Source organism: Paenibacillus sp. WC2504, from assembly GCF_052682475.1.
Map to the genome: position 1 here is coordinate 7,505,172 of NZ_JBQZFH010000001.1, position 115,343 is coordinate 7,620,514.

Here is a 115,343-nt window from a genome sequence, read left to right on the forward strand (position 1 = left end):
GGGGTACTGCTTGGCAACGTTCTACTCTCCCAGAACCCTGCGGTTCAAGTACCATCGACGCTGGAGGGCTTAACGGTCGTGTTCGAGATGGGAACGCGTGGGTCCCCTCCGCCATCATCACCAAACAGTCAAAGCGTGTTTGCGCCTTGAAAACTAGATACGAAACTTGCGTAAAATGAAATTCTTAGGGTTTCTGGGCCCCAATCAAGTACTCGGAATTCGCTACAAAGCTTATCTTCACTTGGTTGGGATTAGGTTAAGCCCTCGACCGATTAGTATTCGTCAGCTGCATGCATTGCTGCACTTCCACCTCGAACCTATCAACCTCGTCGTCTACAAGGGGTCTTACATACTGGGAAATCTCATCTTGAGGGGGGCTTCGCGCTTAGATGCTTTCAGCGCTTATCCCCTCCGTACATAGCTACCCAGCGGTGCCTCTGGCGAGACAACTGGTACACCAGCGGTACGTCCATCCCGGTCCTCTCGTACTAAGGACAGCTCCTCTCAAATTTCCTACGCCCGCGACAGATAGGGACCGAACTGTCTCACGACGTTCTGAACCCAGCTCGCGTACCGCTTTAATGGGCGAACAGCCCAACCCTTGGGACCTACTTCAGCCCCAGGATGCGATGAGCCGACATCGAGGTGCCAAACCTCCCCGTCGATGTGGACTCTTGGGGGAGATAAGCCTGTTATCCCCAGGGTAGCTTTTATCCGTTGAGCGATGGCCCTTCCATTCGGTACCACCGGATCACTAAGTCCGACTTTCGTCCCTGCTCGACTTGTAGGTCTCGCAGTCAAGCTCCCTTATGCCTTTGCACTCTGCGAATGATTTCCAACCATTCTGAGGGAACCTTTAAACGCCTCCGTTACATTTTAGGAGGCGACCGCCCCAGTCAAACTGCCCACCTGACACTGTCCCCATACCGGATCACGGTACCAGGTTAGAACTCCGATACGATCAGGGTGGTATCCCAACGGCGCCTCCACCCAAGCTGGCGCTCAGGCTTCAAAGGCTCCCACCTATCCTGTACAGATCGTACCAAAGTCCAATATCAAGCTGCAGTAAAGCTCCATGGGGTCTTTCCGTCTTGTCGCGGGTAACCTGCATCTTCACAGGTATTAAAATTTCACCGGATCTCTCGTTGAGACAGCGCCCAAGTCGTTACGCCATTCGTGCGGGTCAGAATTTACCTGACAAGGAATTTCGCTACCTTAGGACCGTTATAGTTACGGCCGCCGTTTACTGGGGCTTCAATTCATAGCTTCGGGGTTACCCCCTAACCACTCCTCTTAACCTTCCAGCACCGGGCAGGCGTCAGCCCGTATACTTCGCCTTGCGGCTTCGCACAGACCTGTGTTTTTGCTAAACAGTCGCTTGGGCCTTTTCACTGCGGCCCCCTCGGGCTATTCACCCTACCGAGGCACCCCTTCTCCCGAAGTTACGGGGTCATTTTGCCGAGTTCCTTAACGAGAGTTCTTCCGCGCGCCTTAGAATTCTCTTCTCACCCACCTGTGTCGGTTTGCGGTACGGGCACCTTCGCCTGGCTAGAAGCTTTTCTTGGCAGTGTGAAATCATGACCTTCGGTACTTAAAATTTCCCTCCCCATCACAGCCCAGCCTTACGGTTAGCGGATTTGCCTACTAACCAGCCTCACTGCTTGGACGAGCATCCATCAGCTCGCGTCACTATCCTTCTGCGTCACTCCATCGCTCATAACGGCTACGGTGGTACAGGAATTTCCACCTGTTGTCCATCGACTACGCCTTTCGGCCTCGCCTTAGGTCCCGACTTACCCTGAGCGGACGAGCCTTCCTCAGGAACCCTTAGGTTTTCGGCGGATCAGATTCTCACTGATCTTTTCGTTACTTATACCGGCATTCTCACTTGTATGCGCTCCACCTGTCCTTACGGTCAGAATTCAACGTACATACAACGCTCCCCTACCCATGCACATACGTGCAAGCCATAGCTTCGGTGGCGTGTTTAGCCCCGTTACATTTTCGGCGCAGAGTCACTCGACCAGTGAGCTATTACGCACTCTTTCAATGGTGGCTGCTTCTAAGCCAACATCCTGGTTGTCTGTGCAACTCCACATCCTTTCCCACTTAACACACACTTGGGGACCTTAGCTGATGGTCTGGGCTGTTTCCCTTTTGACAATGGATCTTAGCACTCACTGTCTGACTCCCGGATTTAAGTTTGTGGCATTCAGAGTTTGACTGGACTTGGTAACCCTTGGCGGGCCCCGCACCCAATCAGTGCTTTACCTCCACAACTCACAACATCCGAGGCTAGCCCTAAAGCTATTTCGGGGAGAACCAGCTATCTCCGAGTTCGATTGGAATTTCTCCGCTACCCCCACCTCATCCCCGAATTTTTCAACATTCGTGGGTTCGGGCCTCCAGTGAGTGTTACCTCACCTTCACCCTGGACAGGGGTAGATCACACGGTTTCGGGTCTACGTCCACGTACTAAAGCGCCCTATTCAGACTCGCTTTCGCTGCGGCTCCGTCTTTTCGACTTAACCTCGCACGGGAACGTAACTCGCCGGTTCATTCTACAAAAGGCACGCCATCACCCATATAGAGGGCTCTGACTTTTTGTAAGCACACGGTTTCAGGTTCTTTTTCACTCCGCTTCCGCGGTGCTTTTCACCTTTCCCTCACGGTACTGCTTCACTATCGGTCACTAGGGAGTATTTAGCCTTGGCAGATGGTCCTGCCGGATTCCGACGGGGTTTCACGTGACCCGCCGTACTCAGGATACCTCTAGGAGATTCGTTCGATTTTGGCTACAGGGCTTTTACCTTCTATGCCGGACCTTTCCAGATCACTTCGCCTACCAAACTAACCCCATGATGAGGTCCTACAACCCCAAGGAGCAAGCTCCTTGGTTTGGGCTATTCCGCTTTCGCTCGCCGCTACTGACGGAATCACTTTTGTTTTCTTTTCCTCCAGGTACTTAGATGTTTCAGTTCCCTGGGTCTGCCTCCAATGTAGCTATGTATTCACTACATGGTAACTGCGCATTACCACAGCTGGGTTCCCCCATTCGGACATCCCCGGATCAAAGCCTGCTTACGGCTCCCCGAGGCATTTCGTCGTTCGCCACGTCCTTCTTCGGCTCCTAGTGCCTAGGCATCCTCCGTGTGCTCTTTCTAGCTTAACCTAGAAAAAAACATGTATAGATATTACCTAAGTTCTTACTTTACGTTTTGTTTCGTTATCTAGTTTTCAAGGAACAAGGTTGCAACCATTACATGCGCGAAGCGATGTTGGTTGTCAACTAATTTTGAAAGATTGCTCTTTCAAAACTGAACACGAGTGAGTAAACGTTGTGTGCTTGCGCACTTGACTGGGTCGTTTCAGACCCGAGTCTCCATAGAAAGGAGGTGATCCAGCCGCACCTTCCGATACGGCTACCTTGTTACGACTTCACCCCAATCATCTACCCCACCTTCGGCGGCTGGCTCCCTTGCGGGTTACCCCACCGACTTCGGGTGTTGTAAACTCTCGTGGTGTGACGGGCGGTGTGTACAAGACCCGGGAACGTATTCACCGCGGCATGCTGATCCGCGATTACTAGCAATTCCGACTTCATGCAGGCGAGTTGCAGCCTGCAATCCGAACTGAGATCGGCTTATAAGGATTGGCTCCACCTCGCGGCTTCGCTTCCCGTTGTACCGACCATTGTAGTACGTGTGTAGCCCAGGTCATAAGGGGCATGATGATTTGACGTCATCCCCACCTTCCTCCGGTTTGTCACCGGCAGTCATCTTAGAGTGCCCACCCGAAGTGCTGGCAACTAAGATCAAGGGTTGCGCTCGTTGCGGGACTTAACCCAACATCTCACGACACGAGCTGACGACAACCATGCACCACCTGTCTCCTCTGTCCCGAAGGAGGGCTCTATCTCTAGAGCTTGCAGAGGGATGTCAAGACCTGGTAAGGTTCTTCGCGTTGCTTCGAATTAAACCACATACTCCACTGCTTGTGCGGGTCCCCGTCAATTCCTTTGAGTTTCACTCTTGCGAGCGTACTCCCCAGGCGGCATACTTACTGTGTTAACTTCGGCACCGAGGAATCGAATCCCCAACACCTAGTATGCATCGTTTACGGCGTGGACTACCAGGGTATCTAATCCTGTTTGCTCCCCACGCTTTCGCGCCTCAGCGTCAGTTATAGGCCAGAAAGTCGCCTTCGCCACTGGTGTTCCTCCACATCTCTACGCATTTCACCGCTACACGTGGAATTCCACTTTCCTCTCCTACACTCAAGTCAACCAGTTTTGGATGCGAACCGGGGTTGAGCCCCGGGCTTAAACACCCAACTTAATTAACCGCCTGCGCGCGCTTTACGCCCAATAATTCCGGACAACGCTTGCCCCCTACGTATTACCGCGGCTGCTGGCACGTAGTTAGCCGGGGCTTTCTTCTCCTATACCGTCACACAAAGCGCAGTTACTCACCTTGCTGTTCGTCTAGGGCAACAGAGCTTTACGATCCGAAAACCTTCATCACTCACGCGGCGTTGCTCCGTCAGACTTGCGTCCATTGCGGAAGATTCCCTACTGCTGCCTCCCGTAGGAGTCTGGGCCGTGTCTCAGTCCCAGTGTGGCCGTTCACCCTCTCAGGTCGGCTACGCATCGTCGCCTTGGTGAGCCGTTACCTCACCAACTAGCTAATGCGCCGCAGGCCCATCTATAAGCCACAGATTGCTCCGTGTTTCATAATTCTCTCATGCGAGAAAACCAATTATCCGGTCTTAGCTATCGTTTCCGATAGTTATCCCAGTCTTATAGGCAGGTTGCCTACGTGTTACTCACCCGTCCGCCGCTAAGCACCAAAGTGCTTCGCTCGACTTGCATGTATTAGGCACGCCGCCAGCGTTCGTCCTGAGCCAGGATCAAACTCTCCATAATAGAAAAGCTGATTGTACTCATTGACTTGCTAGCGAGATTATTCATCTCATTTATAGTCGATTACTCGACTGTGCTTACTCACTCGTTGTTCAGTTTTCAAAGATCAATGTCTTTCGCTCACTGCCGTGTTACCGAAGCAGCGAAAAGTAATATACCATATCTATTTTTCAATTGCAAGCTTTATTTTTTCCATCCATTCGTGAAATTATTCAACACGTTCAGATCTTAATCTCGGCTTGCGCCTTGTTCCGTTCGGAGCAAGAATCATAATATAGCACATACAATTTTGGAAAGCAAGCCTTGTCCTTCATTTTATAAAAAGAACCTCCCAGCACCAGATTTCATCTGACAACTGGGAGGCTCCAGGGGGCTAACCTAATAGCTATTTTAACCTGATACCTTTAAGCAGTAATTCTAAGGGTTCTCTTTCTTCACTTTCACCACGATGATCATACTCTACAAGCTTATCTAATCGTGCAACTTGATGCCCATAGTCATACATAGCGGCAGCCACTACGGATAAACGCAGCAATCCCTGCGGTTGTTGGGTATAACGCTCAATGAGAACCGTCATAAAGCGATCATTCTCAGCTTCCATTTCCATGCCTTCCGTGCTGTCTTCTTTCAGTTTGTCATCGAATTTCAGCAGCACATGTTCGTGGAATTTTATTAACTTTTCCATATGTTGATCAAAATAGTCGTCAATCGCCTCAGTTCGAGCAGCCTGAAAGTAATGTTCATCTACGGCTTCAATCACTTCTAGCCCTTTATACATAGCAAGCAGCTTTTGTTTGTATACAACAAGCTCGCGTATGCGGCTGAAGCCATTCCCCTTGCCTTTGAGTTTTTTGATCTCTTCTTCCAAGAGTCTGTATTTTTCAGACAGGGATTTGAGACCGCTGCGAAGGCTTTCTTTTTCCTCCCGAAACACCGTTTCTTTCATCTCGTTGGAGATCACTGTGCGAAGAAGGAGTGACATTTTGGAGAAAATAGTTTGAATCTGTGCTGCGAATTGCTCCTTAGGCTTGGGCGGAAAGAAAAATATATTCACCACAAAGGCGCATCCAATACCAATCAAACTAAGAAGCAGCCGATTAAGCGCGAACTCCCATTCACCGGAAGCCTCCATCACCGCAACAACGGTAACCAAAGTAAGACCTATCGTTTCTTCCATACGCATTCTAAGACTGAGGATAATGACAATAATACAGACAATGCCAATTGCAATGACATTATTGGAGAAAAACATACCCGCCAGCAGGGCCAATGCCGCACCAAGAATATTCGTCTGCAGCTGCTCCAAAAAGTAGCGCCACGACCGATAAATCGAAGGCTGCATAGCAAAAATAGCAGCAACAGCGGCAATGACAGGAGGAGTAAAATTTAGCCAGGCACTTATGTATAAGGCCAAAGCAACGGCGATACCCGTTTTCCAAACACGTGCACCGAAAACCATGAAATCCCCCTCATCCAAAAATAGTAATTCCCTATTATCTTACACAGGTAATGGGTTTGATGCAAAATAAACTCTTAACTCCCTGCTTCAGTTTCTGCCGGTTTTCTTGCATGACAGACTCTTGCTGAAGCCATACTGTTAAAGTAATTTCCATTATCTCGGTTGGAGGCACCTATGATCAAACAAAAATGGCGAATTCCGCCCACACAGGGACTTGGATTCAAACTCAGCAAGGGTCAAACGGTTAGAATAACCGATGTAGAAGGTGAACAAGTCGCTGATTTTGTCGCCTATCGTGATAACGACTTTAGAGAACGGCTGGACCCGGGAGTTACGATGGATGCTCTTCATAAACTGAAAGTGAAGCCAGGAGATCTGCTCTATACTAATACATACAAGCCAATGTTAACGGTAGTAACCGATCGCGTAGGTCAACACGATTTCATTAATCCAGCTTGCCGCAGCGAAATGTACGAGGTGCTATACAATAAAAAGGATCATGCAAGCTGCTATCATAACCTGAATCAGGCTTTAGCCGAGTTTGCAATTAATGCCCCTGATCAGCATTACCCCGTTAATCTATTTATGAATACCGTCATACATCCGTCGGGGGAAATTACAGTTGAAAGTCCACTATCGAAGGCTGGCGATTATATTGAGCTCCGGGCGGAAATGGATCTAATCATAGCGGTGTCTGCTTGTCCGTGCTCCGAGAGCGCATGTAATGGGTTCAAGTGCTCACCTATTGACGTAGAAATCATGTAGGCATTCACCCAACTCTTCCACTCAGCATACTATGCTCCGAATGGAAGAAGGAGGGTTTGGTTATGGTTCATTTGAAGTCTAAAAGTTGGCTGGATCACAATGGAAAAGAGCTGCCTGACTGGCAGCAAGATGCCTTTCACAAGTTCGGGCATATGATTGCCGATGATGAACGCATGTACCCCTGCATCCCAGGGCGGCAGGGGTATCTTACCGATAGCTTGCGATTCGGCTTTGCAGCAGATCCCAGATCCGATCAAGCAATTGACGAGACTGCGCAGCTGCTGCACCAATACGGTGAATGCTCCCGTGATACCGGCCGGTACGCTTCGCTTGTTATATTTTTTGAAACACCAGAAGACATGACGGCTAATTTCACTGTAGAAGATTATGAACAGGTCTTTTGGTCCGTATTAAGCCGGGTAAGTGCCAAAGATCCAGTCCCATGGCCCGCACACATCCCTCAAGACCCCTCCCATCATGCTTGGGAGTTCTGTTATAGTGGGCATCCATACTTCGCCTTTTGCGGGACACCTGCCCATCAAGTTCGCCGAAGCCGGTGGACGCCTTATTTTCTAATCACCTTCCAGCCCCGATGGGTTTTTGAGGAAATCAATGATTCTACCGTTTTCGGACGCAATATGAAAAGCTTGATTCGTCAGAAACTGGTCGAGTACGACGGCGTTCCTGCGCATCCCTCACTCAAATGGTACGGTCAAACAGACAATCTGGAGTGGGAGCAATATTTTCTGCGTGACGATGAAAGTGTAGCTCCGAAATGCCCTTTTGCATCTATGGCCATGAAAAAGAAGTAACTAAAAAACCAGCCGAGGTCTAAGCGGACCCCAGCTGGTTCTTTATCTTTTAATGAATCGTTGCCCGATTATTTGGAGGCATTTGCGGCATGCCCTGAGCCGGGACGAAGGTATTCAGCATTTTCTGCATATCGGACGTACCAAGTTGTGGAACCTGATAATAAGCATTTCTATTTTGATACAAGAAAATTTCATAAGCCATCTCAATAAAATTCTGCACTTGGGAAGCCAGTACGCGACGCACTGTAGGGTTCGTCACCTCAACGGAGGTCATCGTTAATAGCGAGGCATGAGACTTGATAAGCCCCAGCATATGTGCGCTAATACCAGCATCCTTCACATCAGCCAGCGATTGATTCGGCTTTTTGGGCTGAGTAGGCTTGATTCCATAGATGGGCTGTGACAGGTTCCGTATCATATAGGTCTGCGTCTCATGGTTCGGCTTCTGTCCTGTAGTAAAGCACTCTGCCGTTAAATTGTAATGGTAGAGGGTGAAGCTGTACTGATGATCCAAAATGTCCAGAAGCTCGGGATCTTGGACGAACTGTCTGAAAATCATAAACTGATCAAGTACATTAATGGTACAAGCTAACACTTCATGCAAATCAAAGAGCTCGTGTCCCCCATGGTTCATATTAGGCGCCATTTGATTCATGTTGTTGTATGGTGTTTGCTGTTGCATCTCGAAGTCTCCTTTGATATGGATTGGTAACTTCGATAATATGAGTTAGATTCGTGGAAATTATACGTTTCTCTTACTTCAGCAATGAAGCCCAAGTGGTCTCCAACCATTGATCAAAGTCAGCGCCCTTGTCCCCTTCGTACGTATCGTAAACGTCTGTTCTGGTTTTTTGGAGCTTTTCTTTGAATGCTTCAAAAGTGTGACCTTCCGGCAAGCTCTTTTTAATGCGCACGAAAACCTTACCTGCTCCTTTGACCAAATCCCCTTTTTTCCGTGGCGGCAGTTGAACATCTTCACCAAAAGCTTTAAGTTTGCGGTAAGCCAGCTCTTGAATGGGATATACGGCATCACTGGTCATCATACGTGTCAAAATATTTATGCTCTGTTGATCATTCCATTGACCTAACTGTTCAACAGCCTCCTGACGTTCTCTCCAATTGGATGAACGATTCGCGGATTTTTTTAACTCTTCAAAATTGGCGGGTACTTCATTGTTTACTTCTATATTCAACTGGTTCAAGCTCCTTCGACTGCTGCAATTTGCGCATGTTTTTTTACTACAATGATGTTACACTTTTTTGGGCCGGAGCGCCAATGAAATGAATCTATGGTTGCAAACTTCGAAAAAACAGTTCAAAACTAACAGCCATTTGAGTATTAAGCCTCTCATCGCCCATCCCCATGCCCCAGGTAATTAATACACCCATATACGTTTGAATGGCTTGGTCCGCTATCATTTCTGCCGGGAAAACGGTTGAGAACTCTCCTCGTTTTTGTGCTTCTTCTATGACAGGAATGAGCACTAATTTCAGCTCTTCCAACATCTCCAGCTGATTAGACAGTGACTTCTCGTTGCTAAGATTGCTTTGAAATAATGCACGGGCAAGTTGTCGGGTATAAGGTACGAGCCTCACCAGTTCGATAAGAAACTCACGCAAATGAGGGAGAATTGGCCCAACTTTGTCCTTTAGCTTAACGAACTCCGTCGACGCCCAGAATGTCTGAATATCACAGAACACTTCTTCTTTCGTGGCAAAATAGTTAAAAAACGTTCCCTTCGCAACACCAGCACGCTCCGTGATCTGATGAACCGTTGTCGCTTCGTAACCTTGCTCCGCAAACAGTTCGAGCGCTGTGTCTATGATTTTTTTGCGCGTTGCTCGCTTTTTTTCCTCACGGTTCATTGAGTCATCTCCGTTTATCGCTAATGTTTACGCTGTATCTTCCAAGTATAGAGGAAACGACAGGTTTGTTCAATTAACAAAATGACCTTGAGTACAATAATTTTCGTGGGTGATTATAAGTATAGTATGGTTTATGTTAATTATCTGTTATTTTAATCTACAATATATAAAATTAATTATGACCAATAGTATAAATATTTTCATAACCAGCGGTCATTTATTAGGAGGATAGGCACGTGTTTCGACAGTCGCAACGCAGCATGAATGCCCAAAAAACCTGAGGCTAGTTCGCCTCAGGTTTTTGTGTTTTGCTTTATCATGTATCGAGTTAGCTTGAGCTTACCACAATCCCCCTGCAGTACTTGCAAACTGCCGCATCGATTTCGATTTCCTCATTACAGTACGAGCACTCCTTATGTGTTTTCACTGCTGTTGATTCTACCGCCGTTTTCTTCTTCCTGCTAGCCCAGATTAACAAACCGATTACAACAATGACAACGACGATTATCCAAAAAACCATACCGAAACACCTCCTAGTTGATAATCAACTTTTGATGAATCCGTATATGTATATTCGCCTATGCTTGTCTGTTTGTCTTAGTCCTTATGCTAAAATATTCACAGTTGATGCTTTGTCCATAAACCTCATCCGCATTGGGAGATTAATATGGGAACTACAGTCCCTTATTCTGCTGAAATGAGGAGGTTTAGATGACTGAGGGGAACTACAGGGTTCTATTTTGGTTAAATGGGGCAACTGGCCGACCCAAATAATGAAATAGCGTATCCATGTTCCGCTACATTCGCTCAAAGGGCTATCTATGCTAAAATAGCATCCTGGTGTTCTCTTATTTGTGCCTGCTAAAACAAAAAGACCACCCTAAGGTGATCCTTTTGTTTAAAGCGGGTGATGGGAATACTCCAAATCCTCATTTAAAAAGCTTCCTTCGGAAGCACTGGTGGTATATTTGGACGCTCGTCCTACTTTGGTTTACTCTATGATGTCTTCACGGACGGTCGAACCCTTTGTGGTCTCTCTTCCTTCCCGCCCAAAACAAAAAGACCACCCTAAGGTGATCCTTTTGTTTAAAGCGGGTGATGGGAATCGAACCCACGCTACCAGCTTGGAAGGCTGAAGTTCTACCATTGAACTACACCCGCATGATGTTAAAAGTCGGGACGACACGATTTGAACATGCGACCCCCTGCTCCCAAAGCAGGTGCTCTACCAAGCTGAGCTACGTCCCGAGAAAAATACCGGCGAGAGGACTCGAACCTCCACTCGTGAGAACTCGATTTTGAGTCGAGCGCGTCTGCCATTCCGCCACGCCGGCATATGTGGCGCGCCCTGAGAGATTCGAACTCCCGACCTTTTGATTCGTAGTCAAATACTCTATCCAGCTGAGCTAAGGGCGCGTATGAAATTGAGGTAAATAATGCCGAAGACCGGACTTGAACCGGTACGATAGTCACCTATCGCAGGATTTTAAGTCCTGTGCGTCTGCCGATTCCGCCACTCCGGCTTGCTTAAAGGCAGAAGGCGCTACCCAGATTCGAACTGGGGGTAAAGCTTTTGCAGAGCTCTGCCTTACCACTTGGCTATAGCGCCAAAAAGCGGAAGACGGGATTCGAACCCGCGACCCTCGCCTTGGCAAGGCGATGCTCTACCCCTGAGCCACTTCCGCATGATAATGGGGTTTCCTCAAGTATTTTTGAGGAATGATGCGCGTAGAGGGACTTGAACCCCCACGGTCGCCCGCTAGATCCTAAGTCTAGTGCGTCTGCCAATTCCGCCATACGCGCATGCTGTAAATAAGGCAAATGGTGAGTCATGTAGGATTCGAACCTACGACACCCTGATTAAAAGTCAGGTGCTCTACCAACTGAGCTAATGACTCATGAAAGAAACTGGGGATCAAGGATTTGAACCTTGGCATGACGGAGTCAAAGTCCGTTGCCTTACCGCTTGGCTAATCCCCAATGATAAGTAATGGGCGGACGACGGGACTTGAACCCGCGAATGCCGGATCCACAAACCGGTGCGTTAACCCCTTCGCCACGACCGCCACATTAAAAGGTAAAGAAATGGAGGCTGATGGATTCGAACCACCGAACTCGGAGAGAGCAGATTTACAGTCTGCCGTGTTTAGCCACTTCACTAAGCCTCCATAAAGCAATGGTGCCGTCGAGAGGACTTGAACCCCCAACCTACTGATTACAAGTCAGTTGCTCTACCAGTTGAGCTACAACGGCGTATTCAATTGTTATAATGGCGGAGCCGACGGGATTCGAACCCGCGGTCTCCTGCGTGACAGGCAGGCATGTTAGGCCTCTACACCACGGCTCCACATTTATAAAGTTGAACATGTATGGTGGAGGCTGACGGGATCGAACCGCCGACCCTCTGCTTGTAAGGCAGATGCTCTCCCAGCTGAGCTAAGCCTCCATGGGAATGAAATCCTAAGATAAAAATGGTGACCCGTAGGGGACTCGAACCCCTGTTACCTCCGTGAAAGGGAGGTGTCTTAACCACTTGACCAACGGGCCATGCTGAATGAAAATTTACAACGGAGAGAGAGGGATTCGAACCCTCGCACCACTTACGCAGTCTAACCCCTTAGCAGAGGGTCCCCTTATAGCCACTTGGGTATCTCTCCAATATAACGAACTACTAGCGGCAGAGGGGCTCGAACCCCCGACCTTACGGGTATGAACCGTACGCTCTAGCCAGCTGAGCTACGCCGCCATAATGTCTAATTTATAAGAAACGGAGAAGGAGGGATTCGAACCCTCGAGACGCTTGTGACGCCTACACGATTTCCAATCGTGCTCCTTCGGCCAGCTCGGACACTTCTCCTAGTATTTATGGGTTAGGACTCCCCGAACAGGACTCGAACCTGTGACAACTCGATTAACAGTCGAGTGCTCTACCAACTGAGCTATCAGGGAATATGGTGGAGCCAAGCGGGATCGAACCGCTGACCTCCTGCTTGCAAGGCAGGCGCTCTCCCAGCTGAGCTATGGCCCCTTATGACTTGTCTATAACTAAAGAATCATGGTTGGCCCTAGTGGACTCGAACCACCGACCTCACCCTTATCAGGGGTGCGCTCTAACCAGCTGAGCTAAGGGCCAAAATTGATAACTACTCCTGTGGAGTTTAAAACACCCCAAAGGGGTACTGCTTGGCAACGTTCTACTCTCCCAGAACCCTGCGGTTCAAGTACCATCGACGCTGGAGGGCTTAACGGTCGTGTTCGAGATGGGAACGCGTGGGTCCCCTCCGCCATCATCACCAAACAGTCAAAGCGTGTTTGCGCCTTGAAAACTAGATACGAAACTTGCGTAAAGGTTTGATTCTTAGGTTTATTTGGTTAAGCCCTCGACCGATTAGTATTCGTCAGCTGCATACGTTGCCGCACTTCCACCTCGAACCTATCAACCTCGTCGTCTACAAGGGGTCTTACATACTGGGAAATCTCATCTTGAGGGGGGCTTCGCGCTTAGATGCTTTCAGCGCTTATCCCCTCCGTACATAGCTACCCAGCGGTGCCTCTGGCGAGACAACTGGTACACCAGCGGTACGTCCATCCCGGTCCTCTCGTACTAAGGACAGCTCCTCTCAAATTTCCTACGCCCGCGACAGATAGGGACCGAACTGTCTCACGACGTTCTGAACCCAGCTCGCGTACCGCTTTAATGGGCGAACAGCCCAACCCTTGGGACCTACTTCAGCCCCAGGATGCGATGAGCCGACATCGAGGTGCCAAACCTCCCCGTCGATGTGGACTCTTGGGGGAGATAAGCCTGTTATCCCCAGGGTAGCTTTTATCCGTTGAGCGATGGCCCTTCCATTCGGTACCACCGGATCACTAAGTCCGACTTTCGTCCCTGCTCGACTTGTAGGTCTCGCAGTCAAGCTCCCTTATGCCTTTGCACTCTGCGAATGATTTCCAACCATTCTGAGGGAACCTTTAAACGCCTCCGTTACATTTTAGGAGGCGACCGCCCCAGTCAAACTGCCCACCTGACACTGTCCCCATACCGGATCACGGTACCAGGTTAGAACTCCGATACGATCAGGGTGGTATCCCAACGGCGCCTCCACCCAAGCTGGCGCTCAGGCTTCAAAGGCTCCCACCTATCCTGTACAGATCGTACCAAAGTCCAATATCAAGCTGCAGTAAAGCTCCATGGGGTCTTTCCGTCTTGTCGCGGGTAACCTGCATCTTCACAGGTATTAAAATTTCACCGGATCTCTCGTTGAGACAGCGCCCAAGTCGTTACGCCATTCGTGCGGGTCAGAATTTACCTGACAAGGAATTTCGCTACCTTAGGACCGTTATAGTTACGGCCGCCGTTTACTGGGGCTTCAATTCATAGCTTCGGAACCGAGGTCCCTAACCACTCCTCTTAACCTTCCAGCACCGGGCAGGCGTCAGCCCGTATACTTCGCCTTGCGGCTTCGCACAGACCTGTGTTTTTGCTAAACAGTCGCTTGGGCCTTTTCACTGCGGCCCCCTCGGGCTATTCACCCTACCGAGGCACCCCTTCTCCCGAAGTTACGGGGTCATTTTGCCGAGTTCCTTAACGAGAGTTCTTCCGCGCGCCTTAGAATTCTCTTCTCACCCACCTGTGTCGGTTTGCGGTACGGGCACCTTCGCCTGGCTAGAAGCTTTTCTTGGCAGTGTGAAATCATGACCTTCGGTACTTAAAGTTTCCCTCCCCATCACAGCCCAGCCTTACGGTTAGCGGATTTGCCTACTAACCAGCCTCACTGCTTGGACGAGCATCCATCAGCTCGCGTCACTATCCTTCTGCGTCACTCCATCGCTCATAACGGCTACGGTGGTACAGGAATTTCCACCTGTTGTCCATCGACTACGCCTTTCGGCCTCGCCTTAGGTCCCGACTTACCCTGAGCGGACGAGCCTTCCTCAGGAACCCTTAGGTTTTCGGCGGATCAGATTCTCACTGATCTTTTCGTTACTTATACCGGCATTCTCACTTGTATGCGCTCCACCTGTCCTTACGGTCAGAATTCAACGTACATACAACGCTCCCCTACCCATGCACATACGTGCAAGCCATAGCTTCGGTGGCGTGTTTAGCCCCGTTACATTTTCGGCGCAGAGTCACTCGACCAGTGAGCTATTACGCACTCTTTCAATGGTGGCTGCTTCTAAGCCAACATCCTGGTTGTCTGTGCAACTCCACATCCTTTCCCACTTAACACACACTTGGGGACCTTAGCTGATGGTCTGGGCTGTTTCCCTTTTGACAATGGATCTTAGCACTCACTGTCTGACTCCCGGATTTAAGTTTGTGGCATTCAGAGTTTGACTGGACTTGGTAACCCTTGGCGGGCCCCGCACCCAATCAGTGCTTTACCTCCACAACTCATAACATCCGAGGCTAGCCCTAAAGCTATTTCGGGGAGAACCAGCTATCTCCGAGTTCGATTGGAATTTCTCCGCTACCCCCACCTCATCCCCGAATTTTTCAACATTCGTGGGTTCGGGCCTCCAGTGAGTGTTACCTCACCTTCACCCTGGACAGGGGTAGATCACACGGTTTCGGGTCTACGTCCACGTACTAAAGCGCCCTATTCAGACTCGCTTTCGCTGCGGCTCCGTCTTTTCGACTTAACCTCGCACGGGAACGTAACTCGCCGGTTCATTCTACAAAAGGCACGCCATCACCCATATAGAGGGCTCTGACTTTTTGTAAGCACACGGTTTCAGGTTCTTTTTCACTCCGCTTCCGCGGTGCTTTTCACCTTTCCCTCACGGTACTGCTTCACTATCGGTCACTAGGGAGTATTTAGCCTTGGCAGATGGTCCTGCCGGATTCCGACGGGGTTTCACGTGACCCGCCGTACTCAGGATACCTCTAGGAGATTCGTTCGATTTTGGCTACAGGGCTTTTACCTTCTATGCCGGACCTTTCCAGATCACTTCGCCTACCAAACTAACCCCATGATGAGGTCCTACAACCCCAAGGAGCAAGCTCCTTGGTTTGGGCTATTCCGCTTTCGCTCGCCGCTACTGACGGAATCACTTTTGTTTTCTTTTCCTCCAGGTACTTAGATGTTTCAGTTCCCTGGGTCTGCCTCTACAATAGCTATGTATTCACTATTGAGTAACTGCGCATTACCACAGCTGGGTTCCCCCATTCGGACATCCCCGGATCAAAGCCTGCTTACGGCTCCCCGAGGCATTTCGTCGTTCGCCACGTCCTTCTTCGGCTCCTAGTGCCTAGGCATCCTCCGTGTGCTCTTTCTAGCTTAACCTAGAAAAAAACATTTAAAGATTGTCGTGCGACCCGTAGGTTACACTACCTAAGTTCTTACTTTACGTTTTGTTTCGTTATCTAGTTTTCAAGGAACAAGGTTGCAACCATTACATGCGCGAAGCGATGTTGGTTGTCAACTATTTTGAAAGATTGCTCTTTCAAAACTGAACACGAGTGAGTAAACGTTGTGTGCTTGCGCACTTGACTGGGTCGTTTCAGACCCGAGTCTCCATAGAAAGGAGGTGATCCAGCCGCACCTTCCGATACGGCTACCTTGTTACGACTTCACCCCAATCATCTACCCCACCTTCGGCGGCTGGCTCCCTTACGGGTTACCCCACCGACTTCGGGTGTTGTAAACTCTCGTGGTGTGACGGGCGGTGTGTACAAGACCCGGGAACGTATTCACCGCGGCATGCTGATCCGCGATTACTAGCAATTCCGACTTCATGCAGGCGAGTTGCAGCCTGCAATCCGAACTGAGATCGGCTTATAAGGATTGGCTCCACCTCGCGGCTTCGCTTCCCGTTGTACCGACCATTGTAGTACGTGTGTAGCCCAGGTCATAAGGGGCATGATGATTTGACGTCATCCCCACCTTCCTCCGGTTTGTCACCGGCAGTCATCTTAGAGTGCCCACCCGAAGTGCTGGCAACTAAGATCAAGGGTTGCGCTCGTTGCGGGACTTAACCCAACATCTCACGACACGAGCTGACGACAACCATGCACCACCTGTCTTGGGTGCTCCGAAGAGGGGCACTATCTCTAGTGCTTACACCCAGATGTCAAGACCTGGTAAGGTTCTTCGCGTTGCTTCGAATTAAACCACATACTCCACTGCTTGTGCGGGTCCCCGTCAATTCCTTTGAGTTTCACTCTTGCGAGCGTACTCCCCAGGCGGCATACTTACTGTGTTAACTTCGGCACCGAGGAATCGAATCCCCAACACCTAGTATGCATCGTTTACGGCGTGGACTACCAGGGTATCTAATCCTGTTTGCTCCCCACGCTTTCGCGCCTCAGCGTCAGTTATAGGCCAGAAAGTCGCCTTCGCCACTGGTGTTCCTCCACATCTCTACGCATTTCACCGCTACACGTGGAATTCCACTTTCCTCTCCTACACTCAAGTCAACCAGTTTTGGATGCGAACCGGGGTTGAGCCCCGGGCTTAAACACCCAACTTAATTAACCGCCTGCGCGCGCTTTACGCCCAATAATTCCGGACAACGCTTGCCCCCTACGTATTACCGCGGCTGCTGGCACGTAGTTAGCCGGGGCTTTCTTCTCCTATACCGTCACACAAAGCGCAGTTACTCGCCTTGCTGTTCGTCTAGGGCAACAGAGCTTTACGATCCGAAAACCTTCATCACTCACGCGGCGTTGCTCCGTCAGACTTGCGTCCATTGCGGAAGATTCCCTACTGCTGCCTCCCGTAGGAGTCTGGGCCGTGTCTCAGTCCCAGTGTGGCCGTTCACCCTCTCAGGTCGGCTACGCATCGTCGCCTTGGTAGGCCGTTACCCTACCAACTAGCTAATGCGCCGCAGGCCCATCTATAAGCCACAGATTGCTCCGTGTTTCATGATTCTCTCATGCGAGAAAACCAGTTATCCGGTCTTAGCTATCGTTTCCGATAGTTATCCCAGTCTTATAGGCAGGTTGCCTACGTGTTACTCACCCGTCCGCCGCTAAGCACCGAAGTGCTCCGCTCGACTTGCATGTATTAGGCACGCCGCCAGCGTTCGTCCTGAGCCAGGATCAAACTCTCCATAATAGAAAATCTGATTGTACTCATTGACTTGCTAGCGAGATTATTCATCTCATTTATAGTCGATTGCTCGACTGTGCTTACTCACTCGTTGTTCAGTTTTCAAAGATCAATGTCTTTCGCTCACTGCCGTGTTACCGAAGCAGCGAAAAGTAATATACCATACTATTTTTCATTGTGCAACTCTTTTTTTAATTCTTTTTTCGAGCTGCTTTGACACGCTTATTTCGCGGCTTTCTTGCGGCCGGAATGACAATATAACATGTCCAACAAGTGGAATGCAACTATTTTTTTCATTTTCTAAAACAAAGAAACACCTGCCCTTAAAGCAAGTGTAAGAGTCATCTTTTATCCATCATGTACGGTATAGCTATTGACGATCGCCGCGGCGAACGTTACGCGATTATTTCGAAAATAGTGGAAGAGAATACGAGCCTCCGTTGATTCTTCATCATACTTGGGAAAGTTGAAGAAATCGTCGTCTTCCCATCCCTCCCGTCGCAAGCTTTCAATCGATTCAGCAATCACACTCGGGATGACCGGTTTCATAATTGTTGACATATTCTCACTCCTTTTAATATTCCATTGTGATAATTGGTGTACCCGCAGTCAGGCGCCATTTGCCTGAAGTTGATTCCTGATGCAGAGCAAGCTGCAAATTCACTGTTTGATTTCCGCTTTGGATGGAGGTTTGAAACTCATCAGAAGCCAATGACAAGCTAATCGTCTTTGAATCGCTATAGCTCTCTACCGTTTTGCCTTTAAAAGATTGCGCTACCGCTTGAGCAAGCTCGTTGGCATTATTTTTCCCGTCTAATACCTGCTCGTTCACATAACCTTGCACCATCACATTCCATTGTCCTTGGATGCCTAGTTTCTTTAATTGATCGCCTGTTTGCTCCTGCCAATTCATAAGCTCAGATGGATCAGCTTGTTCAGAAGCATCTAGTTTCAGGACGGTGTAGCAGCCGTTTGAACCAGCTGGACTTGCAACTGTTAAAGTAACGATAGTGCCGGGAGCAATCTCCTTTTGCGCGGAGTACACAGCATGAGAGTTGGACTCGTCCAATTGTTCTTCTTGCGGAATTTCGAAGGCTTGAGAAAGTTTTTTACCGGTTTGCAGAATGTTGAGATCGCTACCAGCACATGTTCCATAATAGCCCGTATATTTAAAAGTTATATGCTGCTCATTCATCATGTACGGTTTCACAGTGTTCAAAAGGTGAAGCGCTTCTTGCCCGCTGCGAGCATCTGCATGACGAACCCAGCCAAAAATAATGCCGATAATAGAAAGTGCAATAATGGCGTTAACCCAACTTTTCTGCATATAAAAAGGCACCTCTTCACTAGAATCTTCAACTCTAGTAAAAGGATGCCCAAATCTATCAAATGCTAAACCAATAAGCGAAAGGCTATTCTAACTCTTTTTCCCGGCGCAAAATCTCCTCCATAGACTTGTTAAGCGCAGCCTGCGGGCCAGGGAAATGCTTGTTATAGTAGGACAAATCCATGATAACCAAGAGAACGAGCATGCCAGCAACGGCATAACCGGCCATTTGGTTCGGGGGAATAACCATGATGACGCAAATAAAAATAATCCAGAGCAGCGCGACAATGGAGATCACATTGCTATATTTTCCAAGATTCCAAGGCCCGAGATGCTTATCTTGAAATCTTCCTTCGGCTTTAGCCCGAAGCTTCAAGTAAATCGGTATGCCATAGGCAACATAAAGACCAACAACACTAACCGCCGTTAGGAACGCTATCGTTGTATACGTGGCATCCGGGTTCACCATTTTGATGAGATAGTCGATGAAAGCAAGCAGGAAAGAGAGGATGATGGCCAGCCAGATGGCTTTGGCCGGGGTCCGGTATTTTTTTGAAATTTGCGCCCACTGCGAGCTTAACGGCATCCCTTTATCCCTTGAAAAAGCATACATCATGCGGGAAAAAGAAGTGATGGACGCAAGTCCGCAGAACCACATCGCAGCCGTGACCAGCCACAAAATGACGGAACCGAATGTACCGCCAAGCGCTTCGCTGATCACATAGATGAACGCATTGCTGGAACCGGCAGCAGCGCTAGCATCCTTGATGGACAAGGTGACAAATGCAAGCATAATAAAACCAATGACAAATGAATAGGCGACGGATGTGAAAATACCCCAAGGCGCGCGCACACGCGGATTTATCGTTTCTTCAATGGTATGCGCCGAAGCGTCATAGCCTGTAAACGTCCACTGTGCCTGCAAAAGCCCGATCAGAAAGGCAAACATATAAGGTTTATCGGAGAAGGTTTCACCTACTTGGAACAAGTACGAGACCGGGTTTAGGCTGCCTTTGGTGAAAAAGGCCAGAGACAGGACCAGCACCGCAACGACAGCGATGTGGTACCAAGCGGAAAAGTCATTCAGCTTCGCAACGATCCGAATGCCGATGTGGTTGAGAATCCCATGCGTAAGCAAAATGACCGAGAAGCAAATCAACACAGTTGTATTGCTCGATTCATAACCGAAGACGCTCGCGATTAGAGGATCAGCAAACAGTGCGACGGAATAATCGATACCGGCGACGATGCCGATTTGGCCAATGAGGTTGATCCAGGCGGTGTACCAGCCCCAGCGTTTGTTTTTCAAGATTGCTGCCCAGTGGTATAAAGCGCCTGCCGTCGGAATGGCCGAAGCCAGTTCAGCCATAACCGCCGCAACGCACATCACAAAAAACGCGACAATCGGCCAGCCGAAGCCCATCATGCCCGATCCGCCATAGGTTAATCCGTGACCATATAAAGATACAGCACCTGTCAAAATGGAAATGATGGAGAATGAGATCGCAAAGTTGGAAAATCCGCCCATACTGCGCAGCAGCTCCTGGGCATAACCGAACTTGTTCAAATCACTTTTGTCTTTGTCCTGATGATTGGAAGATAAGCTCATCTTTACTCCTCCTCATCTATTCACAACGATTTGTGCCGCCAAGTCTCATTTCCCCAAAAAGCTTTCGTGCTTGCTTTCATCGAATTCCCGAATGCTCTTGTTCGCAACGCTAACGATCCAACCAGCAAACAAACATGTGATGACAACGATGACGATGCCAATCGCCAGTCCCATTCCGCCCCACCTCCTTCGCTGAATTCAGATTTCCAGGTTAACTCCGCTCGTCTTTTGTTCGAGCATCTTTTGTACGATGGTGCCAATATGCGCGCCGCCCTCCAGAGGGGGTGTTCCTCCGCGGTGAATATTGGATATAACCGTGCGGTCGCTTTCTACCGTGCCTTTCCGCGGTTTGTAACAGATGTAGGCACTTAATGATTTGGACGAAACCAGCCCAGGACGTTCTCCGATCAAAAGCACGAGCACATCCGGCTGCAAGATTTCCCCGATGTGATCCATCACGGCAACCCGTCCGCCTCGTACAAAAAACGGAGTACCTGTGGATAACTTATAAGCCGACAGCGAGTCAAGAAGCGAGGGATATACATCGGCCAGATTGGCATCTACCGCGTTGGCGCTAAGCCCATCCGACACAACGATCTGTACTTGTGGATGTCTGCTGCACTTTTGCTGAATAAGGGCGATTCCCTCATCGGTAACAATACGTCCCATGTCGGGGCGCTTCAGGTAGTTTTCCGTATTCTCATAACGCGTTTCCACGGTAAATAAACCGAATTGGTCCAAAAGCGTTTGACTTGCTTCGCCATAGATGGAATCGACAGCAGCCGCATGATCACGGCGGAATTTCAGCACTTCTTTGGTTAATGCCCGCGTTCCGGTCCGCCAAACGCCAATTCGTGAAGGTGTGCTGGCGAGCAATTCGTTCATCCCTTCCTCCCATCTGGGACTCGGCACATGCGACTGCGGCTCTTCCTCTGATGGCATAGAAAGATCTGGCTGATCGGCCGGCGGGGACTCCTCTCCTTTTGATACAGTAACGGACAGCTTCTTCTCCAGCTCTGCCATCACCAGATCCACTAGCGCATCGATGGGGACCCCGTTGTTCATCGCTACACCTCTTTCACATAAATAAACTCGGGTCCCCCGCAAGCGGCGTTAGCCGGCCGTTGTCCATAAGGCCCATACGAACCAACCATTGTTCAAAAGCAGGAGCCGGTCGTAGTCTCATTAATTCCCGCAAAGTGGCGATATCGTGATAGCTGGTCGACTGATAATTGAGCATGCAATCGTCCGCCATGGCTACTCCGATCAAATAGTTGACGCCTGCGGCGGAAAGCAGCACAGCCAAATTGTCCATATCATTCTGATCCGCCTTCATATGGTTGGTATAGCAAACATCCACCCCCATCGGCAGCCCCTGCAGCTTGCCCATGAAATGGTCCTCCAACCCGGCGCGAATGACCTGTTTGCTGTCATATAAATACTCGGGCCCGATGAAGCCAACCACCGTATTGACAATAAACGGCTTATACTTGCGGGCAAGCCCGTAACAGCGCGACTCCAGCGTGACCTGATCGATGCCATGATGCGCTTCTGCTGACAGCTCAGAGCCCTGCCCCGTTTCAAAATACCACAGATTCGGCCCCGTCCCTGTCCCCTCCCGCGTGATCAGTTCATCCGCTTCATCCAGCAGAGCGACATCGATGCCAAAAGCTTTATTGCCATCTTCCGTTCCTGCCAAGCTTTGGAACACCATATCCGCAGGAGCTCCTTGTCGAATAGCGCGCATCTGCGTTTTGATATGCGCCAAGACGCAGTTCTGCGTAGGGATCTGCCATTTCTCCATGACCTCCTTGGTCATCTGCAAAATGTGCTTCACGCTATCTGCGGAATCAATCACGGGGTTGATGCCGATAACCGCATCGCCGATCCCGTAGCTTAATGCTTCAAAAAGCGCTGCTTTTATGCCTTGAATATTGTCCGTCGGATGATTGGGCTGCGCCCTCCCGGCGAGCACGCCTTTTTGACCGATAGTGATGTTGCAATGGCTAGTGACCTCCATCTTGGACGCGGCCTGCACCAGATCCAGATTGGTCATCAGCTTGGCGGCGGCGGCTACCATCTCGCTCGTTAGGCCTCGGGAAAGCCGGCGAATGTCGGGATTCCCTGTCTCCTGCCGCAGCAAATACTCCCGCAGCTCAGCCACCGTCCAATTCCGCACCTCGGCATAGATCTTCTCATTCAAAGCATGCTCGATGACTCGAGAAACTTCATCGGTCTCCGGAGGCAGCAGGGGATGGTTCCGGATATCCGCCAGCGTCAAATCGGCAAGCACTTCTTTGGCGGCGATTCGTTCCTTGGCATCCTGCGCGGAAATGCCCGCGAGCTGGTCGCCTGACTTCTCCTCATTCGCTTTGGCCATCACTTCCTTCAAATCCTTGAATTGAAACGTTGTGCCGAGCAGCGTCGTTTTCAAATTCACCGGCCGCTCTCCTCCCCTCTGCCCTGGCCTTGGAAGGCCAATGTTTTGACCACTACGGGAATCATGATGCCGGAAATCGGCTCGCCTAAATCAATGTAATCCCCGTGCTCCACACGAATTTGATCGATGCAAATGACTTTCGGACGTTGCGCGCAGCGTCTCGAGAGGGATTGGCCGAGGGCCTTGGCGATGTCCGTTTCACAAATGACGACCATCGCTTCACTATGAGGAAAATGATGAATAAAGCTCAGATACAGCTTATCGGCTATGTATTGAAGGGTTGGATAAGTTAAGTGGTGCGTCCCTGACAACGCGAGTCCAAACGGAGGCGAACGATCAAGAGCGAATAAGCTTGCGCCTTCTTGCATGAGAGCGTCAAACCGGTCCGCAAGCGCACTGCCCTGGACTAGCAGCTGCGGCGACAGGTCCAGCTTGAGCACGGGCAAATTGCGGATCGGCAGCAGCGAAGCATCTAAGTGCACCGTCGCACCGCTGATCTCCGTGCTCTGCATACCAGCGCCGATGACGGTCGCTCTGACCGTCTGATCTGCTTGAATCTGGCGAGCGGGGTAACCAGCGGCCAGCTCCTTCCAGGCATGGGCAAGCAGCGGACCGATATCCTGGTGCACGGCAGCGTCCTCCAAGCTGCGGGGCGGCATTGTCTCCGCCATCAGTTGGCCTACACCGCCGGAGACCATCCATTCTTCTATAGAAGGAATGGCAGATAACGGCGTTCCGATCATTAGGGCTTCAATTGCAGCGTCTGCAACACGGACGCCGCTTAAATAGTCCATCATGCAGCGGCACATAGTCATGCAGATTTCGTTCAGCTGCAGCAGGCTTAGCCTGTCGCCCGGCTGAACGGTGTAGCCGGCCTCCTGCAGCCAAGGGCGTATCGACGGCGACACCTCAAGGATCGTGCCGGTCGAGTCGATCCGTATTAGCCTGCCGCCGACATGAAAGGCGACCGTGCGGAGCAGCTTACCTCGATGAAAAATCGCGGCATTCGCCGTACCGCCGCCGATATCGATGTTGGCGACTGCGCTTCGAAGCTGCCAGGAGCGCTGCTCCGCGCCGGCGCCTTTGCCGGCGAGCAGCCCTTCGAGATCAGCGCCGGCTGTCGCGACAACGAAATCGCCCGCTCGTTCTGCGAGCAGATGGAGGATATGCTGCGCGTTTGTTTTGTTCGCCGTCTCACCGGTAATGATGACGGCGCCGGATTTGATTGCCGCTGGCTGGATGCCGGCCTGCTCGTACTCCTGAGCCACGATGGCCCAAATGCGCTCCGCGTGGATCTCATCGCTGCTGAGGAGCGGAGTGCTATAAATCGGGCTCGCATACAGCAGCTCCCGCTCCGCAATCTGGAAGCGCGGCAGGCTGAGCACGCCGGAGGAGCGCACGATTTTCAACCGGGAAATGACCATCTTCGTTGTACTTGTTCCGATATCGAGTCCGACACTCGTGATCCATTGGTCAGTCATGTATCAGCCCACCCGCACCTGCTAAGACCTCAGCTCCATCCCGCAGAATGTCTGCCGCCAGCTTCGCAAGGGGGATGCGGGTCGCCATGCTCACTTCGCGCATTTTGGCGTAAGCCTTCTCCTCACTCAAAGCGTGCTTCTGCATGACAAGGCCTTTCGCTTTTTCGATGCTCTTGCGTTCCTCAATGGATTGCTTTAGAAGTTTGATATCCTGCTTAAGCGAGTCCATTTTCTCCTTCTGGCTCAAAGCAATCTCGACAGCCGGCAGCAAGTCTTCCTCCGACACCGGTTTGACTAGAAAAGCAGCCACCCCGGCCTCGCGCGCGTCCTTCACCAGCTCCTTCTGGCTGTAAGCAGTCAGGAGCAGCACCGATGTATCCTGCTGCAGCTTGCGGATAATATGAGACGCCTTGATGCCGTTCATGACGGGCATTTTAATATCCATAATCGCCAAATCGGGCTTCACCCGAGCTATCAGCTCTATCGCTTCCTCACCATTCTTGGCTTCGCCTGCGACGAGGTAACCGCCCTCCTCCAGCATTTCACGGATATCCATGCGGATGATGGGATCATCATCGACGACGACGATGGCATTTCTCATGGCATTTCGTCCTCCTTTGACTGCGATCTCGCTATTGGAAATGTAAGCTGCACTTCGGTTCCTCGCTCATCCGTCATGATATCCAGAACACCGCCGAGATTTTCTTCTACAAGTGTCTCCGTGATCTTCAACCCTAGATGGCCTTTCCGCTCGGAATGATTCGCCGCTTTGAACCCAATGCCGTTATCCGATACCCGAACCCGAGCGAAGTTGTCTTGATGCTGCAAAGAAACTTCAATATGTCCCGTACGCCTCTCTCCGAAAGCATGCAGCACGCAGTTCTGCACCAGTTCATTCACAACAAGCGCAAGCGTCGTAGCGGCATCGGATTGTAAAATGAGCTCATCCCCGGAAATAACCGGGACGATGGTCTGATCCGGTTTGGACGACGAGGAAATAATGTTCTTGATGATGCGGTCCACAACCTCGTTAAAATGGATCGTCTCCAGTCCTTCAAACGCAAGCATTTCATGAATGACCGCTATCGAATTAATGCGGTTGATGCTGTCGCGATACACCCTCACAACTTCTTCGTGTTTCGTTCTTCGCATCTGCAGGCGGAGCAAGCTGGAGACGGTTTGCAAATTATTTTTCACGCGATGGTGAATCTCCTTGATGACGGCGGACTTGATGACGAGCTGCTTCTCCTTCTCTTTCATATCCGAAATATCGCGCAGTAAAATAATCCCGCCTACCTCCCTCTGCTCCCGGTAAATGGACATAGCTTTGAGCTCGAAGGTCACATGCCCGATTTGCAATTCCTGCTGGATGAGGCCTGAACGGCCAAGTACCGTCAATTTCCCGTAAAATAACTGGGTGATCAGGGAGCCGTTAGCAGCCTCCGCCGTGTGACCGATTTCCTTCAGCATGTCGAGCGCACGCGGATTCGTGTAGGTGACCCGCTCCTTGTCATCAAAAACAATGACGCCTTCATGCATCAGCGACTGCATGCTGCCCTGCGACATGGCCACACTAAGCAGCGTTTCGCTCAGCTGTTCCGTTGTCTCCATCAATCGGGTCACATTCTTCTCCTGCTCAAGCTTCTCCGTGATGTCCTTCTCCATGATGAGTGCCCCGATCACCTGACCGGTTCTGGAGCGAATCGGCACGACATTTTGCTGGATGGCAATCTGCTCCTGCGAAATGCCGCGCGAGCCGATTACGGATTGGCCGGAAAGCAGGCAGAACATAACGGCGGGCTCATTTTGCACAAAAGCATACTGACCTACGACTGATGTCTTGTACAAGGAAGAGCCTTTGGAGGGACGCGCCTCCGCCACGACTAGCGCCATCCCTTTGTCAGGGAGTGGGCAGTCTATGAAGACATCGGATTCGGATACATCGGCAAATAGTTGGAGATGATCCGCCATCTCTTGGATGGTTTGGGTTTCTTCTATGCTCAAAAGCGTATACTTCCTGCACAATTCCATAATGGACGCCATGGTGCATACCTCTTCACTTTAGGATCAAGAGCGTACAATTTGCATAAGCTTATCTTTTAACTTGGCAATGCCTTCGTTTGATGCAGCGGATGTCAGAAAGATTTCACCTTCCGGCAGCGCCTGCCTCAGAAGTTCGATAGCATGATCGATATCTGCCTGGGGGTGATCGATTTTGGTCACAGCTCCTAAAGCCGGCACGGCAAAACCTTGTTCAAATCCAGGGGGAAAATAGTTCCTGTCCCGCGTAGCATCTTGAACCAGCAGAACGGCTGCGGCCTCATGCGAGGTCGCCATTAACGAGCGGTAATACAGCGGATTCTCGCTGTACTCGCCGGGAGTATCGATGACCCAGTCACGGTAGATGAGGCTTTGCGTTTTGGATGCGGGCTGGGGCTCCCCGAATAAGGCTTTGATCAGCGTTGATTTGCCTGCGCCGACGGCACCGATGATCATCACTTTTTTCATCGCGTTATGACCTCGTGATCGGTGCCGTCGAAAATTTTAACTTTTCGAGCAAAAACACATTCACAGCCGCAATCGCCATCTCCACAGCTGCGACTTCACCCGTGAGCACCAGCGAGCCAGTGAACCGGTCCAAGTAGCCGATGCCGACGTCGGCTGCTTTGGTCGCAATGTCCGCTGCGATGATGGCTGTCTCCGTTGGGGTCAGTGTAAGAATGCCAATCGCACTGCGCTCCTCGATGCCGAGTTTCGTATACAAAACTGGGTCCGGATTGGCAATGACATGAGCCAGTGTCAGCTGCTTGCCGGGAACATATTCCTGAATCACTCTCTGTTTGTGCTCTTCCATGCTTCCTCCTCGGCTTCCTTCGCGACTTCGAAGCTATCGACAATGCCGACGATCATCGCATCGATAGGCACCATTTTATCCTTGAACAAGGTTCGGGCTGGACTTCCCCTCGATACGATCACACGTTCGCCAACCCCTGCTCCGATGCGGTCTGCGGCGATAATTGGCGTACCCGCTTCGCTATCTTTGAAATCCATCGGCTGGATCACAAGCAGCTTTAAGTTGTCCATGCCTGTTTCCTTTTGCGTAGCCCATACACTGCCAATGACTTTCCCGTAAAACATAGGACCTCACCTTTCGGCCAAATATTCGATCGTGATGCCTTTATCCTTCAGCATGTCTTGCGCTAGGGCGGAAATGATTGTTTTTCTGCCAATTTGCAAGGAGCGGAACGGACGATTTCTTAGCTCTCGTGTGACCCATTCTGCGGAGACCAGCTTTCCTTCGTAGACGATGGCTGAGGATGCGGGTGTGGGTTCGGGTGGGGCAGGCAGGGCAGCCTCAGTTTTGGAGGCTTCTGGAGTTTCAGAAGTTTCAGGAGCCTCTCGAGCTTCAAGGATTACAGGGCGGATTTTGCTCACGGCTTTTTCGGCAAGCTGTTTACTGGGGGCGAACTCAACGCCGTACATTTGGAGCTCCATTTTGTAATAATCAAAAAGATTGCGATACGGGGTGGGCAGCGTCAGCGTTTGGAGCGTCCGGCGGTCCGCCTTTTTCAATCCTGAGATATCCTCACCGATGAGAACGAATTTATTTTGAACCAGCGTAGAAAAAATGATCTCCGAGACGATCGTCCCTTTCATGCCAAGGGCTGCTCTCGCTGCATTATCCAGATCAATTTCCGGAATCACGATGCCTTCATACGCAAGCGGCACCTCTATGGGAGCTGGAGCGAATTCGTCAGAGGCAATGGTTTGACCTCGCCCAGCGCATTCGATCTTATGCTTGCCGAGCCAGCAGGAGGCTTCGCCGTCCAGGAACATTAGATCATGATCAATGCCGTGAATATTTAATGCGATAAAATGATCGGTGAAAGCTTCATGCGCCGTACTGTCGTAAAACAGGTAAAGCACCTTCGGCCTTTTGGCCTGCTGGTTCAAAATCTCACGAACGATCGCTTCGACCATTTGCTTGATCTCCACCTAGCGCAGCCTCCTTTCGGCATTCTTAGGGATGATCTGGACCGTGTCCCCTGTCGTTAAATGGGCTGCATTCGCCTCATCCCGGTCGATATGGAAATCCAGCGAATACTGCGGGCTCACCCTCACGATCACATCGGCAAAAATGACGGGGCGCTCCCCCATCGCTTGCACCAGAATGCGGTCCCCGTTGTTTAGTCGCAAGATCTGGGCTTCGTCCGGGGATGCATGTACGTGATTTTTGGCGATAATCAGCCCTTCGGGTAAGGCGACACTCCCCTTTGGGCCAACTAACGTAATCCCCGGTGTGCCTGCAAGATTGCCGGATAGACGAATCGGCGGATGAACGCCGAGCTCGAATCCGTCTGTGCGCGAGATTTCCACTTGAGTCAAACCACGTGAGGGTCCCAGGATGCGGACGTTAGACAGGCTGCCGTGCGGGCCCTTGAGTGTCACTGTTTCCACGGCGGCAAATTGCCCTTTCTGGGACAGCTCGCGCAAAGGCGTCAGCTGGTAACCTTCGCCGAACAACATATCGAAATGATGAGGTGCGAGGTGCACATGCCTGTTGGAGACGCCAACAGGTAGGAGGTTCAAAGACAGGGTGCCGGATGACTGGGATGCCAGACGCTGCAAAGGAATTCCTCGCTCCTTCAGGAAATCGGCAGCTGCGGGGGTCAGCTTATCCCCCTCTGTAACTGGAAAAGGATTCGCCAAACCTTTGATCAGCTGTGTGCGCAGATACGTTTCCGTAATGAGCGCCATCTTTTACCCTTCAAGCTTAGGAAGAATGAACTCAATATCGGAGTGCGGACGGGGAATCACATGCACCGAAACCAACTCCCCTACCTTCTCCGCAGCGGCTGCGCCTGCATCCGTGGCGGCTTTGACTGCACCGACATCTCCCCTGACCATCACTGTCACTAACCCGCCGCCTACATGCACTTTCCCGACCAGCCTGACATTCGCCGCCTTCACCATCGCATCCGCCGCTTCAATTGAACCTACCAAACCTTTCGTTTCCACTAAACCTAATGCGGCCAATTCTCCTGCCATTGCTATCTCCTCCTTGGATGATTGGATTAAGACAATTGCATATCGGTAAGGACTTTTCTGATGATCTGAGCAACTTCCTCACGCGTAATGCCCAGCTGATTGGTCTTGATTAGTCCTTCCGCCACCTGGCTGGCGACTTGACTAGGATTCGTCTTTACAGACTCCTCAGGCACGGGCATCTCCTTGATGCCGAAGGCAACCCGCTTGATGTTCAGCAAATGCTGCGGCCCAATATTGTCCGTTGTAATGTTATTGCCAAACGTCCCGCAGCCCAGTGTCATGGAGGGGAAGATACCCGTCGTGGCACCAATGCCGCCGAACGTTGTTCCCGTGTTAACGACAATACGCGATGCCGGCTTTTCCAAACCGAAAGCTTCAATAACCGCTTGGTCCTCAGCGTGAATGCCGAGCGTATGGCCTAAACCACCGAGCGATAACAGCTGAATGCACCTTTGGCAGCCTTCCTGCCAATCGTTCACTGTATATAAAGCAAGCACAGGGCAAAGCTTCTCCATGGAAAAAGGGTAGTCGTGCCCAACCTCCGTCTCTTCTGCGATTAACATTTGCGCGCTATCCGGGACGTCGATGCCTGCTTTGGCCGCTATGGCCTGTGGTGATTGGCCAACAATTTGCGGATTCATCCCTTTCGTGGTCATCAGGATAGAGGCTATCTTATGCTTTTCGTGTTTATTGAGGAAATAAGCTCCACGTCGTTGTAATTCTTGGATAAAGTGCGGCTTGATGGCTTCATCCACAACAAGCGCTTGCTCTGAAGCGCAGATCGTGCCGTAGTCGAACGTTTTACTCTGCAAAATGTGGTTCACCGCGCTTGGGATGTTCGCACTCCGGTGGATGTACACCGGCACATTGCCAGGCCCGACACCGTAGGCGGGTTTGCCGGAGCTGTAAGCAGCCTTCACCATGGCGGTTCCGCCTGTGGCCAAGATGAGATCCGTCAGCTTATGCCGCATCAGCTCCCCACTCGCCTCCAAAGTAGGATGCGAGAGGCAATGAATGAGCCCCGGCGGAGCTCCCGCACGCTCTGCTGCAGCCCGCATGACGGCAGCTGACTCTTGCGAGCAGCGAAGTGCCGATGGATGCGGGGAGATGACGATCGCGTTGCGTGCTTTCAGCGCGATCAGGCATTTGAACAGCACCGTCGAAGTTGGGTTCGTTGAGGGAATGATTGCCGCGATGGTGCCGACGGGCTGGGAGATTTCCCAGACCTGCTTTGTGTTATCCTTGCGGATGATACCCACCGTTTGCATGTCCTTTATCGCTGCATAGATATCCCTCGCGACGAACAGATTCTTCGCCTTTTTATGGGCGACTTTCCCGAAGCCGGTCTCTTTGACGGCCATGGCACCAAGCCGCTCAGCCTGCTGCTCTGCCGCTTCGGCCATAGCGGATACGATCGCATCGATTTGTGGTTGCGTCATTTTTTCCAGGAGCTTCTGAGCCGCCTTCGCCTCTTGCAGGTAATTGCGAACCTCCTGAATCGCTTGCAAATCGCTGTCCAGCTTCATGTCGGCCGCTCTCCTTCTTCAGCGGACAGCTCCGAGAAAAGCCGGACTAGCTCCGCTTTGCTAACCAGCTGAATATCTCGTCCGGCCAGCGGGAACTTCGGCATGTTTTGGGCGAGCTCTCTGAGCTGGGCGACGGTCATTTTGCTCCAGTTCGGTGTAGTTGCAGGAGGCTCTTCTGGCTTGGGTGCTTCTGGTGCTTCTAATGAAGAGGCTTTGGGCTGCTCCCGCTTTTGGACACTCTGCAGCATCGTGTAAACCGAAGGATCAGGACGCGGGATCACCTGTGTGCCGAGCAGCTTGCCGACCCGCTTCGCCTCGTCTGCCCCTGCATCTACAGCCGCTTTGACCGCTGCCACATCGCCCCAGATATACACCGTTACAATGCCGGCATCCACCTTCTCATACATCGTGACCTTTACATCCGCCGTTTTTGCTGCAGCGTCGGCGGCAGCGATTAATGCGGGCAAGCCATATGTTTCGATCATGCCCAAGGCTAGCTTTTGTTCAATCATTACGGACACCTGCCTCTTACTGGCCTATTTTCTTCGGTTCTCTAGCGATGCTTCGAACAGCCTCCGCGAATGCTTCAGCCGCTGCCATACAGGCCGACTGACTGCCTGTCAGCAATCCTCCCGCAAAGTTCGTCTCTGTCGGCGGGCCGTAGAATTTGCACAGGCGCACATCGGCGGCTTTGAGTGCGGCATCCAGGGCGTAGACGGCTTCTAATGGAGGAGCAATTAAGTAAGCCAGCGGCTCGCCTTCCCGGATCTCCGCTTCTTTGGAGAGATACGAGCCTGTGCGGGAGATCACATGCGCATAGTACGCGTGGGTGGCGTCGGCATTCAGCGCGTAGAAGCAGGCGCCGCTCTCCATCACTTGGATAGCGGCATCCAGCCCGCTTCGCACTTCGTCCGGCGAGGCGCCGCCGATGATGCCGATGAATTCACCGGACAGCGGCCCCGACGCATGCCCTGATCCGGCATAGAACGAGCGGGCATACACCACTTCTACCGCTACGTTCTTCGTTGCTTCATCGATGGCGGTGAAACCTACATCGTCGATGGTTGAAGTCAGCAGGCCGAGGCTGCGGATGCCCGGCTTCAGCTCCAGCTTCTGCGCGAGCCCGGCGTCGACGTTCGGGATGATCCGGACGGCGAGCGGTATGGCGCGTATCGGTTTCTCGTTAGGGGGCACTCCCTTCACCTCTCCGCCTTAGTTGAAAGCAAAAAGGTGCCCCGGTTCGGAGAACGCTCGACGTTCTTGGACCTGAGGCACCTTTGCCTGTTTTATGCTTTTGTTAATGGATATGCGATTGGGGAATGGGATATGCTAGCATGGCCATAGAAATCACAAATAAAAACATTCACTTCTTTTTCTTGCTCTTCGCCTTCTCCAAATTCCGAGCAACCCTGTACTTCACAATCCGGCTGATCAATTCATAAGGTATCGGCTTTCCAAGTGGAAATTGCAAAGTTCCTTTGGACGAATGGTACTCGGCTACCTCATCTTGGAATTGGGTAATTCCGTCCGGTGCCGGATAAAATCCGATATGATTTTTAAAAGCTGCAAAATGCACTAAATTCCCGTGCTGCTCAAAGGTAGGCATCGCGTAACTGATTTTTTCCTTGGCATCCGGGGCGGATTCTTTAATGACTTCTCGCAGCTTTTGCAGAATCTCCTGAATCTCCGGCGAAAAAGCTGCGATGTACTCATCGATGGATGTGTACGTGATTTTTTCTTTCATAGGTTCTCCTTCAGGTCATTTGACCGTACCAATATATCTCTGCAAACTTTCTCGACGCACCCTGCAATTAGTTGTACGAATGGCGCTTGGTCACCGCTTATGCTTGCTAATTCTAAGGTCTCATAGTACTTCAAACGAGCCTCATTTGCTGCTTTGACGATAGCTGGCGGAAATCCGAATTTCATTAAAATTAAATTCATCAATAGGCTCGCCGTACGTCCATTTCCATCCGAAAAAGGGTGAATATAAACAAACCGGACTATTACCATTATATCACGGTAGGAAGAGCTTAAGACGGTGCTTGGTTGAAAATGTTCGATCGTAAAGCCTACTCCCTACAACAAAAAAAGCAACCAATCCCTAAGGATTGGCCGCTTCTCATTTCTGCTTCTCGTTACTGCTCCATCAGTTTAATTTGTGGCTCCCAGCCCAATAATCTTTTCGCCTTCGCGTTGGAAATGAGAGATGTTCTTCCCTCTAACGGGGAGCGAATTTCTTTCACGCCAGGCAAGTACTTCGCCACTAAATCCAGCGTTGGCCGATTCGATGAGCTATCATCTGCTGCAATGATAAGCGCCTCCGCGCCAAGCCCATCGACCTCAATGGCTTTGAGACAAGCAGAAGCTATGTCCCTTGCATCGATGTAAGACCACAGGATTCGCAAACGAGCGTCCGTATTATCGAAATTAGCTTTCAGCTGCTCATAACTCTCAGGCACCAGAATGTTGCCTAAGCGGAAACTGACCACCTGCATGCCGGTACGCCGGTTGAACGCCTGCGCGGTCACTTCATTCACCACTTTGGACAAGCCATAGCTGTCCTCCGGCAACTGTGGGTGATCTTCATCGATTGGTAGATACTGAGGCTCGAAAAACTCACTGGCAAAACAAATGCCATACGAAGACTCACTCGACGCAAGTACGACTTTCTTGACTCCCAAGTTGGCCGCCGCTTCCAAAATATTGTAGGTGCTCATCACATTATTACGGAAACATACCTCATTCGTATGCGTATAGGCTTGAGGGATAGCGGCAAAATGCACAATACCCTCCACCTCTTTCCGATTGCCAGTACTGAATTGCGATATCGCATTATGTACCTGACCCAAATCATTAAGATCGGTAATAATCGTCCGGCAAATCGGTTCCGCTGGAGCTTTCACATCCAAATTAATGACATCATAATTATTTTCCACAAAATGTTTTAAAATCCACTGACCCGCTTTACCGCTGCCGCCAGTTACAATGATCCTCTTTTTGTCCATGAAACCTAAATCCTCCTCGTTATGTCTAATCAACCTCTATAAAAATCCCGAATCCAGCGATGCGCCTTCAGCTTTTCCAGTTGTTCCTTGGCTAGTCCCTGTCCATCACCAACACGCATATTTGACTCCACGTTGCGCACAGAGCGCATCCCCGGAATGACTGTTGACACAGCAGGATGACTTAACACGTAACGCAGTGCGATTTCCGGCATTTGCTCGACAGAAATATCCAGATCGGCTGTGATCTTCTGAACGCGATCATATACCTGCTGCTTGCGATCACCTCGGAAATAGTTGTTGCGGAAATCGCCTTCGCTAAACGTCGTGTCAGGTGTAATACGGCCGGTTAGACCGCCTTCATCCAGCGAAACTCTGACAATGACGCCTACATTGTGTTCTGCACAGGCAGGAAGCAGTTGATCCTCAGGACTTTGATCGAAAATGTTATAAATCACCTGCACCGTATCCACGAGTCCCGTTTCAATCAGTTTGAGCGCATTGTTCGGTTGATGGTCGTTAATCGATATGCCGAAGTGTTGGATTTTGCCCTGCTCTTTCAGCTTACGGACCCCTTCCAGCCAGTCTCCTTGACCCACCCACTCGTCCGACCAGACGTGGAACTGCTGCACATCAATCGTCTCTAGACCTAGATTGCGCAGGCTTTGCTCTGTACTTGCTATGACATGCTCCGCCGTAAAAGTCTCCTCCACAGGTACGCCATCGCGTGCCGGCCATTGTCTGTTTTTCGGAGGGATCTTGGTAGCGACATAAATCGGCTTGTCATGGGCTTTCACCACTTGTCCGACAAGTCGTTCACTGTGGCCGTCGCCATAACCCAAAGCTGTATCAATAAAGTTCAACCCCAGCTCAATCGAGCGATTTAGCGCTTGAATGGATTCCTCGTCGGAAGCGCCGATCCAAGCCGTTTTACCGATTCCCCATGCGCCGTATCCGATTTCCGATATCTGCAGTCCCGTTTTTCCAAGAGTTCTAACGTTCATCTTCCGTCCTCCATCCACTGATTTACTTACACTTGCTATTATACAGGCAAAGGAAACGCTGCATAAGAACTGAAAAAGTTGTCAGTTAGTTACTTTGGCGTAAGTGGGGGGTTGAGTGAAAAATAATATTTGATAATGATAGAAAAATCTGGTATTATCACCTAGGCAAAAAATACTATATTTAGGAGATGAACAGTGGTGAAGTTTAGGCATTTGGGACTACTATTATTATCATTCATTTTAATAACGACTTTCTCACAATCCGCTTATGCACATTCAGGTAGAACGGACGCGAACGGAGGGCATAATTGTTCAGCCAGCTCCAAGGCCAAAGGATTATGTACGGGCTACCACTATCACAATGGTGGATCTTCCTCCGGTAGCAGTTCATCATCAACATCATCTGGTGGGTCAACTTCCAGTACTAAATCGGCAGCAACTCCAGTAGAAACCGTTCCAAGTGGGTATGTCAAAGTTGAAAAGCCAACATACACGATTAACGTAAATGGCACTTCAATCACCAACTCATCCCTTAAATATCCTGTCATCTCATATAAGGACATTACGTATTTTCCAATGACCTTTAAATTTACTCAAGCACTTGCACTAGAAACAGTATGGGACGCTGAAACTGGATTCGTCATTCGAAAAACTTCCAATAAGGCGGGAAAGCTTGAATTGGATTACGGAACTACAAGTTCAAACATGTATGCTAGTCAACCAGATTTTAATATCTATGTGAATGATGCTTGGATTGATAATGGTTCCGAGGAATACCCGTTATTGGTATTAAACGATGTAACCTATTTTCCAATGACATGGCATTACGCTGTTGATGAACTGGGTTTAGCTATAAAGTTTGAAAACAACACTTTTTATATTTCTAAATAAACGAAACGCCAAATAAACCCCATCCGCTAAGGATGGGGTTGTGTTTTTGCATCGCTCCACTTGCTTATTACCGCTTAGGGTTAAGACCATATTGGTTCTCATTAGGATCACTGTCTTGGCAGTAAAATACGATAAGAATAATAGCACCGATAAGTGGGATTAAACCAATCAAAATCCACCAACCACTTCTCCCGGTATCATGAAGCCTCCGGAATGCAACGGCTAAGGACGGCAATAGGACGGCTAAGGAGTAGAGGCCAGTCAATACATTTGTAATCCCCAATAAGGATTCCAATATGGCAAGGATGATGGAGATAATCAGATTAAAAAGCACAAACATCCAGTACTCCTTGCGTTGAGCCCTACCTGAGAATCCAACGTAGTTTTTCAACACTTTTGAATACCATTCCATGTATCTTCCTCCTTCATATTCACCAACTTGGATTAATAAAAAGGCTTCCCTTGTTGCAATCTCCTTCGCATTTTTATGTAATTATTTGATCTCGTAAAGACTCTGCCCCCCTTTGGAATGTTTGCATTCTCCCACTCCACCTCCCCGAACAAAGCCTAGTCATTCCAGGCTCCAAATAATGCTATGCCCTTATATGTATTTTGGTGGGGGTTGTCTTGATGATTAAAAAATGGGTATTATTGGATCAAATTATGTAAACAGCTTATTGCATGCTCTCTAGATAAATAAAAAAATCCCCACATCACAATAACGCAAGGATTTCTTTCAGCTTATGCACAACAACGATAGCTACCTTTATTGTTTTATACTTGCTTTTAACGTGATTAAAGCCCTTTATCTTTCAGAAGCTTATGAACCCGTTCTTTGACAGAGTCATCAGGTTCTATCTCCGACAAATGATTAACCGCATTAATAACCCGCTCATCCCAAGCGGTAACATGCCATCCCTCTAACGCTTTGATCGCCATGTTTCGATTTCTGGTTACAGGACTGTTCAGACCCGTCAAGATTAATTCAACACCGATCCCTTCATACTGATCCAAACTCTGCAAAATGGTATCCAAATTCCGATGTGCCACATACTCCTGGCCAAACCCCATCTCATCGCCGGGGCCGGTAGCAATGTACTGAAGAGGAAGATGTTCAGTGGCGAACTGAACCAATTGCCGGATACGGTTAGGATCACTCGATTTCATGAGCTGAAAGTAATGAAAATCCTCCAGCGGATCTGCGGCAAGCTGGCCATACAGCGTTTCCCAAATATCCACACCAAGCTTATCCGCACATGCTGTACCATAGTATCGTTCCGATGAATTACCGGCGCTAACAGCGTGCGTTATAATGCTTACCCACCTGGCATTGCTAATTATTGATTCGCATGCATTCCTAATATCAGTTCTTACCTGTTCACTCCATCCCTCCGACATCCGCCGAGACCAATTCTTTTCATCCTGAGCCAAGAAGTCGCGAATGCTCCATACGACAGACAAATGCTTAGCAGATGAGCCCATCTCCCGGGCGAGCCTCACGTAATCGGACACGACCTGCGGAGCATACTCGTAATCGTCAATATCCTCTGCAGGACCGCCGTTCAATAACGCCTCCATAATATCCGTCGCCCCATTAAACAATGCGCTATCCACCGAATTGGCTGAGAGCGCCTCCCGCAATCCGCCATTCCTCGCACAAATGCAAGCTAAATATTCATTCATAACGCTGTTTTGGCAGCCTTGGCGCAGCAGCCAGTCTTTAATCTCCTTCGTAGTCGGCTCGAGTCTTTCGACAAGATGAATTTTCCCCCACCCATGGACGTGCTTAGCTAGTTCAAATAGAACCTGGTTGCTATCCTCCATGCCATTCTGAATCGCAACCGCAGCATATAATGTAAATTCATCGTGCATCCCCAGTGTCAGCAACAGTTCCTTCACTTGCTCGTTCTGGAAAAGGCCCAGCAGCGCAATTCCGAATTTGACGACATTGCGGTGTGCCCCATTTTCGGCGAACCATTTTGCCTCTTTGAATAAGGCATCAGGCTTTATGCCCGGCTGCTTACGCAACGCTTCTAAAATGGAATCAATTTGGCTGCTAATATCCGTCTTCTCAAGCTTAGTATATAGGGCCTTTCTAATTGAATTCTTTGAATTTCTTGATTGCTTCGCCAGAAGGTGGACTAACTCGTCCGTCTCGTCCGTCATCTGACCTGGCCTCGCATGGTGCCCGAAAGCCCCATCCAGGCCGCCCGCTACCCATCTCAACTTACTTCCGGACCAAAATTCTTCGTCATCCGGCAGGGACCCTCCTACGGTTTCGCCTTGCTCCTTAATGAATGAATAAATGGAGGTTTTGCCTTCCCAGAGAGGTCGAGCGATTTTACTAAGAAATGTAACCATCGTTATCATCACCTTTTTCATATACTTCTTTCTGCTCGGACGGAACAACATCAAATCTCTGATCCTGCCCCGCCGCTTGCACTTAGCTATTACTTAGCTCCCCCAACAAGCGAATTCAGCTGTTCCAGCAGATTGTCTCTGCCAGTGAGCGAAATCGTCCCGATTTTATCACAAATTTTCTCGAGAAATTCAAGCTCCTTTAAGCGGAACAGGGTCTGATTCTCGTCCATCAACTTAGCTGTGTTAAGCAGACTACGAGTAGAAGCCGTTTCTTCACGACGTGTAATCAAGTTTGCTTGAGCTTTCTTCTCTGCTAACAGCACTGTGTTAAGTATCTCTTTGATATCCCCAGGCAGAATAATATCCTTTACACCGGCAGAAAAAAATTTGACGCCGTATTCCTCACTCTTTTCGTTCAGACGCGATAGTACGAATGCCGCTATCTCTTGCTTCATCCGCAACAGGTCGTCAAGCTTCAATGTCCCGACATATTCACGCAGAATAAGCTGCAATAGAATATAAACCTGATCTTCAAAAGCCTTGATCTCTAGTGCGCGCAGCGGATTGATAATCTTGTACTGGCAGACGAAATTTAAGCGAAGCGTTACCTTATCCTCCGTCATCATTTCCTGACCGGTCATATCCAGCTGCTGCAGCCGTAGATCCACGGTTTTTATCGATGCGATTACAGGTCCCTTCCAGAAGTAATATTTTCCTGGGGCAAGCTCCTTCTGCATGACATTGTTATAAAACAGCATCCCTATCTCGTGGCTGGCCACTTCGGAAACATAAAGATACCCTGCAACTTTCAAAAATATAGCTCTATCTATGTCTGCATCAACCTCTGGTTGGCGAATGTCGACTCGGGTAAAGTCATGCTTTTTCAACACATTCCAGAAAGCGTATTTACCTGCTGTCATAAGCGATACGAACTTTCCATCCTCGTAATGAAGCACGTACTCATGATCCTGAACATTGATAACCGTAATCTCCTCAAGCAACCGTTCATCTTGAAGAAATAAGTTCAGATCCTTTCCCTGCACGACAAATGGTTTAGTAACATTCAACAACACAATTTCATCATCTGAAAATGGAGCTAATCGATAAACACCAGGCTGCAAGTGCTTCACATAACTGCCTTTCTTAAACAATAATCCTCGTTCGTCAGCCTTAACGATCATTTTTTTAAACATATATATCTCCTCATTTCATGGGAACTTTGCGGTGTGTTGTGACCTTTTATGAGGAAATCCCCCTGAGTCGGAAGCGGAGCCAGCTTAAGGTTGGAAAATCGTTACCTGCACACGAAACTTTCTGATGGTGATGTCGGCATCCATTCCAGCCCGTGCTCACTCATCTTGCCGTTACGTGGTCTTGTACTTTTTTTCTCATCCGGTATCCACAGGCTGCAAAGCTGCTTCATCAGTGCCTACCCGAAGGAGGCTGGGGATTCCCGCTAACAGGTCTAATAGAGTTTTCATCGCTCGATGGGAAGTCGAGTATTCTACCAGAATCGCTCGTTACGCGATTGGGGAATCGAACCCCAAATAGTGGTTTCTTACCGATCCGATCGTACAGGATACCGCAGCATACGATGCACGGCACTGCGGGATATTTCGATATCCCCGCCTCGTTACGACCGTCCGAATAAGAAACAATGTAAGCCTTACAGGTTCTATCTTCGCTTATTTTTCAATTAGCGAACATGGCGAAAGTATTACGATGACGCAAAAGTTTTCCATTTTAGCCCAATAGTTCTCTTGTCGCCTGTTGCAAGTCAGGAGTTTCGGCTAATGGGAAATTGTCTACTTGAGCACCAAAGTAATTAAAAAATCCCACTGCCACTATGACAGAGGGATTTATTCTATTAAGGCTCTAACGAACCCCTAACATATCTCTGAAATTGGATACTGCATCCAACTCCTCAGCTAAAGTAATGGCCTGCTGCATATCTTCGTGCTGACTGGACCAATGCCAACTTCCGTACCTGCCAATGCTGTAAATACCATGCCGCCGCAAGTAACTTTGGATATGAGCAGTTACCTTACTATTCGGTAAACAATAATTATGCTCCAAGTAGATTGGCCTCAAGGTAATGATATCCCTCTCATCCTCAATCATACCGATATCCATAAGGTCCTTTATAACATGCGGAACCAAGTTCAGAGCCTCTTTTTGGTTCTGAAAATACAGCGGTGAACATTCCACATACATAGAACTGTAGCCTTCCGGTGCCATTTTAGACTCAACGTTACTATAGAATCCGATTCTGTAAAAACGGTACTTAAGATCAGGTATGTAAACCCAGCTTTTGTTTACATGCATCGGGTTTCTCTTAACGCCTAAGTTGAGAATGAGCCCTTTGCTCGATTGCAATTGCTGGGACAAATAGACAATGTCACGATCAACATCGGTAATCATATCGATCAATTTAGGCAGAGGCATCGTTGATACAATGGTTTTCCAAGGAGATGCCTGATTATTTATGGTGATGGTTTGTTTATGTAAATTTATCGATTGGACATGGGAATTAAAGTGGATTTGCTTATTTTGAGCCAAATGCAAAGGAATAGCTGACGCCCCTAATTCACCTCTCGGATAGTAAAAATAATGATTATACCCCTCGATGCTCTGATTCGTGCGAACATTTCTGACCTCTTCATATTGGCCGATTTGAATTTGAGATAAATTCGGTACCCCAAACATTTTCACGTTGTAATCTCTGAAGAAACACTCAAACAAAGTAGGACCATAAGAATGGAGCAGCATGTCCGAATAATTCAGATAGCCACGGCTCTTCGTTGCCGCTTCGCTGGTAATTGCAGTTAATTCATATTCAATCTGATCGACCAAACGATGATCGGGATGTGCTTTGTAACTCTGCTGAATTGGAAAATCAAACCACTTGTTATCCCAATAAACGAATGCTTGGCGTACATGTTTCTCGAGAGGAAGGTCATCCAGTAATTGCATGACTTTCGGTGCGTTCTGAAGATGGAACCAATGTCCGCCTATATCGAAGGTAAATTTGCCGACAGCTGTATGAACATGATACGAAGACGCTTTTCCCCCTAGCTCCGGAGCGCTCTCCAATACCTTTCCACGTCCCAATGCCGATGCAAAAGCTAATCCGGTCACCCCGGCTCCAATTATGTACATGGACATGTGTCCCCCCTTTTTAATCAAATCTGTATCATGTCTCTTACTTTTCCGATTACTTTATGGACATCGTACTTAGTCTCAGCCAACTCTCTGCTATTTGTCCCCATGACCTCTGCCAGTTGCGGATTCAAGATAAATCGTTCCATCGCTGCGGCAAGTGCTCCCCCATTCTTTACAGGGACTATCATTCCGTTAAATCCTTGAATGACTGTCTCACGGCAACCAGGTACGTCAGTCGTTATTATTGGCAGTCCCATTGCCATGGCTTCCAGTGTAGATTTGGGGGTGCCCTCGCGATAGGAAGGTAGGACGAAAATATTCGAATCTCTTAAGTAAGGGCGCACGTCGGCTGCCTCCCCCAGATAATTGACCACTCCCTCCTCCATCCACTTCGCAACTTGCGTCTTGCTGATCGCACTCGGATTCGAATCAAATGGTCCTAAGAGGGACAATTTTACAGCCGGATACTTAGCCTTTAAAATCCTCGCCGCCTCGATGTATTCGTAGATTCCTTTGTCCTTAATAATTCTTGCGATTAGTATAAAAGTTAATGGGACTTGGCTTATGACTGGGCGATTTCCGGTCATTGTAAATTTATCGAGATTAACGCCTGAACCATTCACGATGGTCGTATTGTTCCTCTTGATTAAACCAAGCTGTTTAAATAAACGTAAGTCATCCGGGTTCTCGAAGAAGGCCCTTTCACAATGTTGAAAAGCAAAGCGATACAAAAAGCTGACAAGAGGTAGCAGCAGCCGCTGTTTCCATGTGCGTCCTGTAAACAAATAGCCTAAGCCTGTGACCGTCACGAAGACTCTTCTACTTCTTGCCATTCGGGCAGCCAGAGCGCCATAAAGTATAGGCTTAATTGAGTAGCAGCAAAGGATCTCGGGACGCTCCTCCCGTAAAATCCGGGTCAAATAGTAAACACTTCGTATGTCGTAAAACGGATTTATGCCTGTATTTTTTATTGGAATCCGAATACATCTCACACCTATGGCAGTCAAAGCGACCTCCGCATCAGTATCTGGAGCCACTGCCGTTACACGATGCCCATCTTGCACCAACGATTCAATAAGATCCCAGTAAAAATTCAAGTAACACTTGGCATAAGGAACGATGAACAACATTTTAGCCATCTGGTCTGACTCCTCAAGTTAAGCTTTGTTTATTTTAACCTGGCTTAATCTATGTGCAGCAAAAAATACAAACGCAAGAGTGAGCGCCACAAAACCGTATGTAAAATAGTGAAAAAATAAAATCAAAAAACCTATAGCGCCAAAGGCGACAGAGCAGACGTAAGTCAGAATCACCGTACTTTTGACCGAAAATCCCATCCTAATAAGCCTTAAGGCAAAATGATCCTGACTTCCTAACAGCGGAGACTTCCCTGCTTTTATTCGAAGTATCGATACAAAGAACAATTCAAAAAGCGGTATTCCCAAAATCAACATCGGTACGATGAAATGATGATTAAGCTGTTGACCTTTGGCCCAATGAGCTACCGTACAGGCAAGCAAGAAGCCCAGCAGTAAACTTCCGGTATCACCCATGTAGATCTTGGCGGGTTTAAAATTGAAAATTAGAAATCCCAGACAAGATCCAGATACAACTATCATTAAGGTACTGTGGAATGGATCTCCCGCTAGTAGAAGTAACAGCGCAAGAAACAAGGAGCATATAGCAGCAATTCCCGCGGCGAGACCGTCCATGATATCGATTAAATTGAAAGCATTTGATAGGCCTGCAACCCAAATCAATGTAAGTGCCATATTTAAATACCAATGATCAAACAGCGAAAAGCTAATTCCATGAAACCAAACGATGTAAGCCGCTAACAATTGTAAGCCTAGCTTTATCTTAGGTGTCATTCCCTTCATATCGTCAATTAACCCGATTAATAAAATGATAAATGTGCCTAACAATAAACCACGCTGCTGAGCGTTTACCATTAGGATTAAATCTCCTTTGAAGATAGCCATAGAAATGACTATTGCAGCGAAAATTGCTACTCCACCTAAATAGGGAACGGGTTCTCTGTGCTTTTTCAAATCGGTATTAGGGGAATCAACAATATTTAGTTTCTTTGCAATGACTCTCGCAATTGGCGTCAATATCACGCATATTAGGGCTGCTAGAAAGAAGATGATTAGTTGCATAGCATTCTCTCCGTTAAATCAGTTTTGTTACTAATTGTTCTTAATAAAGAACGACATGTACTGTTTATACTACCATATCTTTACAGAGAAATAAATCCTTATCAGATAAACGCGAAAAAAGTAGGCATGTGAAAAAATAAAATATCCCTATATCATCACATTGCACAATGATATAGGGATCCTATTTGTCATTAACTTTTTTATTCCACGATTAGCTACGAATTAATCAAAAACCGAACAACCCGCTTCACAACACTCGAAGCCTCTTCAATCGAATTGCTTGAATCAACTTCCATCAGCTCTTCGCCAATGATGTCTCGCACGGTTGCTTGGTCATTGTCATTCTGATTCACGACCAAGGCGATAAGTCCCGCATCGTTCATCAATTTGGCAACTTCCGCGATACGCAGGGACGATTCTCCACGGCTATTCTCAAGTAACATCGTATGGTAGCCTGTCGATACCAAACGTTTCTCGACTTCCTTAGCCAGGGCTAAGCTATCTGAAACAGAACCGCTCAACCAGAGTGTCAAAGGCTTCTGTCCTTTTTGCTCAGCACGAACATTTCTGGTAACTTCCGCATCTAAACGTACAACGCTGTCGGAACTTTGCAAGGCTTGTTCAATCACTCCGCAAGCGGATGTCATGTTGGTAACACGATCGATCAGGATAAATCCGCCGATGCTTTTATATTGTTCAAAGGAATCAAAAACAATGTCGTCCGATAAGGAAAATTCACATTTTGCCACTTCGTTTTTGACAATTTGATCGGCTGGAACCGTATTTCCTGTGTTGATATCGATTTTATGCGTAATGGCTGTCACGGTACCTGGCAGGATTTTCGTTCCTACTTTGACCAAATAATTTTTACCCGGAGTCAGTACGGAGTCATCCATCCACAGAATCGTCGCGGTAAAACGATCAGCCTCTTTGATTTCACTGTCTTTCGTGAATACGCAACCCCGAGAAACGTCGACTTCACGATCCAACTGGATCGTTACGGGTTGTCCAACATAAGCGGATTCCCTATCTTTGTCTGTCACTAAGATGCGTTTGACTTTCGCTTTCTCACGACTCGGCAAAATCGTCAATTCATCATCGACCGCGATACTGCCAGCCTCAATCTGGCCTTGGAAGCCACGGAACGTGTGGTCCGGTCGGCATACACGCTGGATCGGCATCATGAATTGTTTCGTGTCATTCGTTTCAAGAACATCCACATTTTCTAAGTAAGATAATAAAGGAAGGCCCTCGTACCAAGGAGTATGTTGTGATTTCTTCGTAATGTTATCCCCTTCTGTTGCCGAAACAGGGATCACTTCTATGCTTTGGAAATGAAACTCACCAGCTGTTTGGAAGAACTCGTCTTTGATCTGTTCAAATATCTTTTGTTCAAAATGAACTAAATCCATTTTATTCACAGCTAAAACAAGATGTTTAATACCCATAAGTGCGCAAATGCGAGTATGGCGTTTGGTTTGAGTAATGATCCCTTTGGTTGCATCCACAAGAATGACGGCAAGATCCGCAAAGGAAGCCCCTACTGCCATGTTACGTGTATACTCTTCGTGCCCCGGTGTGTCCGCTACAATGAAGGAACGGTGATCCGTCGTAAAATATCGATAAGCGACATCAATCGTAATCCCTTGTTCACGCTCAGCCAATAATCCATCAAGAAGCAAGGAATAGTCAATTTTGCCGCCGCGGCTGCCAAGTCTGCTGTCGAGTTCTAGCGCTTTTTCCTGATCGGCGAACAAAAGCTTTGCCTCATATAGCATATGCCCAATTAGAGTGGATTTCCCGTCGTCCACACTTCCGCATGTAATAAATTTAAGCAGACTTTTCATATTAGAAATAACCCTCCCGTTTGCGTCTTTCCATACTTCCCGCCGCTTCTTGGTCAATAACCCGGGTTGTCCGTTCGGATGAAACCGCACCAAGCGTTTCTTCAATAATGGCATCCAGCGAATCCGCTTCCGACTCAGCCCCACCAGTAAGAGGATAGCAGCCTAATGTGCGGAATCGCATCTTCTTCATTTCAATTTTCTCGTGCGGCTCCAACTTCATGCGATCATCATCCACCATAATGAGATGTCCGTCGCGTTCGATAACAGGTCTTTCTTGGGCAAAATAGAGCGGCACAATATCAATATTCTCTCTGCGAATGTACTGCCAGATATCTTTTTCCGTCCAGTTGGATATTGGGAATACGCGAATGCTTTCACCTTTATTAATTCTCGTGTTAAAAAGTTTCCACATTTCCGGGCGTTGGTTCTTCGGATCCCAGGCATGGTTCTTATTGCGGAAGGAGAAAATTCGCTCTTTCGCACGCGACTTCTCCTCGTCACGTCTGCCGCCGCCGAACGCAGCCGTAAATCCGTACTTGTCCAATCCCTGCTTCAGGGCTTGGGTCTTCATAATATCCGTATAGGCGGAACCGTGATCAAAAGGGTTAATCCCTTGTTCAATCCCCTCTTGATTGGAGTGAACGATCATCTTGATTCCGAACTCTTTCGCCTTGCGGTCGCGGAACTCGATCATCTCTTTGAACTTCCACGTTGTATCAATGTGCATGAAAGGAAACGGCGGCTTTTCTGGATAAAAAGCTTTGAGCGCCAAATGCAGCATCACGGAACTATCCTTCCCGATCGAATACAGCATCACGGGATTTTCACATTCCGCGGCTACTTCTCGGATAATATAAATCGCTTCAGCTTCGAGTTGATCCAGATGCGTCATTTCTTGTATGGAATCAAGCATCAGTTTTTGCATGGAAAGGTGCCTCCTTTTAATTCTTACTAAATCCATCGGTATTTCTTATATACTATCAGATCCTAGCTTTTATGCAAAGTGGAAGAAAGTGAAAATCTCTATATTTCTATCATTTTTCTCGAATCGTGTCGGAACAAGTGATTTGCGAATAGGAAAAACCCCAGATGCCTAAGCCTCTAGGGTCCATTTTAAATTCGGCGACCGTATTACTGGTTTTGTGTAGGCGTATAATGTTGTTGATTTTGCCCAGTGTGGTGATGTTGCCAAGTGTTGTGATGCTGGCCCGTGTGATGTTGCTGGCCTTGCTGTCCGGTATGTTGATGGTGCTGAACATGGTGTTGAAGGTGATGCATGGGATGATGATGCATATAAGCATGGTAAGGATGTGCAACATAGGCAACGTAATGATGCTGTGGATGGTAAGCCGCATGATGCATGGGATGATAAACATGGTGTGGGTGATAGGCATAATGATGCTGTGGATGGTAGACGTGATGAGGCTGGACATGGTGAGCTTGAGCTTGTGAGTGATGGGCTTGCGTTGGAACATGACCTACTGGCGCTACGATAGGTTGTTGATAGATCGGGAGGTTATCTCCGGACCATTGTGGAACTTGTTGTACAGGTTGAACTTGTGGAATCGGCAGAACTGGCTGAGCTTGTTGAATGGGTTGAATCGGTTGAGCTGGTGTAACGGGTTGGGCTGGTTGCACAGGTTGAGCTTTTTGGAGTTTCTCGTTTCTTGTTCCAGCTTGATAAATAGGGAGGCTATCTTCCGCACGCAGACTGTCTTTTGGCATTTTCTTTCCCCTTCCTGAAGTAGGCATACGTCATCCTATGCATCGTTTCGTCATTAGGATATATGTCTATAGAAAATGGGCTCATTTACCCAGCGTCGTGAAAAGTCCAGCCTTACGGACATGAATCCAGTCTCCTATTTTCGTAATAATGGGCTTCTCCGATAATGGATGCTGAAATTCTGCGAAGTAGGAGAAATCAGGATGAACATAACGATCCGTCAGAAATGCTGATTTTGTACTGCCAGGCATCCTGTATTTATTTAGGACATTAATGACTTCTTCCCCAGATGCAATTCCGAGGCCATGACCATGTCCATAATAAAGATCGTTTTCCAGCAACACGACGTTCTCCCCCTTCCACCAGGGAAGCAGCTCTTCAACTTCGGGATTTTCAAAATAAAGTACATCCCCCATCACAGCCTCCTCGTTATTGAATCGGTCGATGAGGTTCAATTTGCCATTGGAATGCCAATCAAATAATAAAAGACCCGCAAATAAACGGTCGAATTGACCAGGGTCTATGGAGTTTAACAGGGCATTATACATAACAACGATGACAGCCATTGAACACTCGAACCCGTAGGAACCGCCATTTTCAAATATATCCCTTATCGCGTCTCGCGGCGCAACTCCACGATTCAACTGGAACCTGCCTTCACTCGTTAAGTGCCAATAGGTCGGGTTGCACAGCGTTTTTTGGAACCCTGCAAAATAGACACCGGCTCTACTCAGCTCCTTCGCCGACTCCATAATTTGCGTTCGCATGTGCAGCTCAAAAAGCAAATCATGAATAGAGTCATACCGATACTCATAAGGACTGGCCTGCTTCTTTTGGAAAATGGCTAGCTCCAGCTCAGACAGCGTACCTTCTCCAAAGGAGATATAGTTGATACCTTCGATTACGATCATGGACTTCTCCTCATAAATGAAGTAAGTGTGATTCACCTATTTTTATATGTGGAGATTCCGGGTTATGTGAATCATGTGTAGCATACGTAACATGCGTAGAAATAAAGGATAAGGAGCAACCCAACGCATACTAAAGTATTTTCAAAACGACCAGTCATGCTCTTGAATTTATAGCGGATCAATAGCCTAATAATAAAGTTGAATACGATCATAATAAGGATTAGAGGGAACCATACATTAATTAATTCCATTTGACCCTCCTTCAATTTGCCAAACCGACCCTCAAAGTACACTTCCATCACGTTCCATGCAACTGAAACATCGCATAAATATCAAAAAATCCATGAACCAGAATAATAGGAATAATGCGCCTCTTTTTAGCAAAATATATGGAGAAAATAAAAAATAGTAATCCGTTTAATATCGCGGGTACTGCACCTTGATATAAATGATAGGACGTCTGGATCAGCGTACTTGCAAGCACAGCGATCTCTTCCTTTTTAAAAAAGTGAAGAAACTCAGTTATTCCATATGCTCTAACGATTAACTCTTCAAAGAAAGGATTCACAATAATAAAAAGAAAATAAAACAGCGTGATGTTGCTTTTTAAGAATCCAATGTTCTCGGGCTCAGACCTTAAGTGTGGAACGAATAGAACCAATACAATTTCGAGCACATAAAAGCAGAGATATAGTAATAACGCGTGACCAATATCGGTAAATTTGAAGGCCCAGCCAAGTTCTTTAAAACTTCTCCCCTGGCTTTTAAGTGCCACTCTCAATAAGATTAATCCGAGAAGTTCCGTGATCAAGTTAAAGCCAAAACTTAAATTATTATCCCCTGTTCCGTTGGAAGGGTGAAATAGAAGATATGTTGAACTCATAATCGGCCATCCTACTGCAAAAAGCAATACAATAATTAAGCACATTAATCTTTTTCTTGCTTCAAAGTCTAGCATCTCAGTTCTCCTCGAGCTTCGTTAACGGAATATAACAAGAAGTTGTTCTAACTTGGTACTTACTCAGTTTGTTGTAATTGAAACACTTTGGCTCATTTCATCCCAAATAACTTGTGCGCCAAGTGCCTCACTAACAAAACGGACAGGCACATAAGTGACCTCACCGATTAAATACGGGGCTACATCCAAAATTGCTTTTGAGCCCATTTACTTCTGCATCTTTAGAGCCAATTTGAATGGAGACCCTCTTCTCTCCTTTACTTGCTGTAATTTTATATGTATTTTCATTCCAAGAAACAGAAGCTCCTAATAACTCGAAAATCTCCCTTAATGCAATCATGACACGCCCATCCTGGGTATAAAACTTATTTTTAACAACTTGTTCTGTTCCATTTATCCATAAGGGAATACAATCGAAAGAACAGTTTTGGTAAAAAACATCACCACTTTTTACAATAGTTCCGCCTTTTTGCATACTGTTAATGACTGGCTTAGACTTTTCATTTAGAGGATTTGCGGACACATCTGCCATTTCTAATGTACGGATTTGGGCAACTGGCTCTATATCTGTAATTTGGTTCTTGGATAACAGAAGACTTTGAAGTTTAGGCATCGTTGCCAGAGGAGAAACATCATTAATTTGATTATCTCTTAAATCTAAAACTCTGAAGAAACTTCCTGTAAAAGGTGTTAAGTCATGAATCTTATTTTTGGATAAATACAAGCAACCAATTTTCGTTAAACCCTTAAGTGGTGAGATGTCTTCAATTTGATTATTCGCAATTTCGAGTAGGGTGAGATTTGATAAAGTTGAAAGTGCAGCAATATCTTTGATTCCGTTTCCGGCTATCCTTAAGTTAACAAGCCCTCTTATTGAAGATAATGGGTTTAAATTCGTTAATTTATTGTTGTTAAGTTGGTTTGAAGCTATTGGAAGGCCTGCAAGCGGGATTAATTGTCATTAGCCATAAGGCGATCTAAAGATTTATACGAACTAATAGATGAAATATCCGATATCTGGTTTTCTTCAATATTTAAAAAGGTAATATCCTTCAAATTACCTAGTTTGCTTATGTCTTTTATTTTATTATGATTAATGCTCAATAATTGAAGCTTGGGTGACCTTGAAAGTACGCTAACGTCTTCAATGTCGTTGTGATTTACGGAAAGATCAGTTAAACTCGGCAGCGCGCCCAAGGAACTGATATCTTTTATTTTATTGCTTCCAAGAGCTAGTTTCGCTAACTTGGGCAAATTTGCAATTGGAGATACATCACTAATATTGTTATTTGCAAAGTATAGGCTATAGAGATTCGTTGCGTACTCAAGCCCTTTTAAACTCGACACCTTGATATCCTTTCTAGTCTGATAAAGAGTATCGAGCTTCTCAAGGTCTTCTACTGTTATATCGCCACTATATTTTTGAAGAACGTCACGGATAGCCACCTCGAGATTTGGATCCTCGACGAGCTTAGTTGTTTCAGCATGAGCTGTTGAAATAGATATAGCTGTAATACCTAGAAATGCAAAACTGAGTAACTTTATTTTAAATTTCAATATGTTTCGCCCCTTCTTAACTATTTAATTTATCACCAACTCTAATGACTTCGTCAGCATGTAGAATTCCCCTCTGACTTTGTTGAAATTTAATAAATGAAAAAACTAAAAAAGAAAGAAGCAGACCTTAGATGGTTGCTCCTATCATTCTCCGTTATAGCATTACTCATCTTCCTTCTCCTGAGTTTTACCCATTTTCTGTTTGCCTTTTTGAAAGATATATTCAATCAACTCCAACTTCAAGGTCTGTATTGCATCCTCTTTTGGCATCTTAATAAATTTAGCAAGGTATATAATTTCCTCCTCAAAATATTGCAAGATGATCTCGATACTTCCTTTATCACCCCCCTGAGCCTTCTGTAACAAATCTTCTAAAACCCTTGCCTTCTCATGGTCTCCAATCCTTTCTTTTTCCATTTACTCACCGCCTGTTGAGATATTTGAAGCTCGTTAGCTACCTCTCGTTCATTCAAACCATCTATGTAAATCCTTTTAATAATGTAGCGCCCCTTCTTGGATTGGATGCTTTCTATTAACTCAACAACGTAAATATTCAGGCTCCCCTCCGTTTTCCCCACATAATTAATGTCAATCGATAGAATTTCATGATTCTTCTGTTTACGAGCCCTATACTGCATTCGCCAAGCAAATCTTCTTAACACTTGCCGGCATTGTTCTATTAATGGAAACTCATTTGCCACTCACCGTCCCCCTCTACTTCTCCCCTTATTAAACTAGTAAATTAAATATATCTTTTACTACATATATACACCAAAAAATGTTATTTCATTATAATTTAAGGGATTTTTAATGAATTCTTTATGCTAGCTTTATTTAATAGGCTTTTACCTAGAAAGTTAAAGAAGAAGATAACTAAAAAGACTAATTATCCAGTGACAGTTAATAGATTATAACCGTAAATGATTCCTCTCCTTAGTATCTGCCACCTAATAAAAAAACCTTCCGCATGCGCAGAAAAGGTTCGTTATTTATTGAAATTTATTTTTAAGAATACAGCTCTTCGAACAAAATTTCTTGAGAAATGTTGATTAAATTATTATTTGATTTTAGTTTAAATCAACCTAAAATTACACTATCTGATTGACATTAATACTTCACCAGACCACTTGTAGATCGCTAGAAACTAAATACTCTTATTTAATACGATCAATTGCATTTTGTAATTTCTCTCCAAACTTCGTTTCAGTTAGCTCAAGCTCTTGAGCATTTGTACTAACTGTGTAGTAGTAGAGCATTAAATATTGGTTTGCAGGATAAACTATTGGTGCGTGAGAACTTAGGAGTTTCTGATTATCTTTAAATTTTTTTTCTCCTTTAACTCGATTTTCCTTTGAACCAAAGTCATAAACTCTTATGATTTCATCATTGTCTAGTTTAAAGACTATACCCTTCACACCAAGTATTGCATCCTCAGATGTATTAATTTCAGTGACATGGATTCCTTCTGAGTTTAGTGCATCAATTAATGGATGCACTTTGTTTTCATTTGAACAAGCGCTTAGAACAAACAAGCAATAAATAGTAATAAGTATTTTTCTCACTAGCAACAACCTCCAATAATAATTTTCCAAAGAATTAAAACAACTACAAAGTTCTAGATTCCTTCTAATATTCTTTACACCTGTAGAAAAATAAAGCCCTAAATGCTGTGAAACAGCATAAGTGCTTTATGATTTTTATGAATTATTAATCTTTAGAATCTAATAAGACTTATTTTTGAAGTACGTAATCTTTAAGGCTTTTAAATTCGGACTTATGACTAACTACCCATTCCTTTTTATCTCCATCTACGATTATATTTTCCGTTCCTTTTGTCAATTCAAGAAGTGCTGGAAAGATAGACTCATCCCCACTCTCAATTTTGTCTGCGATAAAAGGAATAGCAGGCGTTCCAAGTTCGATGATTTTCTTTACTTTTTCTCCTGAACTTGTTTGAGTATCTAATAATATGGTATCAATGGACAAAGGTATGGACTTGATATGGGCCTTCCATTTTGTAGAAAAATCTTTTCCGGATTCCCAGAAGGTTGAAGTTCCCTTTAAATCCACTTTTGCTATACGTTCAATTGCTATTGCAGTGATATATTCCTGCAAACCGTTTTTTTCACTTGTAGATAACTTTTGGTCTAGAATGGGAATGGCATCATTACCTAGTTTAATAATATTTTCAAAGTCATCATTATTTTTAATATAGTCATAAGGGTTAGAACTGTAAGAGATCTCAGATCTCAAAGAAACCTCTTTATTAATTTTTTCTTCAATTGCAGCGAAGCTATCATTTATTTGCTTCTCCGTAGCAGCAGAGGCACTTCCATTGTTGTTAAAATAGAGTACTAGCAAGAAGCTACAAGCAAATAATGATATAACAATCAGAGTCTTTTTCATTGATTTTCACATCTCCTTAGTGAGCATATTTTCTAACTCCTGGACCGTAGGGAGTTGGTTTGTATGGTTGCCAGCCATAACTTTGTAGGCGTTCTAATTGCCCCCATTTCGCATTTGAATAACCACCAGCTGCAATTCTACTAAAGTGAGTAATAGACGAAGATGAACCATAAGAAATAATTTCATATGCTGCAACGTCATAACTGTCAATCGGTTTGCTTGTTATGAAACCTTTACCATATAAATATGTATCTACTTGTGTACTAGTAGGATTGTTTGAACCCCATGGCCATACCCAAGAACTATAGTTTCCAAGTGCATAAGCTAGGCAATTATATTGACTTGTAGCATCACCTAACCATGCATAGTTCCCTGAAGTTATTACAATCGAATTCAAAGTCGATGTTGGAGTTGTAATACCAGCAAGGGCTGTTGTAGCACCTGAGGCTATCGAGGCTAGAACAAGAGAAGTAGTAACTATTTTCCTTTTTACTCCTAACAAGCTTATCATTTTTTTCACCATTCCTTTGCAGAATCTAGATATACTTGCGTTCTTGAGGCTAGTTGAGACATTGAGCTCAAGTAACAATTGAAGATAAAAACAAAATTACAAGCGGGACCTGGAGTTACCGGCAAAGTCATTAACTGGACCCTGTTATCCATTTATCAGGAATAAATGATGCGGTAACACGAACCTCTACATTAACTGTCATAAATATCATCCTCCTCACAATATAAGGAAAATGCGATAAATGATTTACAACCATATGCACCTAAACTCTCGGGGATAGACTTTTCTTCAAGAAAGTAGGTTTCCAGACACTTATCAAAGTTGACTCCAAGTATAAATTCACCTCTGCCTGTAACTTTCATGTAAGTGATACCTCCACCATAAAATCAATTTGTCATTGTCCAAGGATCCCCTTCTTCAGCCTTAAATGTAGCAATTAATGGTCTATTTAATCTTATTATACTTTTAAAAATCATACAATTATTACTATATTTAACTTTTATTCAACTCGCTTAGTGCATTTAAACTTTTTAACTTATTTTCAAGAATTCCCTTCTCCAGCCTTAAATGAAGCAGCTCTGTATCCAAGTCCTGCCCGATGGTATGCACCGCGGTGACGATATCCTCTGCTGTGAGGATGTGAATAGAATCTGCGTTTTGGGAGATATACTTTAGAATGATGTCGATGAATTCATGGCAGAGGCTTATTCTTTGAGTTAGGATGGATTCTTCTTGCAGAGTTTCTTCGTATTTGATTTGGATTTCTTGCATGGCTGCCACCTCCGATAAACTTAGGGTTGCTTCGAGGACACCTTTTGTGTCTGAGTTAAAAACTAGTTCTCCTAACTGGAAAAGATCCTTCAGGCCAATTCAATGATATCCCTACGAGTATTAAGACACAATTCGTGTCTAACACACTTAATATATCGTATTTCTCTTGAATCCTCAAGCATAAATGAAACTTATCGTGTCCATTATAGTAGCAAGAGAATCCAGTTACTTATAATGGTTTTGAGGTGATGATACGTGTTTGGTAAACGTCTAGCAGAACTTAGAAACAATAAAGGCATTAGTCAATATGAGCTTGCAACACAGATGAACCTATCACGCGGACAAATCGCTAATTATGAACAAGGCACTCGTGAACCTGATTTTGCAACGCTTATTGCATTGGCTGACTTTTTTCAGGTAAGTCTGGATTTACTTCTCAGTAGAGAATTGAAAATCAACGTAGAGCTAGACAATATTGCGTTTCTGACTGGGAGCAAAGAAAACTTAACACCAGAAGAAGCTGACTATTTAAAAGAAAGTCTTAATTTGATTCGTAAGTATGGATCGCAGTTAGCAAAAAAGAATAAGCAATAAAACCCACCTTACAAAGGTGGGTTTTATTGCTTATTCTCGCGGATAGATCATTTCAAAATTAACAGTGGAATTAAATTTACATGCACTGTATGCGGGAAAATCGAGAGTTTTATAGAGACTGTTATAGTCCGCTAAAGCCTTGATTTTACTGGGTTTTCTGCGTTTGCTTTATGTTCGCTTAGGCTCATTTTGTTAGTTTAGGAGAGGGTTTTTCACCAACTTTACACCAACTTTTTGCTAGTTTTTATCAACTTTTTTCAAATGAGACTTTTACACCAGTTTTACACCAATTTTTTATATGTGCTTACATGTACCCAAGTGAAATCTCACTGGGTTCATGTCAAGTAATTAATACATGTACTGATTGAGAAACATATATATTCGTGAACCAGTGGCAGAAGAAGGAAAATATTGTCTAACATGGTGATCCAATTACTTGCTTAAAAATTACATTCATCAATTGTTTTGGTTAACTCAGCCCATCGTGCTGATAGTAACTTTGCATAATCTAAAGAAAATAGTCCATAATGCCCTAACGCATACCCATCATTGACTTCAATTAATAACGTTTCTCCCTTATCTGTTAGTCCAAAGTCAATAGCATACCCGTGAGGAGCAGATGAGAATTGCGAGACAGCATTTTCAACTATTTTATAATCAAAGTGTACTCTCCAATTTCCTTTATACCGACGGATATCTAAAATCCTACCGCGCTTAACAAAACATCTCCATTCTGCCACAAAATTTACTACTTCTGAACATAAGATCTCTGGGTCTTCACCGTATACACCACACCCCATTAGATCTTTAGTACCTCTAACTACAACTCCAGTAAATTTTTTATCCTCGACCGGTTTGATAAATACATTCCATTTCTCAGGATTGTTTGCTATGAAGCTTAGTTTGGACTTCCAAACTTTTCTACCCAAATAACTTGTTAATTCTTCTGGATAGTCAATTTCAGGCGGGACTATTTGATATTGTGAAAATACTGTTCTAACATCATCAACATAACCAACAATGATATCTTCTTTGTTATGATCTGATATGTCATTAACCTGACTAAAATATCAAATTCCGAATCCCATTTGTTTAAACCCATCAAAAGCTGCGTAAAAATTATGATTTGCAATTTCGTTATCAATACCTCTTTTAATGTATACCTTCAAAGATATCACCTACTCATCGTTCTAAACATCCCAAATATAAATTCGCCACGGTTTTGTCTAATCATTCCGAGAAGCCTCAAATCCTGCAACCTTCTTACAACCAATCCATCTGCGGGACAATTTATGTGAAACTTTATAAAAACCGTTTTTCTTGTCTTCTAAATAACGAATACTTATGATTGTTCTCGGGTATAAAACTCTGACGAAGCTTATTATTTCATGAATCTCATTTACGAATTCAGAAACTATAGGATAACGATAACTATGATATAAAATGTCATGAATATGAATTAGATCTGAGTAAATCGTTATTTTTCTAAATGCCTTAAAATTAATAACAGATGAATGTTCGAACATAACGCCAAGTGCTTTTTTTATTGCCGCGAGTTCGCCATATATTGAATATCTTGCAATTGTACTGTGTACTAATTGCGTCTTGGCTTCAATTTGTCCCCCACCGACTAAAACAAGACCAATACCATAACTACCAGTCTGAAAGTTAGAACAGTCGCAATAAATATGCAGATGTTCCTTCCCCTTTACCTCACGAAGATACTTGCCTTTGGCGTCTTTAATAAAATAAACTCCATCCATTTCATCATTAATTTGAATGACCTTTCTATCACTATTTCTAGAATTCCGATTAATAGCATGTTGTACTTGACACGGCTTGCATACCGAAATGCATTCGGCTTGGTAACTTAGACCCAAAGTACTTCTTCGGATTACGAAAGTGGCCTCTGTAGACTGACACAACTGACAGATAAAACGGTCTCTCTGCATAATATGATGATGAAACTGATCGGTACTATACTTTTCCTGAATACGAACTGCATCTACGATAATTGCTCTACCCTCATTAACGTATTTCATAGCAATCTCATTAGTCACAATTTGAGCTGATCCATCGATGCGTTTGATAATAATCGGTGCTTCCTGTACTAGAATATCTGTATTACTAAGGTTAGGGAATCTGATGCCGTTTATTACAATAAACGACTCTTTATTAGAAGAACACGTCCTACAGTATGACTTCCGTTTCTTCACACTTTTTTTCGGAAATTCACTTAGTGGTTTATCTTCTAAACAGATTTTGCAGGGTTTGGTCCGAACAATCTCCATTGGTTCCATAGACATCCCTCCATTTCGGTCTTTATAAACCATCATACAGGTTTGTTTTGACTACTACTGGTCAGCGAATACTTGTTCCCAAAACAAAACAGCCAGAGAAGGGTTTGAGCTCCTTCGCTGGCCGTTACGATTGTTACTATAAACTTAGTACCATATTCCATCTGCTGCGATACATCTTTGATCGAATTTTTCATCATAAACTAAGAGTAATTGTTAGGGAACTTCTCTTTTCCCATAAGCCACAAATATTTGTCAATATCCTTTATATTGTATTCCTCAAGTCCATAATATGTTTTGAACTTAAGAAGTATTTCCTTAAATTCTATATATCTTTTTAAATCATCGTTCTTAAAATAATAGAAACTGTCTATATCCCTAAAATATCTGAGGACTTTATAAACATAACTATCATAAATAGGGAAATCTAAAGAATTATGATGGCTACAATATTTTGTAGCGAAGGAATAGAAGTTCTTTTTCTTTCCATTTGCCATCTGTACACTGGCAATGTCATTAACAAGCGTAACATCTCCTTTTTTTAGCCTGTCGTCAATTTTTAAACTGACTATATGCTTTGCAACTTGTAAAGGAGAGAATATATTGGTGCTGTAAAAATCATTTAAAGCAGACACTTTAATGAGAACTTCATCTATTTCCGTATTATTTTTGTACGTTGTTAAAAATAATTTCTCAAGAGCACTTTCCGTTAACATATAATTATCAGAGTTGTTCCAGAAATTTAGATATTTCTCTAATTCTACTGGAGAAGGCCGCGGTGCTTTCACATTGGGCTCTTGGATATAATTCATAACAGTTCCTTTAATAACTGTCCTTTCTTTTGATTTACTAGCTTGTTCCTCATCCTGTTCATTTCCAATAAATCCTGCTATCCCTCCATATGTTGTATCTATGAATTCTTTTAAAATTCTTATAGATCTCATGTAAGTGTGAGAATTACTGGTAGGATTTTTTACTTTACGAGCATTTATAAAGTAATCTTCCAGCAATTCACGGCAACGAACCATCGACCTTTCATTTTCTAAAACTTCCCAAAAACTCATCCCAATATCATATCTAAAAAGATAAAATGCATCACTAAAAATGACGCCCTTATCTTTAAGATGGCTATATTTTGTTAGTAAATACTCCTTAAAGGCTCTTTTTAAATCAATAATCCTCTTATCTTCTAGATTCATAACTGAATTCTGCACCAAATTGATTTCCCCCCTTAACAAACCATGATTCACTCAAAACTAATTAATTTGGATTAATTTATTCAAGTTGTTCCATACAGATATATGCTCATTAAACCAATTGTATAAAAATACTGCTGTTTCTTGAGCTTCTTGAACAGCAATACGGTTTGTCTCATAATCAAGGTAAGGGTCAACTTTAGGTACAAGTATCCTTATTACTGTTGATTTTCCTTTTCTCTCAATTCTCATTTTTGGTAATAAGTAATTACTATAAAAGTTACTAACTTCTTGTGAAAAATCCCCAATTCCCTCCATCTGAATATCTACCATTCCATGTACAAACTTATAAACAAGTTGAACACGTTTAGGTAATTTGTTTTTAAAAAAGATAAAAGTTGAAGCTGATGGTTTAGGACCAGGATGATCCATAATTAGATCCTTAACATTAAGCGAGATGTCCTTCCAGAATTCCTCCCAAAACTTTGATATTATTGGATCCCCAGTTGCAATTAAAGCTTTTGTTGTAGCTCTTAACAATACTTCAATTTTATAGTGAGCACGTTCACCCATTTGCTTTTCTGAAAGGAAAAATTCAATGATATTTTCATATGAAATGTAATTGTCAAAATGATGGGAGTGTTTTGCTTTATTTATGTATGCTTCTGGTGCGAATAATATTGTTATACATTCAGCACATTCATTGCGTTGTATATACCCAATTGCTCTTTTTTTATAATCGGAAGCTTGATTCTGTTGAAATTGAGCGTTTATTTTATTTTCAATTAAAAAGCGAACTTCTCCATGGTCTCCGTGAAAAGTTACAATTATATCTGATTCACGTTCAAGCTCAATAACTGAATGTTCGATACGTAAAAGATGTTTAATTAATGCTGGATTCAGATAAGTATTTTTTAGAAACCAATTACGGAAGTTTTCTGACGAATAAAACTCCTCTAGAAACAATAGGTCAACGTGCAATTCTCGAGTTGAGTAATGTAATTCCGGCTTCATTAAATATCCTCCCGCATAAGCTGAAAAATATAACTTATTTCAACTCAGCTTAAATTATCGCTCACCCAACCAAAATAGAGCTCTACTCCGTTTATAAGTACATTTCTTGAAAGTTGATTACACTCTCCATGAAGATTAAAAAGTTTGAGGAAGTTATGATAATCACCGATCCATGAAGAAGTGGCACTAAATGAATGAACAAGAACAATTGCTTTATTAGCATTTAACTTCTTAGCTTCTATTAAAGCAGATGCTGTCCTATGTAGTAATTGATATCGAATATTATCCAATGACTTTGAATCAGTAATTTGTAATGTTTCCTTTAGAAAAGTAAGTCGTTGTCTCTTCCCCTCACTCGACTCATGTAACCAATCTTTTACCGTTTTACCGAAAGGTTCTTCAACTTTTCCCTCAACCATCATGATGACTAGGTCTTGATTTAACTTACCGAGGATAAATATATCATTTTGCGATGGAGCTCTTTGATTATTTAAGTACACCTGATATTCTGGAAAAGCAAAGAGGATTGTCGTTGTTTTAAATTGAGAATCATCGAGTAATTCTTGAACTCTATCAGGAAAACCGTTAGTTTGTGTCCATACATTTGCTAGTTCGTATGCTGAGTATCCCTTTTTCCATTGTCTTTCTGGGTTGGCCATATGTTTTTTCCAATCATCAAGATTACCTGTTGCAAAATAGAATGTTTTCATAGCTTCCTCCAATTTATTTGTTTTAGTAATGGAGTGGTTTCACATTTTATCGATAGCTCTTATAACATCTACTAGCCTATTTACGGCTTGCAGCTTTAATGAAGGTTTAGGTAGCCAGCAAAAAGGATGAGTATAATCGCCTTCCTTATCTGCCGCGAAAACTAATTTTTGCTTATGCCCCTCCCCCCATCCCTTCAATCTTTGAACATCATCCATAAATGAATTCTTTAGAAATCCCATAATAATAAAAGAAGAGTTCTTACATTGATTATAAAAATGATCTTTCTCACTTACTTCTTGTTCACACAATATTGAAGGACTTATACCATTTTCAATCAGAAGATTAACTACCTCATTATGATATATTTTTATCTTTTTACCATCCGGTTCTATTAGAGAAGATATGTTATAAATCGATATATAGCCGCGCGGTTTAGAAAAACCCACTGACTCATAAGCTGTTCTTACAACTCCTATTAGACTACGCATTGTGGCATCAGGTGAGTCCTCACCGGTTATGAAATCAATATCTTTTTCACCTTTGATAAATGAGTTCCAATCCCTATGCTTACTCAGTTTGTAAGAACCTGGATTCGTCATAAAAACAGTACCAAGCACTGTATCCTCATCATCTAAATGAATTTTTGTGTTAGTTCTTAATAATTCCACTCCGGTTGAATGCTTAATTCTTCGTATCGTTGCTGTTACTTTTTCCGGATAAATTCTTAACGGCATTAACAACACCCCTGAACTTAAAATCCTAATTGTTTCATAGGTTCAGTTAGAATATGCGGGTACTCTACAATAACATTCTTCTTATCCTTTTGGACCCATAAGCTTGCGATCTTGAGATCTGACAATGCCTTAGATATTCGCTCAACTTGCTGACGAATTCTTGGAATGTCTGGATTTGCAATTACGAGAATTGTATGTTCATCTATACTTTCATAAAGCTTCAGCATTAGTTGAATTTGTTCTGCTAGATGAATACCGATTTGAGTGGAATCAAATACCGTATTTATATCGTGTCCCATGGCTTGATTGCCCCTCGACTCGATAAAAAGCTTTCTTCCTAACTTTACTGCATGTAAATCAGCATCGTTCCTCGAATCAACGACTTTTAAGACAAACCCTCGTTCCTGTAAATAGGAGTGAATAATATCTTCGCACTGATTCTTATTAATAATGAATGGATCAGGTTTATTTAACTGGCTATTAATCGAAGGCATTAACACTCCTCATTTCTCCATATAGTGTTGAATAAGTAGCAATGTTTCAGCAGCTTTACCTCTAAGGAAGAAATCAAATCTATCCTCCTGGCCAGTCTCTTCAGCATTGATTAAGATTAATTTGCCTTTTGTGATAAAAGGGAGCTGATTGACTGGATGTACCTGCAAGCTCGTTCCGATTACCATCACAACATCTGCACTTTCAATGGCCGCCATAGATCGCTGCCATGCATCATTAGGTAAATTTTCACCAAATAAAACAATAGAAGGCCTCAACTTCCCTCCACACTGACAGGGCCGCTCGTTTACAAAGGCTTCTTCATCCGTTGCTTTTCTACATGAATGGCAGCGGAACTCTTTAATAGATCCATGCAACTCCTGAACATGACTACTTCCTGCAGCTTGATGAAGACCATCTACATTCTGCGTTGTAATTAATTTGATATGACCAACTTGCTCCCAGCGCGCTAAAATTGCGTGACCAGCATGAGGTAGAATCTTTCTTAAATGGTTGACTCGAGTTGTGTAGAAAGAGTGAAACAGTGGATAATTGGTTTCCAAGGCTTTTACTGTCGCCACAGTTCTGGGATCTATTTGGTTCCACCAACCTGATGGAGAGCGGAAGTCTGGTACTCCCGATTCAACGGAACACCCTGCTCCGGTTAGTACAACCATATTTTTTGAGATGGAGATGATTTGAGCTACTTCTTTGTGAATCATATAACATTCTCCTTTCTTATCTGAAAGGTAACACATGAATTCAACACAAAATCAATATATCATAAACTAATTATTATCACTGTCGGATTATGTAAGGGCTTTAGACGGAGTGGAAGAATACTGATTAGTAAGTATTGTAATGAAATTTATATTTCTATTGTATAAATTTAGCAATGGGCTCTCGTGTAAAAACGTAATCAAAACAGCCAGGGAAGGAATTATATTTCCTCCTCTGGCTGTTAACTTGTTTATATAAATTATAAAACACAAGTCACTTTACCGTCCCTATATACTTCAGTAAACTATCCTCAACACATTCGGAAATTAATTGCACGAATGGTTTTAGATCATTTTCCATACTTGCTAATTCTAAAGTCTCATAATATTTCAAACGAGCATCGTTTGCTGCTTTTACAATTGCTGGTGGAAATCCATATTTCATTAAGATTAAATTCATTAAAAGCCGTGCTGTCCGCCCATTACCATCAGAAAAAGGATGTATGTAAACGAAACGGAAATGAAATTCCGCGGCTAGTTCAACTGGGTGCAATTTATATTTGTGTTCATCATACCATTGAATTAACTGTTCCATTTTTTCTGAAAGCACTGAGAAGTTTGGAGGGGTATGTTGAGAACCTGATATCAAAACGTTGATCATCCGATATCGCCCTGCATTCTCATCGTCAATGTTTTTAAGTACTAGATGATGAATTGATTTTATGACATACTCAGTCAAGTCCATGTTTCTATTTACTACATCTTGTACGTAATAAATCGCTTCTGAATGGTTAACAACTTCAAAATGCTCACGCAGCTTTTTACCGCCTATTGTTAAACCTTCTTCTAAAACCAATTTAGTTTCCAAAAGTGTTAATGTATTACCTTCAATCGCGTTAGAGTTGTACGTCCACTCAACTCGATAAACTTGCTCCAAATTCCTTACAGCAGCCGCTGGCAATGGACGTAATTTATCTAATTCACTTTTTAAAAGATCTATCTTTCCAAAGTTCATAATGCCCCTCCCTCCCTACTCTTATTACCATTATATCACAGTGAAAAATAATTAGACGTTTAACGACACTTCTGATTTCCGTTTCTATTTAGGCTATATCAAATTTTATTAATGAATTATTTATCAACTTTAACCCACTTTATTTGCTTAAACATCCGTAAAATTGACTGAGTAATTGCTCCCAATTCAGACGGACTATCTCCGAAATAACCTCTGTTGTCTTAGAACCTTAGTGATATCATATGGCACCATAAAAGCCTCCTATCTTTTCCCTCAAGTATACAAAAGAAGTAAAACAAAAAGCTGGCTGTCAAGAAAACAAACGGTCTATTAGAATTATCAACCTAATCTATACAAATTAGTCCCAAATCAATTGCATAGACGTCTCAATCGCTTCCGATTTATCCACAAGCTCTGATCTTGAAGTGTCCTTGTCCATACGTCATTTCTGCAAGAGTTAATATTCCCTCTGCACTCCATATTACCTTATTTAATTCAGAGAGAGCCCTAAAGATGAACTATTAATTCTTAATAGCATATATGTTGTTGAGCTCCATGTACTCCGATTCTGATTTCAGAATTTCAACTCCGCCGCGATTGTAGTACCGATTGCTGATAACAGCTTCAAAGTGACTACGGATTTCTTCTTCACGAATTGCCGTGAGGCAGAACAATTGTATCTTATTTTTAAGTGCAAGCTCGATGATTGGTCGGACTACATGTTCGGATGATGCGGCTCCAAATGGATTGTCAGCAACAATTGTTTTCCAGATACTTTCTTTGCCATGTAATTTCTTACGGATGTGTGTCACAATTATCATAAACATAATCATGTAGGAGGTGTATCGTTCCCCGCCTGACCAAGAAGCGGCCTCGTCCCACGAGAAATATTCAACACCTAATTCGAGAAGTGTTTTCTTTCTCGGTTTAAATATTTCAATGTAACAATTCTCCAAAGGTGAAACGTTCTTAAGGAGATTCATGCTATTCATTTGCTGCTCAAGGTATACATTTACTTCATCATCGGTTTTCCCCTCACCTTTCAGTCTTTTGAGTTCATAAATAATCTTCTCCACAAACAAGTTAGTATTATGTAGAGATACTTCCCTGGGATTAGCATCCCACTTGATTTTCACCATCTGTATCGTATTCCCAAATAGTTCTACTTTCGAGTGCTTTGAAACTTCACAAATATTTTCGTGAATAATAACGGCACGACGGTGCGCAATATCCACAAGATTATCTTTATCTTTTCTCAACTCAGTTAGCTTACTCTGTAAGTCATTTTCCATCGCATCTAGAGCATCAAACACCTTCACAAACGCTTCAATAATGTAGTGATAATCAAATAGCTTCTCTTGCAATATGACAACAGAATTAAACTCGGTCGCAAACCGGCTTACCTTGGAATTATTAGTCTCATGTAGTGTTTTCACGTAGGATTCACATGCCTTTGTTACAGCGTATCGCTGTGACTCCAAGCTATTCTTGGAATTCAAATATGCGCTAGAGGCAACAGTTATAGCCTCAACACGAGTATCTCCAAATGTCTTCCATTCTTGTTCGTTAAATATTGGGCGTGAAATACTACCAGTCGGCAGTTCTCGCTGTGCTTGGTAGCGCTCAAGTGCAGAATGAATATCCTTCATAACATTGTTTTCCGCTTCTAAGCATTCTTCGTTCGATTTATTGTTTTCTCGGTTTTTCTGTATTGCCTCTTGGATTTCATGGATAGTCAAGGGAAATTCCTCTTCCCCATCACCATAAGGAGCCTTACCAAAGTCGTTACCGAGTGTAGAGATCATGTTGTTCACGGTTCCTTCTGCTTTAGCAACCTCTATCTTTTTATCATTAAAAAATTTTTCAAGAGAGCTAACGACATCTCTTTTATCATCTATCTTCTTTTTGAGCTCTACCCTTTCACTCTGATAAACTGCACGGTAATTCAGTTGTACCCAAGTAAACTCAAGCCCTGTATCTTCTATTGCACTTTTGGCCTTATCCCTGTTTTCAATGCACTTCAATAGAAGCTCTTGCTTAGTCTCATACCCCGCATTCTTTTCGTTCAGTTCTTTTCGTGCCTTATCCAAGGTAATTCGAATCTCTTGAAATTCTTCTTCTGAATATTCGCTTTCGAAACCGTACTCTTGATCTAACTGATATTCCTTCCCTATTTTAAGATGCTCATCAAGAGTTCGTTCCTTCTCTTGCAATAGAACTAACTGCTGCAAATTTTCCTCACGAAGTCCATCTAATTCATCTTCTATTTCATTTATTTTTGTGGTGATGGCTTCAAGCGCAAACTTCGTTGTCTTAAGAGCTGATATTTTAAAGTTAACATCCGGTTCTGGGTATTTATCAATGAAATTTTTTAGGTGTTCTGTTTTAAAATGTACTTTTTGTTGTTCTTGCCTGTATTCTTCTCTTTTGTTTTGTACAGAAGTCTGTGCTTTCCGTAGAGCAGCTATTCTCTCTGTATTAGCTGAAAGCTCGAACGCGATGGAACCCAGTCTGTCTGTTAGCTCAGATTCACGTTGAGCAAATCTCCTTGCAGAAAAGGCGTCATAGGTTTTATAAAAATCTTTCGCAGTTCGAAACGTATCCTCAAGGAAATATAATTCGTGTTGATCTTGTTTAAGTCTCTCTTCCTTACGGTTAAGCTCCTGTTTTAACTCCCTAATCATAGATTCGATTTTCTCTCGGGAAGTAAACAGCTTTCCATCCAATGCCTGAAAGGCCATAAGGCCGTCTTGGAAAGATGCAAGGATAACATCTTCATGAGATGTATTCACAGACAGTTTATTTTTAAGTTGAAATATTACTGGAATTTCAAAAATTTCGCGGTTGTTCTTAATTCTTTGCATTTCACGAACAATCGTTGCTGTCTGAGCCTCCTCTATTAAAAATGAATAAGGGAGCAGCGGATGATTTTGCAAATATTGTTCCTTAGTTTCCTCATCAACGTTTTGGTCAGCTAACCACTCGCTTCCGAGCGTAACAAGCGTACCTCCTCGATATAGTCGGTTCTTAATCTCAAGAAGAGTATGATGGGGAACAAAATATTCATTCTCAGTGAGATGTCTAATCTTTCTACGAAGCTCCTCTATCCCAACTTTTAGCTCATCCCGTTGGTAACCCCTTGTACTAATCTCTTTATCGAGCCAAGCAAGATCTTCGTCTTTTTCAGCAAACAAATCAAAAACCATTTTCCCCTGCTTGGTTAGGGTATCTGCAAGTATGGCATACTTGGTCTCATATTCCCGTGTTGCTGTTTGGTTATCATTGCGCTCAGTGTGAATTATTGATTCCTCTAAGCTAAGTTCCTTCTCCTTAGAGTGACACGTGGAGAGTTCTTCCTCATATGTTTGAAGATGATCTGAACATTCTTGAATTTGAGCCTGGATTTCCCCCAATCTCTGGACAAAGTTTTCTAACAAAATTGGGGGGCTACCAAGAGCGCCCGAATCACAAATATGTTTCGTCCGTTCCAGCTCACTCTCATAGTTTCGCACGTACTCATTGAGAGAACCTATTTCATTTTGAAGCTCACCCTTGTCATCCTGACATCTATTAAGCTCAGCAATTGTTTTATCATATTTAATTTTAATATCTCCAATTTTTTCAGAGACTTCATCTCTTGCTTTCGTCTTCTGATGAAGAATTGCTGACCAGGCAATCTGTAGTTCTTCAGTCTTATTTCGAACGGTCTCCTCTAACTCTGGCTGAGTTTTTTTCATCATTTCTAGCTCTTGAGTGTAGGAAATGACTGCTTGGTTCTCCTTGTCATACAACGCATAATGTATAAACGATTGAAGTTCTTTTTCTTTTTGCTCAAGTACAATCAACTGTTGACGGTGGGATTTAATCTCCTCCTCATACCGTTCTGCTTCTAGTTGTAGCTCCTGCATTTCACCTCGCTTTGTTTGAATGTTAATACTATCCTTTTTCCAGTTCCAATCCTGAATCTCTTGAGAAATCCTCTTTTTCTCATCCTCCATCCTCCGCAAGGCTTCTGCAGATTTTACCTGGTGCATCTGTAACGTAGAGCGAAGACGTTCAATTTTCATCAGTTCTGAATTATGTATATGCCTCTTATTCTCTAGTTCCTGAACGCTCGAGACGACCATTTCAGCCAAAGATTTAATCATTTTAAAGTCTTCAATATCATTCTGATATTCCGGAATGATTAGAAGGTTCTCTTTATATCCCTTGAAGGCCTCAATTATTTCCTTTTTATCCTCCTCAGTTTGAAAGATAGTATTTTCCATAGTAGGTACCAGCAACTTCGTGATCAACGTTTCCGTTGTCTTCGCTTTTTGGAAAAAGCCTTCTACCCCACCTTCATCACCGTTAATCTTTCGGATGCTTTCCCACTCTTCCGGGAGTATACCGTATAACATTAGGTTTTCCTTATACTTTTTATTAGAATCTGGGATTTCAACGTAGGGATAATCTAAACTGAGTAAGTATTTTCTGAACTCAGTATATCTTGTCACCATCTTATCCGTAGTAAAAGGTAACGTAGCAATATTGACTTCTGAGTCTTTCTCGTAAGTAAAAAGATAATTGAAATAATCAAGCTTGTCTTTATCCGTCTCTGCATTCTTAAAGCAAAAACCAGTCAATAAATACTTTTCTTTCTCTCCGTCTAGTAACCACTCTACCCCAATATGTCCATATGACTTTTTGGCATAGGTATCCTTAATATTTCGTCCAGCGAGACTCGAATTGGGTAACACTGTTTGCATTAAGGTCTGGATAATGCTTGTCTTGCCGCCGCCATTCTCCAGCAAAAAAATTGTATTCTTACCTCGCGGCTCCCAAATATTATCGGGAATAATTTTCTTCCCTTCATCAAACTTCAGGCCGACCGTACGGATTCGAGTTATGACTGGCATTTTAACTTCTCCCCTTTTGTGAATTTGTAATAAAGCGCATAATTCGTTCTTTTCGTCCAGTATTAAAATAATATTTGATAACAACATGACTCAGCTTTTCTGTAATTCTTACCTCTTTACCTTCCATAATAACGGCCAGTTCTTCCTTTTCTAAAAACACCAGCACTTTATTTAAAAATCCAAAATGGTGCTTATCATAATTTGATTTTTTTAAATTTTTTACCGTTTCATTAAACTCAGGCACAGAATCCCATGAATACATAATTCCTTTTAGATCCAGTTCAAGATCTTCTGCAATGGAGATTAAGTCATCTTCATCCAGTGACTTAAAATAATCCATGCTTTTGCCCACTGTCTCTAATATTTCCTCAATTCGCACGTATTGTCGTGTAGATACGGTTTGGTCCATACTATTAAAAAATTTTGACAATAACACCAGCATACAGAAATACGCCAAATAGAGATGTTCATTATTCTTCAGTCCCATTTCCTTACGCAGTTCTTCGTTCGTGTAAGAGAGTACTCGATTTTCCAAAGTAGGAACCATATATATAATACTGCTGTCTTCATACTCAAATATTTTCACTTGTGCATACGGTTCAATAACATCTCGGATCATTTCTTGTACCTCAGCTCGCTTAAAAGTACCGTAGATCTCCTCATTATCTTTGGTAATACGTCCTTCTTTTTGCAGTGCAATAAAGACTGAGAATGCATCCGCAAATTCATCCTTGAGTGTTCCCATATAAATTCCCCTTTCGTATTGCAAAATCAGAAAGAACATAGCCGTTCGGAAGAGTAATGACACTCCCATTCGGCTCGAAAGAAAAGTATCCTATGGCTTCAAGCTCCGGATATGCCTCTACAGCTAGAGCTAAGCATCTAGGAATAACTGGTAAATGGGGAATAACCTCATGTTCAATCCGTTGGAATGACGTATAGTCGCTTTGATGTAGATCAACAAGGAAGGAGTAAAATTGCATCGTGTTTGTAAGTTCCTGGTACAAGTCAAAATTCTCATTTTTTATATTTAATAGGATATCGGAAATTGTAACGCTACTGTGGGTAAGTATCGGATCACCTAAAATACGAAGGTATTCTACCACTTTGGCTTCCTTTAGTACTCGATGCATTTCTTCAGCTTTTTCAATAATTAACATTTCCTCTTCACTGACTTCATGCACTTCTACATCTTGCTCTTGCTTGCGAATAATGCGCCGCTGCGGTTGAAATACTTCAAGGGGATTGAAAATAGGCTTTCTCCGGAAAGGTAATAAGGGATTTAAAATGATTTTTAATGTCTCTAGATCTACGGGCCTTGCGGAAATTTCGCTCAAAATTTCGCGTTCGAAATTTAGTTTTACAGAAAAGGCATTGAGAATTAGCGATTCCATGGAGTGGGTCATGACCATCTGCAGCTTTTGTTTATCAGTAAACAACGATTCATGCACTGCGATTACACTCACCAATTTCCGCTGAATTTGCATTACAAGCTCAATACCCTTAATTTCCTTCGCTGTAAGTTCGCCCATATGGTAACTATGGATTTTTTCATCCACTAAATTTTTCAAGCTATTGAAAACTTCTCGTTCCCGAGTTAATTTGTCGTGAACACTCTCAAGCTGTTTTTTCAGTAATTCTTTTTTTGAAACCGAAATGGCATCCTTAACAATTTCACCCTGTAAGTCGCGAAGAGCGAAGCGCTCTTTCTTAATTGCTATTGTAATATCGTTAATTGCATTTAGCGCTTCATGAAAAAGTCCCTTTTGCATTTGCTGTTTGAAATATAATTGAGCAATAGAGATTTGAAGCTCACCATACATTTCTTTAGTTTTAAAGAGCATTTCAATACCCTCGGTTGATAAACGGAGACTGATTTTCCGCTCTTTAAGCATGTCTAGGTTCATGTCCTCATCGTACTCAAATAACCGGAATGATATTATTTCTTTACTCTTCTGTTCCAAATCGAAATACTCAAATTCATGATTGCAACCAAAGTTTCGGAGGAACTCATCGACAAGGACTTCCCGTAGCTCCTCGATTTCCTCGTTATTCAATTGGATGTCAGACCGTTCCCATAAAGTAGTTTTAAGGAATCTGTGAATACCATCAGTAGTGGTAGGCCGGTTCATCAGCATATTTTCCAAAGTGTATAGCATCACAGCAATCGCCAGCGATACAAGAGGCAGTTCACGAAAACGAATCTTATCTTTCATATAAAGAATTGGTGAAAACACCCCTAAGTTCTTCATACGTTCCCGGAAACCAACAAAAATATTGTCGTAACTATCCATTCTATAAGTCTCCTTCGGGGTGGCTTAGCTTCATAAAATCTTTACGATTTAATCCTTCTTGAGGAAGATATCCATTGCATTGTTCCACAATCGAGATAAGACTTTTACTTATGGATTCGTTGAAACATTCAAGGAAGGTCGCATAGGATAATGGTTTAGTTTTTGCCTGTTCCTTTTTACGTCGAGGTGGCACCCTATGTTCATATTTGCTTAACAATGCAAAATAGAATAAGAAAAAAGGTTGAACGTCTACGGTTTTCTGTAGAGAAGAAAAAATACTCATCCCCTTAGGATCAATATCCCCGAAGTAGTGAACCTGATAATTAATATCTCTCAGCTCTTCGATCTCGTTAATATATGAGAAGCTCCTTAGGATCTTATCCCCCTCCCCATAAATTAGCATGGAGAAGGGAATCTCTCCAAATGTGTAGATCCCTTCGATAAAGAGACGTTTGAGTGTGTAATAAGTATCTTTATTTTCTACAATCAGAATGTGGTACGATGATTTACTATGACAGGTACGACGGTATTCAAAAAAAGGCTCATAAGTAGGGTAACAGCATAAATCATCTAAAGTTATGCTGATTCGTTGGAGGACTCCCCTGTTTTGGTCTAACCACTTTTCATCATAAAAAAGTTCGAAAGATCGTTCGTTAATTGAAATAACTTCCGTATCCCCAGTCCTTAGGAACTTATTAATTTCATCCAGATACGGTTTATCTATGATGAAAAATTCATAATCTTTTGCGTAGGACGATAACGCCATTTTAGGATGATACTCATTGAGTAGCATTCGAACATATGCTTCTTCCACTGGCTCAGCTGCTTGTTCAATTTTTCGGTAAACATTGTATAGTTTCGTGCCTGTCTTACCTCTCGAGATAACAGGGGATATTACTCCGTCACGACAGATATCTTCAATCGTTTTAACAAAAGCCGGAAATCCGCCTTCTCTTTCATAACGTAATTTATGATTACGTACCAGAAAGACTTCAAGATCATCTGTCCGGATAGTTTTAGTTTTATGTTTTTCGATATATAGTGCTATCAGGTCTTTCAAAAGAACATCACCCTTTTTAGTTGCGTTTGTGTTTGAGGATTGTTTCATTAGATCTATAATTTGCATTATGCTTTTATTAAACCAAACCGACACGTCAACACTCTGTCACTGAACACTTGTTCCCACAGAATATTTTCTGTGATATTTCGATAAATTGAATTTACCCTGATATGATTGCAGTGCCTTTATAAATAAAAGAAAAAAATAACCCCCGCCTTAAAAACAAAGTGGGAGCTGCATTCAATTTCATAATAATTCGTAAAAACAACTGGATGTATATGACGAAGACAAATATATTGAAAGGAATTGAATCATACAAGCGTTTGAAGTGGTTGCGTGTTTTGTATTTTGTTATGCTTAATTTCAAATTATTTAATGTCTAATTTCGTCTAATACAAAACAGTCAATTCTATTCAAATATTCACGAATTTCCCAAGACCCTTTTAATCTTCTTTATAAATCCAAATATCCGCTTGTTCTGCGGTCAGCAATGAGAAGGTATACTCCTCGTTGCTTGGAATATACAAATAAATATTCTCACCATACCTTGGCTTGTGAGTTTTATACCATCGCTGCAAACCTAGAAACTGATAACGCCCTTCATCCACTCGATCAACCCAGCCCTCATATCTATTGCCTGAGAAATCCGTTACCGAATACTTGGTATATTGCTTCAGGTCGGAAAAGTATTCATTAATATACCGTTTGACAAGTATCCGCCCCAACTCCAGGCAATACTTGGAGATAAAATATTCGATCATGACTCCATCTTCCAACTCATATATCGTTGGATTTCCGTCTGGAAGAGATAACCGGAAAGGGAACTTAAACCGGAACAGATCTCGGAAGGATAAATTCCATTCTGTCAATGCATAAACGCCGCGCGCCACTTGATGTATCCGCTCATTCTCAATGAGATCAAGGTGCAGTGTCCCCTCATTCATATTCATCCCACGGCGCCGCAATTGTCGACGTATTTCGGTCTTATGAACCGGACGACCCGCCTGTTCGATGATCGAAATAAGTACTTCTCCGATTCTAGTATGAATCTGAGGGTCGTACTCAATCAGCCCCCATTCGCGCAATGCCCAGTAACCCCTACTGGGGCGTGACAACTTCGGCTCTGTCAGAAAAACGGAGGAGATAGAGTAAATGTAATTCCGCCGCTGCCGAATCTCAGCCTCAAGTTCGGTGTATAGCATGGGAGCACCATTCTCCATTAGAACCAAATAAGCGACATCACCCAAACGCATACTGTGAAAAGGAGCTTTCTGCATCGCATACACACGGCTGCCCACAATGGCAACTTCCCCCCAACCTTTAAGGAACGCTTTGAAGTCCCGAACATGCATATTTAAACCATGAGAATTTGCGATGGATTCTGCATATTTGAATAATTGCGAGGTCGGTATTCCCTCTTCCCCTTTCGTAAGATGCTTCAACAATGCTGGCACTATGATCGCCAACAATTCATCGTCCAAAGGACTAATGTTTATCGCGTATGTATCATCGGAGCGTAGAACAAATTCCGGCCAGAACGCTAGTATCTCGTAAATTTTCGTTTCTTCGTAATTTGTTATCGCCTTAATGATTTCATCCAGAGGCAGAGCCCCCTGTTCTGTCAATAAAGTAGTAATATTGTCAATCAGCGATAAATCCACTTGCGGTTCCCAATCCGATAAAATCCAATAATCCGTGTCGTCGATCTTACTTACCGGAAGAATGTTTAACATAAAAATAAACAAGCGTTTTAACACGATCGGTACCGGGACGACTCCCATACTTTGATAAATCAATTCCTCCAATCTTAGAGGTTTGCCCACCCTGATAAATGTCGCGATAATCAACTCATTCCATTGACTTCGTTGAGAATGAGCATACCGATTGATTACTCTAAGCGAATCGGGTAAACCCGACTTCGGCAGCCAGTAGAGTCGAGTAACTGGAATAAGCACATCCTGCAGCTCGAGTAAAACACGTACGATATCATAGGATAAAGGCAACCGCTTCAACGCTCTCGGAAGATAACCATTACTCGCCCTAACAACATAAACGACCATGTTAATTATATCTTTCTTATGCAGACCGTATAAGTTACAGAGTGCCACAACTTCCTCCATAGTTCCAATGGTGCCGCGCACAAAGATTTCCCTGCCTAATCGCCTCCACCCTTGTTTACTCAAAGTTTTCCAAGCGGATTTCGGACTTATGCCGGTAAGTTCACACCAGAACTGTAGATCGTTAACGTGAAAAACTATATCAAACAGCCTTCTGAATGCCCGGCAAAATTTCTCCTGATTTAATTGTTCCAGAACCGATACTGCTGATGATAATTCCACGAATTCTCGCCTCATTTCTTGACGATCTTTTCAAAATGTTACTCGATATTGAATCGGCTCCAATTGCGCATGCAAGGAAATGTACACATAAGGGTTTTCGATCATATCGACTGTCGGCTCTATCGGATCTGTCTGATCGACGAGATATAAATAATATTGGCTTCCTAACACCCTAGCGACTTCCAATTCATGACGGGACCAATAGAAGGAACGATCAGGTCCAACACTTTTCACTTCAATGAATCTGTTCGGTTTAGGTGCGGATGTAGTGTAGGATAAAATGTCATAGCCAGCGTTCACTAATCTATCTGATATGCATTCTATTCGAACAGCTTCCGCAACAAGACCTTGCTCTTGAAGCCTCCGCTTCTCGAAACGCAACGCATGATCTTCCGCTTCCCTGCCAGATTGTGCCTGAAGCTCCAAAATTGCCTGAAGTTCTTCTAATGTCATTGGCGGTTGCTCCAACTGATAGGCACGCATCCATGCATGCTCTTCCACCAACTCCAGACAATCACCCGATTGGACCGCTACACCGAGATAGAGCATTTCTTCCGTCCATTGCTGCAGCGTTTTGGTGATTTGTGTGCGGGTGGCCTGTTGTTTCTTTGAAGCAGTCATAGAAAAACACGCCACCCACTGCCGGCTTATCTCGTACGCTGTTGGAACATACCATGACGTTATCAGCTTTTTCTGCTTTGCATTCAATTCGTAGCTGTTTTCAACGCCGGACTCAGACAAACGATTGCCACGCGGCAGCACGAACACTTGATGTCTTTCCACCATTCCAAGCAGCTTTAATTGGAGCAGAAGATCCAAAACTAGTTGAGCTTTTGTTTTTCTGCCCCCAAGGAAAGAGCCTTCCAATATTCTGAGAAGATGACTTCGTGTTATCTGGCATTGATATTTGCCTTCGTAATCCTGTATAGTGCGAATAGTCCATAATAAATCGCAAAACTTTTTCATGCACGCTTACTCCTAATATGATGAATAACCGTCTCAAAATCTTTTTGAAGTTCGTTTTCTTGATTCCACTCATCCTGATCCAAATCCAATGAACCGATAGGCATGTCCATGTCGATGACACTGCGCATTAACCATGCTTTTTCCTGCAACCTCTGATGTATCACCTCGTCGACTGTTCCTTCGCTCTCGATAAAATAGTAAGTTGTCGATTGATCCTCATCTAGTCCAATCCGGTGGATGCGGTCGAGCGACTGGAGGTAATGTCCGCAGTTAAAGCTACGGTCCAAATAAATCGCATGATGACAATCCTTGTGAAGGGAGATCGACTCCGCACATGCCGCTGGATTTGCAATCAAAATACATGGCTTATCTGATTTCTTAAACAAACGAATCTGCTGCTCCCGATTGAACTCCTCATCATCTTCATCGCTTTTTGGAACACCCCCGAAGATTAGGTAAGTAGGGATTCCAAGTCTGACAAAATCCTGACGTAGCTGAAAAATATTGTTGACAAACGTGCTCCACAATAGTACTTTGTGACCTTGCTCAACTAACTCCTGCGCAAGTTCAATGGCTTTTTGGAGCTTACTTGGCTTCTCATATTGTGGATACTTCTCGATCAGCCTGACCATGTCACCTCCGTCATATAGGAAAGGTGGAATCTGGAACTCCTGTGAGAAGTCCGCTAATAGCGCGGGATTTGAAGCAGTCTGCATTAACCGAATAATTTTAGCGCGCCTGAACCGAGCAATCTCTGCAACCTCGCGCGAGGAAAATCGTTCCATCTCTTCAATGGTACGGGCAGCGATTACGTCATAAATCTGCTGCTGTAACTCCGACATCGGCACGGTTACCCTTTGAATCTCGAAAGGAGGCAGCTCCAGGTCCTGCTTATTGATGCGATAGAAAAAAGGTCGGATTTTGTTCTTAATCCACTCAACATCATCTTCATTTCGCTTCACTTCAGCCTTATATTGGTTCTGCTCGCCGAGCAGAAACTTTCCCGGCCATAGGAACGTTAATTGTGAATATAGGTCAAACAATCCATTCGGCATAGGAGTACCCGTGCTGATTGCACGGCGTTTGGCGTATGGCGCCAGCCTTAAAAGTGCATTCGCCCACGTTCCGTTCTCAAAACGTTTAATGTAATGGGATTCATCCACAACCAACATGAAGCGGTACCGTTGCATCAGATCAATCAGCCGGTCCACATCAATTGCTGCGGTTTGAAAGCTTGTCAGAAAAAGGTCAGCCCGATCAGGCGTATTATATTTCCGCTCTCTCTCTGGTCCGAGAAGCCGATAGCTTACGGCAGGTCTACCGAAGCAGCCGACATATTCTTCTTCCCACGCCATAAAAGAGCTTGGAGGACCGATCACGAGAATTTTTTGGATTTCGCCCGCCTCACGCCATATAGAAAAACCGGCGTACAGCATCGTAGTTTTTCCACTACCTGGAACCGAGAAATTAGCCGTATGTTGTACCGCAAGCATATGGCGAACCGCTTTCTCCTGATAGGGTTTCAACTTTCGCTGAAATCCAGGCAATGGGAGAACTTCCGCTACATTCGTATCCTCTTTTACCGAAATCCCAAGCTCCGACGCAACTTCGAACACCTGCTTTTCTTCGCCAATATGTTCGTTAAGCCGGTCAAAATTTTCGCTCATTTGCACGGGTATTCGTTTCCGTCGAAAGAACGCGATGAGGTCATCCACTGTACTCCGGATTTTAATTTGATCGTCCATAACATATTTCTGGGAGGACTCACTTTTCAAAAAACCCTGCTCCCGAAACATAAGGGAATATTGACCCGAAAAAAGCTCAGGACGCCCGGTTACATCGACAATAAGCACATTCTGATCGTACTCGATATGTACCATCGACGGTTAAGCTCCCATTTGCTGACGGATATCTGTCATCAGTTCATTCAGTTCCTCAAAAGCATCCTTAAAATCCTGCTTGGTAAAAGCATCGCTATCGTCGTCCTGAACCTGCGTTAACAGCGTAATCGCTTTCTTCAACTGCTCCACCGGGCGGACGTTATTTCGTTGCATCCGCGATAGCTCGGCTGCAGCCGATACGTCGTTGAAAATATCCTGAGAGGTGGCACTTTCGTTGTTAAACATGTTTTGAGTCAGTACCTGATGAATCTTGTCGTTGACGAAAGCTTCCCGGATATAACGAATATGATCACGTTGAGTTATTGTTTTATCAAAATCTTTGTCCAGGTTCACTTCAAGCATACGATACATCACATCAACCGCTTCCTGGATCTTGAAAGCAGTTAGCCCCAGTGTCTTCATCGCCGAGATTTCCTTCTGAATCTCAACAAAATGCTCATTCAAATTCAGTAAAAGCGTATAGTTTTCCTGCTGGCCGATATATTCTAGAAATCCGTCAACCAGGTCAAGCCGATTCTGATAATCTTTGATTTTTTTTAAGGTCCAGTCCAGCGTTTCACAGAGTTCCTGCTCACTCATATACTCTAGGCCTTCTCTAATCTTTAGCAGATCGTTAATCGGGTTGTATTCCTCCTTCAAATCGGCTTTGATCTGAAATTGAACTTCAAGCTTGTAAATTTCCTTTGCAGGCACATTCGCTGGAAGGCGGTGAACCAGCAAATATTGATAACGCGAATTCGGATGTTTGGAATTAAGTCGCTTCATGCAGGCCAATCGGCGATTGGCATCAACGAGAAAACCGTCGTGTGTGATAACACCCGGTCGCAATTGGCTATGACGCTCCAAGTCCTCCAAGAGACGCTGCGACTTCGGATTATCTGGTATCAGTAAGTCGATAAAATAAGTTTCATGAGCAGGATTACAATTGTCCAACTCGAAGCCCAGCTCCTGCTCTTTCAAGCGCTTCTCCGCAGCAAAGCGGCCGTTATCAATATTGAAACTTAGAAACGTGATCGGCAGCTTGTAAACCGGCAATACCTGTGGCTGTCCCATGAATAAAAGCATTTCCCGCGAATTGATAACGGTTTCTCCGCCATTAAGTATATACTGATCGATTTGGTGCGCCCGTTCCGTCCACATAGTAATCGCTCCTTGTAAAAATATATTATTTGATTAGTAAAACACTATCATTAGACATTTTGGTATTACTGCTAGATAGCTATCCCTAATAATGGTAAGTCTAGTGGGATGAAACTTTATATTTAGAATACATCTTACTTTTGTCAACTGTTTGTCAGCGAACATACTTTCTTGTTTCAGTTGCCTCTTTATAACTGCAAAACTCGCAGTTGCTTAGCCCTTTGAGTAATATCAATATTTTGGGTTGATCTAGCACGAATCTCATCGGGCACCTCGCTTTCATCTACAATTCTAGTTTCACTTTCAATCGTGATGATCTGCTTGCCGCCGCTAAGCTTTCGAATATACATACGGGACCAGGAATTCAATTTACCTCTAATATTAGATATCCAATTCTTAATATCATCCCAGAAAGTGCTCGCTAGGGCTCCAGCAATTAATCCGATGATAAGCCATCCAATCATTTTAAATCATCCTCCCTGCAAATACTTTATGATCAAGAAATAATAGGTATAGTTCTGACGTGAAAATAGCTCTCCAATAATGCTAGATTATCGCCAAACTCATTTAAAACTATTGCCGAAGTAAGATCCTGCCTCTGCTGAAAGTTCAATAGATCACAACGAATTTTGTCTCCGGTCTCAGATAGTTTTAAAATTAAGTGAGTCATCATCGCGTTATCAAAATGAAACTCATTTTTATGCTCAGCCACCAATTGAACCAACTTCTGATCCTTATACAGTAGAAGCTTCCTGAACAAACTAAACGATTTGTATACTTTTGAATACCTAGACATCTTATGTTTTGCATGCTCGCCTGCATTGAGTGTCCCTAGAGTTTCAAAGAAGTAGTAGAGTGGATCTTGGCTTCCACCCAATCCCTTTAGTAATGCAATACTTTGTGGATGAGCTACAGCTTCAAATAGACGGTGATCATTGTAGTAATGCTCAATAGCTCTAGCCCACAAACGGGTTATTTTATCTGGACTCATAGATATATTAGGGACTACTGACGCTATATTACGCTCTAGTTCTGCATTCAGCTTCTGAGCAATCTCTGGATAAACCAAATAAGTATGGATCAGCTTATAGCAGGCCTTTCGAAATGCCATTTCCTGCAGTAAATATTGCTCAACTACTATAGGACTCCTGGCCACTCTCTTCCTTTCTGGCTGTTCTTCCGCTAGTATCAACGAATCTACCCCGACCTTTACTTTAATCGGGGAATCAATACGACCATGAAACAAAACTGCCTCACCCTGCTTTAGCCTAAGAAGCTCTGACATTTGGTCTTCATCCAAGCCCATTGAATCTCCCACAACTTGACGGTCATCCAAAGCATATAGCCGGTGGATTATCTTCAGGTTTGTATTCTTTATAATATCAGGAGATAGCTTCGTCGGAATCTGATCAGCAATTACTAGGCCTTGGCCATAAGTACGTATCTCTGATAGCAGATTATTGAATGTTTCTACCGCTTTCCCTTTCATATCAGCATTCTCCTGGTTACCGGAGGGACGAGTGTTTTCAAGCAAACGGTGTGCCTCTTCAATAACAAGTAGGTGTTTTAACGAACCGCTATGTTCTCCTAACGAAATATAATGCTCGTAGATGGCAATTAACAGCAAGCCCATCAGAAATACTTTCTCTTGGTCGTCCCCAATGTATTCTAGCTCCATAATTGCCGGACCCTGAAGCAAGTTATGGATAGAATGTCCTTTTCTTGTATTTAACATGGTGCCCTTAGCCCCACTGAGCAGACTCCCTATTCGAACCTTTAGTGCTCCTCTAATATCACTAGCCAAGTCCGTTGAATATCCTACGGATTCTATCGCTTGATCTATCGCTAAGTACAGATCCTCCAGCGTAGGAAATAACTCAGATCTTTCTAAATCAGTTTCATAAATATTTATCCCCGAAATGAAATCCCAGCCTGATCGGCGATAAATTTGATAAAAGGCGGTTTCTAATATATATGGCATAGGCCCATACATAGGGAATGCAGCCACAAAGACCGATTTCAGATGATCCAAGTGGGTTTGAACATGGATATGCTCAGGAAACTCAAACGGATTAATCTTAAAGCTGTGGCTTCCCTCAATTCCTAAAGTAAACCGCTGTAGCACAGGAATTTGTATATCCAAATACTTATACTCCGTCTTGGCCGGCTCAAGCACAAGGAAAGGCACTTTTTTCTGAAAGGCCTGGGTTAGCAAACTCTTCACCGTGCTTGTCTTACCACTACCGGTGACACCTGATACGAATATATGACTTGTAAGATCTTTTAATGGAATATTCACAGGAACATTCGTTTGGTAAGATGTCATTAATCTCCCTAAGCCAACTTGATTATCTTTACTCTCTGTGACTTCTGCCCCAAATGGTACTCGAATTGTACGTTTCAGTCCGGGGGTAGCCCTCATAGGTAAAGCTAACAGAGCTGCTATATTATTGACACTAGCGAAGTTCAAATAGTCATGAGAGAATTGACTCTCCTTACGCAAACGGTACAAGCTTAATGAACCGGATCGTTTTGAAAACTGCTCCATATGCGCAGCAATCGCAGAGGCTGTATTCTTACCTCCATAAATGTTAAATACAGCAGAAGAGAAGATACTTCCCTGACTATTAAGCGTATATAAGTGGTTTTCTAATATCTCCTGTTGCTGTTTGGCTGTTACATTGGTAAGCTGGTAAGATAAATTTTCACCACCTACAATCATTTTCATGAAATTTTCGCCAAAATGTCCCTGCTCACCCACTTGTTTTTCTGCTTCCTTGGAGATACGGTTAATTTGTCCTTCTAATAAAGCCATCTGCTGGCTCATCTGCTCAGACCCCGCAACACTTAATTTTACCTGAATAAGGAAGGACTCATGGTTGGACAAACGGATCAATTCATCGATCAAATTTTCATCCCGGTCCTTTAAAACCAGCGGACTTGCACAACCTCGAAGTGTGACTTTTTCCTTAGCGAATGCCACATCTACTTCCATCTGTTCTTTGATCCAGTTGCATCGTGTAGTACAACTTTCCAAAATCTGTTGAAATCCCTGCTCCTCCGACAACAAAAAGTAGCTTAGTTGTTCATTACGATACTCTATCTGGATAAAAACATTTTTATCCTGCTTAAGTTGGGTATGTAAACATTCCAAAATCTCCCTCGCCGTGGAAAATCCAGAGTTTAGTTTCACTTCTAATTCCTGCTGTACTTGAAATACAAAATAGCTTTCTTTTTCTTCAGAGAAGTCTACTTCATTTATTTTGTAAAAGGTCATCCGCCTCTATTACCCCCATGTTCCATAAAAATATGTATTCTCGGGCAGATATAGAATGAAACAAGCGGTTAAAAGCGCCGGCAAGTTCAGACGGTAAAGTAGCATTAAAAGTTCCAAGAAGCTCTTCCAGCTGTTTTTTTTCGTATAAACCATTCATTAACAATAGCTGAATCTTATCATCCTTGATCATATCAAATAAACTACCAGGCAAATATTCTATTTGGTTGTCCCCAATCAAGTTAAGCTTGGCTATTCTTAGTTCAATATCCCGCTTTAAAGAAGCTGCTGCTCGTAATAGCTCAACCTTTTCGAGAAAATTTAAATCCTTGAGCGTTGAGTCCGATATATAGCAGGAATATCGGGAAAATTGGTCCCTTAATACTGAATCTTGAGTACGTAACGCCAGAACGACCATACCTTCGTTTATCGACACGATTAATTCATCCCCTAACTTAAGAAAATTGCCTGTTGAACGGCTTGTTCCGGTAGTCCAACGATGAGACGGCCTCCAGCGTCTTGAATGCTTTGTACAATTTCCGTTCCCATTGTAGGATTGGCCATTAACGATTTTGCCGTATCTTCGCTTATCACAACATAGGATTGATCCGCAATACTTTTGCCTGCCGCTATCTGTTGTTGTAGCTCCCCGCTAAGCAGCTCCTGACGAAGATACGGGAGCCCTCCATTCTTCACTTCGAACGAGGCAGAATCCCCTTTAATGATGTCATAATTGTTGTCGAGAAATAGATGATTATCTGCCAAGTTTATTTCAACCTGCTTCAAATTAGCGTTCGATTCTGTGAGAACAAGGTCTACTTTATTCGAGGTTGTAGCCGCTTCCAATTGCACCGGTACTTGTGTCTTCACTTCGCCGTAAGGGGATAGTTGAGCTTCCATGACGCTTTCTCCCATCTGGCCTTTAATTTGCACGTTATTGAACAAAGCTCTTGCTGCCTCTGGATTTTGAATGGAGGTTTCTCTGAATTCAGCTAGCTTCTTGTATCGATCTTGATCTAGCAGTTGATTTAATGTATCGACTGTTTTTTCATTGAACTGAATTTCAGATACCCCTATGCCATCGGTCATCTTTCTGCTCAATTCAAAGGCATGTGATGCCCACTCCTGTATGGCTGTGGTTTCAGCCACCTTTTCAGCAGCAATTACAGCGGCCGTTGACGTCACCGGTTCCATTCCATCATTCTCCTTTTCTAGGCGGTAACGGGTGAAGCTTCTGCGGGCATTGCAATTTCAAAGATGAGTTCGCCTTTTGTTCGGAGCTCATCCAAAGATTGCGATGTAAGATAGCTTACGTTAAACTGTTCATTATTCGTTTTTCTGACCCATTCGTTTTGATCGTTCTGGAAGTAATACTCCGAATTCACTAGAATCTGCTTATCTTGCTCTGCCAAGGCAATCGTTAGACGCCCTGAAACATACCGGAGTCCACCTTTTCCCAACTCTTGCAAAATTATTTCGTCGCATGCTTCAGAGTAGCTATCTATTAAATCGTTTAATAGCATAGGTTTATTTCGCTTTCTCACAGCACTATATATAACTGTAGCTGCAACAGATATAATAATTCCACTGGCAATGATCCAACGGTCTTCCATTTCTCTATCCTTCCTTCCACAAATTAATTACTAGTGTTGTAATGGATTCGTTATTTCGAATGCCATCTCTTTCAGTTCTCTTAATTTAGCGATACTTCCGGGTGCCAGTATGCCAATATGCTGGTCGCTTGTATGCGTCTTAAGTACCCAGTCTTTATCTTCTTTTAGAAAATAGGCCTCAATAGCAACTCTAAAATAATCTGTTGAACCGATAATCTCGATTGTGAACTTACCGCTAACAAAGGAAAGCCCCTCATGCTTTATGCTTTGGGTGATAATTCGATCAATTTGCGTGCTATACCTCTCAACCATTCTATTCAACGACGGTTTATTAAGAGGAATTCTTCCTCTATCTGATTGCTCTTTTCGAATCATTTCCCATTCTAAGGAGAGCAAACGGTCAAACGTATCTCTATTGGAGTAATTCGCCATCCAGACACCCTCTTTTTACAAATACAATTTCAATTCTTTTTCCAAGTCACTCGTAATGTTAATCTCTTTATTCATTTGATGTGCTTTCGCACGAATTTCCGGCGGCACTTCTGATTCAGGCACTTTTCTCGTCTCCGTCGTTACATGCCATTGTCCTTTTTCATCCTTCTGGTAAGCCTTAGCCATCTGGATATAGGCTTCTTTTGTCCGCTTCATAAATGCTTCAAATCCTATGACAACGGCTTTTATAGCCATCTTTACTTTTTTCATCAGGCCCTGAAACCAATTCTTAATTTCGTCCCAAAATGATGCGATAACACCCACAGCCAAAACGGCAGCTGCTGCGATCAATAGCGTTGTAAGAATCATAACAATCTAACCTCCAGTAATAGTGCTGCCTAACTGCGATTTTACAAACTCCTCGCTAACAGGCTTGCTTTCAAAGTGAATGACTTCAGGGCCTTTATTGGCTGCAAGACTCTTTTTAATGTCCTCGAGCGCCGCCCTAAAATGTCGGTGACTCACCTGATGTTCATTTAACCTCGCGGCTGCAAAGGCAGCCATAAGGATAGCATTAGATATATCACTCCCTGACACTTGATCGTATTCTGACGCCAGCTCGGAGACGTTAACATCCGTAGGCATTTTAGCTGGAATCAAACTTCTCAGGATCCGTACACGACAGTCAAGGTCAGGTAGTTCAAATTGTATGTGAGCCACAATCCTTCTCATAAATGCAGGATCATAATTGGTTATATTATTGGTTGCAAATAAAATAACACCCTGATAGTCGTTTAACAATGTCAGCATAACGGAACGTGTCTGATTAACACTTGTGTCGGTTGCATTGTTCATATTGGTGACTCGCCTACTTAAAATCGCATCCGCTTCATCGAAAAATAGGATGCTTTCAGTCTCTGTTGCGATACGGAATGCCTCCGTTAAATTCTTAGGCGTGTCTCCCACATACTTTGATTCAATATCCGCGTAATTAATTATCATTAACTTTTTGTTCATCTCATGTGCAATAGCGTGGGCTACCATTGTTTTACCAGTTCCTGGTGGACCGTATAGATTAATCCCTACTTTGCGAGAATGATTGTGAGTTTCGGATAACCCCCATTCGTTGAACACTTTTTCACTCATTGTCCTAATTGCGAGAGCATTCTTGATAGAATTTAATGTCTTTTCCGGCAAGATCACTTCGTCAAGACGATATTTGGGGATTTGTGGTGTGAACGAAGGATGGATCAAGGTTACATTCTCTTGTTTTTGAGCCGTTGCCTCCGGCTGCCTAGAAGAAAGGGGCATACCTGCGGAAGTTGGAGATATCGGAATAAGAGCCAAAGTTATCATTTTCCTTTCAAATAGATTAGCGAATCTTACTAAGAATACGGGAATCCATAGAGAATGATAGAAAACTACATTATTCTCTATACATTAAGATCAGCATTAACTTAATAACCATAAATCATTATTTCTAGATAACTTTGGGTAATTTGGGCAATAAAAAAACCATCGCATCCAGATAAGTGATGAGTTTGCCGCCCGGCACACCACTTTAGACAACCTAGCCGCCATAGATTTATTCACCATCCTTAGGCCCAAAGCTTTGCGTCCTTATTTTTCAATAAGTTTGCTATTATCTAGTAGCAAAAGTCATAATCTTATTGAGTTAGTATAGGCCTAAAGCAACACTCAGTCAACTTAATATTACAAAATTTGATGTATCTCTTTATGAGAAATAGGCCTTAAATACTACTCAGTAAGAGGACTACAATTTCCTCATAAATACAATTTCAACTCTCTTCCCAACTCCCTGTTAATATCCGTCTTTTCGTACATCAGTTGTACCTTTTCGAGAATTTCAGTTGGCACCTCTGATTCAGGAACGGTTCTGCTTGCCTCTGCTAAATGCCATTGGCCTCTTTCATTCTGACCATAGACTTTCATCATTTGTATATATGATTCTTTTGTCTGCATGATAAATGCTTGAATTCCTATAAACACTGCCTTTAAAAGGGTCTCCAATTTTCTAGTAATACTTTTAAGCCAAGTTTTGATTTCATCCCAAAATATAACTGTGGCTAAAGCAACTGAGACAGCAGAAATTAAAATTAGTAATGTTGTTAAGATCATGTTCATAAACCTCCTATTTTGATTTTGACTGAAGACGCACATTTTCAATCACCTATGGTTGCCCTCTTCCTTTCACTATACTTATTAGAAAACCCAATCAAATCTCCCCAGAAATTAAATATTATTATAAAAATAAAACAGATCCAATTAATGGATCTGCTCTATTTATACCCTTACAATGCCTTAAACTCATACAAAAATTTCTTTTTTCGTCTTTCGGTACTTTCTATATTACTCTCAATAATTTCAGCAAATAATAATTCAATAGTTTCCTCTTCTTTCAAGTCCCTTTCTCTTTCCCTAAGTCCAAAGAGTGGAGTATTCTGTGTTCGATTCATAATATAACAATAATCTAAAGATTGGTTTTCAATAATTTCCATTATATTGAGTTTATCAAAATTACATAGATCCCTAATTCTTTTATGAATATTAATATCTATTTCCCATGGCAGTATTTCATCATCTAGAATTTGAATTAATTGATTTGTATTAAGAAGTAACTGATCTGCAAATTGTGTAATTGTAATATTTTTTTCGGATATATAGGCACTTAAATACTCACCAAAACTAATTACTTTACGGTCAAGACACCAACCTTTACCTTCATTATTACTCTGTTCAAGAGTTTTAATTGTTCTATTGTTTTTATAGTATTTAATGTCTTGTATATATTCATTTCCAATCAAGGGTCTATCAAACAAAATCTCTTTATACATTTCTATTTTCTTGTTTATCATCATAGATCACCTAGTATCTTAGATTAATTACACATAATAAGTTCTGTCATATGCTATATATAATTATGCTGAGGGAAGGCTCTGGTTAGAGAGCCCTTCCGCATTTATTATTTCCAATGTTATTAATAAGCCGAATAATGTCTATTATGTATTTTTTCTAATTTCTTTTTTGCCTTTTCCAACCGGTTACTAACCCTTTCTTTAGTTATACCTAAACTTAGAGCAGTCTCTTCCGTTGAAAAACCATCTACATATCGAAGCTTACATACTTGATATTGCTGAGTAGTAAGTTGCTGAAACATTTGATAAAGCTCAGTTATTGTCTCTTCTAGAATTATTACTTCCTCCGGGTCACCATTGGGGGCCGCCAGCTTTTCTGAAAACTGGTGTATTTCAAGTTCCTTATGCCGTTTACGCCTCATGTACTGTTTTGCTTCATTTAAAACCATGTGATCAATAATGCCATTAACATACGTTTTAAAAGTACTCCTATTCGGGTCGAAGCGTTGTACAGCAAAGTAAAGTTCACCTATTAGTTCATGCACGATGCGGTCAAGTAAATGAGGATTAACAATGTCAGAAAACTTATGAAAATTAAATCTCCGAAAAGCCTCAAACCGGCAATGCAAACAAAACTCATTCCACAACGTAGATTCGGGATCACGTCCTTCCATAACTGCCTTATAAATGGGATAAAATCTCTGGCTCATAGGATATCACCAACTTAAACAGATTTGCTATCAATTAACCTATTACTATCTCTATGAAAATCTCCCCTCCCTTTGAAAAAAAGATAGGATCATTTTTAATTGTACCATTTACCATTATGTGGAGGAAGTCCGATATGGAAAATTTTATAAACCGCAACGGCTGCCTGACTGACAGTTGCTCCTTCTATTAATTTAGAGATCAGCCACTGTAACAAATAATTAATTACAGCTTATGTCGTCAATTCGAACCATACATATTTGCATTTTGTATGATACAAATTCCCCAATAGCGAAGAAAGAGGTGCCTCGGCACCTTCTCCGCTATTCTTCCCAGTCGGGATGGTCTTTCATTATATATGATCCTGGATTGGTCATAATTTTGTTCTAAGTAGTAAATTGACTTTACTCATGAATCCAATGGACTTTTCGAGGTAACTTTTACTTATTAATTGAATATATTTACTATATTTTTAAGAAATATGTTTAAATCTGGTGACTCATCTTAGCTGACGATTAATTGCTTGTTTAAGTAACTTATTGTATTCAATTTTAAGTTCATATATTTCTTCGAGAGTTTTAACAGAAGTAAATTGGTCCACGATTTGTCTCAGAGGTTGTAAATCCTCTTCAGTTAAGTTACTTTTAAGCTTTTCTAATGACTTATTAGATTCTAATCCCTTTTTATGATAGTTGGGATAACTTGTCTTGGTAATCCTCTCGCGTATCTTCTCACCAATTTTTGATGCATGTTTTAATAAATCAATAATTTCATCTTTTAAACTGTCGTATTTCTGCTTTAGTTTAACTAGTTCTTCGTCTTCATAAATTATTCTGTTGATATCAGCTTTATACGGTACCCAATTCCCTTTCTGTATTTCTTCATCACTCCATTCTATATATTTATCTATTTTCTTTATTACATTTTCAATATTAACCTTTTTTTCATCTCTAATATAGGCAGCTCTTTTTTCTCCAGTTCTTAACCATAATGCGTAAGGAATGTTTCCTCTCCCTGTATTACAGGGTAAGCAAGATGGTACTGCATTAGAGATTGAAGTTATAAATTCAGTTTCTTTAGAACCCAATGTCATTGAATTCAAATGATCCCAACAAGTCATCTCTTCACCACAGTAAACACATTTTGGATCCTCGTCTTTGTTAAAACCTAATGCTTCGATTGCTTTAATCTTTTCCTCACTGTTTGGTATTATATAAGGTTTCATCCCTATACTAGCATTCCTATTAATAGAACTAACTAGACTGCTCAGTTTATTTGAAGCTGGAAATTTCATAGAAACCCATGTTTTCTTCCCTCTTTTTTCATCCAATTATATCCAGCCCTTCGCGAGGTTATTTAAGGAAAATTACTTAATTAATGACTTATGAAAGTTGAATAAAACTCTAGAAACGTTTTAAACAGACAGTCACTGCTTACTTAATAGTGATTACACCTGATCCCCATATTTCCATATTTCCATTTTTTCATCTATCATTTTAATAATATTTCAGAGAAACTGCGCAGGCGAATCAGATTAGTTTCTGGAGCGAAAGGGCGCACTGAAACAAGGGAGACTCCCCTCTTGTTAAAATATGGTCACATAATTAGAACTCTATAGTTACCTTCGAGGCTTACCCTCCAATGTCTCACAGCTAAGCAACCATAGAACACGCCCGATTGAAAAGAGCCTTCTGCCACCTTACTCCAATACTTCTCTAAGATTGACTTGGTGTCTGACTGCTGATCGAAGAGGTATGTGACGCCCCCAGCGGCCTGAACAACCAAAATATATCCTTCCTTGGCGTAATAAAGGCCTTCGTCCTCCTGAAAAACAAACGTAAGCAGCATAATTCCGTCATGTTAACAGATCACATGTTGTTGAAAGTAGTTACTTATCAAATAGACCGATCTCTGCGTCTGGTTACCTCCGAGACCGATGTAGTCTATCGTCGAAGCATGAAGATCACGGCCACGCAACAGGATAGTTTTTGGCCGCAAACACCTTCAACTGCAGAATATAGGATGTTTGCTCCGCCAAGAATACAAGGTTCTCGTTCTGACTGTCATAGTAACCGTTGTCTTCAAAAAGCAGAGTAGACTCTCCTTAAAAACATACTTTTTATTCACTTATCCCTCAATTCCTTGCTCTCCACAACTATGATATATAGAACTTATTTTGCAATAGGATGGTCCTTAATAAAGATGTAACGTGCCCTTTCATATAACTCAAAGTGATAATTTCAAGGCAAACAATACTTTTCAACGGTTGGTAAATTATATGAATAATCCCGAAAATCATCCTGATACTTATAAGCTCTCTATTAATTCTGAAAGAATCTGATTTTTTTCAATTTTATTTGATAAGTTCTTATATTTTGTTTTGTTATATTTAGGATTACAAAAGTTAATTAGGATCTTTTCTAATTTTACCAGTGTATTTTTATCAACCTCACCCTTTGTATTGGCTTCAAATCGAATCATTGCAAATTCGAAATTTCTAATAACTTTTGCTGCATTAATTAAGTCAGAAAGATTTTCTGTTCTCATGAATCCATTAAGAAAGTTATTAAATCCTCCTACTTCCCTTTAATCAAAATGGCCACCTAATCTCTCAAAAAATGGTCTTGAAGAAGCTTTTCCTATGTACACGACTTCCTTAGTTCTGTTTTTAAAGATGTATACGCCATTTCCAACAAATGTGTCCTTATCTTCAAAAAGTACTAAGTCCATTAATTTCAACTCATCGACTGTTGAAAATGTGGTGTTATTAATAATTTTTATTAAATCTGCTAAGGTACTGTTTTTAATCTGTTCAAAATAAATAACATCACAAAATTTCAATGCAATTTTCCCCTTAAAGATTTATGAGTTTGATTGGCGGATTAACATTATACATAACATACTTTTTTGCCTTGGGAGTACTTCCGAAGGCTATGTAAACCTTATTCTTGTACTGTTTTAAAATGGAACAATCAACAGCATTCTAAGATGTAAATCCCACTTAATAATCCTGTAAGTCATCATCGATTTGACTACAATTTATGAAAATTTTCTTTGGAATTTATTAACAATCTACATCTTGATTTGTTTTTATATCAATCATTCCGTCTTCAGAAATAATTACAATTAAACATTTATATTTATCTTTAACTCCATTTATATACTTTAAGGCTGAATTATACCTTGCGCCTCTTGCGATATTGCCTATTCCTTGGTCAGCTTGGCCATCTAATATTACACCGATTGCATGACATACTCCTTTTGGGTCGAATAATAAAGCGCCGTCAATGGAAGAGCAATCGTAGATATAGTTTTTGGAAAAAAGCTCTTGTGATTTTAATTTGAATGATTGAGATGAAAGTCTTTCTGCTTCTTCTTTCGCACCGTCTGTTATTACTAACATAGTTCCGTGATTTTGTGATTGAGCCTCGACCACAAACTCCCATACAAGTTGTGCATCTTCACCAAAATGGTTCCTATATGTACTTTCAAAATCATTTTTACTAATAGAAAATCGAGGAAGAAACGGTACACCATAAACCACTGACATGATTGGTTTAGCAATCGGATTTTCCAGCACCCATTTTCCATGTTGGGAAAATCTAACCACTACTTGTGAGGTGTTTTTATCATCTGAATCTAAAGGTTTTCCGAACCCTAAAACTTTTACTCCATCTGATAGTAAATACATCTCATTCTTTGATATCTCTAATAACTTTCTTATTGCTCTATAGTTAGTTAATTCAACAGGTTGTTCTAGCAATATTTTCGATTGTAACTCCGTTGAATCTTTAAAGTTAAACAAAATTTTCCCTTGGTTTTCTGCACCTTCATATTTTAATAGGGATATGTTATTAAATACTTCATAAAACCTAATTTTATCAGTGTTATTAATGTAGCTTTCTAAGACAATTTGTCCATTCTGAACTAATTTTTCATCTATAAAATTATGAGAAGAATTAAAATACCAATAATTAATTGACTTGATAGTATTATTGTATAAAGCATTATTATTTTTAGGTAATTCTACAATAACAACTTTATATTCACATTGATTACCTCTATGAGGCTTATCTGTTTTTGCTAATCGAAAAATTGAATAATTGTAATTTTCAATAATTACATTTTTTTGTTTTTCTAAAATATCCGTTATCCCTTTTAAAAGCATCTCATCTCTATCTGGATTCCTAACAGGATATTTTAATTTCATATCAACAAGTTCACCATCAAGATTTCCATAATAATTTGAAACCATCGTAACTTTTTTAAAGACCATATCATGATTTTCTGAATAAGTAACAATAGAAGCTATAATGATATTTGGCTTTATGTCTAAACCTAATCTATTGAATAGTGAGTTAAAAAGATTAGTAGGATATTCTAATAGATCAGCACTGAGAGTTTCATGTTCTAATTTCTTATCAAAATCCATAGGACCTCCGAGTTAAATGTAAATTTATCATTGTTGTAGAGAATCAGACTATTTTTCACAAATTTTCAAACTAATTTTATTATAATAATATCCCTCTCGAAGAAAGCCAAAAGAGAGCCCGTCAAGGCTAGCTGTGTACCTTAACGGGCGTTTCATATTACGGCTCTTCCACGGATATCTGCCTGCATCCAACATCCTTGAATATCATAGTTTGGGAATGTGGGGGCAGAGGGCTAGCTCCCAGTGTCTCCTCCATGCGGGAGAGAAGGGCGAGGGTTTAACAGTTTTCTTTGACTAAAAGTATAAATTTGATGCAACACACTTATCGAATTCTTCCTTTCCATTGACCTTGCTCATCAAAACTTGATGACCGTGGCCAGCCAAACGCATTCCATAAAATATCAAAGGAAGTTCTGAAATGCCTGGCTAATTCGTTCATATTCTCAGGCATACCATGAACTACAGTTTCCGGAAGATGTAGATCATCCATATCAAATTCTTCTTCGGAAATTCTACCCCACGAGTCTTGAACACCCAATCGAAAACCTTTAATATTCAGCAGTGTTATATAAATTGATAACGGAGTCCCAATTCCCAACTGTTTCTGAGCAGAAATGTACTTAAACGAGTGTTCAATAACCTCTTCTTCTAACCCTCTGGAAGGTATTACTTTTTTACCTTGAACCCCCTTAAGTAGACCATTATCTACGGATTCAATACAGCCGCTTTTATAGATTTGAACATACGAATGAGCTAATTCTGCATCAGGCCATTTAGCAAATGTCATAAAACCATGAATATTAAACTTGTAATCCCAGCCCGTTGTATAAAAAGGAACTAGTTGAGCCGCGGTTTCTTTTAACACTGGTACCTCTAAGTTATGATTCTGATGTGGGACAAGATGTACACACAAAAAAGAGTCAAGCTCATTTACCAGTGGGATAATTGTTTTTCTTTCTCTAATAGCAGCTATTCTACTTTCCCAAAATTGCCTTACATTAATTACCTCAGTATTGCTCTTAAAAACTGGAACTTTTACTAACTCAAGCTTGCTTTCTTCATGTCGTGTGTCATTTATTGCATTTTCTGACTCACTTGAATTGATCTTTTTTAGCTCCATAACTTTGCGATAAAGGTGGTCCTGTATCACATTAGGATCATACTTTGCATACAGTCCTTTACCTTGATACTCTTTTTTGTAAGCATCTACTTTTGCAAGTTCTTCATAATTCAATCCATCTCTTGGTAGTGGTTTATCTAAAAAGTATAAAAGGACTTCTTTTCCCGATTTAATAAATATATCAATTTCCTCTAATGTTCCCGATAAATGTCCTTCAGTTGGAGTTCCTAATTTAGTCCAAAAAACTCCCACTAGAATGTCACATTTATTTACAATTTGTTCATTCACTAACTGTTGAGGATCATTTCCCCGATACGCAGGAACAGTATCCCTCTCCCATCGAGCAGGTAAAAGTATTACCCCCAAGTGCTCTGCAAACTTGTGGTTCCAATCAAAAATTGCAGCAGTAATTTCATCCCGCTCAAAAGCAACATCGGAGGGAGAAGCAATAAATACCCTTAATACTAGTGCATCGAAACTCACATTTAAACACCCCAGTTCGAACTTTAATTAATCTTCCAATATATTACATCAAGAAAGGTAGTTTGTCATTAAAGTTGAATATATAAGTCGTGACTAGGATATATAGTTGCTAAGAAACTAAAGATACATAATTGTGATTGTGATCCCCCACTATCGGGATTAATTGATGTCTGCTTCATGTATAATATTCAAAAACGCTTTGGGAAATCCCTCAATAATTTAAATTAAGCCAAAGCATATTACGACCTGGCTCCTTTAAATCATCTCAAAGTGTTTAAACGCAGCCTTAATATGTTCTTGCTTTTCCTTTGGGCAAGGATATTTCCTACTAATAGGAGAAAGACGATTCGGTGAAACACCTGGCTCTAGTCCACACTCATCTTTCATATGAGCTATCCAACAGGACTTCGCGGCATATCCATAATCATTTTTTATAAATGCTTGTATCTCCTTATAAGTCGCCACGATGCTCACACCTAATTTACTTTTTTATTCCAAATTATAACATATAAAAGCAACATAATCTGATTGTGTTTCATTCAATAATAAAGAGGTGCCGCGGCAGCACCTCTATTAATGAGTATTAATCCCCCATAATTAACCGAAATGGTATTCTTAATAAATACAAATAGCTTCTATAACTTCTTATATCTCTAAAGCAAATATAAAAGTCGCATGTTGTATTGCACAAACTCTTAAATAATCTATATATCGAGATGTTTACCACAATGACCAATATAAATAATATCCGAGTCAACATCAATATAATAATGAATTCGAATATATGGCCCTATTTTAATGTGCCATTCGAACAATCTTTTGCCTAATCCAGGAACTACAAATAATCGTTGAGCTTCGTACCGCTTTCTATTCAAGGTTTCATTGGATTCTCCTGATATGTCAAATCCAGTTTCCTCTTTGTAAAACTTCATTCTCTCTATATCATTTACTTTATCTTTAAGCAATTTCAAATCAATAATCTCTAAAGCTAGTATGGTATACAGGACTTCAGAATATCTACCATGAAAATTATGTTGCCTTGCGCTTTTTATAGCACTAGGTAAAATAATAATTTTACCAGTACGACTAGTAATTTCATCATACACATCAATAATATTTTTTAATATTAGATTCTTTTCAAAAAAACTTTCCAGAGAGGGGATGCCTATACAATTATTAATTTCTAATGATTTCGAGTTAGTACTAACTTTATAGTTCGATTCTATAAGGCAATGTTCATTCTCAAGAGAAAGTATATAACTTTGACCATCCTCAAAGCATATGGCTAATAGTTCTTCACATAACTTAGACTGAAATGTTGGCTTTATTGTTGGTTGTAATCTTGGTGTAGAGGAAAAATAAGGCCCACTATTCATAATACCTAGGATAAAAGCTGCTACTTCATTTACTCCCGAGTGTTTATGAAGATAATGCTGTAAAGCCCCCCCATCAAGTAACTCTGTGTTCCAAATATCCTCTCTTATTTTAAATCCGAAATTGTTTATTCGAAGTATTGGTATAAATCTTGCAATTTCTCCAAGATGACATTCAATATTATATGTAGATGTCATAGTTAAATAGTTGTGGTTTAAATAGAAATTATTCATAGTTTTATTTTATTAACCCCAACATATCGTTATAAGTTTGGTCAAAAAAGTCTTCTGGCCAAAAATCTAATCTTCCATCCTTAGTAATAATAATTTCCTCATATGTTACAACATCCTCTTTTTTTTCAAAAAAATATATATTTATATGTTCCAAAAGGTCAGGGTTTTGCTTTATCCTTAATCTAATTCTATTTATAATATGTTCACTATGCGTTTCAATCAATAATTTACGACCATGTTCAATCGCAAATATACATAAGTCACCAAGAATCCCTTGCAGCTTAGGATGAAGATGAACTTCAGGATTCTCAATTAACAACATATCACCTGGGTGACTACTTAATATCAAGGTTAGAACTGGAAGTATTTGAGAAATCCCAAAACCTACTTGGTTTAATGTATACTTTCTTCCACCAATATCTTCGACTAATAATTTGAAGTGATCTTCGATAAAATCGCAAGTAACTCTATAAGATTCACCTAATATTTTTTTTATCCATGCATCAAAAATATCCGAAAATACTTGATGATTCTGGCCATCTAATTCAAACTGTACATTATTATCCCAATTTGAATGAATTATCTCTGCTGTAAATTCTCCAGATAATCCAATCTGTGAAGATACAAGATTATTTTTTTCTCCTAATTTATCTAACCGAAATGCTTTAATATACTTTATTTTGTCATTAGTTGATAATAGCTCCAATAATTGACGAACATTACCGTATTCAGCACTACAGAGCTTTTGATAGTCTCTATTTTTAGAATTATATATTACGGGTTCTGGGACAACACCCTGGAATCTCACAAAACCATTATCTTTCGTACTTTTTATCTGATAAAAAATATCATGTTCATCATCAAGTAAAGTAAATGATATAGAGTGAACTTCATTATCGTTATTGGGATTATCCAATTTATAATTTACTTCAATTGAAGAAAGTACCGGGTTTTGACTAACAGGTAAGTGTTCAAATTTACTTGGACTATGATATATAAAAGATATTTCTAATTCTTTAAAAGCATACTTTTTTAATAATACCGGTGAAAAACGTACGGCAAATTCTATTGTTTCATCCAATGCCTTATCTTTAAATAATATATCTGAAAATTTCCCCATATTTAGCTGTTCATTTAGTGATAACACAGTATAACTCTCGCTTCTGTTCTGAGTAATAAGATATATAGCTTGTAATAAAGAAGATTTTCCAGAGTTGTTTGTTCCAGACACAATTGTTAAACCAGGAAAGTGAAAATTATTATAACCTTCGTATCCTTTGAAATCTTTAATGATAAACTCATTAATCATAAAGAGCCTCCGTCATCATTTGAATAGATACTATTCATAAATTTCATCCAAGTTTCAAATCTATACAATACCATTTTTTTATTTGAAGTGTTCTTTTTTAAAGAAAATTGGAACTCATTATCATTATTCAACAAAAAGAGTAAATGGTTATTGATTTGTTCACCATTGGATATTTCATTTTTAATGCACCTTGCAAAAGAATACGTTAGAATGTCAAATAAAGCCATATTAATTTTCGCAATATAATTGCTTTTACAAAAAGCATTTTCTCCAAATACTTGCAACAAATTATACATTGTTGTTTGAAATATCTCTCGAATTTGGTGGTATGATAATTTGTTAATAGTATTACTATCAACAAATTGATTAATAAACGAATTCATTTTACCTTTATATTGTTTGTATCCTAGAAAATAAAAAGCCAGAAATCTCAAAATCATCTCTTCAGCGATGTAACCATTGGGCTGAATATATTTTTCCGTTAAATTCAGAAACTCCTTCACTGTGGATAATTCTTTTAACCATAACCTTTTATCTCCCAGTTTTGAAAAAGCTATCTCATATCCGGTTAAATTTATGCTAGTAGTATTTATTCTTTGGAAAATCTCGAACTTAATACTTGAGTCCGAACTCTTCTTTAATATATTAACAAAAAAAGGATATTCTTGGACTTTCCTCTGTTGTGAAACTTCCAGTTGAGAAAAAAATACACCTTCAAGACCAGTTATTGATCCCTTTCTAAGACCAAATTTACCTTCAATAAAATCAATAATTGCTCTTAATCGTTGTTGCCCATCGATAACTTCCCATTTTCCCCGCTCCCTCTCAGCAAAATAAAGAGGGGGTATAGGGAAATTCATCAGTATTGACTCTATTAAATGGCTTTTAGTCTCAATATTCCAAACCTCACCACGTTGATATACCGGTTGTAATTCAATATCACCTCGTTTGAATCGATTAACTAAATCAAATAACGTGTATTGTCCCCTATCCATATTAATAAAAGGTAAGTTATTAAAAGAATTGTTCAATTGTGATATCCTCCTCTCCTTATAACTATTTCCAATATTAGTAATTTGTATTATCTTCTAAAGTAATGAGTCGTAATGAAATTTAATTAAATCGAACTCAATCATTAATTTCTTCATAAATTTTTGATTCCCTCTAAGGAAATCAAATCCCTATAATTAATTTAACTAATTAATGGAGATAAAGTGCAAATAGTTCGGCATATTGGCAATCTTTAAGCTTTATATAGTTCTTTAACACCAGTCTAACACCAGATCATTATAAAATCTAAAGAACGATCAATCCTAGTACGGGTTGATTGACAATAAAAACTTAAAATATGCACCGTTTCACGGATGCATGTCATTATTCTTTAAACACACCTGTCCCCTAAGGGACAGGTTCGGAGTATCCGGATGTGGGGATCCGCATGTCCAATTTTAGGAAAAAGGCCCATGAGTAAATTCATGGGCCTTCTTGATTTTACTATCTTTGCAATCACTCATTCTGGATTCTCTAATCGGGAAATGATCAACTTTAGAGAGCGCGTATCATAATTCATCAATCCTAAATATTTAAGAGTTGTTTCTATCATTTTATGCCTCAACTTTCGATGAATGGTGAAAAAATCGAAACCTTCCGTGTGCATCGAATAAGCCATTGTGTACCTTAACCAATGCGCTTTGACCACACGGATACCCGCTTTACGACATACCAATCGAATCAGATCGTCTAAGTGACCATTTCTCGTAAGTCTTTTGCCGGCTATAAAAAAAACATGCTCATTCCCTTGTTCTTGCCATTTACGATGATGAGGATGATCCAAAAATGAACGAAAATCATGTGTAAGCCACTTAGACATTATTACTGTATTTACTGAGGTTTTTTCGCCCCTGCCAACGTAAATAAGATTACGATTGAAGTCAATTTGAGAAGTCTTAAGTTCTCTGAGTTCCGTATTTCTTAGACCAGTACTAAGAAGTAAATAAATCATGATGTAATACTGGCGAAAAAATGGATCTAGTTTTATTGCCGCTTCAAGTAATAATCTACACTCTTCTTTAGATAGTGTCCGATCAAGCAATTTCTATCCACCCTTACTCATAAACTTGAGATTCTCTTATTATTAACCTTAAATCCTAGGATTGCGGAAAGAATACTTGTTGTTATTAGCTTTATTTTATTGCTTTATAATATTCCCAGCGAACGAACATGCTCTAAAAGATTTATCATTTTAGAAAAGTTCATGCCAAATGATTCTACTTTAGACCGAATTTCATTTAAACTTTCTAATTCTCTTTTTAATCTTTCGTTCTCTTCAATAACATCAGCTAATTGTTGTTGAATATTATTGTATTCTTTCTCTGAAACTTGGTTTAACTGAGATTGTGCTTTGAGAAAATGTAGGACATTCTCCCAACCTAGATCTGCAACATGCTCTAGATGGTTCATATTTTCTGCTATAGGGACTACTTTAGCTTGAGAAGGTTTTGTCCCTTTTTGCAATTTAGCCCTTTGAATCTCATCACTATATTTTTGCCTGATAAAACTGTTAAATCGGAAGGCACACGCCCCCGGTGTGCGACCTGTCTTTAAAGCAGCTTCATCAAAGGCATTTTTTAGTTTGCCGCCTTCATGCATGTGTTTCAAAGCAGCGTTCAAAACAATTATGTCATGCTCTGTAGACCAAACTTCTTTTTTCGATTTTTCTAATTTCATCATTTATTCACTCCTTTTTATTCAATCAACTTTTAATAGTTATGTCCAAAATCTATCATTCTATTCACTTTAATAGATTAAATTGCTTAGATTGCAACCAAACATCAATAGAATCTTTGTGAAACAAAATTCGTCTCCTGATACGTACGTATGGAATTTGTTCATCTCTGACCATGGCATATATACTATCTTGAGAAACACCAAGATAACTTGATAAATCCTTTACAGAGAATGCAATTTTTCTTGGGACATCATCAGTACTTGCCTCTACTCGAGGATTCGATAGTTCATTTGTGTTTTGAACTACATTCTCCTTCTTCTGTGATAATTCGTTTTCCCACTGCGTTAAGATACTAATTAAAGCCTGCCTCAACATTTGATCATTATTCATACAAAAAACCTCCTTGTTTTTTATACAAGAAGGTTCCCCATTAAATGAATTAAACTATCTAAATTACACTGCTATGTAATTACTCTTGTGTATTTACGTAGACTTAGTTCGTGTAAATGCTTCTCTAATGTATCCCTACTTTTAGATAGTGCTCTATAATAGATTACTTTTTTTACATTACGAAGTAGTGCCGGCGTAATCACTATTACAGAAAAGAAAGGATCTAAACATGAACGAAAATCATATATTTCATTAGAATTCTCGTTTAAATTATAGACTTCAATACTTTGAAATTCGTCATATGTTCTGATTCGTGCATATAAAAGGTTGGATTTAAAATAAGGTAGGTCATTTCTCAAGCAGTAATACTGTAATCTCGATTCATCAATCCGGGAATGAAATATACTGAGGGGGATCGCGGCTGAATCGGGTGCATAATTATTAAAATGATTATTACAATGATTAATTACATCATTTTTAATATGTTCATCTGTCACATCAAATAGCCTAGCTAGCAAAGTGATCGTAAGTGGGAAAGATTCAGGCTGCTTTTTTAGACCGAGTAGAGCACCAATCTGGCTACTACTTTTCAATTCAAGTTGCCTAGCAATCTCAATGTCTGTTGTATATCCATTTAATGCAGCAAGTATATTACGCCTAGGTCCTACATGCAGCTTTTTCAGAATAAGATCACAAATTCTGCTATCTCGTAGTAAATAAGAAACTTCAGACCACTTATTGATTCTGAGACCATTATGTGTCTTAACGAATGCATCATACGTTATCCAATTATTTGCAAAGTAATAGTCCGCTTTTAAAAAAATTCTGGTGCTAGCATCAATCCTATTTGCTTGAATATTTTTTAACCAGTTTTGAAAATCTTGTTGTCGATCAATATCTTCCTTTTCCTTTATATTTTTATTTTCATTAATGATAATCACCACCAATTTAATTTTACTACGTAACAGGAAAGGTTACCTGTGTTTTCATTGGGATGTAAGGGTGGCTGAGCAATTCTAGAGTTTCAGCTTATTTCATACAGTAAACACAATGATTTTTTAATAAATAAATTACATAGCAATGGAAAATTGAGTACTCCACCACCAGTATGTTCATACTTTCAATGGAAGTAAAAAATGCAACCTTGCGTAACCAGGCACTAGTAATGACAAATACAACCAAAGACCTTCCCCTTTTTAATGAAATTAGTGGTAACAAACAAAAAAAGGAACTATCCATTGTCTTGTTTCAAACAATGAATACTTCCTTATTAGGTAAGATGAGAGATAAACTTTAGTGAGATAAAGTGAGAGTTTGTCTAAGAGGGGTTTAGATGGACACCATTGGTTAAAAATGGTAAATTCCGGGCAAACTAAATCCTATAGAGGTATATGTAGCAGCTTCATTCATGATTGGAGTAATCAAGGCGCAATTCCGACAATAAGTCTTCAAACTTGCGAGAAATGGATTAGCTTCATGAAAAAGCTTACCGTTGTAATTAGTACTATTATAGATGAAATTATGGATTCTGTGAAGGGATAATAGAAAGGATGTTTCCACAATGCAATCACACGCTATGCAGAACCTTGTAGCAAATAGCTGCTTAGAAAAATGTCAGAATGTAGATGATCAGTTCTCTATTTTTTTGCAGCAACATCAGATTCCTAACTATCATAGACATCAAAAAAATATAATTGTGTTTCTCATGTTTAGATTATCCAGAAGAGAACAAATTCAACTGATTTCTAAAGAACTAGATGAAGATATTCATGACTATAAGAAAACACTGTATACCTTAGTCACAATAGAGAAAATAACTCTCCCTAAACACAGGGAACTTTTGTTTTCATTAAGTTACTTTATTAGTTTTTTAATTCACTATAGCGGTTTGAGTTTTCAATTCACCTCTCCCATTACGCAACCCTATATGCCGCTGTTTAGCGATCTGGGATGTTCCCAATTCCGTGATTTTATTAACGAAGAACATAAAAACAATAATTTATGTATTAGACACTATATTATTGAAATTAAACATTTTCTCTTATTCATAGAAAGAGGCCTTGTACTTAACATTTCGAATCTAAAACTTGAACACGTACGTGCGTTTGAAGATCATCTTCTCAACCGTGTGTTGCTAGAAGAAATACAGCAATCGACTGCCTACAATAGATTGCGTTTCCTTTGTGTTTTCCTGAACTACTTACAAAAGGTTCAGTGTATTTCTTTCCAATATAAGATCCCCGCGCAGTTTAGATTCCCCAAAACGAGAGATAACGAATATGTCTCCAGTAAAGATAGAGAACAACTGCTGCACACCATTATTACTAACAAAGCAAAAAACTGGGCTAGAGATCTATGTATTGCTTTATCGCTAATAGATTTGGGATGCCGTCCGATTGAGGTTAGCAATTTACGAATAAATGATGTGCATCTGACTGAGCATAAACTTACTCTCTATTGTAAAAAATCAGATATGCGTACGCTCCGTGTCTCACCATTCGTCATAAAACATTTATCAAATTTCATTAAAAACGAACGCACATTAGCGGATACTTCTGACTATATCTTCATGTTAAGCTCGGGTACTCGCATGACTGCGAATTGTATTGGAAGAGTCATTCGTCAATATAACCATATGGCATTTAATGAGATTCGTTTTTCTGCAAAAGCACTAAGACATACGTATATAACAGATGCTCTTGAAAATAGAAATGATTTTGATCAAGTTTCCAAGTCTGCTGGCCATAAATACTGGCGCTCAACGATGCATTACCTTCATCGCAGCACAAAGAGACTTCTCACAAATACACTGCCTTATAATCCTATGAAGAGAGGTTAAACGATGAGTATACCTTTACAGGTAAATTATGATATTCAACAGGTTTGCGATGACCTAGGCATTACTCTCGAAGAACTGCAAGCGCTAATCCATTCTAAAACAAACCCTGATCTACCTTCAATGGTTAAAGATAGCTCTCTAAATGATGCTATTGATCTTTATCTAGCACATCTGGGAAATCTAGTTACACTTGGTAAACGATCACCTAGGACACTTGATCAGTACCATAATGTACTTCATCGGTTAAAGTCATATATAGCACATAGAAACCTTGATATTAGTGTACTGCAATTAAACGAAATCCTTTTGAACGAGTTCTTTGCTACTTTAAAACCAAAAAAGAAGAATCAACTGTCACCTTACACAATGAACAATTACACAGGCGTTATACGAGGGTTTCTAGGTTTTTGTTTTAAAAAAGATCTTACAAATAAAGATATCAGAACGCACTTTGAATGGACGAAGGCTCATTTGCTTCCGCGTTATATTCCGGATAGCCAAATAAAGCAGCTGCTTCAAGCCTCTGTACAATTAGTTAATGGTTATCGGAGTCACGCTATGCTTAGCTTTCTTCTGGGGACCGGCGTTCGAATCAGCGAAATGCTGAGACTACGAGTGAGCGACTTCGATATTGAAAAAAAAGTTATACAGATCCGTCAGGGAAAGGGAAGAAAAGATAGATATGTTCCTATTTTCCCGGAAATAGAGAAAATTATTTTAGATTACTTAGATTTAACTGGAATAAAAAACTGGAATCGCAACAACTCAGACTTTTTATTTGCGAAAAACTCTGCTATATCTGGTCACTCACTAAGAACCCCTATTACTAAAGAAGCAGTCGAGAAAATGTTTCGAAGACTATGCCTCAAATTAGGATTTACAGAGGGCTATACAGTCCATAGTCTTAGGCATACATTCTCCGTTAGTTGTTTAAAAGCAGGAATGAAAGTCGAATATCTTAGTCAAATTCTAGGACACACCGATCCAAAAACAACCTATGTCTATATTCAGTTGCTTCCTGTTGATCTTGGAGAAGAGTTAACCAATAAGTTTCCATTCGCTTTTTCTAAACTATTATTTCAAGTATTAAGGAGTGATTAATCTTGCGCATAATGCAAAAAGATATCGAATCTTTTATAGAACAAGTACGATTGCATCCAAAGACACTGAAAAAGCACAAAAAATACTTAAATCACTTTTTATTTTTTTTAAGCCAACAAGTCAGTGAATCACCTGAGTTTTTAGATTTGGAAAAAATCTATAAACAAACAGACATCAATGGTGTTGTTATTTCATTTTATGGGTTAGATCATAGGCTCATCGATAAATACTTCACTTCAAATATTCACTTGAAAAGCTACTTCTTAATTGAGTCAAGATATGCGCTGGGCAGTTTTTTTACCTTTTTAGCTAGAAACTTTAACTTTAATAACCCCATATTAAATATGACGTTTAATATAAAACAACTTACACAACAAACTAGAGAGTCCAAAACGCTTACACCACATGAAATACTGAAGCTAAATCATGCAATCGTTCAAAACAGTCAAAATCTCTCTCAAGACTTACTTCTTTTTTCAATTTTATTCTCTACTGGCTGCAGAATATCAGAGATATTATCATTAAGAGTCAAACAAATTCGATTTGATCAAGATTCTTTTCTATTATCCAACACAAAAAATGGTAAGCAAAGAATCGTTGTAATGATGAGCCAGATGGGACAAGTTCTATACCTATTCTGTAAACAGAACCACCTATCAGATAATAACTTCTTATTTCAGGATTCAGATGGTAATGCACTATCCTCCCAGCAAGTTAGAGAGTCGCTGCATCATTACTGCCTATTAGCAAATATCGATAGAATAAAAATTCACGGTACTCGCCACACTTTTGCTACTATTATGTATGAGTCAGGAGTTGAGTTGCCGGTAATAAAACAACTTTTAGGGCAAAATTCAATCTCTGTTTCACAGAAGTATATACATGCAAACTATACCCGTAACATTAATATACACATACAAGAAAATAATCAGATATATAAAAATTTACAGCACCTATATAGATCAGATGATAACAATTACCCCCTTTAAATACCATTTGTAGGTGGCGTTAAGGGGGAGAAATATATACATCGAATATAGTTAATTATTAATACTAGTACTTACAACAGCACCTCAACAAACTTAATATCTGCCGGTGCAAACTGAAAATTCCCTAGTTCGTCTGTTCCAACCCATCGACACTCATCATGATCAACCAGAGCGATCTCCCCACCCACAAATCTCGCTCTATAGGCAATCAATTGAATATGAACCGCCCCATACCAATGATCATTAACTCCAAAAAATTCATACGGCTCAATCTCAATGTTCATCTCTTCCTTCAGCTCTCTCACCAAGCAAGCTTCCGGCGACTCGCCTTCCTCTAGCTTACCACCTGGAAATTCCCATAGCCCTCCCTGAGACTTCTCAGGCCGACGTCTGGCTATGAGCAGTAACCCTTGTTCATTTTCTATAATCGCTGCAGCTACTCGAATCACTTCATCACTCCTATACTATGCACTTATTAGCAGCCGGCACCATCACTGGCGGCATCTCCTCTTTTAATTGCCACACGAAACTCATGGGCTTGCTGCCCTCATGTTTCATGTACTCCGCTTCTCCCAGAAATACAAATGAAGACGTATAATCATGCTCTTCCTTATATTCACGAACAAATAGGGCGATTCGGTTGCCAGTTTTCCTGTGATGAATATACCTTTGCGCCGTTTTTGTGTCTTCCGATATCCGGCTTTGAGTCTGCCAGTGAAATAAGCGCTCACTAATGGCATAATCCTCATACAATGTCGAAGGTGAGAAATCCTTATCCGATTTATTTAATGTGATAAAGAAAATATCCGTCTTCTTATCTTCAAAATATTTAACACCTTCTCGAAAAGCTGGTGCCTTCTCTTCATTCCAAAGTCCAAATGCCGCTAAAATCTGATCGGTAGAGTATTGGCAATGAATATCGATCGGGCACGCAAATGGAAAATCATGTTTCTTATCGACGAAATTAATATGGGCATAGTTATATTTTAAAATTTCAATAATCTCATCCCGAAATGCTGTACTAGTTAAAATGAATTTTACTCCTGTTTCAATATCATCAAAACCCTGCTTCTTAGGCTCTACCCGATAAAAGGTATAATAAAACAGGTTCAACATGAGATGCTCTTCTTCTGTTTCTAGTTGCTTCTCTTCCTCTATGTACGAAAGCAAAAACTTCAATACTCTACGCGAGTTAAGATTTAAAAGGGCTGGAATACGTTTTACTAATTCTGTTGGAGGAAGCTCGAACTGCTCTAGCACGCCAGCCTCCAACATTAATCCCCTCAAGAATCTGTTACCGTTGCGACCACCGTATAGCTCATATAAAGAAATTCCATGGTACTCAGTAAAATTCGTCAAGGTAAGTTTGAGTCCCGTATCCTCCTCAAAATATTTAATCTTATTAATTAAACTTCGACGATTGGTCGACGCCTGCTTCAAATTTCTTAGGATGTAGTCTTTCGCTTGTTTTTCAAGCTGAATAAAGCTCCCCCTAGGTAAGCTGGAGAATCCATTCTCTACATAGTGCTGCACGGAGTGTTTAGTTTTGCCTAACAGAGAACGGAATTTCTCCTGAAAGTTATACTCCTTATGTGCTTGCCCAATGAAGTCTAGAACAGTAAGACATTCTTTCCCCTCCGCCAAACGCAAACCACGACCAAGCTGCTGTAGAAAAACAGTCAAGCTTTCCGTAGGACGTAAGAACAGAATGGTGTTCACTTCCGGGATATCCACCCCTTCATTGTAAAGATCCACTACAAAGATGAGCTTAATCTCACCACTAATGAGCCGCCCCTTTGCCTGACTTCGTTCTTGTTCATGAGAGTTCCCGTGCAACGCAATTGAAGGGATTCCCGCTTCATTGAATACTTTTGCCATATATAATGCATGCTCCACACTCACGCAAAATCCTAAACCTTTAACCTCGTCTAGGTCTGTCACATACTTTTTGAGACTATTTAACATTTGTGTAGCGCGGATCTTATTGCTCGTATATAGGCCCTCTAACTCTCGTAAATCATAGCCTCTTCGCGACCATTTCACTTGTGATAAATCCACGTGATCGGTTACTCCAAAATAATGAAAGGGCGAAAGCAACTTTCGGTCTATGGCGTCTGTTAATCGAATCTCCGCAGCAATGGTATGGTCAAAATAGGCTAATATATCCTTCCCGTCCATACGTTCAGGTGTTGCAGTCAAACCTAGCAAGATCTCTGGCTTATAATGGGTGAGAAGCTTTTGGTAGGACGGCGCGGCAGCATGATGAAACTCATCCACAATAATAAAATCATAGAAGTTACTTGTTGTGATCTCTGCCAATTTCATTGAGTTGAAACTCTGTATACTGATAAACAGATGATCCACCGATTTTGCTTGGTTGCTACCTACATGCAGTTCTCCAAAGTTAAGATCCTTTAAAATAAACCTGAACGTATCCCGGCTCTGTTTCAATATTTCTTCTCGGTGTGCAACAAAGAGTAGTTTCGCTCCCGGATTTTTCGACCTATATCGCTTGAAGTCAAAAGCTGAGATGACTGTCTTACCAACACCAGTTGCAGCGACTAATAGGTTCTTCATTCTTCCGTATAAAGTCCTCTGTGCTTCAAGCTTTTCCAAGACTTCCTTTTGGTAATCATAAGGCGTCAGGTCGAAATGGAAATGAAGTGCTTCATGCTCGTTAATCTTCTTTTTCCCTAGAGCTTCCTGAAGTTGAGTCTCGTGTTCTACGTTCTCGGGAGAAAAGATTTTAAATTCCCTATCATTCCAGTAGCTCTCGAAAGTGGCTTCGATCTTTTTGAGCACATCATAGGAATCCTTTTCCGTCACCTTCAAATTCCATTCCAGACCACTAGTAAGTGCAGGATTAGAAAGATTCGATGAACCCACATAAGCTGTTGTAAACCCTGTGTCTCGCATAAATACGTAGGCTTTCGCATGTAGTCGGGTCCTATCCGTGTCATAGGATATCTTAATTTGGGTATTGGTAAGCTTGCTTAACTCTAACACAGCCTTGTAATCCGTTGCTTCCATGTAAGTAGTCGTAATCACACGAAGCTGTCCACCACTGGAAGTGAATTGCTCCAACTGATCCATGAGACATCGAAGACCGCTCCATTTGATAAAAGATACTAGTAGATCTATCCGATCGGCTGTCACGATTTCATGCTTTAATTCATTCATCATGTTAGGTTCCGAATGCGAACCTGTAAATAATGAACTTTGTGATAGCGGCGTTGCCGGTCGCAGCACCTTTTCACTTTTAATACCACGAACATGATTAAGCTTTGAGTAGACGTATGTTAATACTTCACCCTGCTCATCAAGCTGCAGCTCTTTGTATTCCTCTTGCCCTAGAGCTTCCTTTAGTGTAGCGATAATCTCATTGCTGGTTCTTACCTGAGCAAGTACGGCTTCTTCGTCACTACTTTGTTCCCGCACTGCTTTTAACGCTCTACGTGTTACTGCAGCTAAGTAATTGGACAACAGCTTTCTAGCTTCCTCAGCATCTATCTGCTCCTTGCCTATTTCATACAAAGCCGGATCCAAGGTTGATAATTGCTTATTTGTTATGTTGTTTATGATTTGTTCGTAGAGTCCTTGTTTCATGGGAGCACCTCTCTATAAAAAGAGCACCACAAGGGTGCAATTTCCTTTCAGTCTTATACAGACTGTTTATGGGATGACGACTTCTGGTTTCTCTTCTGAATAACTTCGTCTAAGTATTTGGTGAATTTTGATTCCCCACTATAAGTCAGGAACAACCACTCCAATGCCCGGGTCATGCCGATATAGAAAAGAGATACCTCTCTCTCTTCTACTTCTTCAAGTGGGAACGGCATGTTCTCAATGTTGATAATAAACACTGCCTGGAAATCGAGACCTTTCGCACTATCAATAGTTGATATCTTAATCGCATTTTCATCTCTCACAAAATTTCGTTTGGACTCCGTATTTTCTGTGATCCATGTATACGGCAATTCGTGCTGTTCCAAACTGTCTTTTATTTCATCAATGTATGAGGTAAGATGACTGTTTTTAACCCGATACAATATGGCTATATCCTGAATAGGTATATTTTTCTGTTGGTTTAGGAATGTAATCGACTTGGATACAAAATTCATTTCCTCCTGGATATTGCGAAAACCTTTAATCATAGGCTCCGGACCTTTTCTCTTCGTTGATTGCGGAGGGATGATCTCTACACCTTCTACTGAACCTTCTTGAACTTTATTCTTTAACTGAGAATGTTCTTGATAAAACTCCCAAGCAAACTGAACAATTTGTGCGGTATTCCGATAATTGATAGCAAGAATTTTAGATCGGCCCCGAAAATCAAGACCAATATCTTGAGCCAAATTTGTTTTTTTTCTAAAAATAGATTGCGCACGATCTTCAACCAGTAGCAACGATTGAGTATTTGGGTTTAAACAACAGCTTAACAGTTTCAACCAATCAGGCTCAAAATCCTGGCCTTCATCAATCATTATCGCATCGTAGATTGGAAGGATTGCCTCGTTATTGTTCACTTTATCTAGGATTGTCGGTATTTCACTATCTTTCATATGTAAACTGTTTCTCAGCCACTCATGAAAATTATATACTTCTACTTTCGATTCTCTTTGACTATCCGACGATCCTAAGTTGATTAGATCCAACAGATCTTCAGGCTCATTCATCATTCGCCGGATCATTTGTTTCAAGTTCCGTGATAACGGAATTCCGTAACAGAGCACGAGAATCTTCCAATCCGGATGAGCCTTAGCTAACATCTTAGCGCGACTGGCAAGAATAAGCGTCTTACCACTTCCGGCAACCCCTCGAATAAGCCGATGTTTATCGCCAATTTGCTTCGCCATATTCTCTTGATGAAGATCCATTGTCTTGATGTTATGTAGTGAGAGCAGTAACTGATCCTGATGTTTGACCTGAGGTTTATACTCTGCACTGATTCTCACCTCCGGAAATAGATGGAAGCGAATGGCTTGTATATCTTCATTAGTTAAAATATTTTTTTTCTGACTCCAAACCGTGAACATACCATGGATTTTTTCCATTAAAATTTCCGAAGAAAAGCCATCCTCGTCAGGATCAACTTCATCCCTGCACAGAACAAATTGAGGCTCAATAACTTGGTACAGATCATGTTTGATAAAATCCTCTTGCTTCAGTCGAGTAAAGACTGTACCAAAACCATAAGGGAATTTTAAATAAGAACTCGAGTCTTGTACGAGATTCTTATCTTTTTTCAGATGATCAGTGATTAAGCGAGCATTATCTCTAGCTTGTTTTAAGGGGCTTTTCGTTGTTATTAACTCGCCAGCTGTGTCTCGTATAGTCCATTCATCATGGTTAACTTGATACAATGTGTTCTTTGTATAATCCTTAACCTCAAGGATGACAAGGCCCAGATCAGGACCTATGATTACAAAATCTGGTCTTCTTCCCCTAATCTCAGGTTCATAATAAACAATATAGTCACCCGGCAAATGATCTCTTAAACTCTCGAACAAAATACGTTCTCCAGCAGTTGCACTTCTCGGGATCGTCTCGGGCACCATATAAGCCATATTCTGTCTCTCCTAGTACGTAATACCTACTAGCACTATTATAGTACTAAACAACCGATAATGAATATACAGAGTATGACAAAAAACCTTATATTTCACTTTACCGCTTTACTCAGTTGTCGGCCATTGGAAATCTCGCTTATAGTAATTATCTTTTAATTTCTTTAAATCGTATTCCCATTCATAAATGGCGTGCGAGTACTTCTTTGCACCGCCTTTTTGGCGCTTTCTTGCTTTTACATTGGTTGCAATGACATTAGCAACCTTTTCTAACCCAAGTTTTGGTAACGCCTCATTTTCTAAGATTGTCCATCTTTTTGTTCGGTTACTATCCGTTATTCTATATCCTAATTTATGAAGAGGACTCTCTAGGCCAAATCGGTTTCCATCTGATTTATTGCCTGGTTTTAATGTTTCCACTGCGTATGTACTAGGCCACTTAAATTCTTGCTTTTTAGTTTCGGTTACAGGAGACATTATTTTAGGTACAGCCCCCCATTCATTGATTTGGAACTGGCACCCAGGTGCTTGTTTTTTTATTTCGATAATATTATTCTCACTTGCACATACATATTTACATACGGAACAAGCCCATACGGATGTTTGTACATAGCTTTGTATCTTTCCATATTTAAAAGATGCAATTTCAATGGTTTCCGTTGTCAATGTCCCAGAACAGCGATAACAAGTATCAGAGTCTTCAGGTTTTCTCCAAATGGCAGCCATTTTTCTAAAACTTTGCTTTAATTTTTGTTGAGGTAGGTTTTTTACAGGTTGTGAAATTGGTTTTGGCGGTTTCGAACTATTCTTTGGTTTATTAGTATTCTTTTTTGTTTGATGTTGATGATACGACGGCTCTCGCAATGCCTGGTTAGGATTAGCCTTAGGGCTAGGTTCATCTGGATTAACAACCGAGGCTTGAGCTGCTTCTATTGAAGCGTGCTTAATAGATTTATAGCTTTGAGAGGGTCTTTGCTTCCTTTGTTTTATTAGATAAATACCTAAGATGACAAATACAATTGCAATAATTAGATACATTTTACTATTCTCACCTCTATAATAATTCTTTAACTTCCCTCGACCTTCCAAAAAGGACACATTAAATGTCCCTTTGGTAACATTAACGTGCCCTTTATATAGAAAATTGATGGAACAATCGGTAATACCTTTGTTAGGATCTAGGCTGTGTTATTACTATTTCGACAGTAACAACAGCATCCATCTTTTTCTTCGATATCTCATCACACAAAAGTACTAGTAATTATTTGAAATAACTCAATTAATATTGTGTCATCTAAACTCCGTATTCTCTCGTCGCTCAAAATGAGCATGCAACCTATACAAACAAATATCTCTTGTCCAAGCATGCAGCATTTCCATATCTTCCGGTAATACGTCAAAATTAAACGTAAAGACACCACTATCAAAAGTGATCAAGCCTTTCGAACTCCCGCTCCACTTAGTCATAGGCATGGTCGCGATCAACTTTGCCACTCTACTCTCATCATAGCTCCAAAGCCTTGTGCTTTCTGCATCTGAAAAATCTATGCGTTTTCGATATTCCTTCTCCATGTAAAAATGGTGAAAGAAAGGTGCGACTTCCAACGAGGTTACTGAATGCATCCATTCAGTAACTCCACGTTCGAGCATATATAATAAGACTGTCATTTTGTAACTCTTGCTCATGACGGTGCTCTCTACTTCTTTCAACCAATGCTCATAGCGGAGAAATACTTCCATTTCCCTTGCATCAAGCTCGTCTGCCCAAGACAGAAAGCCTGAATAGGAGCGAAATTCTTGCCAATACTCTCTGCTAGGTTCTCTTCCTTGCAGATGCAGCTCAAGGTATGTTGGCCGCCGCCCTAATTCATGTTTTAAGTCAAAGTATGCTGCGCGCAGCTTCTCTTTACGGGGTTGCTTTTTACGGGATAATTCCTCTAACAGATTGATTACATCTAAATCGATATGGAGTTCACAACCCATTGGAACTTCCGGGATCATTTTGGGCTGCTTGCTCTTTTCAATTTCGCCGCGTCCCATGTCAAATAGACTGAGCTTAATGTCTGCATTCCGATAATTACCTATGAGGTCAATAATGCTGCAATATTCCTTATCCGTATGCAATCGTAGTCCACGACCAATTTGCTGTGTGAATACAGTAAGAGATTCTGTAGGACGAACAAACAGAAGCGTGTCTACTGCTGGAATATCTACACCTTCATTAAATAAATCGACAGTAAAGATAACTTCCAGGCTACCCATTGTAAGCTTAGCAATCGCCTCACCCCGGCTAATCTCCGAGGTGCGAGAATGAAGACTAATGCACGATATACCTTGCCGTATAAAAAAGCTCGCAAGAAAGTTAGCCTGTCTAATAGATGAACAGAACGCTATCGTTCTCGTCTGCTTATGTTGTTTCCATGCATTAAATATGGTTTCCGCCATCGCGTCGCGAAGCTGAATTGCAAGTAGTTCTTCCTCGTCGTAACGAGAACCGATCCATGCTATTGCAGAGTAATCCGTTTCATCATAGACCCCATAGTATCGGAATGGACATAGCCATTGACGCTGAATAGCCTCTAGAAAGTGCAATTGAAACGCGACATTCCCATCACATAGCGCAAACACATCTTTACCGTCCATCCGGTCCGGAGTAGCAGTAATACCTAGCAAAAATGAAGGTCGGAAATAATTTAGGATCGCTTGGTATGATTTAGCTGCTGCATGGTGGAACTCATCCACAACGATAAGGTCAAACGCATCCGGTGCAAACTGCTCCCGGTGCTTCTTCATCCCTAGCGTGTAAATGGATGCAAAGACATTGTCCGCGGCTAAGTCTTTTTCGACTCCGTTATATAACCCTGCATTCCGTTCAGGCATAACCGTTTGAAAACTGCGTTGTGCTTGGTGAAGGATCTCCTCACGATGGGCAACAAACAGAATGCGTTTGTACTTTTTAGCAAAAAATGCAGCTAAGTAAGTCTTACCCAGTCCGGTAGCCATCACAACCATCGCTTTATCGTACTGTTCTTCTAACGTTTTATCCAATGCCTCTAACGCTTGCCTTTGAGCAGGACGCGGTTCAAGAATTTGGGCCGAGGGCTGAACTTCTCCCTGGTCATCACCGTCTGCTCCTTTATGCGGCAGCATCAGCTCTGATTCTTCTACTTCTGAAATCGAACGAACTAATTCCGGATTTCTTTGACGGTGAATCGAATACTCTTTTTCATAATGATTTATCGACTCTTCATGCAAAGTTACCGTACACTCATCGTAGAAATGGTTCATAAACTTTTCCAAAGCGACTTGGAATGTGTAAGGCTCTGCTTCGGCACTCATAGCTAAATTCCACTCGACACCCATTCGAAAAGCAGATCGAGATAAGTTGGAAGAGCCGACAATAAGAAGCCCCGCTCCCTGTTCGTAGTCCATTAAATAGGCTTTGGGATGGAATGAGGCCCCCCTACTATGCCAGAGCCTTGCCTCTATTCGATTATCAATGTTAACTAGCTCACGAAGGCCATCAGGTTGAGTGATGAATAAATAGTCGCCACAAAGTATTTTGATATCAGCACCACGTTCTGCAGCAGCTCTCAAATATGGGGCGAGAATTTGGACACCCGAGTTCATCACGAACGAAGTCATAATATATATGCCGAATGCCCTTTCAATCCCTGGGATCAATTCATCGGCTAAATTTTCTGTGATGAGTTTAATATCAGGCATCTTGAACATCGATAAGGAAAATTCTTTCCTTAAACCCTCCGCGTTTCTCCGCTTTATCTGCCCGAATCGATTCGAGTTGTTCAACGGTTGAGCCATGAATTGCTGTCAATGTGTGAAGAAGTTCGAGAATATCGGATAGCTCTTCCATAGCGCTGCTATCATCGGCGGCTTCAAGATATTCGTTAAGTTCCTCGACTAACTTGGTGCGAAGTTCAGCTTTGTATTCGGTCTCATCTAGGATTCGGGTATTGGAGACGTTCCCACCGCGTGCGATGATTTCCGGGATTCGGTCACGGACTAGTTTATTGTAGGTTGGCATGAGGTAATCTCCGTTCTACTCTAGGTTTTATTAATAAAATTTTTAGTCATAGTTCATTTTCTCACAAAGTGACATCTTACTCTTTTTATCAAGCTCGGTTGAGCTTATCGAAGGGTTACTCATTTCCACTCCTTCCCCTTCAAAAGATTAGCTATTTCCACTGTTTTCATTTTTATATTAAATCCAGTTATAGTAGAAACATCAAAATATCGTTTGCCCATCATACCATTTTTAGAAATCTTAATGAATTCAGTTTCATAGAACTTGTCAACGAAGAAAAATCTATGATTACTAGCAAGATCATAGCCGAACTCACCATGTGCCTCTATAATTACTTGTTTTAAGACGACTTTCTGTTCATCGGATAGAACACCGAGTTGAGTTGAAATAACTCTAATTTCATCTTTTTTATTGTCATACTCCACATCAACAATACAAATTAATTTACCAATTCCTCTGACTGCTTTATTAGTGTAGAGTCCAATGTATTTGTGGTTTTGATATCCGTTAGAACTTGGATCATAATATATGTTGTATTTTTTATTTTGTTGAAAAGTTACCCCAGTTGCAACGAAACGAAACTTTGTTTCAATGTTATCAATCAACCCAGATTCACTACAAAAAGCTTCATAATCTTGGATCATATCTTTCATCTCAAAGTCATAATCGTTTAAAGTGTCATTGAAGTTTTCACAAATTTCTTTAAATGTTACTGACGCAAAGGATATACTATTAATCCTTAATGCATTAATTTTGTTCAGTTCATCGACTATTTGACGTCTGTAGTCCTCTTTAATAGACTCTTTATTTATCCATAAAAATATTTGATTTTTTTCGTCTTTAAATTCGCTGAAATGTTTCTTAATCTGACTAACATTTTGTTGTCCATAAAGTTTAGTTTCAATTAGTATTTTAAAAGTTTCTTGTTGGATATATGCATCTGGAACACTTTCATTACCTTTATCTTGCTGACCAAACTTTATAGTCATGTCCAAATTAATCCCAGAATTCTCAAGAATTGAATTAAGAAATCGATTAAATTTCTCATTACTGTTGTTGGATAGTCGTTTAAAGAGCAACATTGTATTGTTCGTTACCATGTTCTCTTTCTGAGAATACCTTGGAAAATAATAAATCAATGACATTAGGACCTCTCCTTGTCAAAGCTTAGTATAAGAATAACCTCTTTTTGAACAGTACTATATGTTTTTCATAAACCCATCAATGGCTCTTTCCAAAGCTGGATTACTAGGTCCTCCAGGAACCATTTCTATAGCCCCCATACGATACTGCTCATGATACCACTCCTGAAAGTATCTTGGTTCTTCCTCCCCCTTTGAGGGTGTAAGAATAAATACATTCTCTACGGCAGGGGTCTCTTTGTCTCTAATAAGAATGCCGTCTCGATATTTATGCATTTCTCCTAATGCTGTGCTTAAATTAGTAGGAACCCGGTACTTAGGATCAAAAACGAGAATTCCTTCATTACTCTCTAAAGTAATATCCGGTTCCATTCGTTGTGTGAAAGAATAAAAAGGATCAGAATTATACTGAAAAACTCTTTGATAATATAAATGATGGCCGTTAGCAAGCAATACATGACTTTCTTTATGTTTAGCAAGTGATAAAAAGAAACGATCCAATGTTGATTTATAAAGATTTGCAGAATTCTTAATCAGACCCTTTTCCCTCAACAATCTTAAAACCTGCATATAACACCATATTTCATACAATGCAAACGTATCCTTAAGTGGAAAAGGATATTCGAATCCAATTTGCTCCTTGCCATGTTGATATAAACGATCAAACCACCTGTAACATAAACGATAAACAGGATGCTTACGAAAAATTGTAGAGACTTGTAAAGGTCCCTGATACGAAG

104 protein-coding genes, 22 tRNA genes, 6 rRNA genes and 1 riboswitch (1 of these 133 only partly in view) are annotated in these 115,343 nt (G+C 42.0%); of the genes, 7 read left to right on the plus strand and 125 right to left on the minus strand.

Annotation, left to right across the window (positions count from 1 at the left end; all coding sequences use genetic code 11):
- Positions 1-8 precede the first annotated feature (8 nt).
- The 4 genes from rrf (ACUN27_RS34270) to ACUN27_RS34285 form a co-directional block, all read right to left on the minus strand.
- A 5S ribosomal RNA gene (rrf, locus tag ACUN27_RS34270) occupies positions 9-125 on the minus strand.
- Between the two features lie 127 nt (positions 126-252).
- Positions 253-3,172 (minus strand): 23S ribosomal RNA (locus ACUN27_RS34275).
- A gap of 216 nt (positions 3,173-3,388) precedes the next feature.
- Positions 3,389-4,924: ribosomal RNA gene (locus ACUN27_RS34280) — 16S ribosomal RNA — on the minus strand.
- Together the 16S, 23S and 5S rRNA genes form the textbook arrangement of a ribosomal RNA operon.
- A gap of 382 nt (positions 4,925-5,306) precedes the next feature.
- Positions 5,307-6,380 carry an FUSC family protein gene (locus ACUN27_RS34285; protein ID WP_315956284.1) on the minus strand — a complete coding sequence of 358 codons (1,074 nt, stop codon included), beginning with the start codon at positions 6,378-6,380 and terminating at the stop codon, positions 5,307-5,309.
- A gap of 177 nt (positions 6,381-6,557) precedes the next feature.
- Here ACUN27_RS34285 and ACUN27_RS34290 point away from each other — a divergent pair, with 177 nt between their 5' ends.
- Entirely contained in the window at positions 6,558-7,145 is a 588-nt protein-coding gene (locus tag ACUN27_RS34290) for a DUF1989 domain-containing protein (protein WP_445560698.1), read from the plus strand.
- A gap of 62 nt (positions 7,146-7,207) precedes the next feature.
- The gene (locus ACUN27_RS34295) at positions 7,208-7,957 is read left to right on the plus strand and encodes a YqcI/YcgG family protein (protein WP_315956285.1); all 750 of its coding nucleotides are present in this window, start codon (positions 7,208-7,210) and stop codon (positions 7,955-7,957) included.
- 49 nt (positions 7,958-8,006) lie between these two features.
- Here the strand turns inward: ACUN27_RS34295 and ACUN27_RS34300 are convergent, their stop codons facing one another.
- From ACUN27_RS34300 to ACUN27_RS34550, 51 genes are all read right to left on the minus strand, one after another.
- On the minus strand, positions 8,007-8,639 hold the full coding sequence (locus ACUN27_RS34300) for a spore coat protein (protein WP_315956286.1): 633 nt from the start codon (positions 8,637-8,639) through the stop codon (positions 8,007-8,009).
- A 73-nt stretch (positions 8,640-8,712) separates the two neighbouring features.
- Positions 8,713-9,150, minus strand: coding sequence for a HEAT repeat domain-containing protein (locus ACUN27_RS34305; protein WP_315956287.1), 438 nt, complete (start codon positions 9,148-9,150; stop codon positions 8,713-8,715).
- Positions 9,151-9,244: 94 nt separating this feature from the next.
- Positions 9,245-9,823 carry a TetR/AcrR family transcriptional regulator gene (locus ACUN27_RS34310; RefSeq protein WP_157319810.1) on the minus strand — a complete coding sequence of 193 codons (579 nt, stop codon included), beginning with the start codon at positions 9,821-9,823 and terminating at the stop codon, positions 9,245-9,247.
- A gap of 328 nt (positions 9,824-10,151) precedes the next feature.
- Entirely contained in the window at positions 10,152-10,343 is a 192-nt protein-coding gene (locus ACUN27_RS34315) for a hypothetical protein (protein WP_315956288.1), read from the minus strand.
- A 570-nt stretch (positions 10,344-10,913) separates the two neighbouring features.
- Positions 10,914-10,984: transfer RNA gene (locus tag ACUN27_RS34320), tRNA-Gly, on the minus strand.
- Between the two features lie 13 nt (positions 10,985-10,997).
- Positions 10,998-11,071 (minus strand) — tRNA-Pro (locus tag ACUN27_RS34325).
- A gap of 7 nt (positions 11,072-11,078) precedes the next feature.
- Positions 11,079-11,157: transfer RNA gene (locus tag ACUN27_RS34330), tRNA-Leu, on the minus strand.
- A gap of 5 nt (positions 11,158-11,162) precedes the next feature.
- Positions 11,163-11,239 (minus strand) — tRNA-Arg (locus ACUN27_RS34335).
- A 21-nt stretch (positions 11,240-11,260) separates the two neighbouring features.
- A tRNA-Leu gene (locus ACUN27_RS34340) sits at positions 11,261-11,346 on the minus strand.
- A gap of 15 nt (positions 11,347-11,361) precedes the next feature.
- Positions 11,362-11,432, minus strand: a tRNA-Cys gene (locus tag ACUN27_RS34345).
- A gap of 4 nt (positions 11,433-11,436) precedes the next feature.
- Positions 11,437-11,508 (minus strand) — tRNA-Gly (locus ACUN27_RS34350).
- 38 nt (positions 11,509-11,546) lie between these two features.
- Positions 11,547-11,626: transfer RNA gene (locus ACUN27_RS34355), tRNA-Leu, on the minus strand.
- A gap of 19 nt (positions 11,627-11,645) precedes the next feature.
- Positions 11,646-11,721, minus strand: a tRNA-Lys gene (locus ACUN27_RS34360).
- Positions 11,722-11,731: 10 nt separating this feature from the next.
- Positions 11,732-11,803, minus strand: a tRNA-Gln gene (locus ACUN27_RS34365).
- 13 nt (positions 11,804-11,816) lie between these two features.
- Positions 11,817-11,889 (minus strand) — tRNA-His (locus ACUN27_RS34370).
- Between the two features lie 20 nt (positions 11,890-11,909).
- Positions 11,910-11,991 (minus strand) — tRNA-Tyr (locus tag ACUN27_RS34375).
- A gap of 9 nt (positions 11,992-12,000) precedes the next feature.
- Positions 12,001-12,076, minus strand: a tRNA-Thr gene (locus ACUN27_RS34380).
- A 17-nt stretch (positions 12,077-12,093) separates the two neighbouring features.
- Positions 12,094-12,170, minus strand: a tRNA-Asp gene (locus tag ACUN27_RS34385).
- Positions 12,171-12,193: 23 nt separating this feature from the next.
- A tRNA-Val gene (locus ACUN27_RS34390) sits at positions 12,194-12,269 on the minus strand.
- A gap of 26 nt (positions 12,270-12,295) precedes the next feature.
- Positions 12,296-12,370 (minus strand) — tRNA-Glu (locus ACUN27_RS34395).
- A 21-nt stretch (positions 12,371-12,391) separates the two neighbouring features.
- A tRNA-Ser gene (locus ACUN27_RS34400) sits at positions 12,392-12,480 on the minus strand.
- 15 nt (positions 12,481-12,495) lie between these two features.
- Positions 12,496-12,569 (minus strand) — tRNA-Met (locus tag ACUN27_RS34405).
- A 22-nt stretch (positions 12,570-12,591) separates the two neighbouring features.
- Positions 12,592-12,680: transfer RNA gene (locus ACUN27_RS34410), tRNA-Ser, on the minus strand.
- A gap of 19 nt (positions 12,681-12,699) precedes the next feature.
- Positions 12,700-12,772 (minus strand) — tRNA-Asn (locus tag ACUN27_RS34415).
- Between the two features lie 3 nt (positions 12,773-12,775).
- Positions 12,776-12,851 (minus strand) — tRNA-Ala (locus tag ACUN27_RS34420).
- A gap of 28 nt (positions 12,852-12,879) precedes the next feature.
- Positions 12,880-12,956: transfer RNA gene (locus ACUN27_RS34425), tRNA-Ile, on the minus strand.
- 48 nt (positions 12,957-13,004) lie between these two features.
- Positions 13,005-13,121: ribosomal RNA gene (rrf, locus tag ACUN27_RS34430) — 5S ribosomal RNA — on the minus strand.
- Positions 13,122-13,191: 70 nt separating this feature from the next.
- Positions 13,192-16,113, minus strand: a 23S ribosomal RNA gene (locus ACUN27_RS34435).
- A gap of 237 nt (positions 16,114-16,350) precedes the next feature.
- Positions 16,351-17,886 (minus strand): 16S ribosomal RNA (locus ACUN27_RS34440).
- A gap of 342 nt (positions 17,887-18,228) precedes the next feature.
- On the minus strand, positions 18,229-18,441 hold the full coding sequence (locus ACUN27_RS34445) for a hypothetical protein (protein ID WP_315955753.1): 213 nt from the start codon (positions 18,439-18,441) through the stop codon (positions 18,229-18,231).
- A 13-nt stretch (positions 18,442-18,454) separates the two neighbouring features.
- A complete protein-coding gene (locus ACUN27_RS34450) occupies positions 18,455-19,207 on the minus strand; it encodes a YwmB family TATA-box binding protein (protein WP_445560394.1) in 753 nt (250 codons plus the stop codon).
- 85 nt (positions 19,208-19,292) lie between these two features.
- Positions 19,293-20,816: an amino acid permease gene (locus ACUN27_RS34455; protein WP_445560395.1), complete on the minus strand. Its 1,524-nt coding sequence runs from the start codon at positions 20,814-20,816 to the stop codon at positions 19,293-19,295.
- Positions 20,817-20,861: 45 nt separating this feature from the next.
- Positions 20,862-20,990: a hypothetical protein gene (locus ACUN27_RS34460; protein WP_315955750.1), complete on the minus strand. Its 129-nt coding sequence runs from the start codon at positions 20,988-20,990 to the stop codon at positions 20,862-20,864.
- 24 nt (positions 20,991-21,014) lie between these two features.
- A complete protein-coding gene (gene eutC, locus ACUN27_RS34465) occupies positions 21,015-21,881 on the minus strand; it encodes an ethanolamine ammonia-lyase subunit EutC (RefSeq protein ID WP_445560396.1) in 867 nt (288 codons plus the stop codon).
- Positions 21,882-21,894: 13 nt separating this feature from the next.
- On the minus strand, positions 21,895-23,256 hold the full coding sequence (locus tag ACUN27_RS34470) for an ethanolamine ammonia-lyase subunit EutB (RefSeq protein ID WP_315955748.1): 1,362 nt from the start codon (positions 23,254-23,256) through the stop codon (positions 21,895-21,897).
- Positions 23,253-24,737 (minus strand): ethanolamine ammonia-lyase reactivating factor EutA, encoded by a 1,485-nt coding sequence (locus ACUN27_RS34475; RefSeq protein WP_445560397.1) that lies wholly within the window; start codon positions 24,735-24,737, stop codon positions 23,253-23,255. Before ACUN27_RS34475 ends, ACUN27_RS34470 begins: the two co-directional genes overlap by 4 nt.
- Positions 24,730-25,338, minus strand: coding sequence for an ANTAR domain-containing response regulator (locus ACUN27_RS34480; RefSeq protein ID WP_445560398.1), 609 nt, complete (start codon positions 25,336-25,338; stop codon positions 24,730-24,732). The genes ACUN27_RS34475 and ACUN27_RS34480 overlap by 8 nt, the downstream gene beginning before the upstream one ends.
- A complete protein-coding gene (locus ACUN27_RS34485) occupies positions 25,335-26,780 on the minus strand; it encodes a sensor histidine kinase (protein WP_445560399.1) in 1,446 nt (481 codons plus the stop codon). Before ACUN27_RS34485 ends, ACUN27_RS34480 begins: the two co-directional genes overlap by 4 nt.
- A gap of 24 nt (positions 26,781-26,804) precedes the next feature.
- Positions 26,805-27,245 carry a EutP/PduV family microcompartment system protein gene (locus tag ACUN27_RS34490; protein ID WP_326062247.1) on the minus strand — a complete coding sequence of 147 codons (441 nt, stop codon included), beginning with the start codon at positions 27,243-27,245 and terminating at the stop codon, positions 26,805-26,807.
- A gap of 4 nt (positions 27,246-27,249) precedes the next feature.
- Positions 27,250-27,591, minus strand: coding sequence for a BMC domain-containing protein (locus ACUN27_RS34495; protein ID WP_145668689.1), 342 nt, complete (start codon positions 27,589-27,591; stop codon positions 27,250-27,252).
- Positions 27,567-27,875 (minus strand): EutN/CcmL family microcompartment protein, encoded by a 309-nt coding sequence (locus ACUN27_RS34500; RefSeq protein ID WP_315955743.1) that lies wholly within the window; start codon positions 27,873-27,875, stop codon positions 27,567-27,569. Before ACUN27_RS34500 ends, ACUN27_RS34495 begins: the two co-directional genes overlap by 25 nt.
- Before the next feature lie 6 nt (positions 27,876-27,881).
- Entirely contained in the window at positions 27,882-28,733 is an 852-nt protein-coding gene (locus tag ACUN27_RS34505; protein WP_445560400.1) for a hypothetical protein, read from the minus strand.
- Positions 28,734-29,495, minus strand: a complete 762-nt coding sequence (pduL, locus tag ACUN27_RS34510) for a phosphate propanoyltransferase (protein WP_445560401.1) — start codon at positions 29,493-29,495, stop codon at positions 28,734-28,736.
- 3 nt (positions 29,496-29,498) lie between these two features.
- Complete coding sequence (locus ACUN27_RS34515) at positions 29,499-29,786, minus strand: BMC domain-containing protein (protein ID WP_127455654.1); 288 nt, start codon at positions 29,784-29,786, stop codon at positions 29,499-29,501.
- Positions 29,787-29,812: 26 nt separating this feature from the next.
- On the minus strand, positions 29,813-31,312 hold the full coding sequence (locus tag ACUN27_RS34520) for an acetaldehyde dehydrogenase (acetylating) (RefSeq protein WP_445560402.1): 1,500 nt from the start codon (positions 31,310-31,312) through the stop codon (positions 29,813-29,815).
- Positions 31,309-31,824: a BMC domain-containing protein gene (locus ACUN27_RS34525; RefSeq protein WP_445560403.1), complete on the minus strand. Its 516-nt coding sequence runs from the start codon at positions 31,822-31,824 to the stop codon at positions 31,309-31,311. Before ACUN27_RS34525 ends, ACUN27_RS34520 begins: the two co-directional genes overlap by 4 nt.
- A 16-nt stretch (positions 31,825-31,840) precedes the next feature.
- Positions 31,841-32,515: an ethanolamine utilization microcompartment protein EutL gene (gene eutL, locus ACUN27_RS34530; protein ID WP_445560404.1), complete on the minus strand. Its 675-nt coding sequence runs from the start codon at positions 32,513-32,515 to the stop codon at positions 31,841-31,843.
- Positions 32,516-32,675: 160 nt separating this feature from the next.
- The gene (locus ACUN27_RS34535; RefSeq protein WP_445560405.1) at positions 32,676-33,056 is read right to left on the minus strand and encodes an iron chaperone; all 381 of its coding nucleotides are present in this window, start codon (positions 33,054-33,056) and stop codon (positions 32,676-32,678) included.
- The gene (locus ACUN27_RS34540) at positions 33,053-33,325 is read right to left on the minus strand and encodes a Fic family protein (protein ID WP_445560406.1); all 273 of its coding nucleotides are present in this window, start codon (positions 33,323-33,325) and stop codon (positions 33,053-33,055) included. The genes ACUN27_RS34535 and ACUN27_RS34540 overlap by 4 nt, the downstream gene beginning before the upstream one ends.
- Positions 33,326-33,450: 125 nt before the next feature.
- A complete protein-coding gene (locus ACUN27_RS34545; RefSeq protein WP_445560407.1) occupies positions 33,451-34,320 on the minus strand; it encodes an NAD-dependent epimerase/dehydratase family protein in 870 nt (289 codons plus the stop codon).
- A gap of 29 nt (positions 34,321-34,349) precedes the next feature.
- Positions 34,350-35,321 carry an aldo/keto reductase gene (locus ACUN27_RS34550; RefSeq protein ID WP_445560408.1) on the minus strand — a complete coding sequence of 324 codons (972 nt, stop codon included), beginning with the start codon at positions 35,319-35,321 and terminating at the stop codon, positions 34,350-34,352.
- Between the two features lie 198 nt (positions 35,322-35,519).
- Between ACUN27_RS34550 and ACUN27_RS34555 the strand changes: the two genes are divergently transcribed.
- Positions 35,520-36,212 (plus strand): YHYH domain-containing protein, encoded by a 693-nt coding sequence (locus ACUN27_RS34555; protein ID WP_418936929.1) that lies wholly within the window; start codon positions 35,520-35,522, stop codon positions 36,210-36,212.
- A gap of 67 nt (positions 36,213-36,279) precedes the next feature.
- Here ACUN27_RS34555 and ACUN27_RS34560 read toward each other — a convergent pair whose 3' ends face one another.
- The 20 genes from ACUN27_RS34560 to ACUN27_RS34655 all read right to left on the minus strand — a co-directional run bounded on the left by ACUN27_RS34560 (position 36,280) and on the right by ACUN27_RS34655 (position 54,578).
- Positions 36,280-36,624 (minus strand): DUF805 domain-containing protein, encoded by a 345-nt coding sequence (locus ACUN27_RS34560; RefSeq protein ID WP_315955734.1) that lies wholly within the window; start codon positions 36,622-36,624, stop codon positions 36,280-36,282.
- Between the two features lie 383 nt (positions 36,625-37,007).
- Complete coding sequence (locus ACUN27_RS34565; protein ID WP_445560409.1) at positions 37,008-38,594, minus strand: limonene hydroxylase; 1,587 nt, start codon at positions 38,592-38,594, stop codon at positions 37,008-37,010.
- 68 nt (positions 38,595-38,662) lie between these two features.
- The gene (locus ACUN27_RS34570; RefSeq protein ID WP_326062258.1) at positions 38,663-39,766 is read right to left on the minus strand and encodes a slipin family protein; all 1,104 of its coding nucleotides are present in this window, start codon (positions 39,764-39,766) and stop codon (positions 38,663-38,665) included.
- Between the two features lie 682 nt (positions 39,767-40,448).
- Positions 40,449-41,738 carry a protoporphyrinogen/coproporphyrinogen oxidase gene (locus ACUN27_RS34575; RefSeq protein WP_315955729.1) on the minus strand — a complete coding sequence of 430 codons (1,290 nt, stop codon included), beginning with the start codon at positions 41,736-41,738 and terminating at the stop codon, positions 40,449-40,451.
- Between the two features lie 17 nt (positions 41,739-41,755).
- A complete protein-coding gene (locus ACUN27_RS34580; protein ID WP_445560410.1) occupies positions 41,756-42,874 on the minus strand; it encodes a glycosyltransferase family 4 protein in 1,119 nt (372 codons plus the stop codon).
- Between the two features lie 18 nt (positions 42,875-42,892).
- A complete protein-coding gene (locus ACUN27_RS34585; protein ID WP_315955727.1) occupies positions 42,893-43,894 on the minus strand; it encodes a glycosyltransferase family 4 protein in 1,002 nt (333 codons plus the stop codon).
- 215 nt (positions 43,895-44,109) lie between these two features.
- A complete protein-coding gene (locus tag ACUN27_RS34590; RefSeq protein WP_445560411.1) occupies positions 44,110-45,741 on the minus strand; it encodes a GTP-binding protein in 1,632 nt (543 codons plus the stop codon).
- 1 nt (position 45,742) lies between these two features.
- Positions 45,743-46,666 carry a sulfate adenylyltransferase subunit CysD gene (gene cysD, locus ACUN27_RS34595; RefSeq protein WP_315955725.1) on the minus strand — a complete coding sequence of 308 codons (924 nt, stop codon included), beginning with the start codon at positions 46,664-46,666 and terminating at the stop codon, positions 45,743-45,745.
- 206 nt (positions 46,667-46,872) lie between these two features.
- Entirely contained in the window at positions 46,873-47,466 is a 594-nt protein-coding gene (locus tag ACUN27_RS34600) for a hypothetical protein (protein ID WP_445560412.1), read from the minus strand.
- Between the two features lie 81 nt (positions 47,467-47,547).
- The gene (locus ACUN27_RS34605; RefSeq protein ID WP_445560413.1) at positions 47,548-48,375 is read right to left on the minus strand and encodes a protein-glutamine gamma-glutamyltransferase; all 828 of its coding nucleotides are present in this window, start codon (positions 48,373-48,375) and stop codon (positions 47,548-47,550) included.
- Between the two features lie 298 nt (positions 48,376-48,673).
- A complete protein-coding gene (locus tag ACUN27_RS34610) occupies positions 48,674-49,333 on the minus strand; it encodes a CPBP family intramembrane glutamic endopeptidase (RefSeq protein ID WP_445560414.1) in 660 nt (219 codons plus the stop codon).
- Between the two features lie 63 nt (positions 49,334-49,396).
- Complete coding sequence (locus ACUN27_RS34615) at positions 49,397-49,540, minus strand: stalk domain-containing protein (protein WP_445560415.1); 144 nt, start codon at positions 49,538-49,540, stop codon at positions 49,397-49,399.
- Positions 49,494-50,285 (minus strand): leucine-rich repeat domain-containing protein, encoded by a 792-nt coding sequence (locus ACUN27_RS34620; protein WP_445560699.1) that lies wholly within the window; start codon positions 50,283-50,285, stop codon positions 49,494-49,496. Before ACUN27_RS34620 ends, ACUN27_RS34615 begins: the two co-directional genes overlap by 47 nt.
- Positions 50,285-50,890, minus strand: a complete 606-nt coding sequence (locus ACUN27_RS34625) for a leucine-rich repeat domain-containing protein (protein WP_445560416.1) — start codon at positions 50,888-50,890, stop codon at positions 50,285-50,287. The genes ACUN27_RS34620 and ACUN27_RS34625 overlap by 1 nt, the downstream gene beginning before the upstream one ends.
- A gap of 162 nt (positions 50,891-51,052) precedes the next feature.
- A complete protein-coding gene (locus tag ACUN27_RS34630) occupies positions 51,053-51,307 on the minus strand; it encodes a helix-turn-helix domain-containing protein (protein WP_315955719.1) in 255 nt (84 codons plus the stop codon).
- Positions 51,308-52,044: 737 nt separating this feature from the next.
- The gene (locus ACUN27_RS34635; protein ID WP_326062899.1) at positions 52,045-52,452 is read right to left on the minus strand and encodes a hypothetical protein; all 408 of its coding nucleotides are present in this window, start codon (positions 52,450-52,452) and stop codon (positions 52,045-52,047) included.
- Between the two features lie 169 nt (positions 52,453-52,621).
- Entirely contained in the window at positions 52,622-53,296 is a 675-nt protein-coding gene (locus ACUN27_RS34640) for a hypothetical protein (protein ID WP_445560417.1), read from the minus strand.
- Between the two features lie 16 nt (positions 53,297-53,312).
- The gene (locus ACUN27_RS34645) at positions 53,313-53,819 is read right to left on the minus strand and encodes a DUF7689 domain-containing protein (protein WP_315955716.1); all 507 of its coding nucleotides are present in this window, start codon (positions 53,817-53,819) and stop codon (positions 53,313-53,315) included.
- Positions 53,820-53,998: 179 nt separating this feature from the next.
- Positions 53,999-54,169 carry a hypothetical protein gene (locus tag ACUN27_RS34650; RefSeq protein ID WP_315955715.1) on the minus strand — a complete coding sequence of 57 codons (171 nt, stop codon included), beginning with the start codon at positions 54,167-54,169 and terminating at the stop codon, positions 53,999-54,001.
- A 130-nt stretch (positions 54,170-54,299) separates the two neighbouring features.
- Positions 54,300-54,578 carry a hypothetical protein gene (locus ACUN27_RS34655; protein ID WP_315955714.1) on the minus strand — a complete coding sequence of 93 codons (279 nt, stop codon included), beginning with the start codon at positions 54,576-54,578 and terminating at the stop codon, positions 54,300-54,302.
- Between the two features lie 255 nt (positions 54,579-54,833).
- Between ACUN27_RS34655 and ACUN27_RS34660 the strand changes: the two genes are divergently transcribed.
- Positions 54,834-55,172, plus strand: coding sequence for a helix-turn-helix domain-containing protein (locus ACUN27_RS34660; protein ID WP_315955713.1), 339 nt, complete (start codon positions 54,834-54,836; stop codon positions 55,170-55,172).
- A gap of 440 nt (positions 55,173-55,612) precedes the next feature.
- On the opposite strand, the gene ACUN27_RS34665 is transcribed toward ACUN27_RS34660, so the two are convergent.
- From ACUN27_RS34665 to ACUN27_RS34870, 42 genes are all read right to left on the minus strand, one after another.
- Entirely contained in the window at positions 55,613-56,221 is a 609-nt protein-coding gene (locus ACUN27_RS34665; RefSeq protein ID WP_445560700.1) for an ATP-grasp domain-containing protein, read from the minus strand.
- Between the two features lie 177 nt (positions 56,222-56,398).
- The gene (locus ACUN27_RS34670) at positions 56,399-57,472 is read right to left on the minus strand and encodes a hypothetical protein (RefSeq protein ID WP_445560418.1); all 1,074 of its coding nucleotides are present in this window, start codon (positions 57,470-57,472) and stop codon (positions 56,399-56,401) included.
- Between the two features lie 32 nt (positions 57,473-57,504).
- On the minus strand, positions 57,505-57,669 hold the full coding sequence (locus ACUN27_RS34675) for a hypothetical protein (protein ID WP_445560419.1): 165 nt from the start codon (positions 57,667-57,669) through the stop codon (positions 57,505-57,507).
- Between the two features lie 3 nt (positions 57,670-57,672).
- Positions 57,673-58,668 carry a hypothetical protein gene (locus ACUN27_RS34680; protein ID WP_445560420.1) on the minus strand — a complete coding sequence of 332 codons (996 nt, stop codon included), beginning with the start codon at positions 58,666-58,668 and terminating at the stop codon, positions 57,673-57,675.
- A gap of 57 nt (positions 58,669-58,725) precedes the next feature.
- Positions 58,726-59,679 carry a hypothetical protein gene (locus tag ACUN27_RS34685; RefSeq protein WP_445560421.1) on the minus strand — a complete coding sequence of 318 codons (954 nt, stop codon included), beginning with the start codon at positions 59,677-59,679 and terminating at the stop codon, positions 58,726-58,728.
- 44 nt (positions 59,680-59,723) lie between these two features.
- The gene (locus ACUN27_RS34690; protein WP_445560422.1) at positions 59,724-60,389 is read right to left on the minus strand and encodes a DUF6946 family protein; all 666 of its coding nucleotides are present in this window, start codon (positions 60,387-60,389) and stop codon (positions 59,724-59,726) included.
- Between the two features lie 39 nt (positions 60,390-60,428).
- Positions 60,429-61,124 carry a hypothetical protein gene (locus tag ACUN27_RS34695; protein ID WP_445560423.1) on the minus strand — a complete coding sequence of 232 codons (696 nt, stop codon included), beginning with the start codon at positions 61,122-61,124 and terminating at the stop codon, positions 60,429-60,431.
- A gap of 17 nt (positions 61,125-61,141) precedes the next feature.
- A complete protein-coding gene (locus ACUN27_RS34700) occupies positions 61,142-61,618 on the minus strand; it encodes a hypothetical protein (RefSeq protein WP_445560424.1) in 477 nt (158 codons plus the stop codon).
- Between the two features lie 9 nt (positions 61,619-61,627).
- A complete protein-coding gene (locus ACUN27_RS34705; protein ID WP_445560425.1) occupies positions 61,628-62,338 on the minus strand; it encodes an SIR2 family NAD-dependent protein deacylase in 711 nt (236 codons plus the stop codon).
- Between the two features lie 271 nt (positions 62,339-62,609).
- Positions 62,610-63,350, minus strand: coding sequence for a Fic family protein (locus tag ACUN27_RS34710; protein WP_445560426.1), 741 nt, complete (start codon positions 63,348-63,350; stop codon positions 62,610-62,612).
- Between the two features lie 521 nt (positions 63,351-63,871).
- Entirely contained in the window at positions 63,872-68,335 is a 4,464-nt protein-coding gene (locus tag ACUN27_RS34715) for a hypothetical protein (RefSeq protein ID WP_445560427.1), read from the minus strand.
- The gene (locus tag ACUN27_RS34720) at positions 68,250-68,993 is read right to left on the minus strand and encodes a DUF6063 family protein (protein ID WP_445560428.1); all 744 of its coding nucleotides are present in this window, start codon (positions 68,991-68,993) and stop codon (positions 68,250-68,252) included. The genes ACUN27_RS34715 and ACUN27_RS34720 overlap by 86 nt, the downstream gene beginning before the upstream one ends.
- On the minus strand, positions 68,974-70,542 hold the full coding sequence (locus tag ACUN27_RS34725; RefSeq protein WP_445560429.1) for a hypothetical protein: 1,569 nt from the start codon (positions 70,540-70,542) through the stop codon (positions 68,974-68,976). Before ACUN27_RS34725 ends, ACUN27_RS34720 begins: the two co-directional genes overlap by 20 nt.
- Before the next feature lies 1 nt (position 70,543).
- The gene (locus ACUN27_RS34730) at positions 70,544-71,650 is read right to left on the minus strand and encodes a Wadjet anti-phage system protein JetD domain-containing protein (protein ID WP_445560430.1); all 1,107 of its coding nucleotides are present in this window, start codon (positions 71,648-71,650) and stop codon (positions 70,544-70,546) included.
- Positions 71,651-72,045: 395 nt separating this feature from the next.
- Positions 72,046-73,941 (minus strand): hypothetical protein, encoded by a 1,896-nt coding sequence (locus tag ACUN27_RS34735; RefSeq protein ID WP_445560431.1) that lies wholly within the window; start codon positions 73,939-73,941, stop codon positions 72,046-72,048.
- A gap of 30 nt (positions 73,942-73,971) precedes the next feature.
- Positions 73,972-74,907 (minus strand): DUF3883 domain-containing protein, encoded by a 936-nt coding sequence (locus ACUN27_RS34740; protein ID WP_445560432.1) that lies wholly within the window; start codon positions 74,905-74,907, stop codon positions 73,972-73,974.
- Positions 74,904-76,787 (minus strand): DEAD/DEAH box helicase, encoded by a 1,884-nt coding sequence (locus tag ACUN27_RS34745; protein ID WP_445560433.1) that lies wholly within the window; start codon positions 76,785-76,787, stop codon positions 74,904-74,906. The genes ACUN27_RS34740 and ACUN27_RS34745 overlap by 4 nt, the downstream gene beginning before the upstream one ends.
- Positions 76,788-76,793: 6 nt before the next feature.
- The gene (locus ACUN27_RS34750) at positions 76,794-77,948 is read right to left on the minus strand and encodes a hypothetical protein (protein ID WP_445560434.1); all 1,155 of its coding nucleotides are present in this window, start codon (positions 77,946-77,948) and stop codon (positions 76,794-76,796) included.
- Positions 77,949-78,136: 188 nt separating this feature from the next.
- A complete protein-coding gene (locus tag ACUN27_RS34755; protein WP_445560435.1) occupies positions 78,137-78,412 on the minus strand; it encodes a hypothetical protein in 276 nt (91 codons plus the stop codon).
- 32 nt (positions 78,413-78,444) lie between these two features.
- On the minus strand, positions 78,445-81,225 hold the full coding sequence (locus ACUN27_RS34760; RefSeq protein WP_445560436.1) for an ATP-binding protein: 2,781 nt from the start codon (positions 81,223-81,225) through the stop codon (positions 78,445-78,447).
- A complete protein-coding gene (locus ACUN27_RS34765) occupies positions 81,203-81,658 on the minus strand; it encodes a hypothetical protein (RefSeq protein WP_445560437.1) in 456 nt (151 codons plus the stop codon). The genes ACUN27_RS34760 and ACUN27_RS34765 overlap by 23 nt, the downstream gene beginning before the upstream one ends.
- Before the next feature lie 14 nt (positions 81,659-81,672).
- The gene (locus ACUN27_RS34770) at positions 81,673-82,416 is read right to left on the minus strand and encodes a hypothetical protein (protein ID WP_445560438.1); all 744 of its coding nucleotides are present in this window, start codon (positions 82,414-82,416) and stop codon (positions 81,673-81,675) included.
- A gap of 17 nt (positions 82,417-82,433) precedes the next feature.
- Positions 82,434-82,835, minus strand: coding sequence for a hypothetical protein (locus tag ACUN27_RS34775; RefSeq protein WP_445560439.1), 402 nt, complete (start codon positions 82,833-82,835; stop codon positions 82,434-82,436).
- A 30-nt stretch (positions 82,836-82,865) separates the two neighbouring features.
- On the minus strand, positions 82,866-83,267 hold the full coding sequence (locus ACUN27_RS34780; protein WP_445560440.1) for a hypothetical protein: 402 nt from the start codon (positions 83,265-83,267) through the stop codon (positions 82,866-82,868).
- 15 nt (positions 83,268-83,282) lie between these two features.
- Positions 83,283-83,636 (minus strand): hypothetical protein, encoded by a 354-nt coding sequence (locus ACUN27_RS34785; RefSeq protein WP_445560441.1) that lies wholly within the window; start codon positions 83,634-83,636, stop codon positions 83,283-83,285.
- 6 nt (positions 83,637-83,642) lie between these two features.
- Positions 83,643-84,614, minus strand: a complete 972-nt coding sequence (locus ACUN27_RS34790; RefSeq protein WP_445560442.1) for an ATP-binding protein — start codon at positions 84,612-84,614, stop codon at positions 83,643-83,645.
- 214 nt (positions 84,615-84,828) lie between these two features.
- Positions 84,829-84,918, minus strand: a riboswitch (cyclic di-GMP riboswitch).
- 134 nt (positions 84,919-85,052) lie between these two features.
- Complete coding sequence (locus ACUN27_RS34795) at positions 85,053-85,406, minus strand: hypothetical protein (protein WP_445560443.1); 354 nt, start codon at positions 85,404-85,406, stop codon at positions 85,053-85,055.
- 173 nt (positions 85,407-85,579) lie between these two features.
- A complete protein-coding gene (locus ACUN27_RS34800; RefSeq protein WP_445560444.1) occupies positions 85,580-86,143 on the minus strand; it encodes a hypothetical protein in 564 nt (187 codons plus the stop codon).
- Positions 86,144-86,265: 122 nt separating this feature from the next.
- The gene (locus ACUN27_RS34805; RefSeq protein ID WP_445560445.1) at positions 86,266-86,817 is read right to left on the minus strand and encodes a sigma-70 family RNA polymerase sigma factor; all 552 of its coding nucleotides are present in this window, start codon (positions 86,815-86,817) and stop codon (positions 86,266-86,268) included.
- 533 nt (positions 86,818-87,350) lie between these two features.
- Positions 87,351-88,181 carry a hypothetical protein gene (locus tag ACUN27_RS34810; protein ID WP_445560446.1) on the minus strand — a complete coding sequence of 277 codons (831 nt, stop codon included), beginning with the start codon at positions 88,179-88,181 and terminating at the stop codon, positions 87,351-87,353.
- A gap of 977 nt (positions 88,182-89,158) precedes the next feature.
- Positions 89,159-89,398, minus strand: a complete 240-nt coding sequence (locus ACUN27_RS34815) for a hypothetical protein (protein WP_445560447.1) — start codon at positions 89,396-89,398, stop codon at positions 89,159-89,161.
- 39 nt (positions 89,399-89,437) lie between these two features.
- Positions 89,438-89,692 (minus strand): hypothetical protein, encoded by a 255-nt coding sequence (locus tag ACUN27_RS34820; RefSeq protein ID WP_445560448.1) that lies wholly within the window; start codon positions 89,690-89,692, stop codon positions 89,438-89,440.
- Between the two features lie 223 nt (positions 89,693-89,915).
- Entirely contained in the window at positions 89,916-91,283 is a 1,368-nt protein-coding gene (locus ACUN27_RS34825) for a hypothetical protein (RefSeq protein WP_445560449.1), read from the minus strand.
- 322 nt (positions 91,284-91,605) lie between these two features.
- Positions 91,606-92,886: a hypothetical protein gene (locus ACUN27_RS34830; RefSeq protein WP_445560450.1), complete on the minus strand. Its 1,281-nt coding sequence runs from the start codon at positions 92,884-92,886 to the stop codon at positions 91,606-91,608.
- A 255-nt stretch (positions 92,887-93,141) separates the two neighbouring features.
- The gene (locus ACUN27_RS34835) at positions 93,142-93,351 is read right to left on the minus strand and encodes a hypothetical protein (protein WP_445560451.1); all 210 of its coding nucleotides are present in this window, start codon (positions 93,349-93,351) and stop codon (positions 93,142-93,144) included.
- A gap of 239 nt (positions 93,352-93,590) precedes the next feature.
- On the minus strand, positions 93,591-94,493 hold the full coding sequence (locus tag ACUN27_RS34840; RefSeq protein ID WP_445560452.1) for a hypothetical protein: 903 nt from the start codon (positions 94,491-94,493) through the stop codon (positions 93,591-93,593).
- A 4-nt stretch (positions 94,494-94,497) separates the two neighbouring features.
- The gene (locus ACUN27_RS34845) at positions 94,498-95,802 is read right to left on the minus strand and encodes a DUF3696 domain-containing protein (RefSeq protein WP_445560453.1); all 1,305 of its coding nucleotides are present in this window, start codon (positions 95,800-95,802) and stop codon (positions 94,498-94,500) included.
- Entirely contained in the window at positions 95,799-96,833 is a 1,035-nt protein-coding gene (locus tag ACUN27_RS34850; RefSeq protein WP_445560454.1) for a DUF262 domain-containing protein, read from the minus strand. The genes ACUN27_RS34845 and ACUN27_RS34850 overlap by 4 nt, the downstream gene beginning before the upstream one ends.
- Positions 96,834-97,312: 479 nt before the next feature.
- Complete coding sequence (locus tag ACUN27_RS34855) at positions 97,313-97,894, minus strand: tyrosine-type recombinase/integrase (protein ID WP_445560455.1); 582 nt, start codon at positions 97,892-97,894, stop codon at positions 97,313-97,315.
- 104 nt (positions 97,895-97,998) lie between these two features.
- Complete coding sequence (locus tag ACUN27_RS34860) at positions 97,999-98,532, minus strand: hypothetical protein (RefSeq protein ID WP_445560456.1); 534 nt, start codon at positions 98,530-98,532, stop codon at positions 97,999-98,001.
- Positions 98,533-98,593: 61 nt separating this feature from the next.
- A complete protein-coding gene (locus ACUN27_RS34865; RefSeq protein WP_445560457.1) occupies positions 98,594-98,920 on the minus strand; it encodes a helix-turn-helix domain-containing protein in 327 nt (108 codons plus the stop codon).
- 71 nt (positions 98,921-98,991) lie between these two features.
- Positions 98,992-99,861 carry a hypothetical protein gene (locus tag ACUN27_RS34870; protein ID WP_445560458.1) on the minus strand — a complete coding sequence of 290 codons (870 nt, stop codon included), beginning with the start codon at positions 99,859-99,861 and terminating at the stop codon, positions 98,992-98,994.
- 635 nt (positions 99,862-100,496) lie between these two features.
- Between ACUN27_RS34870 and ACUN27_RS34875 the strand changes: the two genes are divergently transcribed.
- Genes ACUN27_RS34875 through ACUN27_RS34885 form a run of 3 tightly spaced genes read left to right on the plus strand, consistent with a single transcriptional unit; the run spans position 100,497 to position 103,849 of the window.
- A complete protein-coding gene (locus ACUN27_RS34875; RefSeq protein ID WP_445560459.1) occupies positions 100,497-101,759 on the plus strand; it encodes a tyrosine-type recombinase/integrase in 1,263 nt (420 codons plus the stop codon).
- Between the two features lie 3 nt (positions 101,760-101,762).
- Positions 101,763-102,860: a tyrosine-type recombinase/integrase gene (locus tag ACUN27_RS34880; protein WP_445560460.1), complete on the plus strand. Its 1,098-nt coding sequence runs from the start codon at positions 101,763-101,765 to the stop codon at positions 102,858-102,860.
- A gap of 11 nt (positions 102,861-102,871) precedes the next feature.
- A complete protein-coding gene (locus ACUN27_RS34885) occupies positions 102,872-103,849 on the plus strand; it encodes a tyrosine-type recombinase/integrase (protein ID WP_445560701.1) in 978 nt (325 codons plus the stop codon).
- 71 nt (positions 103,850-103,920) lie between these two features.
- On the opposite strand, the gene mutT is transcribed toward ACUN27_RS34885, so the two are convergent.
- From mutT to ACUN27_RS34925, 8 genes are all read right to left on the minus strand, one after another.
- Positions 103,921-104,298 (minus strand): 8-oxo-dGTP diphosphatase MutT, encoded by a 378-nt coding sequence (mutT, locus tag ACUN27_RS34890; RefSeq protein ID WP_445560461.1) that lies wholly within the window; start codon positions 104,296-104,298, stop codon positions 103,921-103,923.
- Between the two features lie 10 nt (positions 104,299-104,308).
- Complete coding sequence (locus ACUN27_RS34895) at positions 104,309-107,455, minus strand: DUF3427 domain-containing protein (RefSeq protein ID WP_445560462.1); 3,147 nt, start codon at positions 107,453-107,455, stop codon at positions 104,309-104,311.
- A gap of 53 nt (positions 107,456-107,508) precedes the next feature.
- Positions 107,509-109,416 carry a 3'-5' exonuclease gene (locus ACUN27_RS34900; protein ID WP_445560463.1) on the minus strand — a complete coding sequence of 636 codons (1,908 nt, stop codon included), beginning with the start codon at positions 109,414-109,416 and terminating at the stop codon, positions 107,509-107,511.
- Positions 109,417-109,524: 108 nt separating this feature from the next.
- A complete protein-coding gene (locus tag ACUN27_RS34905) occupies positions 109,525-110,454 on the minus strand; it encodes a hypothetical protein (protein WP_445560464.1) in 930 nt (309 codons plus the stop codon).
- Positions 110,455-110,706: 252 nt separating this feature from the next.
- Positions 110,707-113,142, minus strand: coding sequence for a DEAD/DEAH box helicase family protein (locus ACUN27_RS34910; RefSeq protein ID WP_445560465.1), 2,436 nt, complete (start codon positions 113,140-113,142; stop codon positions 110,707-110,709).
- Positions 113,135-113,461, minus strand: coding sequence for a nucleoside triphosphate pyrophosphohydrolase (locus ACUN27_RS34915; protein ID WP_445560466.1), 327 nt, complete (start codon positions 113,459-113,461; stop codon positions 113,135-113,137). The genes ACUN27_RS34910 and ACUN27_RS34915 overlap by 8 nt, the downstream gene beginning before the upstream one ends.
- A gap of 119 nt (positions 113,462-113,580) precedes the next feature.
- Complete coding sequence (locus ACUN27_RS34920; protein WP_445560467.1) at positions 113,581-114,606, minus strand: hypothetical protein; 1,026 nt, start codon at positions 114,604-114,606, stop codon at positions 113,581-113,583.
- A gap of 54 nt (positions 114,607-114,660) precedes the next feature.
- A protein-coding gene (locus ACUN27_RS34925) for a DUF2357 domain-containing protein (RefSeq protein ID WP_445560468.1) crosses the window boundary here: on the minus strand, positions 114,661-115,343 show its 3' portion. Its footprint extends 790 nt past the window's final position; 683 of the gene's 1,473 nt are visible here — the last part of the coding sequence; the start codon falls outside the window, past its right edge; it ends in the stop codon at positions 114,661-114,663.

Bases quoted from the DNA above. Each gene is read 5' to 3' on its own strand.
- ACUN27_RS34645 (WP_315955716.1), bottom strand. From the start codon at position 53,819: ATGGTGAAAAAAATGATAAGCTTGTTAGGAGTAAAAAGGAAAATAGTT.
- ACUN27_RS34875 (WP_445560459.1), top strand. From the start codon at position 100,497: ATGCAGAACCTTGTAGCAAATAGCTGCTTAGAAAAATGTCAGAATGTA.
- ACUN27_RS34785 (WP_445560441.1), bottom strand. From the start codon at position 83,636: ATGATTCTTACAACGCTATTGATCGCAGCAGCTGCCGTTTTGGCTGTG.
- ACUN27_RS34780 (WP_445560440.1), bottom strand. From the start codon at position 83,267: ATGGCGAATTACTCCAATAGAGATACGTTTGACCGTTTGCTCTCCTTA.
- ACUN27_RS34750 (WP_445560434.1), bottom strand. From the start codon at position 77,948: ATGTGGACGGAACGGGCGCACCAAATCGATCAGTATATACTTAATGGC.
- ACUN27_RS34690 (WP_445560422.1), bottom strand. From the start codon at position 60,389: ATGAAAACATTCTATTTTGCAACAGGTAATCTTGATGATTGGAAAAAA.
- ACUN27_RS34865 (WP_445560457.1), bottom strand. From the start codon at position 98,920: ATGAATAATGATCAAATGTTGAGGCAGGCTTTAATTAGTATCTTAACG.
- ACUN27_RS34840 (WP_445560452.1), bottom strand. From the start codon at position 94,493: ATGAATAATTTCTATTTAAACCACAACTATTTAACTATGACATCTACA.
- ACUN27_RS34520 (WP_445560402.1), bottom strand. From the start codon at position 31,312: ATGAAGCTGGACAGCGATTTGCAAGCGATTCAGGAGGTTCGCAATTAC.
- ACUN27_RS34495 (WP_145668689.1), bottom strand. From the start codon at position 27,591: ATGGAAGAGCACAAACAGAGAGTGATTCAGGAATATGTTCCCGGCAAG.
- eutC (WP_445560396.1), bottom strand. From the start codon at position 21,881: ATGAACAACGGGGTCCCCATCGATGCGCTAGTGGATCTGGTGATGGCA.
- ACUN27_RS34710 (WP_445560426.1), bottom strand. From the start codon at position 63,350: ATGAACTTTGGAAAGATAGATCTTTTAAAAAGTGAATTAGATAAATTA.
- ACUN27_RS34685 (WP_445560421.1), bottom strand. From the start codon at position 59,679: ATGAAGCCGGAATTACATTACTCAACTCGAGAATTGCACGTTGACCTA.
- ACUN27_RS34775 (WP_445560439.1), bottom strand. From the start codon at position 82,835: ATGGAAGACCGTTGGATCATTGCCAGTGGAATTATTATATCTGTTGCA.
- ACUN27_RS34730 (WP_445560430.1), bottom strand. From the start codon at position 71,650: ATGAAACAATCCTCAAACACAAACGCAACTAAAAAGGGTGATGTTCTT.
- ACUN27_RS34915 (WP_445560466.1), bottom strand. From the start codon at position 113,461: ATGCCAACCTACAATAAACTAGTCCGTGACCGAATCCCGGAAATCATC.
- ACUN27_RS34525 (WP_445560403.1), bottom strand. From the start codon at position 31,824: ATGATTGAACAAAAGCTAGCCTTGGGCATGATCGAAACATATGGCTTG.
- ACUN27_RS34600 (WP_445560412.1), bottom strand. From the start codon at position 47,466: ATGCCAAAAGACAGTCTGCGTGCGGAAGATAGCCTCCCTATTTATCAA.
- ACUN27_RS34605 (WP_445560413.1), bottom strand. From the start codon at position 48,375: ATGATCGTAATCGAAGGTATCAACTATATCTCCTTTGGAGAAGGTACG.
- ACUN27_RS34540 (WP_445560406.1), bottom strand. From the start codon at position 33,325: ATGGTAATAGTCCGGTTTGTTTATATTCACCCTTTTTCGGATGGAAAT.
- cysD (WP_315955725.1), bottom strand. From the start codon at position 46,666: ATGCAAAAACTGATGCTTGATTCCATACAAGAAATGACGCATCTGGAT.
- ACUN27_RS34575 (WP_315955729.1), bottom strand. From the start codon at position 41,738: ATGTCCATGTACATAATTGGAGCCGGGGTGACCGGATTAGCTTTTGCA.
- ACUN27_RS34910 (WP_445560465.1), bottom strand. From the start codon at position 113,142: ATGCCTGATATTAAACTCATCACAGAAAATTTAGCCGATGAATTGATC.
- ACUN27_RS34475 (WP_445560397.1), bottom strand. From the start codon at position 24,737: ATGACTGACCAATGGATCACGAGTGTCGGACTCGATATCGGAACAAGT.
- ACUN27_RS34740 (WP_445560432.1), bottom strand. From the start codon at position 74,907: ATGAAAAAGTTTTGCGATTTATTATGGACTATTCGCACTATACAGGAT.
- ACUN27_RS34800 (WP_445560444.1), bottom strand. From the start codon at position 86,143: ATGATAAACAAGAAAATAGAAATGTATAAAGAGATTTTGTTTGATAGA.
- ACUN27_RS34795 (WP_445560443.1), bottom strand. From the start codon at position 85,406: ATGATCTTAACAACATTACTAATTTTAATTTCTGCTGTCTCAGTTGCT.
- ACUN27_RS34755 (WP_445560435.1), bottom strand. From the start codon at position 78,412: ATGATTGGATGGCTTATCATCGGATTAATTGCTGGAGCCCTAGCGAGC.
- ACUN27_RS34885 (WP_445560701.1), top strand. From the start codon at position 102,872: ATGCAAAAAGATATCGAATCTTTTATAGAACAAGTACGATTGCATCCA.
- ACUN27_RS34895 (WP_445560462.1), bottom strand. From the start codon at position 107,455: ATGAAACAAGGACTCTACGAACAAATCATAAACAACATAACAAATAAG.
- ACUN27_RS34825 (WP_445560449.1), bottom strand. From the start codon at position 91,283: ATGGATTTTGATAAGAAATTAGAACATGAAACTCTCAGTGCTGATCTA.
- ACUN27_RS34285 (WP_315956284.1), bottom strand. From the start codon at position 6,380: ATGGTTTTCGGTGCACGTGTTTGGAAAACGGGTATCGCCGTTGCTTTG.
- ACUN27_RS34900 (WP_445560463.1), bottom strand. From the start codon at position 109,416: ATGGCTTATATGGTGCCCGAGACGATCCCGAGAAGTGCAACTGCTGGA.
- ACUN27_RS34455 (WP_445560395.1), bottom strand. From the start codon at position 20,816: ATGAGCTTATCTTCCAATCATCAGGACAAAGACAAAAGTGATTTGAAC.
- ACUN27_RS34310 (WP_157319810.1), bottom strand. From the start codon at position 9,823: ATGAACCGTGAGGAAAAAAAGCGAGCAACGCGCAAAAAAATCATAGAC.
- ACUN27_RS34570 (WP_326062258.1), bottom strand. From the start codon at position 39,766: ATGTTTAAAAAAATGATCGTTAAGGCTGACGAACGAGGATTATTGTTT.
- ACUN27_RS34905 (WP_445560464.1), bottom strand. From the start codon at position 110,454: ATGTATCTAATTATTGCAATTGTATTTGTCATCTTAGGTATTTATCTA.
- ACUN27_RS34705 (WP_445560425.1), bottom strand. From the start codon at position 62,338: ATGATTCACAAAGAAGTAGCTCAAATCATCTCCATCTCAAAAAATATG.
- ACUN27_RS34585 (WP_315955727.1), bottom strand. From the start codon at position 43,894: ATGCAACTAATCATCTTCTTTCTAGCAGCCCTAATATGCGTGATATTG.
- ACUN27_RS34920 (WP_445560467.1), bottom strand. From the start codon at position 114,606: ATGTCATTGATTTATTATTTTCCAAGGTATTCTCAGAAAGAGAACATG.
- ACUN27_RS34700 (WP_445560424.1), bottom strand. From the start codon at position 61,618: ATGCCTTCGATTAATAGCCAGTTAAATAAACCTGATCCATTCATTATT.
- ACUN27_RS34615 (WP_445560415.1), bottom strand. From the start codon at position 49,540: ATGGGCTCAAAAGCAATTTTGGATGTAGCCCCGTATTTAATCGGTGAG.
- ACUN27_RS34565 (WP_445560409.1), bottom strand. From the start codon at position 38,594: ATGAAAAAGGTGATGATAACGATGGTTACATTTCTTAGTAAAATCGCT.
- ACUN27_RS34715 (WP_445560427.1), bottom strand. From the start codon at position 68,335: ATGTTGTTATCAAATATTATTTTAATACTGGACGAAAAGAACGAATTA.
- ACUN27_RS34630 (WP_315955719.1), bottom strand. From the start codon at position 51,307: ATGGAAAAAGAAAGGATTGGAGACCATGAGAAGGCAAGGGTTTTAGAA.
- ACUN27_RS34640 (WP_445560417.1), bottom strand. From the start codon at position 53,296: ATGAAAAAGACTCTGATTGTTATATCATTATTTGCTTGTAGCTTCTTG.
- ACUN27_RS34490 (WP_326062247.1), bottom strand. From the start codon at position 27,245: ATGAAAAAAGTGATGATCATCGGTGCCGTCGGCGCAGGCAAATCAACG.
- ACUN27_RS34675 (WP_445560419.1), bottom strand. From the start codon at position 57,669: ATGATGAAAAATTCGATCAAAGATGTATCGCAGCAGATGGAATATGGT.
- ACUN27_RS34880 (WP_445560460.1), top strand. From the start codon at position 101,763: ATGAGTATACCTTTACAGGTAAATTATGATATTCAACAGGTTTGCGAT.
- ACUN27_RS34680 (WP_445560420.1), bottom strand. From the start codon at position 58,668: ATGAATCTAGAAGATAAGAGGATTATTGATTTAAAAAGAGCCTTTAAG.
- ACUN27_RS34300 (WP_315956286.1), bottom strand. From the start codon at position 8,639: ATGCAACAGCAAACACCATACAACAACATGAATCAAATGGCGCCTAAT.
- ACUN27_RS34535 (WP_445560405.1), bottom strand. From the start codon at position 33,056: ATGAAAGAAAAAATCACGTACACATCCATCGATGAGTACATCGCAGCT.
- ACUN27_RS34460 (WP_315955750.1), bottom strand. From the start codon at position 20,990: ATGGGACTGGCGATTGGCATCGTCATCGTTGTCATCACATGTTTGTTT.
- ACUN27_RS34655 (WP_315955714.1), bottom strand. From the start codon at position 54,578: ATGCAAGAAATCCAAATCAAATACGAAGAAACTCTGCAAGAAGAATCC.
- ACUN27_RS34445 (WP_315955753.1), bottom strand. From the start codon at position 18,441: ATGTCAACAATTATGAAACCGGTCATCCCGAGTGTGATTGCTGAATCG.
- ACUN27_RS34725 (WP_445560429.1), bottom strand. From the start codon at position 70,542: ATGGATAGTTACGACAATATTTTTGTTGGTTTCCGGGAACGTATGAAG.
- ACUN27_RS34650 (WP_315955715.1), bottom strand. From the start codon at position 54,169: ATGAAAGTTACAGGCAGAGGTGAATTTATACTTGGAGTCAACTTTGAT.
- ACUN27_RS34695 (WP_445560423.1), bottom strand. From the start codon at position 61,124: ATGCCGTTAAGAATTTATCCGGAAAAAGTAACAGCAACGATACGAAGA.
- ACUN27_RS34545 (WP_445560407.1), bottom strand. From the start codon at position 34,320: ATGGACAAAAAGAGGATCATTGTAACTGGCGGCAGCGGTAAAGCGGGT.
- ACUN27_RS34590 (WP_445560411.1), bottom strand. From the start codon at position 45,741: ATGAAAAGTCTGCTTAAATTTATTACATGCGGAAGTGTGGACGACGGG.
- ACUN27_RS34805 (WP_445560445.1), bottom strand. From the start codon at position 86,817: ATGGAAGGACGTGATCCCGAATCTACGTTGTGGAATGAGTTTTGTTTG.
- ACUN27_RS34480 (WP_445560398.1), bottom strand. From the start codon at position 25,338: ATGAGAAATGCCATCGTCGTCGTCGATGATGATCCCATCATCCGCATG.
- ACUN27_RS34500 (WP_315955743.1), bottom strand. From the start codon at position 27,875: ATGTTTTACGGGAAAGTCATTGGCAGTGTATGGGCTACGCAAAAGGAA.
- ACUN27_RS34580 (WP_445560410.1), bottom strand. From the start codon at position 42,874: ATGGCTAAAATGTTGTTCATCGTTCCTTATGCCAAGTGTTACTTGAAT.
- ACUN27_RS34550 (WP_445560408.1), bottom strand. From the start codon at position 35,321: ATGAACGTTAGAACTCTTGGAAAAACGGGACTGCAGATATCGGAAATC.
- ACUN27_RS34720 (WP_445560428.1), bottom strand. From the start codon at position 68,993: ATGGGAACACTCAAGGATGAATTTGCGGATGCATTCTCAGTCTTTATT.
- ACUN27_RS34515 (WP_127455654.1), bottom strand. From the start codon at position 29,786: ATGGCAGGAGAATTGGCCGCATTAGGTTTAGTGGAAACGAAAGGTTTG.
- ACUN27_RS34295 (WP_315956285.1), top strand. From the start codon at position 7,208: ATGGTTCATTTGAAGTCTAAAAGTTGGCTGGATCACAATGGAAAAGAG.
- ACUN27_RS34670 (WP_445560418.1), bottom strand. From the start codon at position 57,472: ATGGAACCAATGGAGATTGTTCGGACCAAACCCTGCAAAATCTGTTTA.
- ACUN27_RS34815 (WP_445560447.1), bottom strand. From the start codon at position 89,398: ATGAGAACAGAAAATCTTTCTGACTTAATTAATGCAGCAAAAGTTATT.
- ACUN27_RS34610 (WP_445560414.1), bottom strand. From the start codon at position 49,333: ATGCTAGACTTTGAAGCAAGAAAAAGATTAATGTGCTTAATTATTGTA.
- pduL (WP_445560401.1), bottom strand. From the start codon at position 29,495: ATGGCGCTCATTACGGAAACGTATCTGCGCACACAGCTGATCAAAGGT.
- ACUN27_RS34860 (WP_445560456.1), bottom strand. From the start codon at position 98,532: ATGATGAAATTAGAAAAATCGAAAAAAGAAGTTTGGTCTACAGAGCAT.
- ACUN27_RS34315 (WP_315956288.1), bottom strand. From the start codon at position 10,343: ATGGTTTTTTGGATAATCGTCGTTGTCATTGTTGTAATCGGTTTGTTA.
- ACUN27_RS34450 (WP_445560394.1), bottom strand. From the start codon at position 19,207: ATGCAGAAAAGTTGGGTTAACGCCATTATTGCACTTTCTATTATCGGC.
- ACUN27_RS34770 (WP_445560438.1), bottom strand. From the start codon at position 82,416: ATGGAACCGGTGACGTCAACGGCCGCTGTAATTGCTGCTGAAAAGGTG.
- ACUN27_RS34745 (WP_445560433.1), bottom strand. From the start codon at position 76,787: ATGGTACATATCGAGTACGATCAGAATGTGCTTATTGTCGATGTAACC.
- ACUN27_RS34485 (WP_445560399.1), bottom strand. From the start codon at position 26,780: ATGGCGTCCATTATGGAATTGTGCAGGAAGTATACGCTTTTGAGCATA.
- ACUN27_RS34560 (WP_315955734.1), bottom strand. From the start codon at position 36,624: ATGGAATGGTATTCAAAAGTGTTGAAAAACTACGTTGGATTCTCAGGT.
- ACUN27_RS34845 (WP_445560453.1), bottom strand. From the start codon at position 95,802: ATGATTAATGAGTTTATCATTAAAGATTTCAAAGGATACGAAGGTTAT.
- ACUN27_RS34760 (WP_445560436.1), bottom strand. From the start codon at position 81,225: ATGACCTTTTACAAAATAAATGAAGTAGACTTCTCTGAAGAAAAAGAA.